General features: G+C 41.7%; 95 protein-coding genes, 2 tRNA genes and 1 pseudogene (2 of these 98 only partly in view). 59 read left to right on the top strand and 39 right to left on the bottom strand.

Features of this window, described 5'->3' with window-relative positions; all coding sequences use genetic code 11:
- The 10 genes from ACHWSC_RS24655 to ACHWSC_RS24700 form a co-directional block, all read right to left on the bottom strand.
- Positions 1-1,949 carry the 5' portion of a M16 family metallopeptidase gene (locus ACHWSC_RS24655; protein ID WP_394678576.1) on the bottom strand. 898 nt of this gene lie to the left of the window's left edge, so only the first 1,949 of its 2,847 coding nucleotides appear in the window; it begins with the start codon at positions 1,947-1,949; its stop codon lies beyond the left edge, outside the window.
- Between the two features lie 23 nt (positions 1,950-1,972).
- Positions 1,973-3,109, bottom strand: a complete 1,137-nt coding sequence (locus ACHWSC_RS24660) for a redoxin domain-containing protein (RefSeq protein ID WP_394678577.1) — start codon at positions 3,107-3,109, stop codon at positions 1,973-1,975.
- Positions 3,110-3,122: 13 nt separating this feature from the next.
- The gene (locus tag ACHWSC_RS24665) at positions 3,123-4,502 is read right to left on the bottom strand and encodes a RagB/SusD family nutrient uptake outer membrane protein (RefSeq protein WP_394678578.1); all 1,380 of its coding nucleotides are present in this window, start codon (positions 4,500-4,502) and stop codon (positions 3,123-3,125) included.
- Positions 4,503-4,521: 19 nt separating this feature from the next.
- Complete coding sequence (locus tag ACHWSC_RS24670) at positions 4,522-7,731, bottom strand: SusC/RagA family TonB-linked outer membrane protein (protein WP_394678579.1); 3,210 nt, start codon at positions 7,729-7,731, stop codon at positions 4,522-4,524.
- A gap of 48 nt (positions 7,732-7,779) precedes the next feature.
- Complete coding sequence (locus ACHWSC_RS24675; RefSeq protein ID WP_394678580.1) at positions 7,780-8,877, bottom strand: FecR family protein; 1,098 nt, start codon at positions 8,875-8,877, stop codon at positions 7,780-7,782.
- A 73-nt stretch (positions 8,878-8,950) separates the two neighbouring features.
- Entirely contained in the window at positions 8,951-9,541 is a 591-nt protein-coding gene (locus ACHWSC_RS24680) for an RNA polymerase sigma factor (RefSeq protein ID WP_394678581.1), read from the bottom strand.
- A 91-nt stretch (positions 9,542-9,632) separates the two neighbouring features.
- The gene (locus ACHWSC_RS24685; RefSeq protein ID WP_394678902.1) at positions 9,633-9,998 is read right to left on the bottom strand and encodes a nucleoside deaminase; all 366 of its coding nucleotides are present in this window, start codon (positions 9,996-9,998) and stop codon (positions 9,633-9,635) included.
- A gap of 118 nt (positions 9,999-10,116) precedes the next feature.
- Entirely contained in the window at positions 10,117-10,608 is a 492-nt protein-coding gene (locus ACHWSC_RS24690) for a helix-turn-helix domain-containing protein (RefSeq protein WP_394678582.1), read from the bottom strand.
- A gap of 118 nt (positions 10,609-10,726) precedes the next feature.
- Complete coding sequence (locus ACHWSC_RS24695) at positions 10,727-10,879, bottom strand: hypothetical protein (protein ID WP_394678583.1); 153 nt, start codon at positions 10,877-10,879, stop codon at positions 10,727-10,729.
- Between the two features lie 92 nt (positions 10,880-10,971).
- Positions 10,972-12,057 (bottom strand): NADH:flavin oxidoreductase, encoded by a 1,086-nt coding sequence (locus ACHWSC_RS24700; RefSeq protein ID WP_394678584.1) that lies wholly within the window; start codon positions 12,055-12,057, stop codon positions 10,972-10,974.
- 287 nt (positions 12,058-12,344) lie between these two features.
- Between ACHWSC_RS24700 and ACHWSC_RS24705 the strand changes: the two genes are divergently transcribed.
- The 16 genes from ACHWSC_RS24705 (at position 12,345) to ACHWSC_RS24780 (ending at position 34,301) form a co-directional block, all read left to right on the top strand.
- The gene (locus ACHWSC_RS24705) at positions 12,345-15,449 is read left to right on the top strand and encodes a SusC/RagA family TonB-linked outer membrane protein (RefSeq protein ID WP_394678585.1); all 3,105 of its coding nucleotides are present in this window, start codon (positions 12,345-12,347) and stop codon (positions 15,447-15,449) included.
- Positions 15,450-15,455: 6 nt separating this feature from the next.
- The gene (locus tag ACHWSC_RS24710) at positions 15,456-16,982 is read left to right on the top strand and encodes a SusD/RagB family nutrient-binding outer membrane lipoprotein (protein ID WP_394678586.1); all 1,527 of its coding nucleotides are present in this window, start codon (positions 15,456-15,458) and stop codon (positions 16,980-16,982) included.
- 95 nt (positions 16,983-17,077) lie between these two features.
- Positions 17,078-18,421, top strand: a complete 1,344-nt coding sequence (locus ACHWSC_RS24715; protein ID WP_394678587.1) for a PepSY-associated TM helix domain-containing protein — start codon at positions 17,078-17,080, stop codon at positions 18,419-18,421.
- Between the two features lie 16 nt (positions 18,422-18,437).
- Positions 18,438-19,115: a LytR/AlgR family response regulator transcription factor gene (locus ACHWSC_RS24720; RefSeq protein ID WP_394678588.1), complete on the top strand. Its 678-nt coding sequence runs from the start codon at positions 18,438-18,440 to the stop codon at positions 19,113-19,115.
- A gap of 10 nt (positions 19,116-19,125) precedes the next feature.
- Positions 19,126-20,151: a sensor histidine kinase gene (locus ACHWSC_RS24725; protein ID WP_394678589.1), complete on the top strand. Its 1,026-nt coding sequence runs from the start codon at positions 19,126-19,128 to the stop codon at positions 20,149-20,151.
- A 58-nt stretch (positions 20,152-20,209) separates the two neighbouring features.
- The gene (locus ACHWSC_RS24730; RefSeq protein WP_394678590.1) at positions 20,210-20,587 is read left to right on the top strand and encodes a hypothetical protein; all 378 of its coding nucleotides are present in this window, start codon (positions 20,210-20,212) and stop codon (positions 20,585-20,587) included.
- 565 nt (positions 20,588-21,152) lie between these two features.
- A complete protein-coding gene (locus ACHWSC_RS24735; protein WP_394678591.1) occupies positions 21,153-24,206 on the top strand; it encodes a SusC/RagA family TonB-linked outer membrane protein in 3,054 nt (1,017 codons plus the stop codon).
- Between the two features lie 26 nt (positions 24,207-24,232).
- Positions 24,233-25,600, top strand: coding sequence for a RagB/SusD family nutrient uptake outer membrane protein (locus tag ACHWSC_RS24740; RefSeq protein WP_394678592.1), 1,368 nt, complete (start codon positions 24,233-24,235; stop codon positions 25,598-25,600).
- 41 nt (positions 25,601-25,641) lie between these two features.
- Positions 25,642-26,991, top strand: a complete 1,350-nt coding sequence (locus tag ACHWSC_RS24745) for a beta-carotene 15,15'-monooxygenase (protein ID WP_394678593.1) — start codon at positions 25,642-25,644, stop codon at positions 26,989-26,991.
- 23 nt (positions 26,992-27,014) lie between these two features.
- Positions 27,015-28,484, top strand: coding sequence for a hypothetical protein (locus ACHWSC_RS24750; RefSeq protein WP_394678594.1), 1,470 nt, complete (start codon positions 27,015-27,017; stop codon positions 28,482-28,484).
- 22 nt (positions 28,485-28,506) lie between these two features.
- On the top strand, positions 28,507-29,958 hold the full coding sequence (locus ACHWSC_RS24755) for a rhodanese-like domain-containing protein (RefSeq protein WP_394678595.1): 1,452 nt from the start codon (positions 28,507-28,509) through the stop codon (positions 29,956-29,958).
- Between the two features lie 32 nt (positions 29,959-29,990).
- Positions 29,991-30,662, top strand: coding sequence for a hypothetical protein (locus ACHWSC_RS24760; protein ID WP_312459967.1), 672 nt, complete (start codon positions 29,991-29,993; stop codon positions 30,660-30,662).
- A gap of 193 nt (positions 30,663-30,855) precedes the next feature.
- Positions 30,856-31,017, top strand: a complete 162-nt coding sequence (locus ACHWSC_RS24765; RefSeq protein WP_153847574.1) for a hypothetical protein — start codon at positions 30,856-30,858, stop codon at positions 31,015-31,017.
- Between the two features lie 20 nt (positions 31,018-31,037).
- Entirely contained in the window at positions 31,038-32,465 is a 1,428-nt protein-coding gene (locus tag ACHWSC_RS24770; protein ID WP_394678596.1) for a phytoene desaturase family protein, read from the top strand.
- A 480-nt stretch (positions 32,466-32,945) separates the two neighbouring features.
- Positions 32,946-33,104, top strand: a complete 159-nt coding sequence (locus tag ACHWSC_RS24775; protein WP_394678597.1) for a hypothetical protein — start codon at positions 32,946-32,948, stop codon at positions 33,102-33,104.
- Between the two features lie 603 nt (positions 33,105-33,707).
- The gene (locus tag ACHWSC_RS24780) at positions 33,708-34,301 is read left to right on the top strand and encodes a TlpA family protein disulfide reductase (protein ID WP_394678598.1); all 594 of its coding nucleotides are present in this window, start codon (positions 33,708-33,710) and stop codon (positions 34,299-34,301) included.
- A gap of 140 nt (positions 34,302-34,441) precedes the next feature.
- Here the strand turns inward: ACHWSC_RS24780 and ACHWSC_RS24785 are convergent, their stop codons facing one another.
- From ACHWSC_RS24785 to ACHWSC_RS24795, 3 genes are all read right to left on the bottom strand, one after another.
- Positions 34,442-34,633, bottom strand: coding sequence for a cold-shock protein (locus tag ACHWSC_RS24785; RefSeq protein ID WP_070566486.1), 192 nt, complete (start codon positions 34,631-34,633; stop codon positions 34,442-34,444).
- Positions 34,634-34,986: 353 nt separating this feature from the next.
- Positions 34,987-36,042 (bottom strand): 3-oxoacyl-ACP synthase III family protein, encoded by a 1,056-nt coding sequence (locus ACHWSC_RS24790; RefSeq protein ID WP_394678599.1) that lies wholly within the window; start codon positions 36,040-36,042, stop codon positions 34,987-34,989.
- Between the two features lie 147 nt (positions 36,043-36,189).
- The gene (locus ACHWSC_RS24795; RefSeq protein WP_394678600.1) at positions 36,190-37,332 is read right to left on the bottom strand and encodes a DUF4932 domain-containing protein; all 1,143 of its coding nucleotides are present in this window, start codon (positions 37,330-37,332) and stop codon (positions 36,190-36,192) included.
- Positions 37,333-37,603: 271 nt separating this feature from the next.
- Between ACHWSC_RS24795 and ACHWSC_RS24800 the strand changes: the two genes are divergently transcribed.
- From ACHWSC_RS24800 to ACHWSC_RS24825, 6 genes are all read left to right on the top strand, one after another.
- Entirely contained in the window at positions 37,604-38,128 is a 525-nt protein-coding gene (locus ACHWSC_RS24800) for an RNA polymerase sigma factor (protein ID WP_394678601.1), read from the top strand.
- An 83-nt stretch (positions 38,129-38,211) separates the two neighbouring features.
- Positions 38,212-39,270, top strand: coding sequence for a FecR family protein (locus ACHWSC_RS24805; protein WP_394678602.1), 1,059 nt, complete (start codon positions 38,212-38,214; stop codon positions 39,268-39,270).
- Between the two features lie 5 nt (positions 39,271-39,275).
- Positions 39,276-42,314, top strand: a complete 3,039-nt coding sequence (locus ACHWSC_RS24810; protein ID WP_394678603.1) for a SusC/RagA family TonB-linked outer membrane protein — start codon at positions 39,276-39,278, stop codon at positions 42,312-42,314.
- Positions 42,315-42,408: 94 nt separating this feature from the next.
- Positions 42,409-44,058, top strand: a complete 1,650-nt coding sequence (locus ACHWSC_RS24815; RefSeq protein WP_394678604.1) for a RagB/SusD family nutrient uptake outer membrane protein — start codon at positions 42,409-42,411, stop codon at positions 44,056-44,058.
- Positions 44,059-44,085: 27 nt separating this feature from the next.
- A complete protein-coding gene (locus ACHWSC_RS24820) occupies positions 44,086-45,072 on the top strand; it encodes a metallophosphoesterase (protein ID WP_394678605.1) in 987 nt (328 codons plus the stop codon).
- Positions 45,073-45,088: 16 nt separating this feature from the next.
- The gene (locus tag ACHWSC_RS24825) at positions 45,089-45,373 is read left to right on the top strand and encodes a hypothetical protein (protein ID WP_394678606.1); all 285 of its coding nucleotides are present in this window, start codon (positions 45,089-45,091) and stop codon (positions 45,371-45,373) included.
- Positions 45,374-45,427: 54 nt separating this feature from the next.
- On the opposite strand, the gene ACHWSC_RS24830 is transcribed toward ACHWSC_RS24825, so the two are convergent.
- The 11 genes from ACHWSC_RS24830 to ACHWSC_RS24880 all read right to left on the bottom strand — a co-directional run bounded on the left by ACHWSC_RS24830 (position 45,428) and on the right by ACHWSC_RS24880 (position 56,452).
- Complete coding sequence (locus tag ACHWSC_RS24830) at positions 45,428-45,562, bottom strand: hypothetical protein (RefSeq protein ID WP_257786987.1); 135 nt, start codon at positions 45,560-45,562, stop codon at positions 45,428-45,430.
- Between the two features lie 29 nt (positions 45,563-45,591).
- Positions 45,592-46,155, bottom strand: coding sequence for a biliverdin-producing heme oxygenase (locus tag ACHWSC_RS24835; RefSeq protein ID WP_088161405.1), 564 nt, complete (start codon positions 46,153-46,155; stop codon positions 45,592-45,594).
- Positions 46,156-46,296: 141 nt separating this feature from the next.
- Positions 46,297-47,544: a S41 family peptidase gene (locus ACHWSC_RS24840; RefSeq protein WP_394678607.1), complete on the bottom strand. Its 1,248-nt coding sequence runs from the start codon at positions 47,542-47,544 to the stop codon at positions 46,297-46,299.
- A 197-nt stretch (positions 47,545-47,741) separates the two neighbouring features.
- Positions 47,742-48,863 (bottom strand): cytochrome-c peroxidase, encoded by a 1,122-nt coding sequence (locus tag ACHWSC_RS24845; RefSeq protein ID WP_394678608.1) that lies wholly within the window; start codon positions 48,861-48,863, stop codon positions 47,742-47,744.
- Positions 48,864-48,887: 24 nt separating this feature from the next.
- A complete protein-coding gene (locus ACHWSC_RS24850; protein WP_394678609.1) occupies positions 48,888-49,859 on the bottom strand; it encodes a hypothetical protein in 972 nt (323 codons plus the stop codon).
- A 102-nt stretch (positions 49,860-49,961) separates the two neighbouring features.
- Positions 49,962-50,537 (bottom strand): hypothetical protein, encoded by a 576-nt coding sequence (locus ACHWSC_RS24855; RefSeq protein WP_394678610.1) that lies wholly within the window; start codon positions 50,535-50,537, stop codon positions 49,962-49,964.
- A gap of 67 nt (positions 50,538-50,604) precedes the next feature.
- On the bottom strand, positions 50,605-51,597 hold the full coding sequence (locus ACHWSC_RS24860) for a hypothetical protein (RefSeq protein ID WP_394678611.1): 993 nt from the start codon (positions 51,595-51,597) through the stop codon (positions 50,605-50,607).
- A 39-nt stretch (positions 51,598-51,636) separates the two neighbouring features.
- Complete coding sequence (locus ACHWSC_RS24865) at positions 51,637-52,377, bottom strand: HmuY family protein (RefSeq protein WP_394678612.1); 741 nt, start codon at positions 52,375-52,377, stop codon at positions 51,637-51,639.
- Between the two features lie 273 nt (positions 52,378-52,650).
- Positions 52,651-53,241 carry a hypothetical protein gene (locus ACHWSC_RS24870; RefSeq protein ID WP_201671113.1) on the bottom strand — a complete coding sequence of 197 codons (591 nt, stop codon included), beginning with the start codon at positions 53,239-53,241 and terminating at the stop codon, positions 52,651-52,653.
- A gap of 29 nt (positions 53,242-53,270) precedes the next feature.
- Positions 53,271-54,026, bottom strand: a complete 756-nt coding sequence (locus ACHWSC_RS24875; RefSeq protein WP_394678613.1) for an HmuY family protein — start codon at positions 54,024-54,026, stop codon at positions 53,271-53,273.
- A gap of 47 nt (positions 54,027-54,073) precedes the next feature.
- Positions 54,074-56,452, bottom strand: coding sequence for a TonB-dependent receptor domain-containing protein (locus ACHWSC_RS24880; protein ID WP_394678614.1), 2,379 nt, complete (start codon positions 56,450-56,452; stop codon positions 54,074-54,076).
- A 312-nt stretch (positions 56,453-56,764) separates the two neighbouring features.
- Between ACHWSC_RS24880 and ACHWSC_RS24885 the strand changes: the two genes are divergently transcribed.
- The 4 genes from ACHWSC_RS24885 (at position 56,765) to ACHWSC_RS24900 (ending at position 60,538) form a co-directional block, all read left to right on the top strand.
- Complete coding sequence (locus tag ACHWSC_RS24885) at positions 56,765-57,622, top strand: hemin ABC transporter substrate-binding protein (RefSeq protein ID WP_120336044.1); 858 nt, start codon at positions 56,765-56,767, stop codon at positions 57,620-57,622.
- Between the two features lie 5 nt (positions 57,623-57,627).
- The gene (locus tag ACHWSC_RS24890; RefSeq protein WP_236582858.1) at positions 57,628-58,659 is read left to right on the top strand and encodes an iron ABC transporter permease; all 1,032 of its coding nucleotides are present in this window, start codon (positions 57,628-57,630) and stop codon (positions 58,657-58,659) included.
- Between the two features lie 33 nt (positions 58,660-58,692).
- Positions 58,693-59,484, top strand: a complete 792-nt coding sequence (locus ACHWSC_RS24895; protein WP_153847555.1) for a heme ABC transporter ATP-binding protein — start codon at positions 58,693-58,695, stop codon at positions 59,482-59,484.
- A gap of 91 nt (positions 59,485-59,575) precedes the next feature.
- A complete protein-coding gene (locus ACHWSC_RS24900; RefSeq protein WP_394678615.1) occupies positions 59,576-60,538 on the top strand; it encodes a helix-turn-helix transcriptional regulator in 963 nt (320 codons plus the stop codon).
- A gap of 18 nt (positions 60,539-60,556) precedes the next feature.
- Here ACHWSC_RS24900 and pdeM read toward each other — a convergent pair whose 3' ends face one another.
- Genes pdeM through ACHWSC_RS24920 form a run of 4 tightly spaced genes read right to left on the bottom strand, consistent with a single transcriptional unit; the run spans position 60,557 to position 66,284 of the window.
- Positions 60,557-61,219 carry a ligase-associated DNA damage response endonuclease PdeM gene (gene pdeM, locus ACHWSC_RS24905; RefSeq protein ID WP_394678616.1) on the bottom strand — a complete coding sequence of 221 codons (663 nt, stop codon included), beginning with the start codon at positions 61,217-61,219 and terminating at the stop codon, positions 60,557-60,559.
- The gene (locus ACHWSC_RS24910; protein ID WP_394678617.1) at positions 61,216-63,678 is read right to left on the bottom strand and encodes a ligase-associated DNA damage response DEXH box helicase; all 2,463 of its coding nucleotides are present in this window, start codon (positions 63,676-63,678) and stop codon (positions 61,216-61,218) included. Before ACHWSC_RS24910 ends, pdeM begins: the two co-directional genes overlap by 4 nt.
- Before the next feature lie 19 nt (positions 63,679-63,697).
- Complete coding sequence (locus ACHWSC_RS24915) at positions 63,698-65,278, bottom strand: ATP-dependent DNA ligase (RefSeq protein ID WP_394678618.1); 1,581 nt, start codon at positions 65,276-65,278, stop codon at positions 63,698-63,700.
- Between the two features lie 7 nt (positions 65,279-65,285).
- On the bottom strand, positions 65,286-66,284 hold the full coding sequence (locus ACHWSC_RS24920; RefSeq protein ID WP_394678619.1) for a ligase-associated DNA damage response exonuclease: 999 nt from the start codon (positions 66,282-66,284) through the stop codon (positions 65,286-65,288).
- A 144-nt stretch (positions 66,285-66,428) separates the two neighbouring features.
- Between ACHWSC_RS24920 and ACHWSC_RS24925 the strand changes: the two genes are divergently transcribed.
- From ACHWSC_RS24925 to ACHWSC_RS24945, 5 genes are all read left to right on the top strand, one after another.
- A complete protein-coding gene (locus ACHWSC_RS24925; RefSeq protein WP_394678620.1) occupies positions 66,429-67,913 on the top strand; it encodes an ATP-binding protein in 1,485 nt (494 codons plus the stop codon).
- The gene (locus ACHWSC_RS24930; protein ID WP_394678621.1) at positions 67,903-71,505 is read left to right on the top strand and encodes a response regulator; all 3,603 of its coding nucleotides are present in this window, start codon (positions 67,903-67,905) and stop codon (positions 71,503-71,505) included. The genes ACHWSC_RS24925 and ACHWSC_RS24930 overlap by 11 nt, the downstream gene beginning before the upstream one ends.
- Before the next feature lie 13 nt (positions 71,506-71,518).
- Positions 71,519-71,890, top strand: coding sequence for a response regulator (locus tag ACHWSC_RS24935; protein ID WP_394678622.1), 372 nt, complete (start codon positions 71,519-71,521; stop codon positions 71,888-71,890).
- Positions 71,891-72,721 (top strand): CheR family methyltransferase, encoded by an 831-nt coding sequence (locus ACHWSC_RS24940; RefSeq protein ID WP_394678623.1) that lies wholly within the window; start codon positions 71,891-71,893, stop codon positions 72,719-72,721.
- Between the two features lie 71 nt (positions 72,722-72,792).
- Positions 72,793-73,158: a response regulator gene (locus ACHWSC_RS24945; RefSeq protein ID WP_075992441.1), complete on the top strand. Its 366-nt coding sequence runs from the start codon at positions 72,793-72,795 to the stop codon at positions 73,156-73,158.
- 146 nt (positions 73,159-73,304) lie between these two features.
- Here ACHWSC_RS24945 and ACHWSC_RS24950 read toward each other — a convergent pair whose 3' ends face one another.
- Positions 73,305-74,054 carry an NUDIX domain-containing protein gene (locus ACHWSC_RS24950; RefSeq protein ID WP_394678624.1) on the bottom strand — a complete coding sequence of 250 codons (750 nt, stop codon included), beginning with the start codon at positions 74,052-74,054 and terminating at the stop codon, positions 73,305-73,307.
- A gap of 311 nt (positions 74,055-74,365) precedes the next feature.
- Between ACHWSC_RS24950 and ACHWSC_RS24955 the strand changes: the two genes are divergently transcribed.
- Positions 74,366-76,678 (top strand): glycoside hydrolase family 3 N-terminal domain-containing protein, encoded by a 2,313-nt coding sequence (locus ACHWSC_RS24955; RefSeq protein ID WP_394678625.1) that lies wholly within the window; start codon positions 74,366-74,368, stop codon positions 76,676-76,678.
- A 380-nt stretch (positions 76,679-77,058) separates the two neighbouring features.
- On the opposite strand, the gene ACHWSC_RS24960 is transcribed toward ACHWSC_RS24955, so the two are convergent.
- A tRNA-Arg gene (locus ACHWSC_RS24960) sits at positions 77,059-77,132 on the bottom strand.
- Between the two features lie 185 nt (positions 77,133-77,317).
- Here ACHWSC_RS24960 and ACHWSC_RS24965 point away from each other — a divergent pair.
- From ACHWSC_RS24965 to ACHWSC_RS24975, 3 genes are all read left to right on the top strand, one after another.
- Positions 77,318-77,836, top strand: a complete 519-nt coding sequence (locus ACHWSC_RS24965) for a YceI family protein (protein WP_075992444.1) — start codon at positions 77,318-77,320, stop codon at positions 77,834-77,836.
- 55 nt (positions 77,837-77,891) lie between these two features.
- A tRNA-Ser gene (locus tag ACHWSC_RS24970) sits at positions 77,892-77,976 on the top strand.
- A 272-nt stretch (positions 77,977-78,248) separates the two neighbouring features.
- Positions 78,249-79,559, top strand: coding sequence for a site-specific integrase (locus tag ACHWSC_RS24975; RefSeq protein ID WP_394678626.1), 1,311 nt, complete (start codon positions 78,249-78,251; stop codon positions 79,557-79,559).
- Positions 79,560-79,612: 53 nt separating this feature from the next.
- Here the strand turns inward: ACHWSC_RS24975 and ACHWSC_RS24980 are convergent, their stop codons facing one another.
- Positions 79,613-79,936, bottom strand: a complete 324-nt coding sequence (locus tag ACHWSC_RS24980; RefSeq protein WP_394678627.1) for a hypothetical protein — start codon at positions 79,934-79,936, stop codon at positions 79,613-79,615.
- A 472-nt stretch (positions 79,937-80,408) separates the two neighbouring features.
- Between ACHWSC_RS24980 and ACHWSC_RS24985 the strand changes: the two genes are divergently transcribed.
- Positions 80,409-81,554, top strand: a complete 1,146-nt coding sequence (locus ACHWSC_RS24985) for a hypothetical protein (protein ID WP_394678628.1) — start codon at positions 80,409-80,411, stop codon at positions 81,552-81,554.
- A 441-nt stretch (positions 81,555-81,995) separates the two neighbouring features.
- On the opposite strand, the gene ACHWSC_RS24990 is transcribed toward ACHWSC_RS24985, so the two are convergent.
- Complete coding sequence (locus ACHWSC_RS24990; protein WP_394678629.1) at positions 81,996-82,973, bottom strand: DUF6602 domain-containing protein; 978 nt, start codon at positions 82,971-82,973, stop codon at positions 81,996-81,998.
- Positions 82,974-83,597: 624 nt separating this feature from the next.
- Positions 83,598-84,209: a Crp/Fnr family transcriptional regulator gene (locus ACHWSC_RS24995; protein WP_124535535.1), complete on the bottom strand. Its 612-nt coding sequence runs from the start codon at positions 84,207-84,209 to the stop codon at positions 83,598-83,600.
- Positions 84,210-84,681: 472 nt separating this feature from the next.
- Between ACHWSC_RS24995 and ACHWSC_RS25000 the strand changes: the two genes are divergently transcribed.
- From ACHWSC_RS25000 to ACHWSC_RS25025, 6 genes are all read left to right on the top strand, one after another.
- Positions 84,682-85,524 carry an RteC domain-containing protein gene (locus ACHWSC_RS25000; RefSeq protein ID WP_394678630.1) on the top strand — a complete coding sequence of 281 codons (843 nt, stop codon included), beginning with the start codon at positions 84,682-84,684 and terminating at the stop codon, positions 85,522-85,524.
- A 239-nt stretch (positions 85,525-85,763) separates the two neighbouring features.
- Complete coding sequence (locus ACHWSC_RS25005; protein WP_061084772.1) at positions 85,764-86,063, top strand: helix-turn-helix domain-containing protein; 300 nt, start codon at positions 85,764-85,766, stop codon at positions 86,061-86,063.
- Between the two features lie 71 nt (positions 86,064-86,134).
- Positions 86,135-87,520: a DUF4099 domain-containing protein gene (locus tag ACHWSC_RS25010; protein ID WP_394678631.1), complete on the top strand. Its 1,386-nt coding sequence runs from the start codon at positions 86,135-86,137 to the stop codon at positions 87,518-87,520.
- A gap of 5 nt (positions 87,521-87,525) precedes the next feature.
- Positions 87,526-89,610: a DNA topoisomerase gene (locus ACHWSC_RS25015; RefSeq protein WP_394678632.1), complete on the top strand. Its 2,085-nt coding sequence runs from the start codon at positions 87,526-87,528 to the stop codon at positions 89,608-89,610.
- A 174-nt stretch (positions 89,611-89,784) separates the two neighbouring features.
- Entirely contained in the window at positions 89,785-90,222 is a 438-nt protein-coding gene (locus tag ACHWSC_RS25020; RefSeq protein ID WP_394678633.1) for a DUF1896 family protein, read from the top strand.
- Positions 90,209-95,542, top strand: a complete 5,334-nt coding sequence (locus ACHWSC_RS25025) for an N-6 DNA methylase (protein ID WP_394678634.1) — start codon at positions 90,209-90,211, stop codon at positions 95,540-95,542. Before ACHWSC_RS25020 ends, ACHWSC_RS25025 begins: the two co-directional genes overlap by 14 nt.
- A 50-nt stretch (positions 95,543-95,592) precedes the next feature.
- Here ACHWSC_RS25025 and ACHWSC_RS25030 read toward each other — a convergent pair whose 3' ends face one another.
- Complete coding sequence (locus ACHWSC_RS25030; RefSeq protein ID WP_394678635.1) at positions 95,593-96,294, bottom strand: hypothetical protein; 702 nt, start codon at positions 96,292-96,294, stop codon at positions 95,593-95,595.
- A 279-nt stretch (positions 96,295-96,573) separates the two neighbouring features.
- Positions 96,574-98,553 (bottom strand): conjugal transfer protein MobC, encoded by a 1,980-nt coding sequence (gene mobC / locus ACHWSC_RS25035; RefSeq protein WP_394678636.1) that lies wholly within the window; start codon positions 98,551-98,553, stop codon positions 96,574-96,576.
- Positions 98,554-98,734: 181 nt separating this feature from the next.
- Between mobC and ACHWSC_RS25040 the strand changes: the two genes are divergently transcribed.
- Both ACHWSC_RS25040 and ACHWSC_RS25045 read left to right on the top strand, forming a co-directional pair.
- Positions 98,735-98,989, top strand: a complete 255-nt coding sequence (locus ACHWSC_RS25040) for a hypothetical protein (protein ID WP_286770870.1) — start codon at positions 98,735-98,737, stop codon at positions 98,987-98,989.
- Between the two features lie 199 nt (positions 98,990-99,188).
- Positions 99,189-99,875, top strand: a complete 687-nt coding sequence (locus ACHWSC_RS25045; RefSeq protein WP_394678637.1) for a hypothetical protein — start codon at positions 99,189-99,191, stop codon at positions 99,873-99,875.
- Between the two features lie 181 nt (positions 99,876-100,056).
- Here the strand turns inward: ACHWSC_RS25045 and mobB are convergent, their stop codons facing one another.
- Together mobB and mobA are read right to left on the bottom strand one after the other, a co-directional pair.
- Complete coding sequence (gene mobB / locus ACHWSC_RS25050) at positions 100,057-101,328, bottom strand: conjugal transfer protein MobB (RefSeq protein ID WP_394678638.1); 1,272 nt, start codon at positions 101,326-101,328, stop codon at positions 100,057-100,059.
- Positions 101,325-101,753 (bottom strand): conjugal transfer protein MobA, encoded by a 429-nt coding sequence (gene mobA / locus ACHWSC_RS25055; RefSeq protein ID WP_394678639.1) that lies wholly within the window; start codon positions 101,751-101,753, stop codon positions 101,325-101,327. Before mobA ends, mobB begins: the two co-directional genes overlap by 4 nt.
- 695 nt (positions 101,754-102,448) lie before the next feature.
- Between mobA and ACHWSC_RS25060 the strand changes: the two genes are divergently transcribed.
- The 5 genes from ACHWSC_RS25060 to ACHWSC_RS25080 all read left to right on the top strand — a co-directional run bounded on the left by ACHWSC_RS25060 (position 102,449) and on the right by ACHWSC_RS25080 (position 104,992).
- Entirely contained in the window at positions 102,449-103,216 is a 768-nt protein-coding gene (locus ACHWSC_RS25060) for a ParA family protein (RefSeq protein ID WP_394678640.1), read from the top strand.
- 1 nt (position 103,217) lies between these two features.
- Positions 103,218-103,619 carry a DUF3408 domain-containing protein gene (locus ACHWSC_RS25065; protein WP_394678641.1) on the top strand — a complete coding sequence of 134 codons (402 nt, stop codon included), beginning with the start codon at positions 103,218-103,220 and terminating at the stop codon, positions 103,617-103,619.
- A gap of 1 nt (position 103,620) precedes the next feature.
- Positions 103,621-103,917: a DUF3408 domain-containing protein gene (locus tag ACHWSC_RS25070; protein ID WP_394678642.1), complete on the top strand. Its 297-nt coding sequence runs from the start codon at positions 103,621-103,623 to the stop codon at positions 103,915-103,917.
- A gap of 4 nt (positions 103,918-103,921) precedes the next feature.
- Complete coding sequence (locus ACHWSC_RS25075; protein WP_394678643.1) at positions 103,922-104,527, top strand: hypothetical protein; 606 nt, start codon at positions 103,922-103,924, stop codon at positions 104,525-104,527.
- A 63-nt stretch (positions 104,528-104,590) separates the two neighbouring features.
- On the top strand, positions 104,591-104,992 hold the full coding sequence (locus ACHWSC_RS25080) for a hypothetical protein (protein ID WP_343657887.1): 402 nt from the start codon (positions 104,591-104,593) through the stop codon (positions 104,990-104,992).
- A 102-nt stretch (positions 104,993-105,094) separates the two neighbouring features.
- Here ACHWSC_RS25080 and ACHWSC_RS25085 read toward each other — a convergent pair whose 3' ends face one another.
- Positions 105,095-105,865: a hypothetical protein gene (locus ACHWSC_RS25085; protein WP_343657888.1), complete on the bottom strand. Its 771-nt coding sequence runs from the start codon at positions 105,863-105,865 to the stop codon at positions 105,095-105,097.
- Positions 105,866-105,896: 31 nt separating this feature from the next.
- A complete protein-coding gene (locus ACHWSC_RS25090) occupies positions 105,897-106,616 on the bottom strand; it encodes a hypothetical protein (protein ID WP_394678644.1) in 720 nt (239 codons plus the stop codon).
- Between the two features lie 437 nt (positions 106,617-107,053).
- Between ACHWSC_RS25090 and ACHWSC_RS25095 the strand changes: the two genes are divergently transcribed.
- From ACHWSC_RS25095 to traM, 10 genes and pseudogenes are all read left to right on the top strand, one after another.
- Positions 107,054-107,851, top strand: a complete 798-nt coding sequence (locus ACHWSC_RS25095) for a hypothetical protein (protein WP_394678645.1) — start codon at positions 107,054-107,056, stop codon at positions 107,849-107,851.
- 190 nt (positions 107,852-108,041) lie between these two features.
- Positions 108,042-108,350, top strand: coding sequence for a DUF4134 domain-containing protein (locus tag ACHWSC_RS25100; protein WP_394678646.1), 309 nt, complete (start codon positions 108,042-108,044; stop codon positions 108,348-108,350).
- A gap of 26 nt (positions 108,351-108,376) precedes the next feature.
- Positions 108,377-109,213, top strand: a complete 837-nt coding sequence (locus tag ACHWSC_RS25105) for a DNA adenine methylase (RefSeq protein WP_394678647.1) — start codon at positions 108,377-108,379, stop codon at positions 109,211-109,213.
- A 4-nt stretch (positions 109,214-109,217) separates the two neighbouring features.
- Positions 109,218-109,574, top strand: coding sequence for a DUF4133 domain-containing protein (locus ACHWSC_RS25110; RefSeq protein ID WP_394678648.1), 357 nt, complete (start codon positions 109,218-109,220; stop codon positions 109,572-109,574).
- Between the two features lie 8 nt (positions 109,575-109,582).
- A pseudogene (locus ACHWSC_RS25115) lies at positions 109,583-112,158 on the top strand (TraG family conjugative transposon ATPase).
- A gap of 20 nt (positions 112,159-112,178) precedes the next feature.
- Entirely contained in the window at positions 112,179-112,811 is a 633-nt protein-coding gene (locus tag ACHWSC_RS25120) for a DUF4141 domain-containing protein (RefSeq protein WP_330937255.1), read from the top strand.
- A gap of 15 nt (positions 112,812-112,826) precedes the next feature.
- Positions 112,827-113,852: a conjugative transposon protein TraJ gene (traJ, locus tag ACHWSC_RS25125; RefSeq protein WP_394678649.1), complete on the top strand. Its 1,026-nt coding sequence runs from the start codon at positions 112,827-112,829 to the stop codon at positions 113,850-113,852.
- Positions 113,853-113,854: 2 nt separating this feature from the next.
- Positions 113,855-114,478: a conjugative transposon protein TraK gene (gene traK / locus ACHWSC_RS25130; RefSeq protein ID WP_394678650.1), complete on the top strand. Its 624-nt coding sequence runs from the start codon at positions 113,855-113,857 to the stop codon at positions 114,476-114,478.
- Positions 114,479-114,532: 54 nt separating this feature from the next.
- Positions 114,533-114,814 carry a nitrogen regulatory IIA protein gene (locus tag ACHWSC_RS25135; RefSeq protein WP_394678651.1) on the top strand — a complete coding sequence of 94 codons (282 nt, stop codon included), beginning with the start codon at positions 114,533-114,535 and terminating at the stop codon, positions 114,812-114,814.
- Positions 114,795-115,343, top strand: partial view of a conjugative transposon protein TraM gene (gene traM / locus ACHWSC_RS25140; RefSeq protein ID WP_394678652.1) — the start only. 786 nt of this gene lie beyond the right edge of the window; only the first 549 of its 1,335 coding nucleotides appear in the window; the start codon lies at positions 114,795-114,797; its stop codon lies beyond the right edge, outside the window. Before ACHWSC_RS25135 ends, traM begins: the two co-directional genes overlap by 20 nt.

Below are 115,343 nucleotides of genomic sequence, written 5' to 3' on the forward strand. Positions count from 1 at the left end.
GTGATCGCTGTATCTAAACGGGGCTCGGTGAAATAGCCGTACATCATCTCGAGCGCGAGCGTAAGATCTTTGTTATTGGCATAGCCGCTTACACCTTGTGCTGTCTCACTGATAAAAGGTGATGCTGAGGCCGTGCGTCCGGCCAGTGATTTTTCAAACTGATCGGCGTTATAGTTGCCCAGCCCACTGGCTCCGACAAGATTTACAGCATTGGTGGCGCTTTGGAAATCTTTATCGTCATAGACGGAAGTTCCACCATAGGAAAAACCTTGGAAGGTGATTTGATTATTTTGATAGTTAGTTGGTTTCAAAAGGACTTTAATATTGTTGCTCAACGTCAAGGTTGTTGTTGCCAATTGATCGTCTTTTTCTTCTTTAACGATTGTTCCAGCTTTGATATCACTTTTTAGGAGGGGGAGGTCACTCAGTTCTTCCTTAAATGCCGTCAATTTCTCATTGGAAAGTGTATTGATCCAGCCGACCATATCAGCTTCGTTTGGCAATGTAGCTTTTTCAGCTTCTGGTGCCAAAATAATCATATCGCGGTTGCTATCGTTAAGATATTGCTGCAGTATCTGCTGTATATCCGAAAGGCTGATTTTTGGAAGGATCTGGTTGATCAATTTCATTTCGTGTTCAATTCCCGGAGAGGCGACGCCATTTAGAAAATGCTGGATATATTCCTGCACATATTGTGAGGACGCGATTTTATCTTTCTCTTCCAACAGATTTTCCATTTGACTTAGGTAGGAATCTTTGGCGCGTTGGAGCTCATTGGCGGTAAAGCCAAGTTGTTTTGCGCGGAAGATCTCACGCCACACTGCGTCAAACCCTTCTTTGAGACGTCTCGGTTTGGCATTAATCTGGATGGTGAAAACATCCAATCCACCCATAAAGCCACCTAATGAGGCTCCGCCGCCTAAAAATGGTGGATTTGCGGTACGGAATATCGGGTTGTAACGACCAGCCATCATGTCGTTAAATAGAGTTTTGACAATGGCTTGTTTAAAGTCAGCCGCACTTTTGAGTTTGCGCTCCGGATATTTGATGCTGATATCGATGGATGTTGAAGTGATTTCGGGATCTGTCACGACCATAAACTGGTTTTTTCCTTTCAATGGAATTGTATATTCCTGGCGCGGTGTTGGTTTTATAGGGTTTTTAAGGGCAGAAAACTGCTTTTTTAGAAGCTGCTCCGTCTGATCCACATTGATGTCTCCAACGACAATGACAGCCTGGAGATTGGGGCGATACCAGTTTTTATAAAAACTTTCAATTTCTTGATAGGGGAAATGCTGGATAACCTGCTCTGTGCCGATCGGAATACGCTGCGCATAAAGCGACTGGTTGAGTGCAACGGGCAGGGTTTTGTCCTGTATACGTTCGCTCAAGCTTTTGCCAGCACGTTTTTCCTCCATAATGACTCCGCGTTCTTTGTCAATTTCACCATGATCTAAACTGATTCCTTGGGCCCAATCCTGAAGAATCTGAAATCCATTGTTAACCAGTTCGCCGTTGTTGGAAGGCAATTGCAGTTGATACACTGTTTCATTGAAGCTGGTGTAAGCATTGATATCGGCACCAAAACTGATTCCATTTTTTTGCAGGTAATCTACAAGGGCATTATTGGGATAATGCGTGGTACCATTAAATGCCATGTGTTCCAGAAAATGTGCAAGTCCACGTTGTTGTTCATTTTCTAGGATGGATCCCACGTTATTGACCAAATACATAAATACCCGTTCTTGCGGTTCGGTATTTTTGCGGATATAGTAGGTGAGGCCGTTAGGCAATTTACCATAACGTACACTTTTGTCAAGCGGTAGAGCCGCTGTATCTGCGTGCTGTTTCGTCCATACGATTTCTGTAGATCCCGGTAAAGTGCTGCTATGGGCAAGTATTGGGCTAAAGCCTAGTAGTGATAGATAGAGCAGTTGTTTTAAATGCATATAATTGTGTGTAAGGGGTTGAATTAGAGTGTGTTTTTTAGTTTTTCATAAAGTGATTCTCCGCGTAGATTTACGCCGATAATTTTTCCTGTTGGATCCAAGAGGAAATTGGACGGAATGCTTTTGATATGATACTGTCCGCTCACCTTACTTTCGGGGTCTACAACATTCGTCCAGGTCATGCCGTCGTCGGCAACGGCTTTTTTCCAGCTGCTCAGCATCATATCTGTGGAGATGCCCAGTACTTCGAATCCTTTGTCTTTGAAGGCATCATATGCCTGCTGAACATGCTCATTTTCGACCCGGCATGGAACGCACCAACTGGCCCAGAAATCAACAAGCACATATTTGCCGCGAAAATCACTTAAGTTGATTTGCTTGCCTGTGGTGTCGGTCAAGGCAAACTCAGGAGCCAGATCACCCAATTTTAAGTTTTCGAGGTTGGCAAGCTGATCTTTCAGTTCCTGTCCTGCTGGTGTATTTTTCAATGTTGGGTTGAGCTTTTCATAAAGTCCGGCAACAAGTTGCTGGTTTGCCGTGTCTTTCAATAATCGTTGCAATTTAAAAAGACTGAGTGCGTTATTGGGATTTTTTGCAACGTAGTCGGCTTGTTCCTGACTGAGTTGGGCAGACCATTTGTTGAGGTCGACATCAATTTTGTTGATGGTCGCACGCGCGGGCGAATCCATACGGAAGCTGTCTTGAGAGAGAATTTCCTCTGCTTTGAAATAGGCCGAGGTAAGTGCGTTTACACTGTCCAATATCGTTTTATGGGCGGTGTCGAAGCTTTTGGCATCGGCATTAAGTGCCGAACCGCGGATGGCGGCTTCGTGAAGATGGCCCAGTGTGGCTTTGATTGAAATATTTCCTTTATGTAGGTAGAAGTCAAGTGTTTCTGATCGTTCACCAGTAGCGTTTATGTAGAACAGGTTGGCCATTTCGGGGCCTTCCGTTGTACCTTTAAACCGAAAGGATCCCTGTTGAATACGTGCGGAATCCAGGCTGAGGTCGGAGTCGTATCGTTGAAGGAAAAGTTTTCCTTTCGGATTTTTGGGCAGGCCAGAAAGTGTTCCCTGTAGGATATAAGGCGCTTTTTCTTGCGCTTGCAGTCCTGCAATAGAACCTAGAAATGCGAGGGTAAGGAGCGTAGTGGCTTTCATTGTATCATTTTGTTTAGTTGGTGTATCCCGGATTTTGCGTTAATTGTCTGTTATTTTGAATTTCGGTGGTCGGGACAGGGTAGAGCTGCGCAAACGATTTCCAGGTCGAGGGTTTTGCTTTAGACATCACAGCGTCGGCCAGTCCCAGGCGCTTGAGCGTAAACCAGCGGTCGGCCCATTCAAAAGAGAGCTCCACACGACGTTCCTGTACGATAGCTTGAAGGGCTTGGGTTTTAGGAAGTCCGCTAGGTAGGTCGGCTAATCCAGCTCTTTTACGGAGGATATTGATATCATCAAGGGCGGTCGGCAGTCCAAGTTCTAAACGTGCTTCGGCCCGGTTAAGGTATTGTTCACTGAGGCGTAAAACAGATGTATACTCATTATTGGGCATTGTTTCTTCGCCAGTTGATCGGTATTTGTTGATTTGATAAGATGCTGTCGTCTCATCAAATTTGACGTAATTTTCTTGGCGTTTGTCGTTGGCTTCAAATGCGGGGAGCAAACCCGTCTCATCATCCGTTACTGCAAAACCGGCGTATTCTCCCATGCTAATACCACCGATTGAGGCTCCAAGGCTGTTCCATAGCTGTAGAATCTGTTCGGGGTTGTTTTTTACAAAGATATCCATCGGTTTTGTGCCTGTTGGATTATCCAATTGCCCCAATTGAAAGAGCTGCGTTTGCCCGATAACCTGACTGGCAGCCTGCTCTGCTTTTGCCCAATCTTTGGTGAAAAGGTAAACCCGCGAAAGGAGTGCCAATGCGGCCCACTTGTTGGCCCGCACGCGTTGGTTGGGATAATTATCGGCGAGCAGTTTGCTTGCCTCTTCCAGATCCTGAATGATCTGAGTATATACCGTCGAAACTGCTACGCGGGGCTTAAGCCGTTCTTCTTGGTAGTTGCTGGTTAATACCAAAGGTACATCACCATACAAATTGACTAAAAAATAATAGTTGAGGGCCCGCATGAATTTGGCCTGCCCCAAGACCTCGTCCTTTCCGGCCAGGGTCATACCTTTGGACTGCATCACACCTTCTATCATGGCATTGCTAATGCCAATAACCGTGTAACATGCGGGCCAAAAATCATTTGTTGGTCCCGAAAATGGATTTAGGTTATAGGTGTACATGTAGGTATAGCCTGGGTTAAAACTGTTGATACCAGGTTTGATTTCATCGGATGAAAGTCCGGTCATCAGGGAAAGGCTATTTTGCATATTGGCAAACTTACCATAGAGTGCCAGTACCACACTGTCAGCAAGCTGGTCATTGGCATAGATCTGTTCCGTGGTATAAATATACTTTGGTGTTACCTCGAGCAGCTTATTGCAGCCTGTGGAAAGCAAACCGAGGGGGAGGAGAAAGTAGATGAGTTTCGTGAATTTTCTGTTCATATAAGCTATATAAATTGGTTTAAAAAGAGCTGCGTATCCCTAAGGTGAATGTTTGCAACATCGGCATGTCGATGCCTGTTTCTGGGTCCGTTCCTTTGAACTTTGTTATGGTGAATAGGTTGGCTCCGGTGGCGTAGGCACGTAGGTTTTTCAGCTTTATTTTTTCGAGAAACTTGCTAGGTACGGTGTAGCTTAGGGTCACATTGCTGAGGCGTATATAAGAAGCATCAACGTAATTGGCAGATGAGCTGGTGTAGTTTGACATCGCCATAGAATTGGTGGTATAAGCCGGAAATTTAGCTTCCTGCCCTGGATGCTGCCAGCGTTCAAGCACGGAAACTGGCGCATTGACTAAGCTTCCGGCATCGGAAAATGGGTAATTATAAGCGTTCTTATTTTTCTTAAAACTGAAGAATATATCCAGGTCAAAGTTTTTGTAATTGAAGGAGTTGCCAAGTCCACCAAAGAATGCAGGAATACTCGGCGATAAAACCGTATAGTCGTCGGGAAATGCGATGATACCATCCCCATTCAGGTCACGGAATTGGGGTTGGCCATCTGTCGGATTGATACCAAGAAAATCATAGCCCCAGATCAGGCTCAGTGGCTTGCCCACCTGGTAGGTAAGGCTGTAGGGAGAACCAGCGATATCCGGGAAGGCGAGCAGTTTGTTGCGATTGATGCTCATGGTAAAGTTGGTTTTCCAGGTGAAGGCGAGATTATTTATGGGTGTTGTTTGAAAACTAAATTCCCAGCCGCTATTTTGTACAGTAGCATCCAGATTCTGATTGACCGAACTATATCCTACCTGTGTCGGCAAACCGTAGCCCACCAGTTGGTTGCCCGATCGATTTTGATAGTAGTTCACTTCTAGAATGATCCGGTCTTTGAGAAATCCCATCTCAGCGGCGAGGTCGAGCTTTTTGTTGACTTCCCAGCGATAATTGGCATTAAATAGATTTTTAGGATAGAATCCTTGGCCGAGGTAATTATCGAGGCTTCGTTCATAATTGACGAAATAGGAGTAATCGCCAATATTATCATTGCCCGTGAGGCCATAGCTCCCCCTTAACTTCGCAAAGCTGAGACCGATATGATTGTCTTTTAGCCAATTTTCTTCACTAAGTATCCAGGCGGCACCGACCGACCAAAAGTTACCAAATTTATTGCCAGGGCCAAAGCGAGAGGAACCATCACGTCGGATGGTACCGTTGACCACGTACTTTTGATCGAAAGTCCAGCCTAGGCGGGCAAAGCCCGAAAGGAAACGATATTGGGTCTGGGACTGCAAGATGTCGATCCTCCCGGCAGCGTTGATATCTTCTAAGAGGCTATCGTCCATATAATCGCCGCCAGATTTCGTAATCGATTCGTTTTCACTATTGATATACGTTCCCCCTAAGAGAGCACGAAAAGCATTGCGCCCGATGACTAGATCGTAATCGAGTTGCGGCTCGAAATTAAAAGTTGCTGTGCTGGCATCAGTAAACGTATTGTTTCCAGGAGTTGTGTAGGCTGGATTGAATGAGCTTCGGGGATTAAGAGCCATCTGATTTATTTTCATCCGGGTATACCCCGTGTTGATCTTAGCAACCAGGTTGGGTAAGATGCGGTAGCTCAGTCCGACATTGCTGATGAGATTTTTGGTTTTATTTTCAATTGTCCTCTTCTGCTGGGCAATTGGATTTTCTTGGAGGTCCCAATTCAATTCACCATCAGGATTGTAGAGGGAATAATTGGGTGGGAGTGTCAGAAAACTATTAAATGAAAGTGGTATAATGTCGTTTTTATCAGTGGCATAACTTGCTGAAAGCGTCGCTGTAAATTTTCCATCTGCGCTATTGTAGTCGAGGTTGCTTCGAAAATTGCCAATAGAAAGGCCATTTTTCTTGTCGTAAACGGTGTTTTCCCGACGAAATCCGCCACCAAGCAAATAGTTGAACCGGGCAGAACCGCCAGAGAGGGATAGTTCGGCATTGGAGGTGTGCGCTACATTGCCAAAGTATTCTTTCAGCCAATTGTGATCTTCAGTTTGGCTCCAGTTGAGCAGATCGGGATAAGCCTCGGGTGTAATGTCAATGCCGTCATTTTGGGCGGCTTCACGACGCATTTCCAGATATTGCGCTGTATTAAGCATTTTCATATAATGTCCGATGGAAGCGAAACTGTGGTAATAGTCCGCGCTAAGGGTGGGCCGCCCCACCTTACCACGTTTGGTGGTAATCAGGATGACACCATTGGCACCACGTGCACCATAAATGGCTGTTGCATCAGCGTCTTTAAGCACCTCAATGCTGGCGATGCTTGTCGGATCGATGCTTTTGAGGGGACTTTCCCCCAAGATGGAACTTGTTAGTCCATTGGCACCAATGTAGGCCAGTGAATTATTGTTGAAAGGTATTCCATCGACAATAAAAAGGGGCTGCTGGGCATTTCCTTCTTTATTTACGGTGTTAATACCACGGATTTGAACTTGCGTCTGTACGCCTGGTAGCCCACTAAGGGTATTAATGAGGAGTCCAGGAACACGATTTTGAAGTGCAATAAGCGGGTCGGCGGTTGGAGTCTTTTCAATAGTTGCCGCTGTTACGCCTGATGTGGAGCCGGTATTGAGTCGTTTTGAAACCTGCTGACCATAAGATAGTACGCTCACTTCGTCCAGAACAGTCTGTGTCTGTAAGAGCTGCATATCAATGGTCTGTTGACCTGCTGGTAATACAAATTGTCTTTCTTCGTAACCGATTGAGCTAAAAAATAGGGTGTCGGTATGATTTGTCCGCTCAATACTGAACGCACCTTTTTCATTCGTGAAGGTTACTTTGTCGTTACTTTTGTTATAAATGGTAACCAATTCCACGGGGCCCGATTTGTCACGTACAGTTCCATTGGCGAAAAGTTGTTGTGCTGTTTTTTGTTGTTTTGGTTTTTGTTCCGTTTTCTCTTCACGAAGAATGGTGATTTCTTTTCCAACGATTTTAAAGGTAAGCGGCAGGTTTTTAAAGGCCTCTTCCAGGACATCGCGCAACGCTTTATCTTTTGCCTTTATTTTGACAACTGTGTCGAGGTCTATCTGATTGGCGGACGCAATGATATTATAGCCTGTTTGTTGTCTGATGACTGAAAAGAGCTCTTTGAGTGTCGGTTTGCCCTGGTAACTGAGCTGCTGTGCGGATAGCATGCTGCCAGCAAGCATTGAGGTAACCAATAGCATTGATTTTAGGCGGTTCATGTAGTTTGTGATTTAGGGTAATGCGTTTTTTTTGTATAAAAAGGTTAGTTATTTCTTGTTATGAACGACTATTTTGCCATTCTTGTAATCAAATTTCAGTTGATCGGTACTTTCCAAAAATGTTAGCGTTTTGCTTAGGGATTGATTTTTGTCTATTGAACCCCAGAAAGTCAATTGCTTAGTGGATGGACTTTCATATTCAAATTCGACATTATACCATCGGGATAGTGTGGCCAAAATGTGGTCGAGTGGCTCATTGTCAAAGAGGAAATACCCCTTTTTCCAGGCAATGGCAGCCTCTATATTGGCCGGGAGAATTTGAATGGACACATTGGAAATGAGCGAACGTTGGCCAGGGACAAGGCGGTGTTGGTTGACATTGACCGAACCTTCAAGAAGTGTCGTTTCAACAAATTGGCGGTTTGAGTAACTGTTGATATTAAATATGGTACCAAGTACTTTGACCTCCTGATTCCTGGATTTGACAATAAAAGGCTGATGGGGGTTTTTACTGACCTCAAAGTAAGCTTCCCCGCTTAATGAGACTTCCCGTTTTTCTGCTTCAAATTGTAAAGGATACTTGAGGGTAGATGCTGAATTCAGCCATACCTTGGTGCCATCCGGGAGGTTCACTTGGTATTGACCTCCATTGGGGACTTGAATGGTTAGTTCATGTGATTGTAACTCCGCATCACTGATGGCAGAACCGTCCAGATATACGGGAGTGCCGTTGACAATTTTAACGCCTGCTTTGCTACCATTCAGATCGAAGCTGGATCCATTGTCTAATTTAAGAATGGCTTTTTCCTGACCAGGTTTAAACTGGTCTATTGCAGCAAGTGCATCAGGTTGATTTTGTCTGGTCTGATTGAATAAAAATACAAGCGAAAACAAGAGGATGGCAGCGGCTGCGCTTATCCAGCCCAATTTACGATATAGTGGTTTACGTAGCATAGGCTCGGGGGCAATCTGTTGCTGTATACCGAGGAATATTTTATTTTTACGGTCTTCCTGTTCGGCGCTATAAAGGATCCAGTGCTCGGGATGCTGCATATTGTACCAAGACTCAATAAGCTTGTTCTCTTCATTTGAACTAACACCGAGTTCATATTTCAATAAGATTTCTGCAATATTTTTCTGTTCCATTGGAGGCCCTGTTTATAGGATAGTTGCACCAAAACGTATTTGGTGGTAGATGAATATTAAAAAAATGTAAAATTTATTTTAAGTCAATGAGGAGGAGGAGAAGAAGTGAATAGAGTCCCTGTTTCTTGAGGTTGTTCCTGAGGATGGATAATGCGTTGCTAATCTGTTTTTTAACAGTTTGGTCGGAGATCTCCAAACGTTCGGCAATTTCCTTGTAGCTCAGTTGTTCCTGACGGCTCAAAATAAAAACTTCTTTCATCTTGGCAGGGAGCTGTTCAATTTCACGATCAATAATCTGCTGAAGTTCTTTCCCTTGCTGCTGCTCGCTCAACGAAAATCCTTCTACCTGGATATAATCCAAGATGGAGGCAATAAGTTTTTTTTGATTGCCTTGAGTACGGTGGTAAAAAAGGGCGCTTTTACGTGCCGCGCCGTAGAGCCAAGTGTGCAGGTGCTGGATTTCAGAAGATTGTGCTTTGTTCCAGAGGTTAACAAAAATATTCTGTAAAAGATCCTCAGCATCCGTTCGGTCCTTTACCAATTTAGACAAGTAAATTAATAGGGGATCCCAATACGATTTAAAAACAAGGTCGAACGCAAGTCTGTCGCCCTGTTTAAGGCGTTCCAGTATGTGTTTAGATTCGATCTCATTTTTAAGATTCACGGCAGTCGATATAGGTGCCGACAAACTTAGATAAATTTGCGATTATTTGCAATAAGGATTTTTGAGGTGTTCTTTTTCTATCTGTCAGGGGCTATTTCTTTTGCTGCAGAAGGTAGGCTGTGAAGGCCTGATTGAGCCGTTCACATTCCTCTTTTAATATACCCGATTCAATGCTTGGTTTTTGCCCCCATTTGGGTACAGTTTCTGTTTCAAGGATTTTAAAATCTGAGGATTGTCCGCCAACAAAGGGTACTGAAACAGCAAATACTATTTTTGGAATGCGATGGTGTCTAATGAGGTATGAGCACATTAGGCAGGGTTCGTGCGTACTGAACATAACCGCTTGACTTAGGAGGTCACCATGCCCATTTGCCAGTGCATCTTTCACGGCCAGAATTTCGGCATGTTGGGTAATATCGCCACTTGATTTGCCGGCTTCGATTCCCTTGCCAATTATTTAATCTTCAAAAACCAGCAAAGAGCCAACCGGTGGATCTCCTTTTGCCAATGCTTCTTTTGCCAGCGCGATACAAATGCGCATGTAGGGGATGTAAGTATTCATCATGTCTTGTCAATTAGGGGGCTATTGCTCGGTTGAAACCAACTGTATTCCTATAAATCTGGGGCGAAACATCCGTTTTGCTCTTAAATAACCGACTAAAATAATATTCATCCTCGTAACCGAGTTCATAGGCGATTTCTTTGATTGTTTTGTCTGTCAGGTACAGCTCGCGCTTTGCCTCAATAATGATGCGTTCAATAATGAGTTCGGACAGTGTTTTATTAAAATGATTTTTTGCAATTCTGGCTAGCGAAGCGGTTGTCTGATGTAATAAGTCGGCATAGTCACTGGCAGCATGTTTTATGCGGAAATTATCTTCTATGGCATTTTTTAGGCGCTGAATTACAAACTGCTGTTTGATGGGCTGCATTTCGGCATCCTGAGGGCTCTGCTGTTCTAATTTTATGCGTGTGGCTGTAACCAGCAAAATTTTAAGATAGGATACCAGAACCTCGTCCTGTCTGAAATCGCCATTCTTCAGTTCGTGCGCAATGGACTTTATCAACTGTACAATTGATTTTTTGTCCCATTCATTTAAGCAGATAAAAGGCTTCTTATAGACATTGTTAAATAGAATGCCGTTGGCAGCAATTTCCTGATGGTGACGGTAAATACAAAAAAAATCATCTGATTCCTGTGCCCTGAAAGATGATTTTTACATCTTCCCCTGCGTGCTTAAATTCGTAGGCTGATGCTAACGCATTAAACACTCTTCCTAATGCTTCTTCTGAACCGGCCTTGGGATCAGATAGAATAATGATTGCTGTTTTGTTCATCTTTATAAATTTTGATTGTAAGGCAAAGATTCTGGAATATTTGCCCCTAGAGAATGGATGATTTTACTATTGTCATGGAGTTTTTTGTCGTCTTATGAACCTGGTTTTACGAAAGTTTGCCAACCGCGCATGGTTTCGATAAAGCGCTCACTCAAGTCACCTTGACGTAGGTAGTCGGCGGTTACGGGCAGTTGAGGGCTTTGGTACCTCGGATTGGCTTTGACCTGCAACGGAAAATCACGTTGTAGAATTCCCGCTCTGGCGATCAGGACAAAATCACAGCCTTGATCGAGCAATTCGCCCGCACGCTGTGCGCTCATAATCTTTCCGGCAACACCCAGGCGTACACCTTTTCGGGGTAGTTCGCTGAAAACACTGAGCATTGTTTTTCCTTGATGGGATCCATCACGCACCAGCTGCGCAGAATCCCAAAGCGCTAGATCCAGATAATCAATAAGTTCTTTGTCAAAAATTTCGGCGGTAAGTTCGCGCAGTTCTTCCAGACGTAGGCCGTAGCGTTCGATGGATAGCCGCCAGCCGATCTGAAAATCAGGGCCACAGGCTTTGCGGATTCCTTCGATGACCTCAAGGGTAAATCGGGCACGATTTTCAGCGCTGCCGCCATAGCGGTCGTTACGGTCGTTGAGCTGAGGTGAAAGAAACTCAGACAGTATCCAGCCGAAAGCGCCATGGACAGAAATCCCGTTAAATCCAGCCCTTTGCGCTCTTTTTGCTGCAGCGATAAAGCTGTTGCGGATGCGTTCAACCACTTCGGTGCTTATTGCGGCGGTATTGCTTACGGTGCGATCAGAAGCTGGGGCAGGAATGCCACCCCAGGAAGGCTGCGCCCGATGGCCGGCATGGTGGAGTTGTACGGCAGCTAGTGCGCCGCTCTGTTGTACAGCTTTGGCCATTTGCATTAGACCCGGGAGATGTGCTTCACTGTGAATGCCCAGTTGCCGCTCAAAGGCAATACCTCCAGCCTCGACTGTTGCAGCACTCGTTTGTACCAGGCCATAGCCCCCTTGCGCTAGCTGCTCCATCCATTGTTGATCGAATTGAGAAGCTGAACCATCATATTCACTTTGCTGACTGGTTAAAGGGGCTAGCATAAAGCGATTGCGCATGGCTGGACCATGGAGCAGGGTGAGGGGTTTAAATAAATCGGAAACAGACATATGTTGATTTTTTTGTACGTTGGGATAAAATTTCTTCGTTACAAAATTAGCCTTGTGTGTTGCCGCCGGGAATGGATAAATCGTACGATATCATGGATATTTTTTTAACACGACTGAGGTTTTATTGGAAAACCAGCGATAGGAGGGCTGATAATATACTAGTTATTCCTATAGCATAAAATGCCTAAATGATGAATTTAATTCATCATTTAAAACGCTTCACTATATATAGACTAATTCTAAATAAAAGTAGTTTTGGCCTGTTATTAATCTCAAATTTATACACGATGCGTAATTTTAAGGTTCTCTCTACACTTGCTGTGGCATTATATTGTCAAGCGGTAATGGCGCAAGATACGCGCCTGAGTGGAGTGATTCATGATAGTCAAAACGGTAGGTCGCTTTCTGGTGTGACGGTAAAGGTGAAGGGCAGCACACAGGCGACGGCTACAGATGAAAAGGGGAAATTTAGTTTATTGGTCAATAAGGGGGATGTATTGATCTTTCAATCGGTCGGTTATCGTCCGAATGAGTTGAAGGTTGACCATGCAGGTCATGTAGATGTTGCGCTTGTTCAGAATCAGGTGCAAATAGATGAGGTGTTGGTTACAGGGGCTTTTGGTATCAAACGCGAAGCGCGTCAAGTGGGCGTATCTACGGCTGTTGTTGGAGACAAAAGTCTCAATCAAACTGCGGTGGTCAATCCATTGGAAGGGCTTCAGGGAAAGGTGCCCGGCTTGCAGATCAACATGTTCGATTCGGGGGTGAATCCGCAGGTGCGGGTAACCCTTCGCGGAGCACGTAATATAGCCGATGGGGCCAATGAGCCACTCTTTGTGGTCGATGGGGTACCGATGCCCGCCATTGAAGCCCTGAATCCGCAGCTGGCCAATTCGACTCGTGCAACTTCGGCCTTTTCGGCGATCAATCCAAATGATATTGAAGAAGTCACGGTGCTGAAAGGCGCCAATGCTGCAGCGATCTACGGTTCACAGGGGGTGAACGGAGTTATTTTGGTGACCACGAAAAAAGGAAAGTCGGGGCGAGGTCAGATTAGTTTTTCGAATAGTACCTTATTGGAATCCGTTGCTTGGCTTCCTAAATTTCAGGAAGAATTTGGGGCTGGTTTTAATGGTGTATTCCAGCCCTATGAAATTCGCTCCTGGGGACCAAAATATGATGGCAGCACAGTTCAGACCGGACCTGTGTTACCCGATGGAACCCAGTGGAATTTACCCTATGCTCCAGTGAAAAATCAAAAAGCGGATTTCTTTGATACGGGAATTACGCAACAGAATGGTCTTTCTTTTTCGGGTGGTGATCAAAAGTCTACCTTTTATATGTCGGCGCAACATGCTTTAACAAAAGGGATTGTACCTAAAGATAAAAGTAATAAAACAAGCCTGCGGTTTAACGGAAGCCGGAAGTTTGATCGTCTGGAAGCTGGATACAGTGTCGCTTATGTGCGGACGGCAGATAATACCACGACTTCCGAACCTTGGAACAATGTGCGAAGTCTACCCTTATACATTCCGATCACGGAATTGAAGGACTGGCAAAACGATCCGAAGGCAAGTCCGGATTATTTCTTTTCCAATAGCAGTATCAATCCATACTGGGGAATCGACAATCAGCGCCGTTACAATACGCAAAACAATCTAAATGGGAATGTCAACCTATCTTATGCCTTCAACGATTATCTGAAAGCGATTTATAGATTAGGGGCAACCAATGTGAACACGGCTTTGCGGACGGAGAATGCGCCGGTTACTTATAAATCGGTGTTCGGTGCAGATGGAAAGGCTTATGCCCGACCGGCCAATCAGGCGGGATCGGTGCTGGATCGGACGCTGTCAACATTACAGCTGAATAGCGATTTAATTTTACAGTATGACCGCAAATTTGGTCATTTTTCTACCCATGCTTTGGTGGGGCATAACTATCAGGACCAAACGTCCAATTCCGTTCAGGTCGGATCGAATGCAGTCTTGATACCAGGAACGTACAATCAGGATAACCGCACCGGGAATTTAACTGGTGGTACGTATAAAACACATGCACGACGCTATTCGGTCTTCGGTGAGGTTACCTTGGGTTACAACAATTACCTGTTTGCGACATTTAATGGAAGAAATGAATCGGTTTCACTTTTAAGTCCCGACAACCGTACATTCTTTTATCCGGGGGGAAATGTATCCTTTATCTTTACGGATGCCATTGAGGCGCTCAAAGACAACAAGACACTTTCCTACGGTAAAGTCTACGCCTCGGCGAGTAAAACGGCAAATGTGTCGGTGGCTCCTTATCAACTACTCAACACCTATGTGGCGAGTGCCGGATTTCCCTACGGAAATCTCAGTGGATTTGAAATGAGCGGCACGAATGCAAATTATGACCTCAAGCCAGAGTTCGTCTACTCTTGGGAAATCGGTACACAGTTACAATTTTTGAGGAATAGATTGCGACTTGAAGCAACTTATGCTTATGCAGATGCCCAGGATCAAGCGTTGGAAGTTAATACGTCCTATGTCACCGGATTTGGTCGTTCGATGATGAATGCGGCTCGCATGGAAAGTAAATCTTGGGAATTCAGCCTTTCAGGTGATTTAGTCTCCAATAAAGACTGGACGGTGACGCTCGGCGCTAATTATACCCACAACGACAATCGAGCCATCGAATTGCCAGGCAATGGTTCATTGGAGCTCTTTAAAAATAATTATTTTGTTGTTGGTGAACGTTTTCCAACGTTCATGTTGTCTGATTATGCACGCGATCCTCAAGGCCACATTATTGTGGATCAGCAGGGTAATGTAAAACAGGCTGCACAGGATACCAAGGTGGGCACTTCGCAGCCGGTGCATATGTTTGGCGCCAACATGCTGGTGCGTTACAAACAATTTGAATTGAGTGCACAGGTCGATTCGAGATGGGGCAGCGTTTTCCATACGGCTGCAGCGGAAAGTACCCTCAACAATGGCTTGTTGCCACGTACAGCAGAAAATGATCGCCAACCTTTTATTATCCCTAACTCGGTGTTAGAAGTTAGCCCAGGTGTGTATGAAGAGAATACATCGGTATATAGTGCTGGAGACCAGGCTTGGTGGTTAGGGGCACAGCGTTCCTTTCTGGCACCGAATTCTTTCAATGCCAAATATGTTAAGCTCAGAGAGCTTTCCATTCGCTATACAATTCCTGGTCAAACCCTAAAAAGAATGGGTTTTATCAAGTCTGCTTCGGTGGCTTTGATTGGACGTAACTTGATCAATATTCGTGACAAATCGAATATTTTCGGTGAATCTGAATTCATTTACCTTTCCAATATTGGATTTAGTGGCTGGAGAACATTACCTGCCTCGCGGACTTATGGTCTTAATTTAAACCTGACATTTTAATCGACAATGAAAGTATTACCTGCTAAAATGAAAGCATTGCTGCTATTTCCGGTCCTTGGGCTCTGCTTGAGTTCTTGTGATATGGATATTAATATTAATCCCAATCGGCCAACAGAGTCGAGTCCCGAGTTTTTATTGCCGCCCGCTATTCTAAAACTTGCCGACTATGAAACTGTCACTTTGAATGAACTTGGTTCTTTCTTTGGGGGCTATTGGGGCAAAGCCAACGACGTCACTATCGGTGGCGGGGGGGCGACAAATTCGTATCTCGATATGATTATCAATTACAGTATCAATGATGAATTTGCCAACGGTATCTGGGAAAGTGCCTATACAAACCTTTATAATCTGAAGCTGATTGAAGAGCAGCAGTTTGCGGATAATCCAGCTTATGCGGGCTTGGCCAAGATTATGCGTGGATGGTATTTTTTACGTTTGGTGGATCATTACAATAATGTTCCATTCTATGAAGCATCCAATCCGGCCAAAAGTACTGCGGTCTACGACAAAGGTGAAGTTGTCTATAAAGAGGCTATCGAACTTATTACGGCTGGCGAACAGCTGTTGGCTACGGCCGCTGCAAAGGGCGGTAAGTTGCCCGGAACGGACGATATTCTCTTTAAAGGCGATCTAATCAAATGGCGGCAGCTGGGCAATACGGTCAAGTTGAGAGCTTTGATCCGGCAGAGTGAAGTGGCTTCGGGCGATTATATTCAGCAAGAAATACGTAAAATCGAAGCCGATGGACTGGGGTTTCTGACTTTGGACGCTTTGGTCAATCCAGGCTATACAACGAGTGCAGGACAGATGAATGGTTTTTGGTCCAATTTTTACCGGAGCACAAATGATAATGCAGTGGCGGCATATAATGGCTATAGACCTACAAAATTTCTTTTGGAAAAATATAAAGCTGTTAACGATCCGCGTCTGGGGGCGATCTATGTTGCTGTTGATGGTAATTACAATGGTGTTGTTTTGGGCGCTGGTAATGATCCGGTACAAAATTATGCGGTTACTTCTGCCTTTAAAGGACCGAAAGAAAATGCGGGTAGTCCTGGAGGCTTATTTAAGTCGGCGACACAATCGGCACTACTTTTTTCGGCCAGCGAAAGCTATTTTTTACAGGCGGAGGCAGCATTGCGTGGTTGGACAAATAGTGCGGGGACAGATGAATTGTATAAAAAAGCCATACAGGCTTCATTCAATTATATCGGCGTAGCAACTGCGGCACAGAATTCCTATTTGGCACAGGAGAAGGTGCAGCTTGCTACTGCTAGTGATAAGCTGACGCGAATCATCGAACAAAAGTGGCTTGCACTAAATGGTATCGATGGGGCCGAAGCTTGGAATGATTACCGTCGCTTGGGTATACCACAGGCTCCGGGTTCCTTATTGGTTGACCCCACTGGAGCGACCCACCCGATACGGTTGCGTTATCCGGCTTCCGAAGTAAACAATAATCGCGAACAGGTAAGTGCGCAGGGAAATATTATTGGGACGAGCAAGGATTTCAAAGTCTTTTGGCAAAAATAATTAGTTGTAGTAAATAGTTTTTAAGTAGATGAATGAATCCCCTGGGCTATTGGATGGTCCAGGGTGTTTCTGTTCTTTGGGATAGGCAAATAATCATGAAAAATATCTGGCGAAATATACACTTATACCTTAGTCTTGTGGCTGGGTTGATCTTCTTTTTGGAATGTTTAACGGGCTGCCTCTTAGTCTTTGAAGATGAAATAACTGAATTTGTCCATCATGACCGTTTTTATGTCGATCAGCCGCAGGCCGAACGACTGCCTTTAAATCGCCTTCTTCCGCTAATCGAACAGCAGTTGACCAACAGGGAGAAGATCGCCAATCTAACGGTCTTTGCCAATACCAATAAAACGATTGAAGTTAAACTGCAAAAGATTCAACAGGAGAAGGGGCACGTTTCCTCCAGGGAAACGCTTGCAGAAAATTCAATTACCCATAAAACAGGTGAAGCGAAGTTGCAAAAGGTTCAACAGGAGAAGGTTCAACAGCAGACGGGGTATACAGCGGGACAAGAAACCAGGGCACAAGAAATAGGAGGGAAAGCTAGCCACGGGGAAGAAGCACGAACCGAAAAATTAAAAGGCCCCCGTAGTCCCGGAGGCGATATTGTCTATGTTGATCCTTACACCGGTAAGCTCCAGGGACGTGTGGATCCGCAGGCAGGTAATTTCTTTAAAACGATGCTGAAGCTACATCAAACATTGCTGCTTGATACTGTCGGGAAGACCATTCTTGGTATTTCAACATTTATTGTTTTGGTTATCCTGCTCACCGGAATTGTGCTGTGGTGGCCCAAGAATGTCAATATCCTTAAAAATAGGTTGAAGGTAAAAACTTCGGGAAGTTGGAAGCGGATCAACCACGATTTGCACGTGGTATTGGGCTTCTACTGTTCGTTTTTTTTATTGGTTTTCCTTGTGACGAGCTTACCTTGGTCGTTTAAATGGGCCAATGAGGCACTTTACAGCATGACGGGATCCAAACCGCCGGTGAGAGCGCGTGTACAGCTCGCCACGTCGGACGGAAAGGTCAGCCTGAATGCTGAAGAAATTCTGCTGCTGGCACAAAGTGAACTACCGGACGCACCGTATTGGCGCCTGACACTTCCCGACGCAAAACGCAGTGATCCCGTGCAAGTGACGTCTCCAAATACCCAGGTTTTGCATCGGAATGGTTTTGACCAGATCGCCATTGATCCCTATTTGGGAAAAATAGTAAAGATTGACCGACATGAGTTATCACCTGGAGGTTGGCAATTACGGCGTTATATGAAGCCTGTTCATACCGGGGCTATTGGTGGTCTACCGCCAAAAATACTGGCTTTTGTGGTATGCCTAATCTCCGCTTCTTTTCCAGTGACTGGCTTTGTTTTGTGGATGAATCGGATGAGAAAAGGGAAGAAGAAGAAAAAAATGAATAAATTAGCAGTTATTGCTTAATGCAACAATTTTAGATATGGTAAAATGTTTGGTGGTCGACGACGAACCACATGCCCACCTGGTATTACAGAATTTCATCAAGCGTACAGCAGGATTTGAAATTCAGGACCATGCGTACCATGTGCTTGAAGCGCGGGAGCTACTGGCAAAAAAAGAATTTGATCTTGTTTTTCTGGATATCAATATGCCCGATTTTTCGGGCTTTGATCTGGTCGTATCTAATGAATATCATCTACCGACGATCCTGACAACTGCTCATCGTGAGCATGCACTTGATGCTTTTGACCATGGTATACTGGATTACTTATTGAAACCTTTTTCTTTTGAGCGATTTAATCAGGCCTTGGGGCGATACAGGCGGGACGCTCCCGAGGAGGAGCTGAATGCGCCAAAAGCGATCACGATGAAAGTAGATGGCGAGTTGCGCTCATTTGCTGTAGCAGATATTGTCTATTTTCAAAGCTGGGGCAATTATGTCAAATTGTTTACTTTAGATGACAGTTTTATTTGCAGTTCAACAACCCGGGAGGTTGAGCTGAACCTACCGCGTGATATTTTTGTCCGTATTCACAAGTCTTATGTAGTCAATGTCAAATATATCGCTAATTTTGACATCGATTATGTGACTTTATCCAACCAGATATACCTGCCTGTAGGTATTACTTACCGTAAGCTGCTGTCGGGAATCGTATAATAGTATTGACATGAAGATCGGTAAATTAATTATTCAGTACGCCTGGCTAAGGGAATGTTTGTTGTTTTTGTTTCTGGTGCTGGTTACTTTTCTAAATGAGCGCGAAGATTTTTACAGTGATCATGGTTGGGTAGATGGCGTATTTATCTTTGTACTCCTGTATCTGCACGTTCAATTACATCGGTTTTCTATTCTCCCACTGTTGGATCGTGGAAAGTATTTTTTCTACGTTATGGCATCTGCACTCCTTGTCCTGTTGTTTTCGGCATTTGCACTCACCTGCGATTTTTATTTTACAAATGTGGGTTGGTATGATGAGATTGCATCGGGGAGTATTGGCTATTTGGTGCGCTTTTATCTTTTTTCTTTTTCGGTCACGATACCGCTGTTGGTTGCAATACATAGTGTATTTAAGCAATTTGAACAACAGATTAAAAGGGAGCGCGATAAAGCTTTGCTGCGTGAAATGGAATTAAATCTATTAAAGGGACAAACCAATCCACATTTTCTTTTTAATGCATTGAATGGATTATATGGTTTGAGCCTGGAAAAGCCCGACGTACTGCCCGATAAGATTCTTCAGCTTGCAGAAATCATGCGCTATCACGTGCAATGGGGCAATGTACAGTGGATTGGCTTAAAACAGGAAATTACTTATCTTAGTCAGTATATCGATTTTGAGTCGGAAAGACGGGGGGCTTATGTGGAAGTTGATTATCACTTTGCGGTGGAACCCAATTTTCTGAATATGGAGATTGCACCCATGCTGCTTATTTTCTTTGTGGAAAATGCATTTAAGTATGTGCGACGTGTTGAATCGGCATGTTTTGTCCGCATTCAGATGCGCTCAGATCGGGAAACGTTATTGTTTGAAGTCGAAAATACGTACGATCCTAAACAGACCAACCCTTATTCGTTACAGACGGGTATAGATAATGTTGAACGTAGACTTGACATTTTATATCGTGACAAGTATACTCTTGACATGCAGTCGGATAATAGTTTGTTTAAGATAGCGCTCCGTATCCGAAGTTAATGGAAAGTGGAATGCTTGTGCAAAAATTACTTTTATTGGAAATAATATGTTTGTTAGGATGAAATTATATGGTTATTTAATGGGGTTGTGCACGGTGTTATTGCTGTCCTTTAACACGCAGCAAAATCCTATCCATAAGAAATGGAAGCTTGTTGCCGAGAAAAGATCCTATTTGAATTTTGATTATACAAGGCATGAAGGTTCTAGGGATAGACTTGATTCCATTCAAAATGAAACAGTGCAATTCTTGCCAGATGGAACATTTAAATCGGGCGATGGCAATGGTCATTATACGTTCACGAAAGATTCGATAAAGTTGCGTCTTAATGGAAAAGAAAGGGGCTTTAAATATATTTTGAGTCAATCAAAACTAATTATGGAAAGTGATGTCAGGGAAAGCCGCTTTATTGTGCGGTCTCGACTTTATTTGGAATGATGCAAAAAACTGTAATTTTACCTTTGATTAAGTTTATAGCCATTCTGAAACCTTCATCATTCAATACTTGATCTAGATACATTTAGTTTTTTTGTTTATACTAAAATTGACATCCGTCATGGTATATTTCTGCACATTAATTGTTGTTTTATGTATCATGTTTGATGCTTTTTGATTGCAAATTTCGGTATCATATTAGGATAACTATTTGAAAAAGTATAAATAGTAACAAATAAAGTCTACTAATATTGTAGATTTTATTTTATGTTTACTATATTTGTTTTATCAACCTAGGAGATAAGCTTACCTTTCTGACAAGCCATATCTTCCGCGCGTAATGATTACAATGTTTAACTTAATTCATTATTTATGAACTGCAAATTTTATCTTAACCCTTCCCAATCGAGCGCAAGTCTGCGCAACTGTAAATCCTTTTGTTCTGATTTCAATAGGCGAATGTGTAGCTAAGTCTAGTGGAAAGGATCTCTTTCCATAAAAGCTGCTTTTATGACAAGTAATCAATTGGCGTTGGCACTTGTAAATATTCACTGTTAAAATTTTACCTATGAAAAATAGCGTATGGAAGTACGCCGTGACGATTTTTTTGTCACATGGTTTGCTATTGCCTGCATTTTCGCAGCAATCTGAGCCACTTATTAACGCAACCTTAAAAGGTATTGTATTGGATTCTATCACCAATCGGCCTATTGAAGGCGTTACCATAAAGCTCGAAGGCGTTACACACCAAGTAAAGACCGATGCGTCGGGAAGATTTCAGTTTGTCACGGGGCAACGACTTCCGTTGACATTCTCAACTTCATTTTTGGGATACAAAGGTCGAAAGATAACCGCACGGGAGGCGCAGATTCAGATCTTGCTTCAACCCAGTGTTTCTGATCTGGATGAAGTGGTCGTCGTAGGCTACGGTGTACAAAAGCGAAGAAATTTAACGGGAGCAGTTGCCAAGATTGACGCTGCCGAAGTCAACAAAATTCCGGTAGCAAGTTTTGATGCCCAGTTGCAGGGCAAGCTTTCCGGTGTGCAGGTTTCTACCAACTCGGGTGTCCCCGGAGAAAGTATCTTTTTGCGGGTTCGCGGAACGACATCCATCAACTCCAGTAGCGATCCCCTGTATATTATTGATGGCGTATTCTTAAATAATACTTCCCTCCAAAATATCGGGCTTGGTGGACGGACCAGTTCACCGCTTACGGATATCAACCCAGCAGATATCGAATCAATTGAAGTGCTGAAGGATGCTTCGGCAACCGCGATCTATGGTTCCCGTGGTGCCAATGGTGTGATCATCATTACCACAAAAAAGGGAAGTTACGGTAGCCGTACCAAAATTGACCTCAACCTGCAGGGGGGCTGGGCCGAAGCCAATAAATCCTTGTTGCCAAAATTGGCTACAGGTCCCGAAACGGCAACCCTCGCCAACGAGTGGTGGATAAACTCTGGATTGGACAATCCGGCATTGAAACAGACTTTCGCCAACAGGCCTTATCGTCCAGTTTCGGAAGGTGGGAAAGGAAATCCCGAAGATCAGCCTACCTATGATCGTCTTGGTTTCCTGTTGCGTCATGGGAAGCTGCAGGATTATAACATTGGTATACAGGGGGGCGGCGACAAATCGAGATTTTATATCGGCGCTGGCTACACAGGACAGGAAGCTTTTATAAAGGTCATTGATTTCTCGCGTACCAATCTCAAGTTTAATTTCGACCATCAGATCAGTAGCCGTGTCAAAATCGGCCTGACAAATAATTTTTCCAGAACCTACCGCAATCAGGCGCGTACAGGTGATGGCCCTCAGGTAAGTCTTTTCAATTCGGCCGTTTCTTCGGCAACGAATGTCCCGATATTCAATACCGATGGATCAATCAATGGTACCGATAATACCTATACACTGGTGGACAACTACGACGTCAATACTACAAGTTTGCGTTATGTAGGAAGTGCTTTTGCGGAAATTGATCTTGTGAAGGGACTGAAATTCAAATCCAGTTTTAGTGCCGACTATAACTTATATGATGAATCACAATACTGGAACAGTAAAACCAGTATCGGTATCGCGAATAACAATCAGGCGACCTCGGGAATATCGAGAAATGCTACCTGGATAAACGAACAAACCCTGACGTACCAAAATACCTTCGGCAAGCATAGTCTGAATGCTATTTTGGGAAATACCTTGCAGAGCAACGTGCTTGATTACAAATACCTGGAGGGGAATGGTTTTGCCAATGATTCCTTTAAACAGATCTCATCGGCAGCCAATATCATTGCATCCGACAATTGGACTAAATATACGATTGCTTCCTTTTTTGGAAGAGTAGGCTATAGCTATGCAGACCGTTATTTTGCGGAGGCAACCCTGCGGGCAGATGGCTCGTCCAAGTTCGGCGCCAACAACCGATGGGGCTATTTCCCGGCTTTTTCAGCAGGCTGGCGGATTAGCCAAGAAGCCTTTCTGGCCGATCAAACCTGGTTAAATGATCTGAAAATTAGGGCTTCCTATGGATTGACGGGCAATCAGGCTGGAATCAGCAATTTCGCCGCCAGAGGTCTTTGGTCGGGCAATGAAAAATATGCCGACAGCTATGGCAAGGTGTTGCCAAGTACAGGCCCTTTCCAGTTGGGGAACGAAAATCTGCGCTGGGAGAAAACAGCGCAGGCAGATCTTGGGCTGGATGTGGCGCTATTCAAAAACCGCCTGTCCATTACCGTAGATCTTTATCATAAATATACCTCCGATCTACTCCTCGAACGACCTATTGTCGGCAGTTCAGGTTTTTCAAAATACTGGGCCAATGTGGGCGAGATCAGTAATAAAGGCTATGAAGTATTGATCAACTCACTCAACGTGAAAACAAAAGACTTTGCCTGGAATACAAGCTTCAACATTTCGGGAAATACGAATAAAATTGAAAAACTGCCCACGCAGATTACCCAGTATACCCGCGATTGGGTTATCCTGAAAGAAGGTTATTCGCTCAATTCATTCTGGCTTTATGAACAACTTTCTGTCGATCCGCAGACTGGAAAAGCCGTGTTTGACGGACAGCTGAGCGATGGTTCTTTGCCTACTTCGGCACGTAAAGTTTTTCGGAATGCTTATCCCAAGTTTTATGGAGGTATAGGCAATACCTTTACCTATAAAAACTTTGATCTGGGTGTAGACTTTAGTTTCCAATATGGCAACTATGCCGTTAATCTCAATCGCTACTTTCGGGAGCGTAACCCGAGCAGCGGTGGCGTATTTCAAAATGTGCTAAACAGATGGCAACAGCCCGGTGATATTACCGATGTGCCTCGACTGACATCCGAAGGACTCAACTATACCATCGATGCCAATAGCCGCTATCTGGAGGATGCTTCGTTTTTAAAGCTCAGACAGCTGTCTTTTGGTTATAAATTGCCGAAAGACCTGGTCGAGCGGGTAAAATTGACTGCTGCACGTATCTATTTTGTAGGGTCTAATCTCTTTGTGTGGAGCAAATACACCGGTGATCCTGAATCGAATGTGACCAGCAACCCCAATGCACAGGGGATAGGATCCTTCGGAACGCCGCCACAGCCCCGTACGTTTCAGCTTGGGCTCAATGTCACCCTATAAACGTTAATCTTAATCCGTAAAAGCTCATGAAAAAAATTATATATTTCCTTTTTCCGCTTCTTGTCTTTCAGTTAAGTAGCTGCAGCTCGTTTTTGGAGGTCGAGCCCAAGAATTCAGTGTCTGATGAAGTAACCATCGTTGACGGGAGTTCTGCCGCAACAGCCGTGCGGGGTATTTACTCGGCACTTCGGTCCAACGATTACTATGGCTATAGCTTTCAGCTGCTTGGATTCTTTTCGGCAGACAACATCGTCTATCGCGGTAGCCAAACTGTCCATCAGACCTTGACCAATCATACCGTAAAATCTGACCTCGCTGTGCTGGCTACGGCATGGAACCAGATTTATGCCACTATCAACCGGACCAACCATGTGATCACCAAAGTACCTAACCTGGCGCTGACGACCACTTTTACTGAGGCCTATCGAAACCAGCTTGTTGGGGAGGCCTATTTCGTGCGTGCACTGGCCTATTTTGATCTGGCTAGAACCTGGGGTGGTGTACAGATTGTGTTGCAGCCAACGACTTCGGCGAGCAGTCTGCCCCAGGTCCAAAGGAGCTCGCTGACTGATACCTATGCACAGGTATTGCAGGATCTACAAAAGGCCGAACAGCTGCTTCCCAATGAAACCAATCGTATCCGTGCGACCAAGAAGACTGCACGAGCGCTGTTGGCAAGATTCTACCTGTATCAGAAAAACTGGTCTGAAGCCATAAAATATGCCTCGTATATTATTGATGATAATACCAATTATAGTTTGGTGAGCCCATATCGCTCGTTTTATGCCAACAATACCTCCAATACCAAAGAATCGGTCTTCGAACTGGTCTATGATATCAATAATACCAGTGGTCAAGCCAGTCAATGGTTGTCGGGCAATAATGGGGGGACTGCCTGGATCAGACCTTCTCAGGCCATCTACGACCTGCTGGTGGATCCAGCTGTTGGTGGGGATCGGACGGCATTGGTATCCAAGACCTCTTCATCCACAGATCCGAATATCCTGATCGGCAATCTGTATTATCGAACAGACCGTACGGATCCCGTCTTTTTGATCCGTACGGCCGAACTTTACCTCATCCGCGCCGAAGCATTAGCGCAACGGAATGGCTCGGGCGATCTGACAGCTGCTTTGGCCGACTTAAATGCCATACGCTCACGCGCCAACATCAAACCCTTGCAAGGTCTCGGAGCGGCAGCGCTCCTGCAGGCCGTGGAAGATGAAAATCGCGTTGAATTTGCCCTGGAAAACCATCGCTGGTATGATCTGCTGCGGACAGGACGCGCGCAACAGGTACTCAATATTTCTTCCGTGAATAGACTACTGCTGCCGATACCGTACGCTCAGGTTTCGATAGACCCTAATCTACAGCAAAATCCAGGTTTGGATTGATCGGATGACTCACCTGTTTTTTTCCATTAAATCGTATTGAAATGACAACATTTGCAGACTCTCATTTTTTTAAGCGCTATCGCTCAGCTATTTTATACATCGGCCTGATTTTCTTTTTGATACTCAGCATCCCGTATGATCCCAATCTTTTTACGGGGAGTTCATTTGAAGATTTGTTTTCCTTGGAGAACTGGTTCGGATTGGCGACTTACCGCACTTCTTTTATCGCCGAAAGCCCTTTCGTCGGTAGCGATGTGCGCGGATACTATAACTGGGCAATTGCCCTGGCACTCTCGCTATTGCTGTTTTGGGCCTTTGGCCGTAAAATCAGGCAGACTTTTCAGGCCGATGACGATCGTGTATTTTACTGGCTCCGCGTGCTGTTGCGTTATCGTTTAGCATTGGCCATTACTTTTATAGGTCTTGTCAAAATCATCCCTATACAACTTCCCGAGCCGACTATTAGCGAGCTGCATACCGAATACGGTGATTTCCTGCTCTGGAAGCTCTATTACCTGACCAACGGCATTGCAACCGCGGGATATTTACCGGTAATTGGTGCGCTAGAGATTGTGGGTGGACTCTTTTTACTGAACCGCCGTACAGCAATCATCGGTTCAGGATTACTTATCGCCGTATTGCTCAATGTCGTGATCGTTAATTATGTATACGAGATCGGTGAACAGGTCTATAGTTCGTTTTTACTATTGCTTGCGGTCGTTATCTTCTCGTACGACTGGCCCCGTTTTTATCAGCTTTTGATCAAAAAGGCAGCAACTATTCCCGATGGGTTTTGGCCTGTCTATGGCCGCAGCGTTGCGGGGATTCGCCCTTATCTGCAGGCCTTGTTCCTGCTGCTAATCGCTGTATTTAGCGTGCAGGCTTACCTGAGCTGGAAGAATTCCGATTACCCATTCCCCGATGAAAAGGGATTGGAAGGAGCAGCAGGTGTATACAATGTAAAAGACTTCGTCTGGAAAGGCGATACTATTCCGTATTCGTTGAGCGATACATTGCGATGGAAAGATGTGGTTTTTGAAAAATGGAATACGCTCAGTATTCGTGGAAACCGTTCTGTAAAGGTCGATAGCCTCAAACCGCGTATCGCCTTCAATCGCGAGCGTAACTACGAATACCTGGGCAATGGTGGGCGTGAATTCTTTGGCTATACGAGCAAGAAGGGAACTGATAAGCGCACAACCACGATCAAACTTACCGGAAAAGTGAGTAAAGGCCACACGTTTGCCTTTATTGTCGAAAGACCCGACAAACGGACAATTTTACTTGATGGAGTCAACCAGTTGGGCGACTCATTGCATATACGGCTGGAGAAAGTGAACAAGAAGTATCTGTTGCAGGAAGGCCGCAGAAAACCGATCCGTATTTATTAACGATTCAAATTTAGACTAAGTTTATGGCAACGATTCAATATTTGGAAAGCATTCCAACCGGCCAGCAGGAGCAGGGCTGGAAGTACTGGGAGAAAGTAGGATTTAGATTTACGTTTATTTTCTTTATCCTGATGGTGGTACCCCTGGATTGGGAATGGTACGAAAAAGTTTTTAAACCCGAATCATTATATGATTGGATGGCAACGATCGCCGGTGGGTCGCGTACAGGTTGGATAGAAATAGACAGCGAAAGTGGCAAATGGGGTTTCGCATCGTATACGTCCTGGTGGCTCAATGGCCTGATAGCGGTGCTGGGTGCTTCCATCTGGACGATATTGGCCCGAAATAGTAAGGTGCAGCGCTATGATGCGCTGTACTATTGGTTGCGGGTATTGGTACGCTACCGCATTGCACTGGGGCTGATCGCTTTCGGATTTATCAAGTTCTTTCCCATGCAGATGCCATTTCCATCACTTGCCAATCTGAATACCGATATCGGTGAATATGCCCCCTTTAAGTTGTATTGGCAAATCGTTGGTGTATCCTATAAATATGAGATCTTTTTAGGCTTTTTGGAGATAGCGGCGGGAAGCCTGCTCTTCTTTCGGCCCACGGTCGTCATAGGAGCCATTATTAATGCTGGAGTCCTCTTTAACATTGCCCATGCCAATATTGCCTACGATGGCGCAGTTCATGTATACAGTTCATATTTTGTATTGCTTTCCCTTTTTCTATTGCTGCAGTATCTGCCTGCGATCTGGAAGCTTTTTATTCTGCGCGAACCAGTAAGCACCTATTACTATGTGCCAAAGTTTGTCAGGAAGTGGAATAAGCCATTTTATTTTGGCCTAAAGGCGACCATTGTGGTCCTGTTTATTTTCGTTTACGGCTTTTATCGCTATGAGCGATTCTATGATGAAGGGCGTCTAAAGGAGCCTGTGCTTCCTGGACTGGCAAAAGCTGCAGGACATTATGAGGTTTCGAGTTTTCTGCTGAATGGAAAGTCTCAGGCTTATTCACCTGCCGATTCAGTACGTTGGCATGAGGCCTTTTTCGAACGATACTCAACCTTGGTCTACAAGGTCAATAAAGCCAATTCGATTGATCTTGGTAATGGTACCCCGGCTTTAAATGATGTGCTCAAAACTTACGAGTTTACAGGTAGAGCCGGAGGGAAGAACTACCTCTATTATGAAATAGACTCGACGGAACACGCACTTTATCTGATCGATAAAAATCAGAAATTCAGTAAGGAACAACGTAAAAAACTAGATGAAAAACTAGATGTGGGACTGAAAGCCTTGTATGGAAAAGCGCAGGGCGATAGTCTGCATGTGCTGAAATGGGCTTACGAACGACCAACAGCCGAACAGATCAAACTCAAGGGGCTGGATGCCAGTGGTAATAACCTCGAAATTACCCTCAATCGCGTCAAAGAATCCTATCTCACCGGTAAAGAATGGTATATGAAAAATACACTATTTACCTACTAATTGTCTAAAAAAAAAGAATGTTATGAATAGAAGATCATTTATCCACCGTTCAGCTGTCCTTTTTACCCTTGCTTCGGCAGGTCAGGGGGTATCCTGTTTTGGAAATACCAATAATTTAGCGAATGGCTACAGCATCAGGCAGTTCGAAGATGAAGGCCTGGCACAGTTTTCCTATGCGATTTTGGCCGACAAGAAAATTGTGCTTGTGGACCCTGCCCGTGATCCAAGGCCCTATTACGCTTATGCAAAGGAACAGCAAGCGAAAATTATCGCGGTCGTGGAAACACATCCGCATGCTGATTTTGTGAGTTCCCATCTGGAGATTCATCAGGATCTGAAAGTTCCAGTTTATGTCAGCAAGCTTGTCTGTGCGACCTATCCCCACCATACTTTTGACGATGGTGATACCTTAAAGATTTCAGACCAAATCGTGTTGCATGCCATCAATACAGCCGGACATTCACCAGATAGCATATCTATTTTGCTAAAAGAAAATGGTCGCGATGTGGCGATCTTTTCGGGGGATGCGGTATTGATTGGTGGAGTTGGAAGACCTGATCTGCGCGAGTACTCAGGAGAACAGGCTACGCAGCGCGAAAAACTGGCGCGGCAGCTCTACCACACCGTCCATGATATCTATGCAACGTTAGGCGATCAGGTGCTTTTGTATCCAGCTCATGGCGCTGGATCACTCTGCGGAAATGCAATAAAAGGTGCTAAGCAAAGTACCATTGGCGCTGAAAGAACCCATAATTTGGCCTTTCAGCAAAAATCGGAAGAAGCGTTTGTCCAACAGATTCTGGCAGACCGTCCGCCTGTACCGATTTACTTCCCTTATAATGTAGAATTGAATCGTCGGGGAGCAAAGCCATTATTGGCTTCGTTGTCGGGTATTTCAGTGGTTTCGGCAGCAGTGGTGCCCCATGCATTGAGCACTGTCCTCGATACCCGCCCCGCTTCAGAATTTAAGGCGTCACATTTTCCGGAGGCCATTAATATTCCCGAACGTAGCAAGTCAGAATCTTGGGTAGGGACTTTTATTGAACCGAAAGACGGCTTTTATCTTGTTGTCGATACGAAAGAACAAGGTCAGGTGCAGCTCGAAAAGCTAGCCAAAATTGGCTATGAGCAGTTTGTTAAAGGTATTGTGTTGTATGGGGATTTCGCGGGGCAACCTTCGACCGCTTTTGATCAGAGCGCTTTTAACAGGGCACAAGATCAATATTTTATAGTGGATGTACGTACGGCCGAGGAAGCTAAGACTGGACCAGTATTCAAAGGGGCACATAACATCCCGCTGGCCGAATTGAAGGCACATATTGCCGAGCTACCCGTGGATAAACCTATCGTGGTGCATTGCGCTTCGGGTTATCGCTCGGCCATTGCAAGCAGCCTCATCAATGAATGGGTGCCAAAAGCGCAGGTCTGGGATATCGGTGAACATATTAAAAGCTATAAGCAATCGGTGAATTAACGAGAGGAATTACACTTAAATGCATACATGATATGAAAGATTTAAAATTATTGGCTAGCATGTTATTAGCAGTGGTGGTGTTGCTCAATGTGACCAACTGCCAATCCAGGCAGGATACGAAGGAAGCTGTAAAAAATAGTCAGGTTTCGTTTAAAAAGCAAGAAGGAGTTCGCTTTAAGCAGGAACTTGAAAGCTTGAATAAAACGAACAAAGTGCCTGTACAAATTCCAGACAATCCACGGATCGTCTATGCAACCGAACAGGATGTGTTGGAGCTGGAAAATGGTATTGTCCTTTTTGGATGGCCCAGCTGTCCATGGTTTCGGAATGCCATAACGCCGCTGCTGGAATTTGCCCAGGAGGAAAAGGCGGCTATTTATTACCTCAATATTCACGATATCCGGGATCTTAAGGAGAAAGATAAGGACGGTAAAGTGATCACGACCAAGGCCGGGAGCCGGGGGTATGAAGCTATATTGGCCAAATTTCACGATGTCCTAAATCCTTATACAGCTGTGGGGATTGATTCCATTAAACGGATTTCTTCGCCGACGGTATTATTTATTGAAAAAGGTAAAGGCGTGCATAAGGTTGTTTCTACGGTCGTTTCACAGACCGATCCGAAAATCAAGCTTGATAGTACACAGCGAAAGGAGCTAAAACAACGGTATCGCGCATATTTTTTGGATGAACATATTATATAAATGATATTTCTTATAAAGTTGTTTGATAGGATTGTATATAAGTTCTAAAGATGGGTGCGGCCCGGAAAATAAATACTTTCAATGCAGGTGAAAATTTGTATCCAAGGGCATAAGTTATAGTAAGGGAATCAGTAGCTGAAAAAGCCATAAGGATACATGGTGTCAACATTATCGTAAATTAAATGGATAACATATGAAAAAAATAATCAATCTTGGACTTTTAGCATTTGTTTTAACGACATTTACAGTTTCCTGCGGATCTGCAGGTAAGAAAAAGGATAATAGCAAATCGTTATCCGATTCTACTTCGTCGAAGCGTTCAAAAAAGGAACAACCCAATACAGGCTGCGATTAGAAGTGATTAAAAACTAGCTTATGCGAAAATTTGATGCAATTATTATCGGTTCGGGACCAAATGGACTGGCGGCAGCTATTACCTTTCAGCAGCAGGGGTTGAGCACGTTGCTGATTGAAGGTGCCGATACAATCGGTGGGGGAATGCGAACTAAGGAACTTACGATTCCGGGTTTCAAACATGATGTCTGTTCGGCAATTCATCCCATGGCTATGGCATCGCCATTTTTCAGGAGTTTACCTTTGGAAGCATTTGGGCTATCTTTTGTTAAGCCTGAGTATGCGGCAGCACATCCATTGGACGACGGGGAAACGGGGATTCTTTACCATAGTCTTGCCGAAACGGTAAAGGGTTTGGGGACGGATGGTGAAAGATATCGTAAGCTGGTTGAAAAGGTCGTGACACATTGGGAGGACCTTGCGGCCGATATTATGGGACCATTATCCTTTCCGAAGCATCCTTTGTCTTTAGCCTCATTTGGGCTGGATGCGCTTCAGCCGGCAAGCTGGACAGCAAAGCGCTTTACTTCCGTGCAAGCACAGGCTTTATGGGCAGGGATGGCGGCTCATGGAATTCAGCCCCTAGACAATTGGACAACTTCTGCAATTGCCATTGTGCTTGCGGCAGTAGGCAACAAATATGGCTGGCAGATACCGATTGGCGGCTCACAATCCATTGCCAATGCGCTGTTAGGCTATTATCAATCGTTAGGCGGGGAGATCCAAACAGGTTTTTGGGTAGAGGATGTTCGCGATCTACCATCCCATAAAGTTCTACTCTGTGATATTACACCCCGGCAGTTGTTGCAACTCAAAGGTATAGGTCTTGCTAGTGGATACCGTAGGCGCCTCGAAGGCTATAGGCAGGGAATGGGGGTATTTAAAGTTGATTGGGCATTATCAGAAAAGACGCCTTTTAAAGAGCTACGCTGTCAGCAGGCGGCTACGGTGCATTTGGGAAATACCTACGCCGAAATTGCCGAAAGCGAGCAGCGGAGCCATCTTGGGAAGCAAGTGGATAAGCCTTTTGTGCTGTTTGCGCAACAGAGTGCGTTTGATTCCAGTCGTGCTCCCGAAGGCAAGCATACGGGATGGGCGTACTGCCATGTTCCTAATGGGAGTAGGGTCGATTATACCGAAGCGATCGAAAATCAGATTGAGCGCTTTGCGCCGGGTTTTAAAGAAACCATTCTGGCCAAGCATACCTTTTCTCCTACGGAGCTCGAAGAGTACAATCCAAATTACATCGGTGGTGATATCAATGGCGGTATTATGGATATTTCGCAGCTGTACAGTAGGCCTATTTTGGCTCTAAATCCGTACCGAACCTCGGTCGACACGATTTATCTCTGTTCATCATCGACGCCTCCGGGTGGTGGTGTACATGGCATGTGTGGTTATCATGCTGCACGGACAGCGCTCAAGGAACACTTCGGTTTGCTGTTGTAAACCACGCCGAATAAGTATTGCCTTATCCCCTCTATTTGTGGCCCCTGTGGCTACAGGTTGGAAGAGAATACCTACTTGGATTTTAGGACAAAGAACAGTCTGTTATTCCAGGGAGCTATAAATTCTCCTGAAATGAAAGCTGTACTTGCCCAGTTGCCGCGGAATAAGTGATTTTAGCCGTTTTTTATTTTTCTGCAGCATAAACTCTTTAGAAAAAATAAGCTAATGGGTGTGGTTTTTTAATTTCGGCAGTATTTTTGCTATATAGGGCTACGAAAACACCCCAAATAATATGTTGCATCAGGCCAAGATCATTTCTTGGCCTTTTGTATTTACTCTTCTCCATAATAAGCAAACAATATCTCAAGTCAATACTTATGATGGCAATATCGGTTTTAATGTTGCTTTTTCTATCGCTAAATACTAAACAAGAAGAAATAAAGCGGTGCGTACGGCAAGTATAAACTTAGGAAAGACACTTTGGCCGGGGTAAGCTGGGCTCCTGAGGCAATACAATGCCTACCAAGCGATGATGCCGTAAAAGGAAACTTTAACACAGACCAGGCAAGTGTTCATCTTGCCATCGCATGGCGAACTACAGATGGATGGTATCCGATGGGTAAAGTTGATGTGTTATAAAGATAATGATGTGTAACTATCTGTTTATATCAATATTGTTAAATATCTTATCTATATAGTTTTATGTTTTGTCTTATTGGGTGTTGTGCCAGTTTGTCAGCTGTATACATAGGTGCTCAATAGGCTTTACAGGGGTATTGTAATTCTAGAAAATAGCGTTTGTAAATAGGGGTTATTTTACACTTTTCTATAGGAGAATGTGGTCAACTTGTGCATTATCTTGACGAATGGGATCAAGGGCAGGCCCACTTCGTTGTTTTTGTGTGCTGAGCGCCTCAATTTAGCTTTTGTGAGGATGAATTAGAATCTGGTTTTTGCCATGGAAATGTCGATGGTACGCTGTTATTTTATAGGGATGTCGGTTGGTTCCATTCGGAAAATCATGAGCCGTACAGCAAATAAATTGGATTTTTTTTGTTTTTGATAAATACGCTAATTATTTATATACAGTGTTTTGTGTGTTTTATGTCAATTAAAAGTATAGCTATTATTTTGCCTTATAGAGGCCGCTATGGTGTCTTTGAAAAGTCGATGTGTGGGATGAAAGGATGAAATGATTGTGGGAAAAAATCCATAAATTAGGGGAACTAAACAAGCTGTTTTATGAATGTAAAATCTATTCTAAAAGCTTTCTTATTATTTGCGCTTTGCCTGATCCATGTAATCGGTCATACGCAAGAAAGCAACAACAATAAGAAATTGTGGGCAAAATCAATTTTGAATCAAAAGGCCCCAAAACTTGAGGTCGAGCAGTGGCTTACAGATGCGCCTGATACAAAGGGTAAGTTTATCCTTATTGATTTTTGGGCTACTTGGTGTGGACCCTGCCGGAAAGTGATTCCTGAACTCAATGAATGGCATAAGAAGTATGGTGATAAACTTGTGATCATTGGCCTTTCAGATGAAAAAGCTGAGGTTATAAAAAAGGCGAAGGAGATTAAAATAGATTATTTCTCAGCGATCGATACGAAAGCGAAGTTGAAGAAACAGCTCGAAGTACAGGGAATCCCACACTGTATTTTAGTAGATCCGGATGGCATTGTACGCTGGGAGGGTTTTCCGACGTTAGAGGGGCATGAGCTCACCGATGATGTTGTTGCTGATATCATCAGAAAGTATTCCAGGAAGCGCGGGAGATTCAAAGATAGCAGTCCATATTTTCTGCGACAGGAAGAAGTGATGTTGGCTGGATTGTAAAAAGTTTTCCATATGCCAGACCGATCAATCGTCCGATTTTTTGCCGCACTTGGGTATGGAATGGATAAAAAAAAGTGTAACGGTTGCCCGTTACACTTCGCAAGAAGATAAATAAATTATCTTCTTGTGTGTTTACTTAATTATGCGATACGTACGTTAACTGCATTAACGCCTTTTTTACCGTTTTCTACATCAAATGTTACACTGTCATTTTCGCGTACTTCGTTGATTAAACCAGATACGTGTACGAAAATGTCGTCTCCACCACCAGCAGGCGTGATAAAACCAAAACCTTTTGTTTGGTTGAAGAATTTAATAGTTCCTTCTTGCATTGTTTTATAAATTATATTAAAGTAATCTGTACTGCACTATTGTGATAAATGAATATGAACAATAGTTAATCGATTTTTTGCAAGAAATAGGATCTGATTTTAATGATCTTGGATTGACTCAAGTCCAAAAAGGTCTTTACCTCCGGTTTGCTAACAAAAAAGCTTCTGAAAATGCGAAAACTGAGTGGTAAGTATAACTTGACGATTTCAGATAAGCAAAGGCGGAGCCGATTATAAAACAAATTTAAGTATAAAATATTGATATATACAGTGTTTTGTTATTTTTTATGAAATAAATCCTCTGCAGGCTCTGTGTTAGCATAATAGCTACACGATGTAGTCGCAAAATTAGATTAAACCCGATAAGTAAAAGCATTGATATTCATACCTGCGCCAACAGATGCAAATAGGATGATATCGCCTTCTTGCAGGGATTGATTGTCTAACTGACCACGGGCAATGAGATCATAGAGCGTAGGAATGGTTGCCACGCTGCTATTTCCTAATGTATGGATGGTCATTGGCATAATATCAGGCGGGGGTACTGTATCGTATAGTGCATAGAATCTCATCAGAATGGCTTCGTCCATCTTCTCGTTGGCCTGGTGGATCAGTATTTTTTTGATTGCCGTGATATCGATATCCGCTTTTTGGAGGCAAGCCTGCATGGCTAAAGGAACTTTGCTGAGTGCAAACTCATAGATTTTACGTCCTTTCATTTTAATATACCGTATATCGGGGTTCTGCTCTTGTTGATAAGAGCTCCCGAAATTGAGATAGTTCGCTTCCTCAAGCGCATAAGTTGCACTTTCATGTGATAGGAACCCTTGGTCTGTCGTAGTGGCTTCGATGATTACAGCGCCAGCGCCATCCGCATAGATCATCGAATCTCTGTCAAAAGGATCAATAACACGAGAAAGCGTCTCTGCGCCAATGACCATACAGCGCTTTGCCATACCTGATTTTATGAAAGCGTTGGCATGCAATACGCCTTCGTTCCAACCAGGACAACCAAATAGTAGATCATAAGCCACACATTTTGGATTGCTGATCCCGAGCTTTTTCTTCACCCTGCTTGCTAAACTGGGTACAGTATCCGACTGGATTTTGCCAGCTTGCACATCGCCATAATTATGTGCAACTATAATATAGTCCAATGTTTCCGCAGCTATACCGGCGTCTTCAATGGCACGTTGACCAGCGAGGAAAGCAAGGTCTGAAGCCACTTGGTCAGGATCGGCATAACGACGTTCCTCAATTCCGGTGATTGCCTTAAATTTTTCAATGACAGAAGCCGGCTCTTTGAACGGCAGCCCATTTTCATCCAAAAAAAGATGGTCGGCGAAGTCTGCATTGGCTATTTTGTGGGATGGAATATAACTGCCAGAACCGATAAATCTAATGTTCATAATTGTTTCTCCGTACGTATTGTGTTTAAATATATTTCGACGATCATCCCCTTATGCTATGCTGATTCCTTATGGTCGTATACATTCACATTTCTGGCGGCTTATTTCCTTCTCAGCCTTAATTTACTAAATATTATCGGGATGGCGCTAATTTTCTTTCTCACACCAGTCCAACAGTGGCTTATATAAGCTCTGAATATCTTTCGGGTTATTGTCTTTATACAGACGGAACAATTCGGCGTTAAATTCATCCGCTTTGGGAAATCCTTTTTTGTTGACCATCATATCGTTGACGTTTTCAACAATCTGGCCAAAAAGATCATGATCATCTCCAAACTTGTCGTAACAATATAAGATGAAAAGTCCCCAGGTTAAATACTCATCAAATACTTTTAACGGACTTGGATAATGAACTGTACTTTTGTTTTCTATATCTACCCATAAGTCTCTATTGTTGAATATTGTATCGATCTGTTTTTTGTTTTTTTCGCTCAATGGACCTACGTAGTTGTGGTCTATCTCCGTGAAAATAATGCGTGTATTGAATGCTTTTTTGAATTTGGGGCTCCAGGATTCGTCTTCGCGGAGGGTGGGTAAAAAAAGCAAAATTTCTTTGAAACCTTTGTACTTGAAAGTGTGGGTCGCATTCATCCCGGCAATCAGAGGGGAAGTCAATACACGATAGCTATTGATTGTATAATCGAATTTCTTTTCTAACCATTCTTTTTGCTCGGCAATGGAAGCATACTCCTGATATGCTGTACGAAGGCTGTCGTAATAGCCTTGATGCTCTTTGTAGAATGCCCGGTATCCGCTCTTTCTGGCGAATTCTTCCAGGTCGTTTTTATAAGCAGGGATAGGATTTGATTTCACCTGATAATTTCCAACTCCTCTTGCTGGAAAAATATAGATGTTTGTAGGTACTAATTGGTCGTTTTTGAACTTAAAGCCATATACATTGGCTGCTAAGAGGAAATAGTTGGTTAGATTCGCTCGTAGTTGCTGGTCAAATTTCTTTACGATAGGCAGATTGGAAAATGGGGTAAAATGCGCTTTGACCTCTTCAAAATAAGCCGTATTCTGCTTGGTCATGTTTGGATTTTCCTTACCAAAGTCAGTTATCGCAAAGATAATATAGATGAGTTCCTGTGCCTCATTGATTTCAACAGTTGTCTTGCCGTCGTTTTGGGCAATGTAGGCTTTGCTAAAATCGACGTCTTTTTCTTGGCAGATGGCCAGGTTAGCTAGTAATACAAAGCATATTAAAATAAAAAAGATATTCCTTTTCATCGTATCGTTATTTCATATAATTATTGATAAGACATGTTGCTTATAGCGTAACGTTTTACCGGTTATGGTCATGTCTGATTGAGGATTTCACTATGAAATGAAATATTCCCGACTGCAATTATAGGGAGATTTCTGCTTGTTTTATAATAAAATTTGTACAATCAGAAATGAATTCTGCTAATTGAAGAGGTAATATATTCAATTTGTTTAATTTAATATTGATCTTAACTTAATACTGAGGAAACTTTGTGCTTTTATTTTTGACAGCGCAATGGAACACATTCAGCCTATCAAATCTTCCAATCAGAAAAGTTTCAATCTCGTATACGAAAAGTACCATCGACAGATTTACGGTTTTGTACTCAAGCGTACGCAATCGGATTATATTGCAGAGGAGGTGACGCAGCTGACCTTTATCAAACTCTGGAACCAAAGGGAGAAGCTCGACGAGCAGCTCAGTATTCTGCTGCAGCTTTTCGGTATGGCGCGGCAAGTCATGATCGATCTGCTGCGCAAGGAGGCTACACGTTTCAAATACGAAGGGCAGACAGCAATGACACCTTTTACCGATAGTCTGATCCGGGCAATTGAAAATAAAGACCTTTTGCGTATGATGGAAAAAGATATCCAGAATATGCCGACGATGCGTCGGAAGGTCTTTGAACTGAGCCGTAAAGAAGGTCTTTCCCATAAAGAGATTGCTGCTCAGTTTTCAATTTCTACAAAAACCGTAGAACAGCATATCAGTAAAGCACTTCTTCAACTCAAACAACATCTCTATTCCATTATGCTATAAGTCCTTTATGTTAAGTATCGGCGCCCTTTATTAAATAATTGTTAAGAACTAAGGGATGTCGTGCTGGCCTGCGTAATAGGAGTATGAAGCATGATAAAAAGCAGCATCAGATCAAAAAGAAGATCTGGAAAATGCCCTTCCTCGTGAACGAACTTTTCAAGGACGAAGATTGGGAGAAATTTGATAGCACAGCAATGGACGAGCCTGTGCCTACTGAAACGATGAAAACGTTTATACAGACTGCGATTCAAAATCAGGAAAAAGCGCAGGATCGAAAGGCATTACATCGACATCGGTTGGTAAAGCTACTGCGCTACAGTGCCGCAGCTGCAGTTCTCTTTTTCTTTTCCTTCCATTTTGTTACCTGGTGGACAAAAGATTCACTTGTACAGCCAGATGCTCAGCGGTCCGCTGATAAACCAGTTATAGCGCATAAAGATACAGTTTGGGCTTCAATAGAAAATAAAAATCCCTATAGTATAACGCTGGATCTACCCGATGGATCGCATGTGCGGTTGTTCGCACAAAGCCATATTCGCTATGTGAAAAATTTTGATGCCAATGCCCGTGATATTGAACTTAACGGTAAAGCTTACTTTGATGTAGCATCGGATCCGAAACGCCCATTTTCGGTGTTTGCCAGCGGGACTAAAACAACGGCGCTTGGTACATCCTTTACCATTAATACCAAATTAAAGCGTCAGGCTGTGACAGTGGCATTACATACAGGTAAGGTGCTTGTATCCTCGCTTACAAACGGTTTCAAACAGATTTTTTTAGCTGACCCGGGCCAAAAGCTGACAGTTGATTCACGGGGTGCAACAAGAATTGAAGCCATCAATAAAAAACAGCCATTGAACATGCCTGATCTGTCTGCCCCGGATTTGTTAAATCTGAAAAATACACCAATGCCTGCTGTGCTAAAGGCGTTAGAAACTGCATTTAAAAAACAGATCCATTTGGGTGACAAGGGTATTGCCGCCATCCATTATACAGGTGAGATTGATGTACATCACGATTCATTGAAGGATATCTTGACAACAATCTGCCTGATTAATGAATTGCGCTTTGTCGCCAATGCGGATGGAAGTTATACGCTATACAAACAGGAAAATACAATTACTGAACATCTAAACAACTAACAGATATGCTCAACAAGAAAAATCCACAAAAAAAGAACCTGCTTATTTTTGCGTTGCTTTCCGCTGGACTTACCCATGTACATGCGCAGCAGCAACAAGTGAAAGGAGCTGTACAAAATGAAAAGGGCGAGTTTCTCCCTGGAGTCAGTGTTAAGGCTATTCAGGTCAATGGAGGTCCAAGTGTGACCACCAGTACGAATAGCCAGGGGCTATTCCATTTTCAGAATTTAGTAGAACATGCAGGCTATCGATTTGTGTTTTCGGCGGTAGGATTTCAGTCCGATACATTATCGGGTTATGTCGTTGAAGCAAGAAAGCCTTTGTCGTTGAGTGTGAAGCTTCAGCAGAGTGCGGTTAAACTGGATGAGGTCGTCATTGGTTATGGCCGTGTATCCAGAAAGGATCTGACGAGTTCCATCAGCACCATCAAAGCGGAAGATGCGAACGTCGGCGTATTTACTTCGCCAGCACAGATGCTGCAGGGGAAAGTTGCCGGCCTGACGATTTCGAGCAACAACAGTAATCCCAATGCGACGCCTTCCGTTAGTCTCCGGGGAGCGTCTACGTTACGTAGTGGAGAAGCAATGGAACCCTACTATGTGATCGATGGGGTTCCGGGTGCATCGCTGGCTTTGGTAGCGCCCGATGATATTGCCTCTATTGACGTGCTTCGTGATGCTTCAGCGACCGCAATTTATGGTTCAAAAGCGGCCAATGGCGTTATTATCGTTACAACGAAGCGTGGGAAATCAGGGCAGACCAATATCAATTACAACGGCTATCTGGCGATCGATAAAGTGGCTAAGCACTATGAGATGATGAATGCGGCGCAATACCGGTCTTATGTCAATGATAATGGATTTTCGATGGAACCAACGGACGACTTGGGAGCAGATACCGATTGGCAAAGAGCTGTGGAGCGAACAGGGATATCGAACAACCATAATATATCCATTCTTGGAGGAGCAGAAAAAACACAGTATAGCATCAGTCTCAATACCATCAAAAACAATGGGGTTATCAAAGGGACTGATATGGGGCGGCAGATTGCTCGAGCGTTTTTGCAGACCAAGGCGCTGAATGACCGGCTGACGGCTTCTTTCAATGTCAACGCAAGTATCACCAAGCAGAATGATGTGCTTGCTTTGGATCAGGGACTCAGCGTGTACGATGCGATGTACTATTACCTGCCGGTATCGCCGGTCCGAAATACCGATGGTTCCTGGTTTGAAAAAGCCGACCGTTCGCAATATGCCAATCCACTTTCCTTAATTGAAGAGAATACAAATTTTTCTAAAACTAAGGTGCTTCAGGCGCATGCAAAACTGGGCTATGAGATCTTGCCCGGGTTAACCTATAATATTGATCTTTCGCTGCAAAATAGGCAGTTTAACAATGCACAGTACTACTCGATGTTTTCGATGGCAGCACGTGGTCAGAATGGCAAATCTATCCGTGCCGCGGTAGAAGATGAACGGAAAGTGATGGAAATGAACCTGAGTTATGAAAAGACATTCGCCGGAAAACATAAGGTAGCTGCACTGGCAGGTTATTCATGGGAGGAGAACAACAATAACGATGGCTTTCAATTGACGACTTCCGATTATTACAGTGACGATTTGAGTTATTATAATCCGGGTATGGCCAATGTAGTTGATTTGTTGGGCTTTGGGAACTATTATCTTTCCACCTTGCGTATGATATCTGTTTATGGCCGTGTGAATTATGCCTATAATAACAAGTATCTCCTACAGGCAACGGTAAGACGCGACGGTTCCTCGGCTTTCGGAAGCAACAATCGTTGGGCAACATTCCCTTCGGTGTCTGCGGCGTGGCGCCTTTCGGAGGAATCATTCATTCGTGAAACCGGAATTTTTGATGACTTAAAGTTGCGTGCGGGTTTCGGGGTGAGTGGCAACTCATTGGGCTTTGACGCATTTACAGCGCAGTCTGTACGTGGTGCCTCATCCAAGTTTTTCGATTATGTAAGTGCCGATGGCCAGGTAAGCCCATTACGTACTTTGATGGTGCTGCGCAATAGCAATCCGAACCTCAAATGGGAAACAACCAGTATGATTAACCTAGGCCTGGATTTCGGATTTCTGAAAAATCGCCTGACAGGGTCTTTGGAGGTCTATAAAAAGAAAACGAGTGACCTGATTTATGATTATCAGGTAAGCAAATCGAAATATATTTATCCAACGCTGACTGCCAATGTTGGTGAAATTGAGAACAAAGGGATTGAACTGAGTTTAAATGCAAAGGCCATTGATAAAGAGTATTTCAAATGGAATACCGGATTGGTGCTATCACACAACACCAATAAGGTGGTGAGCATTGCCAACGAGCAGTTTACGCAGGATTATATCGAATTGTCGGATCTCGGTGGCGCTGGGCAGACCAATGTATTTCAGCAGAGGCTGACACCGGGAGCACCTATAGGTCAGTTTTATACCTGGGAATGGGCTGGCTACAACGATGAAGGAGTGTCGGTATTCTATACCCGAGATGAGAAAACGGGCGAACGTACCGGCGAAACAACCACAACGCCACAGAAGAAAGATCAGGCTGTGACGGGAAGTCCACAGCCCAAGTTGACACTGGGTTGGAACAATAGCTTTTCGTATAAGAATTTTTCTTTAAATGGAATGTTCCAAGGTGCTTTTGGGCAGAAAATTATGAACGCTACACGTGCGCGCCATTCAAATGTTGTTGGTAATGCTGGGCAGAAAAATGTGCTTGCCAGCGTTGTGGAAACCGAGCGCATGACGGATATCAATGCACATTACCTATCCGATCGTTACCTGGAGAATGGAAGCTATCTGCGCTTGGCTTATGTTACGTTGGCCTATACGATACCGACGAAAAATATACCGATTAAAAACCTAAGAGTATATGCAACGATGAACAACGTATTTGTGCTGACGAAATATAAAGGTATTGATCCCGAGGTGGGCTTGGGTGGCCTGACTCCGGGAATTGATAACCGCCAGACCTACCCACGGACGCGAACGTTTATGTTTGGCCTTAATTTTAATTTATAAGACAGACCTGTGGGATGGAAAACTTTTTATCGAAACAATCCTGTTGACATAAATGGAGCATGCCACATGGCCTATAGAACAAGAAATAATTTATATGAAACCAACACTATTAATTCGTTTATTAACCTTATCAGCATTGAGTTTTTCGCTGGGATCTTGTACCGATCTGGATGTTGATATAAAATCACAGCTGAAGGAATTTCCGGATTCGGAACGTGCAGCCGAGGCAATTCTTGCCGATGTATATGCAGCTTATCGAGGCGCAATGGGGCGCGATCATTGGATGGTCCAAACACTCTCGGCAGATGAAGCAGTGAGTGTTTCCATGGGGACAGACTGGTTTGATGGCGGTCGATACCGCGAATTCCATCTGCACAATTGGAACGCAGACAACGGCCTCTTGCCAAGTATCTGGAACGATGCTTCCACTGGAATCACCTTAGCCAATAATGCCATCGCATTATTCGGGGAAGATAAAGAAAAGTTGACTGCACCTGCCCGTGCAATCCGTGCTTATTATTATTTTATACTGATGGATAATTTTGGCGCCGCACCGTTGATCACAGGGCCTGTTGATGCTGTCCCCGCGCGTTCAAGCCGTGCTGAAATTTGCCGTTTTATTGAGGCCGAATTGCTTGCGGTGAAGGATTTGTTACCGACCACAGTTTCTGTAGCAACCTATGGAAAAGCAACGAAATATATGGCCGAAGCATTGCTGGCTAAGTTGTATCTCAACTGGGCTGTTTATACGGCCACAGACGTAGCCAATTACAATCCAAGTATACAAAATGAAAAATTAAATGATGTGGTTGCGATGTGCGACCAGATTATTTCCTCAGGACAGTTTAACCTGACAAGCCACAAGTTTATGGCCAAGTTTCGCCCCGATAATGGTTATCAGGTAAAGGATTTTATATTTGCCATACCCTATGATCGTGAAAAACAGCAGGGTATGACTTATTCGCGCTTCTGGATACATCGCAGTGCCCAAAATCAGTTTGCAACATTGCCTCAAAGTGTTGGGGGGACTTTTCGTGTATTACCGAGCTATTTGGAGAAATTTAATCTGGCAGGCGACGAAAGGAATGCCTCATACATCGGCGGTAAGCAATATTACTGGTCAAATTATACAGAAGATAAGACTCGACCTTTTCTGATCAGAACTTCCAAACGCGGCATAGATCAGGATTATAATGCTGCGGATGCAGATGCGCAGTTTGATTGGCAACTGGAGACCACTAAAGAAATTACTTTGCGTTCGGATGGTGCGGCCACACTGAATGTAGGTAACGACCAAAAGGGGCGCTCGATGGGGTATAGATCCATTAAGTTTTATATGGACGTAGCCGTTACATCAGCCAATCAGCGTAATCAGAGCAATGATGTACCTGTATTTCGCTATGCCGATATCCTGTTGATGAAAGCGGAGGCTATACTCCGTGGGGCTACAGCGACCAATGGTCAGACCGCACAATCTTTGGTTAATCAGATCCGAGCCTATGTTAATGCACCTGTGCTCACGGCTGCCCCAAGTCTGCAGGATGTGTTGGATGAGCGGGCACGTGAGTTTGCTGATGAATCCTGGCGTAGAAATGACTTGATCCGTTACGGAAAATTTGAAGATAACTGGGGGTTCCGATCGCTGTATCCTGCCGGCATGAGCGAGAAGTTCCGTCGTATTTTCCCGGTACCAACAACTGTATTAAACGTAAACACCCATTGGCAACAGAATCCTGGTTATTAAAATCTATTGATGAAACGCAGAACTTTTATGAAAAATTCCCTGGGCACGGCGATTACAGCCGGCCTGGGCGGAATTACGCTTAGTAGTTTCGGTCTGACAAAACCTACGCAATTTGAAAGCGAAGATATACAACAGCTTTTGAAACCCAAAGATGCCTATGATCTCCATTTTATGGCTGTAGGCGACTGGGGTCGCAATGGTGCCGACCATCAGTTGGCTGTAGCGGGGCAGATGGGTCAATGGGCCGATCAGCATCCCAATGACTTTATCATTTCTACCGGTGATAATTTTTACCCTTCCGGAGTGGTCAGTGAACATGATCCCCTGTGGCATTATTCGTTTGAAAATATCTATACCGCATTTTCGCTGCAATGGGACTGGTATCCCATTTTGGGAAACCACGATTATAAATCAGATCCCGATGCACAGGTACGTTATAGTACGATCAGCAGACGTTGGAAGATGCCTGCGCGTTATTACAGCAAGACATTTGCACTTAAGGATGGAAAAAACGTACTGATGGCCTTTATCGATACTAATCCGATGATTCCTGAATTTTACAGTAACAGCGAGTATGGGCCACATGTTGCGGGACAGCAACCCGAGAAACAGCTGGCCTGGCTAGATCAGCTACTGGAAAATTCGGATGCCCATTGGAAAATTGTCGTCGGTCATCATCCCCTGTATACGGCGGGGCCGCGTACGACGAATTACGACACCCTGGCGGTTCGAAAAGTCTTGGAGTCTATCTTTGAAAAACAGGGAGTAGATATCTACCTTTCAGGACATGAACATTCGCTGCAGCACTTAAAAGTGGAAGGCAAGAAGTTTCATCAGTTTATCTCCGGGGCAGGATCAGAGGTAACGCCTGTAAAAACCGATCTGCCGTATAGTCGTTTTGCGAAAGATCAATACGGGTTTTTCTCTTTCTCGATCAGTAGCGAAGAAATAGCTTGTCAGGTGATCAGCCATGAGGGGATAGAGCTGTATCGGACAGTGCTTACAAAAGTATAAGGTAATAGGCCAGGAGGTGTGGAGCAGATTCGTACTTGCTTCGTACCTGCTTCGTACCTTATTCGGATGTGATACAGATATTGTACAGCTGCTGAACAGCTATCGTACAGACCCTGAACAGGAATTACCTGGTCGGAATTTGGTCAATAGTGATTACCAGATTGTCGAGCTCCGAAGGTGGTCCGAACACAATACGAACACAATACGAACACAACCCGAATACATTGGCGCTCGAGGTAAAAAAAAAAGACTAGTCTGGGCTAAAAAAGCGGATTGGATTGAAAAAGGTCTGATTGGATAGAAGCATTCATCTGACGCATTTTTTGCGCGTCAGATGAATGCTTCATACGTTGTGTTAAATAGATATGCTGCAGGACTTCGCTGCGAAAAAGAATACAGCGAGCCATACGAGTCCTTTGGCCAGAAAGAAGAGAAATGCTCCAATTCCGGCACGCTTAAGCCATTTAGATTTGTTGTCTTTTTGCTCCATTTATGGGATTAAACACGAACACTCCAATTTTAGTTTGCACTGGCAATAGGAGTGAATACTTCGCCAAAGTTATAAAAAGTTTGGTTAGCAATCTCTACTGCGCGATCATAAGTTGCCGGATCTTCGGAATATTTGTTCAATACCGCTGTAAACCCAGCCCACATGTCACGGCTATTTTCGCCATAACCTTCAAAAAAAGAAGTTCCTTTGGTAACGCCATATTTGTTGAGCATCTGCACGATATACGGACCACCCATGATTGAACCTTCTAGGACATATAATGATGCAAGTGCTTCCTGTACATTTGCTACAGCTGGAGCATTTGCTTCTGGCAGGTTATCTACGTTGCCACCCAAAGCTTCGATATCGCTTTTGATGTAAGATGAGTTGCGGCGTTCGGCCAAATCTGGCAATACTTCTGCGGTAACAAAAGGAGCGATACTATCTTCTACAGCGCGGAAATAAGCATAAAAGCCTTTCAATACTTCTGCGTAATCTGCTTCTGAACGAATATTTTTCAATTGGCGCACGATCGTTCCTTCTACGTTTTGGTGAGCTGCGTGCGTTTGCTCTTTGATATGTTGACTTAACATGTTCTTATTTTTATTTATAACGATTCTATACAAAGATTCGTATTTATTTCCACAAATTTATGCTGTTTTCTGCTTTATCATCTATGAAAAATGGTTTTAATTTAAACATAAGTATGACAAAGTCCAGCTGCAATAAGTTTCTTACTTTAACCTAAAATTTGTTTTAAGTAGCAAATTTTCGTCTACTGGCATCGAAAAATAAGTAACTGACGAAATTGCTGTGAGATTTTCGTCTTTTGTAATGTCCTTTAGCGCTGCTGCAAGCCAGGCTTCCTTTGGATCCCCGGGATGGCGGGAGGTTTCTACCGGAGCTAAGGCCAGGTCGACGGGGATGCCATCAAAATAATCACACCAGCCATTGGCATTCCGGATGAGAAATGAAGCTAGATATACATCGAAATCTCCTATGTGGACTGAAAAAAAACCTACAGGTTTGCCAAAAGTTTGCTGACCAATCAGGCGTATCGGAATATAAGGTTTGAAGCTGCTGATCAGGAGTTCACTTGCCGAAGCCGTGCGTTCTGATACAATGCATGACAGCTGCTGTAGTGAATTGAAATGTCCCTTTTTGATAAAGTAATGCGTATTGGCTTTTTCACTATAATCCACATCGGCGAGGGTGGCAGTGCGTCCTTTGTATTGGACCACTTTGCCATTGGCATCCAGATAGGGTTGTTTAAGGAGTAGTTTTGCTTTGCCTTGCTGTACATTCGGATGAAATTGCTCGCTGAACATAACTTTTTTATCCAGTTTGGCTGGGCTAATGAGGTTGGCTAAATATTCTGCGGTCTCCACATAACCACCACCGTTATGACGTATATCGAGGATGAGATGTGTAACTTGCTTTTGAGCCAGTTCGGCTGCAAGCTGATCCAGTTCGGCCTTCACTGTCTGGAGCTGGGGAAAGGAGGGAATGTAAACATAAGCAATCCGTTTTTTTCCCGCAGACCAGTAGGACAGGTGTGTCGCATACCTGTAGGGTGTTTCTATGCTGGCCATGTGACCACTACTTTTCTTGTCATTACGACGACGCTCCAAATATGAATATTTGGGTTTATTGGGGATGGTCGACAATTCGTAGGGTCTATCTTTTTTGTGCAAAGCGTATTGGCTGAGTGCAAAAAGTGCTCGCTCATAAGCCGTTTGCTCGGGTTCTATCTGTGCATATTTCGTCCGCGGATCAAACGTGGTATACGAAGGGAGAGATTCCTGCCAACGGTAGAGCTGTTTGGCATACAGGTAGATTGAGTCGAGAGTCAATTCTTTTTTTGTTCCTGTTTTTGGACTAATAAGTTCATCGGGTGAAGTCGCTGTTCTGCTGTTTTGCTGGCAGGCCGAGATAGCGGCTACTATAAAAAATAAACCAGTTATTGGGCGGATTCGACTCATGATTTGATGCGCATTTTGTCCTTTATATTTGTAGTTGATTCGCTACAAATTATATAATTATCTGAAATTTAATACTATTTTACTTTTTTATTTAATTTAAAATTCTAAATTTGTGCCAATTTATTTAATTTTTGATGCCTCCGCTACTGTGGAGTACTCAAAATGTCCCAAAGGTATCCCCTTTGGGATTTTTTATTTTAGGGCAATACTGGCCGCTCGGTCTTAGTCGGTACGCTCGATAAGCTCTCCAAAAAAGCCAAGATATTTTCCTGTTCTTTACTGCTCAATCGGACATTTTGAATATGCGGCGATAAGGTGCCATTGATCTGTTGTCCTGTCTTTTGGGGCATGCCCTGACTCAGCAGGTTGATCAGTTCACCTAAGCTCGAAATACTACCATTGTGCAGGTAGGGTGCAGTATGGATCACATTGCGCAGTCCCGGCGTGCGAAATTTACCTTTGTCTGTTTCCAGTCCTGTTGCCTCAAAGCGACCATTGTCCAAGGCACCTTTGCTGGTAACAGCATAACCCAGGTTATGAAAATCGAGATCGGTAAAGAAGGCACCATTATGGCAGTTGATACATTTTCCTTTGGTCCGAAACAGATGGAGGCCTTCAAGCTGTGCATCGTTTAATGCCTGGTAATCTCCTTTGATAAAACGGTCAAAGGCGGTTTCGCCACTACTAATTGATCTTGAATACGCTGCTATGGCATCCAGCAATCCTTCGACGCTCATCGTCTGGCTCGAATAAGCCGCCTCATATAAACGAAGGTAGCCTGGTATAGCTTGCAACTTAGCGGGTAAAGCAGCTGTATTGCCGCCCATTTCGATGGGGGAGTTGATGGCTTCGGCGATCTGTTCTCGATAAGTCATTGCGCGGCCATCGTGGAAGAGTTTGCCTTCCAGGTACCAGACATTTTCCATGGAAGGTGTATTGCGGTGATGCAGTGCGATACCATCTGCCGTTGTTTTTTGGTCGATCCAGTAGGTGTCCGGATTATGACATGAAGCGCAAGTCTTCATGCCATTACCGGTGCGGGGGTCGAAAAATAAGGCTTTGCCAAGTGCTATTAGCTCGGCCTTATCTTTCGATGGGTTTTCGGGTAAAGCGGCCAGTTCACGTACCTTGATATTGTTGTACCAAGCGGCAGCTGGCCATTGCATTACCGATTTACTATATTGTTGACGTAAGGTTTCTTCAGGTTGAGGGACAATCGTCGGCTCTTCTGGTGTAGACTTACTTTTGCTGCAGCTGTATACAATGATAGCTGCTAATGCGATTATGATAAACTGCTTTGTTTGATTAGTGATAATCACGATTAATTTATCTGCTACAACGTATTAGTTTAGTGTGATATATTGATCACCCTCTGTTAATACTTGACCATTTTTATCCATCAATTTCAGCGTTTTAATCTGATTACCCTGAATTGTGGCAGGTATCGGTAAAGTAACTGTTTTTTTAGTGACATCGAATATTGCATTTGCTATCTTATACGAGTTGTTAAGATTGTCAATTGCTACAAAATGATCGAAATCTGCTTTGAAAAATAGTTCATAAACTTCGGTGCTTTTAATTGGCATGACCAGATTTTCTCCTTTTTTTACAGTGTAAAGGTCAAGCGAAATTAAGTTGGATATCACTGGACGTAAAATATTAAATGCATCTGTAAGGACTGTATAGCGACCTGAAACTATTTTAATCTTGTAAGTTCCTGGCAGAATGTTTTCAGGGGTGTTAAACTGTGCAATAAAAGATGTCGGAGCTTTAAAATAGGAAAGAGCTGTTTCTTTGCCGTCTTTGTCTACTAAATAGCCTTTAGTCTGCGTGTCGCTAGGTAGGATATTTTCACCTCTCACATCAAAGTAATAATTGGCGGATCCTGGAAGACGAAGATAGAAAGTCGTAGACGCCATTGCTGCGGTAACAATAGGTTGATTGTATTTAAACGTTAATGTATAGTTTTTACTGGAACCATCCTGTGCGCGCACGGTATAGGTAACGGGTTTGTCAGATTGCAATTGTACCGATGTGCCCGAAGCTGGTGTAACAGTTGCTAATTCTGAAACTTTAATCGTAGGTGTTATACTTTCAGGTTGGTCAATTAATGGAGGCCAATATAGAATAATCTGATCATCTACAATACTGGCAGATAATGTATTTCCACTGCCATCTTGAATACTGAAAGATTCGATGTCGTTATAGGGGAGATTGGGGTATTCGGTCTTACAAGACCAGCAGTTTACAGCAAAAATAAAGATTGCCAATAATTTAATGATGCGTATTTTTTTATTAAAAATTGAAAGTGGCATAATTTTTTTTGGTTAAAAAAATCGTTATGCGGATGATTTGGTTAAAAAGATCCGCAACCCATCCACGAGGTTGCGGAATCTTCTAAAATAGATTATTGAGGACTATAATGCCTTAACTTCGACGTTTACATCTGCTTTTACCTCTAATCCAGTTGTGCCAGTTCTTTGACCAACATTGCTGAAATTAAGTAGTTTAATCGCATATGAAGCACCATTACCATCGCCTACTAAAACTGTCAATGGTTGAATAGCTTCATTGGCATGTGTTGCTAAAACGTACTGATACCATTGACCACTTCCCAAAGAAGTAACTGGGGTAGCTGTACCCCAATCAGATGCTGAAACGCTGGAGATATCTGCAGTTACAGTTCTTATTTCAAATCCAGCGTTTGCTTTGATCGAACCATTTACATGGCTAAAGAATACAACCTGTGATAAAGGGCTAAAACTAGTACTTTGAGAACCGCTTGAAAGGTTTACATAAATACCTGGCCAGTTGGCTGCATTTGAAGGGCTCCACCATTGACCGATTATAGAGTAAGTTGAGTTTGCCTTAACTTGGTTTAGCGCCAAAGGAGCTGTTGCTTGTTCTGTTTTTGGAGCTGCTGCCCATACTGCTGCCGATAGCACAGTCACGGCCATCGCTGATTTTAAGATAGTTTTGATGTTTGAGTTCATGTTGAAATCTCCTGTAGTTTTAATTTATTTAATTTTGATGCCGCCTTGGCATACTGTGGATGCTTGTTTAAGATTCTGTTATTGTACTTGGGTTTAATTGCGTTTTTATTACATCAGCCCAGTCCTTAAACTGGAATTTAACCTGTACTTTTTCAAAGGTTCCTGTTGGGATATTAGCCGGTAAGGAAACTGTCATTTCAGTCCGTGTATGCGATTTGATGCTTAATGGATAATCCTTGCCATCAAGTGTCATAATAACGGCTGTAGGATCCAATAAAACTTTGTTTGAGTTTGCTATAATGGTCCAGTCCTTATTTTTAGCTAAATTTAAACCTAATAAACTAATGTATACATCAGGTTGACGATAGGTAATTGTAATAGGATCTGAAAGTATAATCGTATGGCCGAGATTAGTGACCTCTACATCATATATCCCTGTGGTTATATCTGCTGAAATCAGATACGGAAGCTCGCCACCAACATATTGTAATACATAAGTATTCAAGGTGGGATTAGTAGTTAAGCGATTCCGCTCGGCCATAGGATAGCGTTGCTTTGTATCTCTATTAATTAGTACAACATTTACCGAAGATGGATTTGTGTGCATAAAATTTCCGTAAATCGTAGGTAAATTTGTGCTTGGTCCCAGCGTTAGCGCCGTAGTTGTATTTAAGGCAAATCGAGCCTCAAAAGTCGGTGTACTTTGTAGTTCAATCTTTAAGCTATAAGTTCTAGTGGTACCTGTAGCGGACTTTACGGTATACGTTTGATTCTTTTCATCTGTTTTAACAGGTAAAATTTCTTCTGCAATACTGGCTCCATTGGAGAGTGTAATGCTCGGATCTATCACCAATAGACCGTAGTAGTAGGGGACATAAACCGTAATGGTATTGGCCTCATTGTCGATGGCTCCATAAATAACTTCGTCATTTGGAAGATTGGTGACTTTGTATTCCAGTATTTTATCTGCTGGGAGTAAGGCTAGTTCTTCCGTTTTGGTGCAGCGGGTTAGCAGCAATCCTACAAAAAGGAAGCTTAAAATGCTGTATATTCTTTTCATGTTAGTTTAGTGTCTAATAAGTAAGCTATGCTTATTTTTTTAGTTAGCGATTGTAAATTTGGTACTACCAGCTTTGGCAAGTACATATTGGAAAGAAAAGTAGGGTGTAGGCGAATTTGTATACCAATCCTTCGAATCGAGCAGATCTTTGTAGATGCTTTGCATCTTGATCTTAGCATAGTTTCCATTCGCCGTACGGACGACTAGGGTATGATCTTCTATAGGCCAACAAACGTGTTTTTTGTTTTCAGCACCACCGCCTTTGAACGTACCGTTAAAATCATACAGGTACCAGCCCAAACCTTCACCAAAATCACCTGAATCATCTGTACCATACGCCTTTTCACCTTTGCGAAACTCGGTGTCTGAAGGGATATCGATTACATCTTCAAATTTTTTCTTAACAATGAGTATACCACCTTTCCCTGGACCTCCTTTACCAAATCCGTTTGCTGTATTGTTGCAATTGATAAAACTGCGGTATATTTCTGAGCAAGAGATGTCCCATCGTGCGGTTAGTTTATAATCCGATGTCACAGCTTTGTTCTGTTCTAGGCTGTAATATATTGGTGATTGCGCCGTGGTTGGTGCACTTCCAGCAGGTAAGTCTTCGCCAAAATTCTTAACAGTAATCAAGCGGTTGAACATAGCTTCTGGTGCAACAGGATCTGGTTCAGGCTCTACTACTGTGGGCTCGCTTTTGCTACAAGACCCCAACACAATTAAAAATGCCAATACCGGTATGAATTTTAATAGGTTGCTGCGTTTCTTTATTTTCATTGTTACTAGTTTTTTGTGTTAGTTGATACCTTATCCCTTTTCAATACATGTAGTAGGGTTGTTAGTATGTTATTTTTATTTAAATTGATTCTAAATAATAGTAAAGATAAAATCTTTTGCTGATAAAGTGTGTATGAAAATTGGTATTTAATATATTTTTTTCGGTTTTTGATTTTTGGTTAACAAAAGCAGCCGGAATTTTAACCAGCTGCTTTGCTAGTATGTTTCTTTAGACCTTCTCAATAGACCTTCTCAAACTTATATTTCAGTTTACTACTGTTTAATAAATTTTTTAAAATTGATGTTATAGGTTGCATTTCCACTAGCTGCAGTAATGCCGCCTGCTTGAATTACATAAAGCTCATCTGCTTCGTTATTCAATTTCTCACCTTTGTACATTACGATGTACCGATTGGCAGTAGGGTAGACAGCATGATTGTTTGCAAAATCATAGATAATCCATGTTGGGCCTGTCACTGGTGCTCCGGCACTTGATGCATCAATACCGAGTTTGTCAGTCAAAGTGATGTTGGCAGTTAATACCGATGCTAGTGTCAGCTTTTCAATACTAGTGTTTGCCTGATCAAAATAGCCCATTTTATAATTATCTGATGAAGTGTTTTGCAAAGTTGAACCATACATTCCAGAAAGATTGATCATACTCTTAGCTTCTTCCTGAACAGTATTCGTTTTAAAGTCATAAAAAGTTTTTACGCCAGAAGGAACTGCTATTGTTGCAGTTGCAGAAACAGCAGTTGCGTCGCTCAATTTATTCTCTTCTATTTTATCATCATCCTTGCTACAAGAAGTAAAACCTAAACTCAATGCACATAGTAGTGCTGCTGTTGTAAATAATCTATTCATCTTTAATTTAATTGTGTAATTTTTCCTTATTATAATGTGTTTGTATTTAAATCTTTGCTGCCATCCTGCTGTACATAATATTTAAATGTATAGTATGGGGCAGGCCAATTGAGGTTGGTTACCGCCGCTGGATTTCCCTTATAGGCATTGATCAGCTGTAATTTGGCATATTTGCCATCGGGTAAGCGAATCGCATAGGTACGATTGGGGAGCGCCTGCATAATATGGGTGCTCAAACTATAACGAAACCAGCCATCTGAACCATCGGTTGCTGCCCAGCCAATTTTGTTTACTTCACTTTTGTTAAACTCTTCATCCGAAGGGGCCACAGTGACACTCTGATAGGCTTGTCGCAGTAAAACCACAGCGGTATTATTTGCCTGGCCGCCATAACCTGGATTGTATTCATGCTGGGAATTGTTCACATAGATCTCCGAATTATAAGGACCAGTAAAGGCAATATCCCAATCTTTTGTTTTAAGCCACTGCGCAGAATCGGCTTTGGTCTTAACCCATATTTGCTTTTGGTCTTTAAAACGAAAAAGAAATATAAAAAATTGTCTTTGCTCTTTCCCTTCAGTACCTTCGCCCATGGCTGCATCGGTATCGCCAGCAAGATCTTTGATCAAGGTACTTTTGCCATCTTCTAATCCGATCGTATAGTCTTTGTCTTTCCCACAGGATACCACTGTCAATAACAATAGTGCTGAAAAAATACAACGGCCAATCTTGTGAAAGGAAAGCCAGATGCTACATTCTCCAATAATCATGCGAATCGTTCTCATCTTTTATCTTGTACTTTGTGTGCTAAATTCTTGTTCATTAGTCCTTATTATTCTTTTATCCAACGGTAGCTGACGCCGCCCATAATAACACGTCCAGGTTGCCCAAGTAAATAACGGCTTGTGAAATTGAATAAATTGTCACCGATCAGACGCAATGTCAATCTGCGGTTCATCAGACTCTTTTCTACCGTCATATTCACCAGTGTGTGATAGGGAATAAAGATGTCATATTTGTCGATAAACTGGTTGCCATTATATTCCTGAAAAGGTGTGGCACTTCTGAAATTGACCCTCGCATTGACATTGACGCCCCAGGGTTTATATTCATATTGGGCTTTCGCGTTGAACATGTGTCTCGAACGGTCCTCAATACCCCAATAATCTGATTTTTTACTCTGGCGATATTCGCCTGTAGCGGGATCGTTGATCTGGTTATAGGGGTAACTTCCCTTGGCAATACTATCCAAAACACTTAGGTCTTTGGCAATCAGGTATTGATAGCCCATCGACAATTGCAGATCTTTGGTTGCCTGATAGGTCAATGAAACTTCAAAACCTTTATTCATGGCTTTGGGCAGGTTGCGGTAGCTATAGATCTGTGCTACTTTGGTCCCGTTACCCACACTGACTGTGTTGATCTGATTGTTGATCCGATGGTAGAAGACGGAGAAATCGGCCTGAAATCTATTGGACGGACTCCAGGTAAGTCCAATATTGTTTGAAATGCTGGTTTCGGCTTTGAGGTTGCCCGCCACCAAATTGAGCATATAGCTGTTTTTATAACTCAGTTCTCCGGCTTGATCCATGGCTGCAATCACATCGGCTACGCGTTCTGAACCGACGACCAAATAGTTGGCTGCTGGATTGAAAAAGATCTGATAGCGCATCTTATAGTCGGGAGCCTTGAATCCGGCTCCGATACCACCTTTGATCAAAAGCTTAGGGCTGAGATGATATTGCAGGCCTAAACTTGGACTCAGATGGCCATTGTAGACATTGGTCTGATCGTAGCGTAGACCCAGCGTCGTCAATAAGCGGTCTACAGGTTTCCATTCGGTCTGCAAATAGGCGAATGCGCTGTTCAAAGAGCGTTTGGCATCCAGATCCTGGTTGTCCATCAGTTCAAGACTACCGCCTATACCACCGGTAAGTTTAACCTGCTGTGCGGGGCTATACGCAAATTGCTGTTCAATGCGGTGTACATTCTGACCGAATTGCTCGGCACTGGCAACAATACCTTGTTGCAACCATTGTGCGGCAATCTGGGAGTGGAAGCGCGAGAAATAGTAACGCGTCATACTGCGCAGTCCCGACTCGAAATTATGGTCGTAACTTGCCGAAAGGTTGATGTCCTGATCTTTTTGTTTATCCTGTAGCGTGGCCGACTCGGACCATGCATTGATCATTTCAGATTCTCGGGCTGCATAACGTCCTGTAACGCCCAACGTCCCATTTTTGCTTGTACGATAACGTACTCGCCCCTGGAAACTATAGTTGGTATAGGGTGGAAAAGTGGTGCTCTTGGAGTCCAGATACTGCTTGTCGGTATTAAAACCATCCGTGCGGTAGTAATTGCCCGAAAAAACGGCGCTCCCGCGTTGATTAGCAAAAGGTGTTTCTGCTTCCAGCGTTGCATCAACGGTATTGAGACTGCCATAAAGAAGCGATGCCTGTGCCTGTGGTGTGATTGCACCATGGCGTGTAATGATATTGATCGCACCACCCAATGCGTCACTGCCGTATAAGCAAGAGGATGCGCCTTTGATAATTTCGATACGTTCGATGTTGGTCACCGAGATACGGGATAGGTCAAAATTACCACTGTTTCGCCCTAGCATGGGTTGACCGTCTACAAGGACCATCACGTAGTTGCTGCTGAATCCCTGGATCTGTACACCGACGGCTCTGGAGCCTCCGGCAATATCGTTGACGATGGCAATACCCGTCTGTTCTTTTAAAACTTCATCCAGACGGCGGCTGCCCATAAGCTCAATTTCACGTTTGGTGATGACTTTAACGGGCATGGCGGCATTTTCGGCCTTAACGAGATTGTCTACAGCCTGCACTTTACCCTGCACATCAACTACATCCATCTGCCGTTCTTCAGCTTTTAACACAATGTTCAACTGCTGATTTTTGTCTTCCAAATCGATAACTTGGCGGTACTGCTGATAACCCATGGCCTGTACCTGTAATTCGTAGCGTCCCGCATAGAGCTGACTGAATTGAAACCTGCCTGCAGTATCTGTTTTAAAAGCATATTTGTCCGGATAAAGATATACGGTCGCATTGGCTACGCCTTTATTGGATTCGTTTTTCAATACACCGGAGATTTTCCATTTTTCCTGTGCGTGCAGGGTATAAACCTGGCAGGCACATAAGGCGATCAGGGTGCTTGTTCGAATAGATGAAATGCTTCTAAACACTATTTTTATTTTTACTAATTCTAAATAATGTTACAAAAAACGGTAATCCGTCTGAATTTTTCTCTATGCAAAATGTCATAAATTCTATTTAATCCGTTTTTTATGGACTGAAAAGTAGTTTATTTTAAGGGGTATATTGTTGTTTAGTAGTATCTTATAGTTCTGTTTGTGTTGTGGAGTGCTATTCTAAAAGATTCGATATAATTTGTATTTAGACTGATTATTGATTTGTTTTGTACTCAAGTTGAACGGCGAGATGCGAAAACCATTCCTGGAAATCCGCTATCGCCATCATGGAGATAAAGAATTACGATGAGTAGATTTTATGTTGTTATACTGTGTTTTGTGATGCAAATCGGTGGATGGGCGACGGCACAGCAGAGAATCATTACGTTAAACAGTTCGTTGACCGAAACGATCTACGGACTGGGAGTAGGCGAGCGCATGGTCGCTACCGATGTGACAAGTATATCGCCCAAAGCGGCTGCAGCCTTGCCGAGAGTAAGCAAGAATCGGTCGGTATCGGCCGAAGGTCTGTTATCTTTTAAACCAAGCATCGTCATTGCGAATGAAGGCGACGTATCCAAATCGGTCATTCAGCAGATTCGTGCGGCTGGTGTGAAGTTTGTCTCCATTAAACCAAACTACTCTGTTCCGGGTGCACTTCGTTACATCCAGGAGGTCGCAGATGCCGTCGGTGAATCTGCTGCCGGTAAAAATCTGGTTTCCCGCACGAAAGTAAGTTTGGATCATACCATGGAATTGGTGAAAAAGGAAAATCAGGGTAAAGTAGCACCCAAAGTATTGTTTTTATATGCGCGTGGTACAGGTACCATGAGTGTGGCAGGTAAGGGCAGTAGCCTGGATGCGATGATTAATCTGGCTGGTGGTAAAAATGCGGTTCAGGAATTTTCGGATTTCAAACCCTATACGACGGAAGCGCTGGTGCAGGCCAATCCAGATATTGTGTTGCTATTTGATTTTGGCGCGAGTAGTCTTGGCGGTGAGGATGCTATCCTCAAATTGCCGGGCATGCGTATTACGAATGCGGGTAAAAACGACCGTATCTTGGTGATGAATGCCTCACTACTGGTAAATTTCAGTAACCGGCTGCCAGACGCAATCTTAGAATTGCACCGTGGATTTGGAAAAGTGATGGATTCAAAATAAAGCCGGTGCAAAAGAAACAGAAATTTATCCTATTGGCTTTGGGCCTGGTATTGGGTGTTGTAAGTATTGTTGCCTTGGGAATGGGGGCCTATCATATTCCGTCCGCCGATATCTTAACGATGTTGACGCAAAAATTGCACTTGGGGAGTGTCGAAGCTGTGCATAATATGCAAGGAGATGTTCTTTTTGAGATTCGTATGCCGCGTCTTTTGCTCGGACTTTTGGTGGGGGCAGCACTTGGTATATCGGGTGCTGCGATCCAGGGTATATTCCGCAACCCATTGGCAGAGCCAGGATTGATCGGGATTTCTTCTGGAGCGTCCCTTTTTGCTGTACTGATTATTGCCTTTGAGACTTTTCTTTTCACCTCTTTAGCGGCATGGATTGGATATTATATATTGGCTTTTGGTGCTTTTGTGGGCGCTGGTTTAACCGCTTTTTTGGTTTACCGTATCGCCAGTAAAAATGGCCGTCCAAACGTGACGACGATGTTGTTGGCGGGCATTGCCATCAATGCCTTTGCCGGTGCGCTGACGGGTTTGATGACTTATATGTCGACGGAGCAACAGTTACGTACCATCACTTTTTGGATGCTGGGCAGCCTTGGTGGGGCTACTTGGGATAACCTAAGGGCTTTGGCTCCCTTTATTTTGATCCCGGTGCTGATCTTGCCTTTCTTTGGAAAGTCATTGAATGCTTTTTCGCTCGGGGAGTTGCAGGCGGATCTTTTGGGTATGCGTACTGATCGCGTCAAACGCTGGGTGGTTGTCTTATCCACGCTTGCTGTGGGAGCATCCGTTGCGGTGTCGGGTATTATTGGTTTTGTGGGATTGATAGTTCCACATACAGTTCGCCTGATGGGTGGGGCGGATCACCGATTTGTGCTCCCTGGTTCATTATTATTAGGGGCACTGGTGTTGACATTGGCAGACGTGATTGCACGGGTCGCTGTGGCACCTATCGAATTGCCTATCGGCGTGATTACAGCTTTACTGGGTACACCGGTATTCTTGTATATTTTAATCAAAGATAAATAGTCTTTTGGCAGAGGCTTAAAAAATAATCGCATTATGCTACGTGTAGAGAAGATCAACTACGAAGTGAACGGACGAAAGCTCTTGAAGGATATTACCTTTCAGGTGCGCAAAGGGGAAATTCTGGCAATCCTAGGCGCCAATGGCGCTGGTAAATCGACGCTGATGGGGGTGCTTTGTGGTGAAAAGAAGCCGGATTCGGGAGCTGTTCATCTCAATGGCAAGGCACTGTCGGCATACGAGCCCGCGGCTTTGGCCAAATGCAGGGCTTTACTGAGCCAACAGCAGCAGATGACATTGAGTTTTAATGTAGAAGAGATTGTGCTGATGGGACGGTATCCGCATTATAAGAATACGCCCAAGCAACAGGACTATAAGATCGTGGCCGAAACCATGGAACTTTGTGGGGTATCTGCTTTTGCTGAACGGGATTTTTTGAGCCTTTCTGGTGGTGAACAGCAGCGTGTTCATCTTGCACGGATCTTAGCGCAGATATGGGATAATCCGGATGCCTTGTTGTTATTGGATGAACCGATTTCGGCATTGGATCTGCACTATCAGCAGAAAGTATTGGCCATTGCACGAGCACTTGCCCGAAAAGGATTTATGGTGGTGCTGATTGTGCACGACGTCAATTTTGCCGCCATGTATGCTGATCGTATTCTGATGCTCAAAAATGGCCGAAAGCTCTTTCATGGTACCCCGGTGGAGGTATTGGCCCAAAAGGAGATCTATACCATCTTTTCGGTCGAGTCCAATGTCATTATGAATCCAAGAACATTGAAACCCTATGTTCAGTTGGAGGAAATGGATATTGACTTGGATTAACTGTGTTATTTAGAAAGATTATAAATAATTTTAGAATACCATCTTATTTCGTTAATTTTAACTGCTTCAGGCTTATTTAGGATTTTTAATCATGTTGGTGAAAAGTAAAATAGTAGAGTTGGCAGATTGGCTTTTTGAAGAAGAAATTCCGGATGGCTATGTTCCCGACAAACCTTTGGTGGAAAATAGGATATCCATATCCAAAGATCCTGTCCATATGGAGAATTTTCAGCTATCGACTTCAGGATTGTTTATCTTGCATTCGAAAATGCAGTTTGATCGGCCAGTGCAGGTGCTTACGGAGATCGAGGGCGAGACCATAACCAGCCAGTTTATCTTTTTTAAGCCGACAGATAGCAAATTGCCTTACGGCATGAGCCGGCATAATATACGCTACATTCCTTCGGTCAAATCTATCCATGAAGTGGAACCCGGTATTGAATACACGTATTTTATAGCTGTTATTTCCAAAGAGTATTACCTCAATCTGATCAAACGTGATTCGTTATTGCATCAGCAATTTGTGCATGAGATCGAAAAAGGAGAGTATGTGTCGTTTTCGGAGGAGGATCTGATGGCAACCTACGAGATGCAGCATACCATAACTGAGTTGATTGAATCTAAAAAGAAAGGGGAGATCCGTCGATTACATACGGAGTCACGTGTTGTTGAACTATTGATGTATCAGTTCGAGCAATATAACGAGAGGACCGAAAGCAGTGATTCGCTCTTTCATGAGGAGGATGTGCAGCGACTGGAGATGGCACGGCAGATTCTTGAACAGCGTATTGCCAATCCACCGACGCAAAAAGAACTTGCAGCAGAGGTGCTGACGAGTGAAAGTAAACTGCGTAAGGACTTTAAGGAATATTTTTCAGTGACCATTCACGACTACCTCACACGGGTGCGTATGGAAAAAGCCAAAAGTTATCTGCTCGAAGATAAAATGACGGTCTATGAGGTGGCGCTGTTGACGGGCTATGGTCATCAGAATAATTTTAGCAGTGCTTTTAAAAAGTATTACGGTATCTCACCTGGAGAACTCAAGATGTAATATAAGCTGGGCCTTGGATTAGTTTTTTCTGATCGGGAAGATGTGATCGCCCGAAATAGCATAGCTTTCATATAGGGAAGACAGGTCTTTACTGTCCAATCCCGTAAAAGTACTAAAAGCGGGAAGGATAATCTGATGATCAGATACGAGAAAACAAGGTAGGCGAACCTGTCGTTTCGGTGGAATAACCAAGCTTATACCCGGATGGATATGCCCACTAATCCGAAAAGAAGATGAATCTGCTGCATCAGCGGGATGGTGTTTAAACTGAATCTGTTGTGTTTCGAAAATTTCCTTGTGATGCACTATACCGAAACGGGCGGTCATTTGTTGTGATAAGCGGTCGTGATTGCCTTTGACAAGATGAAGCTGGAGCTCCGGGTGTCGTTGTCTGAATGATTCCAACAAAAGTACTTCCTGATTGATGCCTGCGTGAATAAGATCGCCAACAATGATGACTTGTTTGGCTTGATAGTGCGCTATGAGGGATTCCAGTCGATTGAGGTCGGTTATGGCTATATCCATGGGGATGGCAATGCCATGCTTCCTGAAATGTGCCGCTTTGCCCAGGTGCAGGTCGGACAAGATCAACGTTTTTTGGTCTTTCCAGTATATAGATCGTTGTGTGTTAAGGGTTAATTCCTGTTTATTGAAGGTAATTGTTTGTTCTCCGATTTTCATTTTCTGCGCTTCTTTTTTTGAGCATTGGTCTTTTCCATGCGTTGAATCCGTTCAATCAAGGCTTCGCTCGACAGGGATTGCCGGAGGCTATCCACTTTTATCGGAAAGCTCAACGGCGTATACTCTTCGACAAAGGTATAGCGTATTTTGCTATGATTGATCCTTTCGAATGCTTTTATTAATCGATGTTCTTCCAGTTGCTGGTTGAACACTTCGGAAAAAGCCTGTTTGAGCAAAAGGTTAGTGGGGTCGTGTTCCATCAGTACACGAAAAATAATCCCTGAGGAGGCCTGCAATGATTTGTTGTTTTGCTGTGTGCCTGGGTAGTTCTGGACAACCAGTCCCGAAATGACGGCGATATCCCGAAATTTGCGACTGGCCATCTCTGCAGCGTTTATACTGCTGATCACATCATCCATCAAATTAGTCCGGCTCAAGAGCTGTTCGAGCTGCGCTTGGCTGAGCTGGATCTCTTTGTCGGAATAGAGTTCGAAGCCATAGTCATTCATGGCCATGGAAAAGCTGATGGGATACAACTTGCTGATGCGGTAGGCGATAAGTGCTGCCATGACCTCATGGATCAATCTGCCTTCCAAGGGGTAGAAAAACAAATGATGGCCTTCCCTGGTTTTGATATGTTCGACGAGAAATTCCGCTTCGCTGGGCACGGCCGAAAGTTCGGCCTGTTTTTCGATCAATGGTGCCAGGAAATGAAGCTCTTTTTCACTTGAAGGAGCGTCTGTTGCCGCAGCCAATTTTTTTCTTAGGAAATGGCTCAAGTTGGACGATAAGGGAAGTCTGCCACCGAGCCAGCTTGGAGTAATGGCTTTGCCCGACGAGTTTCTTACAAATACGGTCATTTCCTTGACCATCACAAGTTCGAGTATCCGCCCCGCAAGAATAAAGCGTTCACCTTTTTTAAGTTTGCTGATAAAGTATTCTTCGATCATGCCGATGTAACCACCGGAGAGAAACTTCACGCGCATCATGGCATCACCGACAATGGCACCGATATTGAGCCTGTGAAGCAGTGCAAGACGACGGTTTTTGATGATCCATTTGCTTTCTTCATCTTGGATAACCTTGTGAAATTCTTCGTAGCGTTTACCTATTTTTCCACCTGCGGTAATAAAATACATGCACCATTGCCATTCTTCCGTATCCATATAGCGAAAGGCATGGGTATTGGCGACGATTGCATGCAGTTCTTCCGAACGAAATCCTCCGCCCAAGGCGATGGTTACCATGAATTGAACAAGCACATCGAAAGTCTGAACCATGGGATCCCGGTTTTCGATTGTCTGTGTTTTTACGGCCTCTTTAAGGGCGGCGACTTCGATGAGCTCCAGGGAGTGCGTGGGGACGAAATAAATCGTAGAGGTTTCGAAAGGGCTATGTCCGCTTCTTCCAGCGCGTTGCATAAACCGGGCTACACCTTTACTCGAGCCAACCTGTATGACTGTATCAACGGGTTTAAAATCTACCCCTAAGTCCAAGGAAGAGGTCGATACAACTGCTTTAAGTTTGCCGCTGCTGAGATTGTCTTCGATCCATTCGCGGATATGGGCGTCAATGGAGCTGTGGTGTAAGGCGATTTGTCCAGCAAAATCGGGGTGAGCCTCCAGTAACAATTGATACCACATTTCACTTTGACTACGCGTGTTGGTAAAGACGATCGTGCTTTTGCTTGCTAGTATAATCGGGACGACCTGATCAACGAGTTTGCCACCGAGATGCCCTGCCCAAGGAAGGAGCTCCACTGTGCTGGGGAATATCGGTTTGATGGCAATTTTCTTTTTCTCCTTGGCGACGATCTGTATACGTTTTGCAGCTTGTGGAAGCAACACTTCCATGGCTTCATCAAGGTTACCGATGGTCGCTGTGATACCCCAAATGCGCAGGTTTTTCGTACACGATTTCAGAAAGGAAAGTGCCAGCTCGACCATCACGCCCCGTTTGTTGCCCATAAGTTCATGCCACTCATCTACCGTCACACATCGCAGGTTTTTAAAATATTTGTCGCGTTGTTTTTGAGCAAGCAGTAGGTGCAGGCTTTCCGGAGTAACAAGCAAAACGTCGGGCATAGAGCGAGTTTGCTGCGCTTTAATCTTGGGGTCGGTGTCGCCATTACGCACCTGTACGATCCAGTCGAGTCCAATTTCGTCTATTGCTGTTTGCATGGCCCGCGCAAGATCTTTGGCCAAGGAGCGCAGGGGTGTGATCCAAAGCAGCTTTAGCCCCTTATGGTATTGCTCTGGATGATTGAGGAAGTCCATCAGTACCGCCATAAAAAGGGAAAAGGTTTTTCCGAAACCCGTAGGGGCAATAACCAGTCCGCTATATCCCTGGGCATACTTTTCCCAGGCCTTGGTCTGAAAGCTAAAGGGGACCTTTCCTTGGGTTTCGAAATAGCCGTTGACAATTCGAAACCCTTCACTATGTGCTAACGTTGTGTTCAATATCTATTGTTTCTATTTCTTACTGTATCAATTTCTTAATATCTTCAAGATCGTCGATCTCTGTTGCTGTTTTGTCTTTTCGCCAGCGCAATATCCGTGGAAAACGCAGTGCAATACCCGATTTGTGCCTTTTGCTGTATCCTATGCCTTCAAAGGCAATCTCAAAAACAAGCTCCGGTTTGACCGTTCTTACAGGGCCGAATTTTTCCAGTGAGTTTTGTTTTACAAAGCGGCTCACCTCCAGAATTTCTTGATCTGTAAGTCCTGAATAAGCTTTAGCAATTGTTACAAGCTGATCACCGTCCCTTACTGCAAAAGTATAATCGGTATAATGTGCACTGCGACGGCCACTTCCTTTCTGTGCATAAATGAGTACGGCATCAATGCTCATGGGGTTGACTTTCCATTTCCACCAGCCACCCTTTTTGCGTCCTGTATAATAAGGGGAATCTTTCTTTTTCAGCATCAGTCCCTCGCTGTTTAGCGTACGGGATGTTGCCTGGATATGCTGGAGCGCGGACCAGTCTGCTGCATCTATCAGAGGTGACAGCTGTAATGCACCTGGAGGGTTTGCAGCATAACATTGCTCCAGCAGTGCACGTCGATAGGTCAGGGGTTCATCGCGCAGATCGATGTCATTCAGTTCCAGGATATCATATAGATAGACAGAAATAGGAACTTCTTCACGCAGTGATTTGGGGATGGTCTTTCGGTTGATCCGTTTTTGCAGCTCGGAGAAGTTCAGCACGCGGCCATCTTTGACAGCGAGGATCTCCCCATCGAGTACAAAATTTCCTTTCCACTGATTGAGAGCTTCGGTAATTTCGGGAAACTGTGCGGTTACGAGTTCCTCGCCGCGAGACCAAATATGTATCTCGTCTTCGCGCTTGATAAGTTGGCCACGTATACCGTCCCATTTGTATTCCGCTTGCCATTCCGTTATCGGGCCAAGTTCTTCGGGTGTTTTTTCTAATGGATAAGCAAGGCAGAAGGGATAAGGTTTGGAGCGGTTGGTGTTGCTGTAAGCACCCTTGACTAGTTTGTCGAATTCAACCTCATGTGGATTCCATTGCCCTATAATACTATGTGCCACGGCGCTTGCTTCGGTGTTCGCATAATGCGCGATGGTGTTGATTAATCCCTTGGCGGAAATACCGAGCCGGAAGCTGCCACCGAGAAGCTTATTGAAAATAAAGCGCTCCACTGTGTTTAATGTATTCCAGGAACGGAGCACAAAAGCTTTCTTTTCCATTATGGTGGCATCCTGGAGGGCGATGATCTCGTCCATCCATTCGCTCAGACTTTTTTCGATCAGCATTGCGGGCGGTGGTAACAGTAGGGACAGGGTCTCGGCGAGATCGCCAACAGCGGCATAAGATTCGATAAATAGCCATTCTGGGATCCCTGTAATTTCTAAAGTCCATATTTTGAGGTCCTTTATTGCGATGCTGCGTTTGGGTCTTTTACCGGTCATCAGGGCAAGGAACCAGATTTTGTCTTTTTCTGTAGCCGTTCTGAAAAAGTCCAATATAGCCTCTTTTTTTAAATTGGTCTTGTTGCTGCTATCAAGGGCATTGATCAATGTGGCAAATTCTTTCATAGGCTATCTAAGTTGTCTGGGTTTGCGGATCCTCTTCATCACCATAGTGTGTGGTCACTTCTTCGGCTTCAACGCCGATTTCATTGAGGTATTTTGCGAATGTCGCCGTCTGTCCATGAGTGACATATACTTTTTCGGCGGCACTGCCACGGACAGCCTGTAGCAGACCTGTCCAGTCGGCGTGGTCACTGATCGCAAAGCCAGCGTCGGCACTGCGCCACCGTCGCGCCCCCCGGATCTGCATCCAACCCGAGCAGATCGCATAAGCTACATGTGGTATTTTTTGGAGCAGTTGGCTTTCCAGCAAGGCTGGTGGAAGCAGAACGATCTGATTGTCTAGTTGTTTGAGGTCCGATTTTAAGTCGGCAATGTGATAGTCCGGCAATTTTATTCCCGCCATACTGTAGGCTTCATTTAATTTGGCAATGCTGTAATGGACATAAACAGAACCCATTTCATGAACAGCGTTGAGAATACGTTGTGATTTTCCAAGTGAATACCCGATAAACACGGACGTTTTTTTGTTGCTTTGGTTGGCTTTAATCCAAGCTTGTAGGCGTTCATTTTGTGCTTCTACAGATTCCCAACGGTAAATTGGGAGTCCAAATGTACTTTCTGTAATAAGTTCATGGCATTTTATGGGTTCAAAGGGTGTAGACAAGCCATCGTCCTGAATCTTGTAATCGCCCGTAAAAACGACAACTTTACCTTTATACTCCAGGCGTATCTGGGCGGAACCAATAATATGCCCCGCGGGGTGTAGTGATACCCGGACGCCATTGATACATATCGCTTCGTTGTAGGCTAGACCCTGAACCTGAATGTCTGGACCTATGCGGCTTCGTAGGATATTGACCGTAAAATGATGGCAGAGGTATTTCTTCATTCCCACATGGGCATGGTCTGCATGTCCATGGGAGATAACGGCCAGATCTACAGGCTGCCATGGATCGAGATAAAACTTGCCCGGAACGCAATAAATACCTTTTGATGTAAAACGTATCATATCTCATTAAAACAGGCTTCCTTGCGCTAAAGTTTTACTTATTTGTCGCGTTTTCAATTTAGCGCTGCGATTGCTTATTTATATTGCGGGTATTCAGTTAATTTTTTTAGATTTGTTAACCTTGATGCTAAGTTTTAATACACTATGATATTAATTGTCGATGATAATCCGGATAATATTTACTCTTTACAAAAATTGCTGGAATCCAAAAATTTTAAAGTTGATACCGCTCAATCTGGCGAAGAAGCATTAAAAAAGATCTTAAAATATAATTACGCACTCATTATATTGGATGTGCAGATGCCGGATATGGATGGCTTTGAAGTTGCTGAAAATATTGCCGGGTTTAGCAAAACGAAGGAGACACCGATTATATTTTTGTCGGCAGTGAATACCGACAAGCGCTTTATCACAAAGGGATATGATTCGGGTGGATTGGATTATGTGACCAAACCGGTTGATCCAGATATTCTTCTGTTGAAGGTCAAGACATTTTATCGTTTATATGAGCAAACGCAGGCCCTGAAAGACGTTCAACAAACGTTGGAACTTGAGGTAGAACGGCGTAAACAGGCGCAGAAAGAGCTTCGGTCCAAAGTGGATTATCTGCATACTCTTTTAGAGTCCTTGCCTCAAATTGCATTTACCTGTGATAATAGAGGGAACATTGATTTTGTCAATGGTCGTTGGTTTCAGTTTTCGGACAATGCCACTATTTTTCCGCAAACCTATCCGGGAGATCGATCTATTGCGGCCGAGCTCCATGCGAGTCTTCAGTCGGGCAAACCATTGGAGATGGAAGTTCGCTTGAAAAAGAGCATTTGTGGTGAATATTCTTACCAATTGTTGCGTGTATGGCCAATCTTAGAAAATAGCGAAAGCAACTGGGTAGGGACCTTTACCGATATTGACGCCCAGAAGCGGGCAGAAAAAGAGAAAGATGAATTTTTGAGTATCGCCAGTCACGAGTTGAAAACCCCTTTGACGAGCATTAAGGCCTATATGCAATTGCTGGACCGCAAGCTTAAGCTTGAAGAAGAGAGTGCTGAAGCAAAGTATGTGAACCGCGTTCAGGGGCAGGTTGATAAACTCAATAGTTTAATTAGTGATCTCCTCGATCTATCAAAGATCGATAACGGCAAGCTCGTGATCAATAAGAAGGTGTTTTCACTCGATTATATGGTCAGGAGCGCCATTGATTCAATTGTGCAAACACACGATCAGAGCAATATGGTGCTTTATCGCCAGGGAGATATTGGCAATTTGCTGGTTTACGGCGATGAGATTCGTCTCGAGCAGGTTTTGGTTAATTTTCTAACAAATGCATATAAATATGCTGCGGGAACAGAGAAGGTCATCGTTGACTGCACCCTCGTTGAGGATGCTGTGAAAATCAGTGTGATTGATTTTGGCATAGGGATACCTGTGGAAAAGCAAGCCGATGTTTTTGAGAAATTTTACCGCGTGGAGGAAACATCATTTGACTTTCAGGGACTGGGGATAGGTTTATATATCTGTGCGGAAATTATCCGTAGCCACCAGGGCACGATTGCTGTAGAAAGTTCAGGTGAGCAAGGGGCCACCTTCTATTTTACTTTACCATTAAATTTACCTGTAGATGCCAAATAATAAGACAATCAATAATTTAACGATTGGCATAGGCTTTTCTTTGATTATTCTGCTAATCAGCTCTACAGCATCCTATCTAGGTATTCAGGAACAGAATAGACACCGTCAGGAACTTGCTATTACACGCAAAATTATCAGTACGTCGAATAGCCTGCTTAGCTCATTGCAAGGAGCAGAGACGGGTAATAGAGGTTTTCTTCTGACAGGCAAGGAAAGTTACCTGGAGCCCTTTAATATGGCACTTAAAAGCCTTCCTGGAGAATTGCAGGAAGTTGAAGCGCTGACCAAGATGGATCCCGTACAAAAAGTTCGGGTTGATAGTCTATTGACTGCTGCACAATGGCGTTTAGCTATTTTAAAGGAGTCTATTGATATTAAAAGAAAGGGAGGCGTTGTCAGTTTAGCACATTTGGATGAAAGTAAGATGGCTATGGATAAGTGTCGCGCGATTATCAAGGCTATTATTCATTATGAGGACGATAGTATTGACAAGAAGTCGGCTAATCTGGACAATTCTTCGTTTATTACAACCTTGTTTATTATCATCAGTGCGCTGCTTTCTCTTTTTATTACATCCTATTTTTATTTTAGATTACGTGCTGACTTCTTGAAACGTTCAGCCCTTGAAAAATCATTACGTGAGAAGGATGAAGGTATTTCTAGACGACTAAATTTGGTCCAAAAGATTACTAATCGTATAGCATTGGGGGATTATGATGTCAAGGCTGAGGAGATTGAAGATGACGATTTGGGCGCAATTGCCAAATCGGTCAATAGAATGTCCAAATCATTAAAGAAATCATTTGATCAGCTAACGGATAACGATTGGCTTCATGCAGGTTATGCTAAACTCTATACGGGATTGGTGGGAAATAAGAGTGAAGATATTATTGCTGCGGACTCCATTAAGAGTCTTGTCGGCTATACGGAATCAGTTAGTGGTGCAATCTATATTTTTAACGATGAGACGTTGCAACTATCAGGTACATATGGCTTGGATATGCAGACTCAAAAGTATTTTATGCCAGGAGAAGGTTATATCGGGCAAGTATTTTTGGATCGCGAGCCCAAGGCACTACATAATCTAAATGCTACGGATTATGTAGTCAGTTTTGCCAATGGAAGGATCGGTGTGCAGCATATCCTTTTTTTACCGATGCTGGTTGATGGTCAGGTGCTGGGCGTATTGGAAATTGGCCAAATGGAGCCATTTACAGTATTAGAGCAGACATTTTTGACGGAATGTGCCCGACAGATTGGTATCGCCCTTGTCTCAGCAAAGGGAAGGGCAAAGATTCAAGCCCTGTTGGAAGAGACTCAGGTACAGTCTGAAGAGTTGTTGACGCAGCATGCCGAACTTGAAAGCCTGAATACGGAATTGGAGGCGCAGACATTGCGTTTGCAGTCGTCAGAGGAAGAGCTCAAAGTGCAACACGAGGAACTGATGCAATCCAATCAGGAATTAGAGGAACGCTCGCGATTGCTTGAAGATAAAAATTTAATGATTGCCGAACGGAATCAGGAAATTCAACATAAAGCCGAAGAGTTGGCGTTGAGTACTAAATATAAATCCGAGTTTTTGGCTAATATGTCCCATGAACTCCGTACACCGCTCAATTCGATATTACTTCTATCGCGCTTGCTATCGGAGAATGTAGAGGAAAACTTAAATTCAGATCAGATTGAATCGGCTAAAGTCATTCAAAGTTCAGGAACGAGTTTGTTAACGTTGATCGATGAAATTCTGGATCTTTCAAAAATTGAATCGGGCAAGATGACTTTGGATTATGCGTTGTTGGATCTGCATGATATTTTGTCGGATTTGAATAGTTTGTTTTTGCCGATTGTACAGGAAAAAGGTTTGCTGCTAAAGACGAATATCAGCGATAAGGTCAACCGGAGATTTCAGGGAGATCGGCTTCGCATCGATCAGGTACTCCGTAATTTGATTTCAAATGCGATTAAATTTACCAAAGAGGGCGAAGTACGTCTGGAAATCTATGAAGATCCAAGCGATAGCGATCGATTGGTGTTCGCTGTAGTCGATTCGGGCATTGGTATACCACTTGAAAAGCAAAAGATTATTTTTGAAGCTTTTCAACAAGCTGATGGTTCAACAAGGCGGAAGTTTGGCGGTACTGGATTGGGGCTTTCCATTAGCCGCGAGATCGCGCGCTTACTCGGTGGAGAAATCCGGTTGGAAAGCGAAGTAGGCAAAGGCAGTACGTTTTTGTTCATTATACCGAAGTCTAAAGTTGAAGTCAAAGAGATATTGACCAAGGAGCAGCAGTTGGTTGAGGAGATATCTTCGGAAGTCGAAGAGGTCATTGAGATTGTTAAAGAAGATAGCTATAATCCGGTCACGATTAGGATCCCGGAGGAAATTCCAGATGATCGGGATACAGTTGTAGAAGGGGATAAGGTGATTTTGATTGTGGAGGATGACATTAATTTTGCCAAGGCACTCTTGAAGTATACCCATACGCAAAACTATAAAGGTGTAGTTGTAGTTCGTGGTGACCATGCACTCCCAGCCGCCGAAAAATATCATCCCGTTGCTGTTTTGCTCGATATTCAATTGCCAATTATGGATGGATGGGCTGTCATGGATCAATTGAAGGGCAATAAGGCTACGCGGCATATTCCGGTTCATATTATGTCTTCGCTTGAGGTGAAGAAAGAAAGTTTATTAAAAGGAGCGATCGATTTCATTAATAAGCCTGTTGCGTTAGAACAAATGACTTCGGTATTCCAAAGAATTGAATCGGCGTTAAGCCGTTCGCCGAAGAAGGTGCTTATTGTTGAAGAAAACCCGAAGCATGCAAGTGCATTATCTTATTTCTTAAGTAGTTTTAATATATCACTTGAAGTAAAAGATAATGTAGAGGATAGTATTACAGCTTTACGTACAGCGGATGTGGACTGTGTGATTTTGGACATGGGAGTACCTGATGAAATGGGCTACCATACGTTGGAAGCAATCAAACAACATGAAGGACTGGAGAACTTGCCGATCATTATATTTACAGGCAAGAATCTGTCCAAGGCTGAAGAGTTGAAGATTAAAAAATATGCAGACTCAGTTGTTGTAAAGACGGCTCATTCCTATCAACGGATTCTGGATGAGGTAGGCCTGTTTCTTCATTTGATTGAGGTTAATAATTCAGACGACGCTAGGAGGAAGAACAATGGGCTTGGAGCTCTGACTGACGTATTGAAGGGCAAGAAGGTTCTTGTCGCTGATGATGACGTTAGGAATATCTTCTCGATGACCAAAGCATTGGAGAAATTTCAAGTGAAGGTAATTCCCGCGATGGATGGTAAAGAAGCGTTAGAAGTATTGATGTCCGGAGAACCCATTGATATCGTATTGATGGATATGATGATGCCTGAGATGGATGGTTATGAGACGATTAAGAATATCAGACAACATGCGGACTATGCTAGATTACCAATTATCGCTGTTACGGCGAAGTCGATGATCGGGGATCGTGAAAAATGTATTCAGGCAGGAGCTTCGGATTATATCTCGAAGCCGGTGGATATCGACCAACTCTTGTCTTTGTTGCGTGTGTGGTTATATGAAAATTGAGGACAACTGATATATGGATCAGCAGAAGGTAATATTAATTGTGGACGACGATCAACGCAATATTTTTGCATTGCGTTTGACGTTGAAAGCTAAGGGATATCAGGTATTGAGCAGCACAAGTGCGGGCGAAGCTATGGAGATCTTGGAGGCGAATAAAGGTGTGGCGCTCATATTGATGGATATGATGATGCCTGAAATCGATGGCTATGAGGCGATTCAGCTAATTCGTAATTCGAGTTTTATGGGTAAAATTCCGGTTATTGCCGTGACAGCGCAAGCGATGAGTGGAGACCGGGAGAAATGCTTGGAAGCTGGAGCCCAGTCGTATGTCTCGAAGCCAATTGATGTCGATAAATTGATGGGTGAAATTGAACGGTTAATCTAAATGTTGGGCTATAGTATCATAAAAGACCATGAAATAGATATTTTACTTGAAGATATCTATCGAGACTACGGGTATGATTTTTTGCAGTATAGCCGTGCCTCGATGAAGAGGCGGATTAATCGGCTTATGACGAATGACCGTTTGGCAAGCTTTGCTGAACTTCGCTTTGTATTAAAGGACAATCCTGCATTTTTGCAGCACTTTGTAGAAGAGATTACCGTTAACCTAACCGAAATGTTTCGGGATCCCTTATTCTTTCGTCAGCTACGGGAGGAAATTCTACCACAATTGGGCACATACCCGTTGATCCGTGTGTGGATTGCTGGTTGCTCCACAGGAGAGGAAGCTTACTCGATGTCCATTCTGCTAAAAGAGGCCAATTTGTATCACAAATCATTGATATATGCAACGGATATTAATCCACGGGTACTTGATATTGCCCGGAATGGTGTATATCCTTTGAGCCAGATAAAATCTTTCTCTGAGAATTATATAGAATCTGGAGGAAAACAGGATTTTTCGAAATATTATACAGCAAATTATGAATGGGCGAAATTCAATGCCGACCTAAAGCAAAAAATGATTTTATCTACCCATAATCTGGTATCGGACACTTCATTTAATAGCTTTCAATTAATCCTTTGTCGCAATGTCTTGATCTATTTTAATAAGGACTTGCAGGAGCGTGTCTTTAAATTATTTGATGCGAGTCTAGAAAATTTAGGATATTTGGGATTAGGTAGTAAAGAAACCATACGATTTTCAGGTATTCAGCATAACTTTACGCCGGTAGGGGATCAAAAAATTTGGAAAAAAATTTATACCTTATAGGAGTTTGCAGGCAGGCGTGAATCTTTTTGTGTCTGATGTAAAACAATGAGGGTATACATAAACTATTTTATATGAGTAAAGCAAAAACGGTATTGATATTTGAGGACGATACCATTATTTTGGAGGTTATAACGGTTGTTTTGACAGATTTGGGATTCCATGTTGAAGTTTCCGAAACTTCACATGATATTATCCAAAAGGTGGAATCTGCAGAGCCTGACCTTATCTTAATGGATAATTGGATTCCAAACATAGGTGGTGTTGAAGCGACTAGATTGCTTAAATCAGATAAGCGTTTTAGCCATATTCCTGTAATTTACGTTTCGGCAAACAACGATATTCAATCCCTGGCGGATCGTGCCGGAGCGGATGATTTTTTATCTAAACCTTTTGATTTGGAAGATTTGGAAAATATTGTCAATAAATATATTGTATAGATCAATTGTAAAGGTTGGACTTCCGTACTGCAAATTTCAGTTTCTTGCGGGTTAGTTTAGCCGATGGTAGAATGTGTTGGCCTATGTCAGCGGTGACGAGGCTGTAGTCTATTATATAAATTTGGTATCAAAGTATTTTGATTGTACTACCAGGTATTTAAGCCTTCCTGTAAGATATTATTATAGGTTTCCACGTTGAACTTATAGAGGTCGGGAGCTTTGTGAGCTCCGCCTTTCCGTTGCTCGTCAAGTTTTTGAAGGATGCCCATATTTTTCATTTTACGATAAAAATTGCCTCGATTAAGTTTTTTACCAAGTACTGTTTCATAGAGCCCTTGCAAGTCGGACAGTGTAAACTTGTCTGGTAGTAAATTGTATCCTATTGGTTTGTAAGAAAGCCGTTCGCGAAGAGTCTGAAGAGCCTTGCTGATGATTTTGCGGTGGTCCATGGTGATATTGAGTTCAGTGATGTCCTTAAAGTCGATCCACTGGCAGGTCTCACTTAAGGAATCAGGTTGAGGAACCACATGTTTGTAATTTACCAGCGCATAGTAACCAATTGAAATAAAACGCTGTTTGTTCCACAATGTGTCTGGGTAATCCGCAAAGGATTGCTGGCTGCGCTGTGGGTTTCCAAATACAGCAAATTCTTCCAAGAAGATATCCTTTACACCCGAGCGTTCATAAAGTACGCGTTTGACCGCTTCGTCAGTATCTTCCTCTTTCCCTACATAGCCTCCAGGAAGAAACCACTCTTTATTGTAGTTCATTTTTAGCAAAAGGATTCTCAAAGAACCTTGGTCGAAGCCAAAGACGACGGTGTCTACAGAAATGTGAGGTAGAAATTTTTCATAACTCTCTGCCGACGCGTTAATAATCTGTGTTCTGAAATCCATGTACTTTCTGTCTTTGGGTTAATATTACAAAAAAATATCCCAATGGGAGGAAAGTTGGTTGATAAAGTCGAACAAATCCTTGTGTCAAAAATTACATTAGGGGCTCTCTTGTTAAATCAATATATTGATAGTTAGCTTTTTGTGTTATTTCGTTGATTTTATTTTGTATTTGAACAAAAAGGTTGTACACTTGTATTGCTTCATTATGAAGCAATACAAGTAACTGATTATAACGTATCAAGCCAAATGTTTTTATTGCCGATAAGGCGAACGTTTTGACTACGAACTCATTTATTAAAATAACAGATTATATGAACGCAAGGAAACTACTATTCGCTTCATCTTTCAGTCTATTTTTAACGTTTTCGGCACAAGGCCAGGTTTATCAAAAGATTGAGAATAAATACGGCCCTGTCTTGGGTTATTCGACAACTTCGGGAGTGAAGATCCTAAGCATTGCTGGAAATAAATTTAAGGATCTCAACCGAAATGGGAAATTAGATCGTTATGAAGACTGGCGTTTGACACCAGAAGAGCGCGCCAAAGATCTCGCCTCAAAATTATCGGTTGATCAGATTGCTGGACTTATGTTATACAGCAGACATCAAGCTTTACCAGCACCGGCCTTTGGATTTATGGCAGGCACCTATCAAGGCAAAAACTATCAGGAAGGTCTTGTTTCACCTTGGGCCCTGACCGATCAGCAGCGCGAATTTCTGGAGAAGGATGGGCTTAGGCATGTCCTGTTAACGGCAGTAAAAGATCCGGAAACCGCTGCCCGCTGGAATAATGAGTTGCAGGGTTTTGTGGAAGGGTTGGGATGGGGTATTCCGGCAAATAATAGTTCCGATCCACGTCATAATGCTGTTGTCAGTGCAGAGTTCAATGCGGGGGCAGGGGGGCAAATTTCGATGTGGCCGGATGGACTTGCGATGGCGGCGACATTCGATCCGGCTATCGTTAAACGTTTTGGGCAAGTGGCGGCTTCGGAATATCGATCATTGGGCATCACGACGGCGTTATCGCCACAGATAGATTTGGGTACCGAGCCGCGTTGGTACCGCATTGGTATGACTTTCGGAGAGAGTCCCGAGTTGACCACAGTCATGGCTAGAGCTTATATCGATGGCTTTCAGACATCGAGTGGAAAAGACGAAATTGCCTTAGGCTGGGGGTATAAGAGTGTTAATGCTATGGTGAAACATTGGCCCAGTGGAGGGCCTGAGGAAGGTGGTCGGGACGGCCACTGGGCTATTGGAAAGTTTGCGGTATATCCGGGTGATAATCTGAAGCAACATATTATTCCATTTGTCAATGGAGCTTTTCAGTTGACAGGAAAGACGAGCAAAGCTGCCGCCGTTATGCCCTATTATACAATTTCTTTTGGTCAGGACAAGAAGAATGGTGAAAATGTGGGAAATGGTTATAGTAAATATTTGCTTACCGACTTGTTGCGCGGCACCTACGGTTACGATGGTGTGATCTGTTCGGACTGGTTGATTACAGGAGATGAAGCGCCTAAGCCAGATGGATTTGCAGGCAAACCCTGGGGGGTAGAACAGCTGTCGGTGGCAGAGCGTCATTATAAAGCATTGATGGCAGGTGTAGATCAATTTGGAGGCAATAACGATAAGGCTCCTGTTTTGATAGCCTATGAACTGGGCGTGAAAGAGCACGGACAGAAATTTATGAGACAACGGTTCGAGGCTTCCGCTAGAAGGCTTCTGTTGAATATTTTCCGGGTAGGACTATTTGAAAATCCATATTTGGATGTCGAGGAAAGTCGCGCCACCGTCGGTAATCCGCTCTATATGAAGGAGGGCTACGACGCACAGGTAAAGTCCATTATTTTACTAAAGAATAGTGATCAGCAATTGCCTATTCGTGGACGGAAGAAAGTTTATGTTCCGAAGATGTATAGTGCAGCAATGAAAGATTGGTGGGGAAACTATACACAGGCACGATTGGAATACCCCGTCAACATTGATCTCTTGCGGAAATATGCCGATGTAACCGATAACCCCAATCAAGCTGACCTTGCAATCGTGTTTGTACAGAGCCCGATCAGTGCAGAAGGTGGGTATAGAGAAAGGGATCGCAGGAATGGTGGAAATGGCTATGTTCCCATTTCCTTGCAATATGGTACTTATACAGCCTCAAACGCACGAGCGGAGAGTATTGCTGCAGGTGATCCAGTAATCGATCCATCGATTAAGAATAGATCTTATAAGAATAAAATGGTGACTGCTGCTAATGTGATGGATCTTCAGACGATATTGGATACGAAGGGTATGATGAAAGATAAACCAGTTTTGGTTGCTGTAACTGCCAACAAGCCGATGGTATTTGCCGAGTTTGAAAAGGAGGTATCTGGTATTGTCTTGAATTTTGGCGTATCGACACAGGCTGTATTGGATGTTATGTTTGGAAAGTATGAACCATCTGGTCTATTACCGGTTCAAATGCCGGCGAATATGGCTACAGTAGAGAAGCAAGCAGAGGATGTGCCCTTTGATATGGAGGTATATGTTGATCAAGCCGGACATGCTTACGATTTTGGTTATGGCTTGAACTGGTCGGGTGTAATTAAAGATGAGCGCGTGCGCGAGTTTGTGAAGAAATAGGTTTAATCCTTAAATACCATGTAACTCACAATCATAGTTTCAGTTCATTTAGATGGTCCAGGGGTCAATCAGCACCAGATAATTAGAACTTATTTTTGATAAGGTCGAAGCATTTGCTCGGCCTTATCTATTTTTATATATTTAAATTATTATTAACCTAAAATATAACCATATGAATGTTATTTTTAATTGTCATACTCGCCTTCGTTGCTTTTCTTCTGTATGGTGAATTTAAAAATGAGAAAAGGAAAAAGCCCTAGTTTATTTTCATCTTCAAGCTCGACTGCCATATCGACAAGATTTTAATGAATCTTAACTTTTGAAACCACATAGTGTATAAAAAGAAAAGCCTCTTTGCGTTGAACAAAGGGGCTTTTAAGTACGCCAATCAGGATTCGAACCTGAGACCGTCGGTTTAGAAAACCGATGCTCTATCCAGCTGAGCTATTGGCGCGTCGCTTTCGGTAATGCAAAAGTAGACATTTGTGTTATATTTCCAAAATATCGTCAACTTTTTTTTGTGGTTTTTCAATAACTGATTGCTTTTCAACAAGATTATTTTATTGATCTAGGTCAAACAAAATGAATAAAACTGCTGTTACCTTTGTGTTGTTAAACAAATAGAAAAAACATAAAATTATGGCACAAGGAAAATGGGAACTAGACGCTGCACATAGCGAGATAGAATTCAAAGTAAAACACATGATGATTACGAACGTTAAAGGAAACTTTGACGGTTTTAAAATAGATGTTGACGCCGATGGCGAAGATTTTAAAAATGCCCTAGCGAAAGTTGTTATTGACACTGCGTCCATCAATACGCGTAATGAACAACGGGATGGACATCTAAAAAGTCCAGACTTTTTTGATGTGGAAAAATATCCCACCATTACTTTTGAGGCAACGAGTTTAGAAAATGAACAAATTAAGGGAAATTTGACTATTCGTGATGTCACTAGACCGGTCGTTTTTGATTTAGAATTTGCAGGTATCCAAAAAGATCCTTGGGGAAATACCAAAGCTGGTTTTATTGTAGAGGGTAAAATCAAACGTTCAGAATTTGGCCTTAATTGGAATGCGGCATTGGAAACAGGAGGGGTAATGGTGAGCGACGATGTAAAATTTAGTGCTGATATTCAGTTTATAAAAGCTCAATAAGCACAATATATAAAATAAAATTTGGTAGGAGAGTGGAAATTCGTACTTTTGTCGCGGAGAGTTGGCAGAGTGGTCGAATGCGGCGGTCTTGAAAACCGTTAACTGTCACAGGTTCGGGGGTTCGAATCCCTCACTCTCCGCAGAAAGGTGTTTTTAAAGTTTTTAAAAACAATCAAAAAAAAGTTAAATCTCGCAAAATCAACGATTTGCGAGATTTTTTTTGTTTATGGTGATTCGCAAAATCTTCAAAAACGCCCTAAAAGTCTGTGGCACATATGTGGCACTTTTTGCATTTTGGAAAAGGTGCCACAGAATGTGGTTTAAGTTGTTGATTTTCAACTTGTAAAATATTTTAACGTCTTGATTACTTTAAGTCTAGGTTCGACATTTATAACAATTAAAAAGTTTTATTATGTTAGAACAAAGTTATGGACTTAATTTCTTCCTCAAGAGTCCAAAAAACAAAAAACAGGCAAAACGACTGATCTATATCAGGATCAGCGTAGATGGCGTGGCAAAGGAATCTTCTACCAAAAGAAAATGGGTAGCCGGGAGGTGGAGCCAGCAGGATGAAAGGGCTACTGGCCTGAAAGAAGACGCAAGGGAGCTTAATTATTTCCTAGACTCATTGACAACCAAGGTAAATAGCTTCAGGACTGGATTGCTAAATCAGGAAAGACCGGTAAATGCCGTTGATTTGATTGATTATGTGAACGGCAAGTACAAGCATCGGAATAAAGTACTTGAGGAATTCCAGGAGCATAACGAAGAGGTTGCGGCTCTTGTGAAACGGGGAGATTATTCTGAAGGAACACTTGAACGGTATACAACTGCACGTTCACATGTAAAGGAGTTTATCCGGTTTAAGTACAAGGTCGATGATTTACCATTCGCCGCACTAAACTACGAATTCGTTAAAAATTATAATCATTATTTGCGGACAGTTCGAAATTGCTCTAACAATACTTCATTGAAGTATATTAGTAATTTTAAAAAGATTGTACTGCGAGCGGTCGCTAAAGACATCATTCCAAAAGATCCTTTTAAATTATTTACAGGTAAAAAGACCAGGATCAAAAAGAAACCTCTCACAAGAACAGAATTGCAGAGAATCGAAGAAAAAGTATTTTCGTCCGAGCGGTTATCAGTTGTGCGGGATATCTTCGTATTTCAGTGTTATACGGGGCTTGCATACATAGATGTATTCCAATTAAAGTGGCAGGATATTAAAGAAGCAGACGACGGAAGTATGTGGATTATGTCGAGCAGGCAGAAATCTAAATCGGGAACAGATATACCGCTTCTACCAAAGGCTTTAGAAATCATTGCAAAGTATGATAAAGATCCAATTTGTTTGCAGAGAGGAACAGTCTTACCTGTTCGGTCAAATCAAAAGATGAATGAATATTTAAAAGAGATAGCAGAACTTTGCGATGTACATGAAAATCTTAATACCCACAAAGCGCGACGTACATTTGCCAGTACGGTAACACTTAACAACGGAGTTTCGATACATGTCGTCAAAGAAATGCTAGGGCATTATTCAGTTAAACAGACGGAGGAATATGCCATAACTGAACAGGAGTCGATCAGTAGAGAAATGAATATATTGAAAGACAAGCTAAAGCCTATAAAGGAAGATAAGCCGGAAGATGATTTAAAAATGATCTTGTTGCAGTTTAAAAAGGAATTTGAAGATTTTAAGAGATCTCAAAGTCGTTAAGTTTTTCACTGAGAAGAGTGCTTAGGATTAGATAAAAAAGCCTCAGAATAGGTTCACGAGGCTTTTTTACTTGACTGCTGGAAAAAAGGATCTAACAGTTCAATAGTGCTTTTGTATCCCGGATGATATGAGGGACGATATTTGATATAACCGAAATCTTGCAGTTGCTTGAAATATTTATGATAAGTTGGAGCCGTATCTATGTGAGACATCGCCATTAATTTACTTCTGCTGATCCTAATAATCATTTTCTCGTTTTGCCGGTAGGCAAGCCTTACGATAGCCAGAAGCAGGCTTATGTGCCAAACAGTCAAACGGGCATCGGCACAAATATTATCAAGGTAAATTAATCCATTTTTTGATGCGTCATTCTGCATTGTTAAAAAGTTTTAATAGATCTGGCTTATAATAATAGTATGAACCCATTACTTTCTTATGTCTTATTCTTTGAGATATCCGTAAATTTTGCAATGTTGCTGGCGATATGTCCATCATCCGTCTGATGGCTTTACTGCGTAACCAATCGAATTGCGAAGAATGCGAACTGTTACATTTGGTCTCAAGTATTTGACTCAAATCTGATTTTAAATCTTCTCTAAATGCTTGCAGGTCTTTTTTTGTTACAATTTCCATGTTCTAAATATTATTGTAATGCAAGATAATTTTTGATAATATATCAGATCGAGTATAGGATTTCTGTTTCCGTATTTGTCCTATGTTTTCTTTCATAATAATTAATTGAGAGTAGTATCACAGCTTTTTGAGCAGAAGTATTTTTTTTATTTCATTGGTTCTAGTTTTAAATTTTAAAAAAACTTAATTTGTGATAGTATTTAATCAACAAATTATATGTTTTTATTTAATCGAGAAAATTTACAGCCGTTTGATGTAATTCTTGTGAGATTCCCTGGAAATGCAATGTCAAAAAATATTAGAGAAAAATGTGGTTCTAATTATAGCCATGCAATTATCTATATCGGAGACGACTCATTCATCGAGGGCAATGTGCCTGTTGTGGCGCTATTTTCAACCCATCGGTATCATTTTAAAGACTTGGAAAATGTTAAGGTCATAAGACTTAAAGAAGAGCATAGATCAAATTTTGACATAGTTAAAGCAGAGAATTTTTTAAGAGGGCTGTCTTATTGTGATTACAATTTAAGACAGTTAGCAGCTATTTCCGATAGAACAATTCCTGCCGATGTAATTGATTTATTTCATAGTGAAAAGAGATGGGTAAGTGGTATTGTCTGCACCTCTATGGTAACTTTGCCATATTACATTGGAGGAATTGATATTTCAACTAATGATGAACCTTATTACGCACACTTTGGTTACATCGAGAATTGTGCTTTTTTTGAAGATGTTACTGACGAAGTTTTTATGGAGATTGAAAAAGATATTCCAAATAATTTCGATTATCTTTCAATGTGTGAGACGGGATCTCTATTAGAAAAACAATCAACGGCAGTAGCGGAACTTAACAAATTAGTAAGGGGGATCTTTGCAGACTTGGGAAAAAATCTTGAAGAGTATGAAAAATACGGTGTGACAAGAGCAAGTTTGCTATTCAATAATTGGGAAGATGTGTTTAGAATTTTATCATCCCTATATGAATTGGAGAAAGGTCGAGAAATTGACGAGTTGGTATATAATACGATAATTAATACAGGATACAACACGTTATGGTTTGAGGAAGTTCACCTGCATCACCAAACTTTTTTTCCTCTTCATCATCTTCGAACTGCTGTGGCAAATGACGAAGTAGTGCAATCTTTACGACATTATCAATTTCATGTCAAAACCTTCGAAAAAACTCTTGAGCGAGCAGCCAATAATGAAGATATTTTATTTCAAAATTTTACAGTATGCCCTTGCAAGTCTAATCACGTATTACTGAATATGTACTATTGCTATGCAGATATTTTACGTTCTACTATGGATCAATATAAAGCAATCTCCGAAGAATATTATGCACTTGTTAACAAACAATGAGCATTCCAACAAACCAAAGGATAATATATTTGCAAAATCGATTCTGTCAGGCGAACCTGAAAGGATTATCTTCGAACTCTTTACTTATGGATTTAAACTGGATTTTGCGATTATGTGTTTGATTTATAGGTATTTATATTTTTTAAAAAAGTGTTCGAATCCTGTAGCCTTATGTGAAAAGGATTTATTTTTCGAACTTTTATCAATGTATAAATTGTAATAAATATTGTAAAGTGTTGATATACAGTGAATTGTTTTTATATTTTTGAGTTCGAATCCTTTAGAGTTATTTGTTTAACGATCAAATCATGATTTAATTTTTGTATTGGAGTTGCTATATCAACTCCAATACAATTTTAGCGCTATGCCAAATTTGAAATTTATTGGACCAGCACAATAAAATTGTTGAGTTCACTTTCCGGCTTTGAGATTAGATGATTCTTATTTTCTAAAGAACTTGGCAGTTTCTTCGTCAAATTTTTTAACGTCTTCGGGTTTAAAATATCTTATATCTACTGCACTGCCATTTTCCCATTGCGTTGATCCCATACCGTACATACTGGACAATACATTTGGATTATATGTTCCTTTTAATAAAGCTATTATATCGAAAGCAAATTCTGAAAAGTATGATTCTGCATAATCGAGCTGTATTTTTCTAAAAGTACCATCTGCTACCTTATAGCTTTTCGAGTGTGCATAAAACAAAAGAGATTGATTATCTCTTACTCTTTCGTGCGACTCTCTAAGCAGTATTAATTTGCCGCTATAATATTTTTCTATGGTTTCACCACGGAGTATATAACCTCCATAAAATCCCCTCATTGCTGCGGCTTCAACTAATTCATCTAGAGCAGCGAAGTCCATTTCGTCTTTCTTTCGAAGCTCATAAAAGACCGTCGCAAAAAAGAAGTTTGGCGGAAGATATAATTTCATGGGGTGGTTCGCAGGCTCCGTACAAGCTAATAGCGGTTTGAGTTTTGTCAATTGCTCTACCGCTTTTTTGACTGCCTTCTTGTTGAATGCAGATTTAACCTCAATTACTCCATGAACATATTCCACAGGAATTGCCATGGATCGTCCTAGTTCAGAAGAATCGGCATTGTTTTCTATCCACAGTACTGGTGATTCTAACTGGTCGTATATAATTACGTCATAGTGAATAAAATTTGCAGCATTTGGTACTCCAGGCGAAATGATGTAACCGGCTGTAACACCATACCGCTTTGGTAAAAATTTGGTGAGCCATCTGCGGAAAGCTGATTCTGCTACGTTACCATGACCTGTCTTTACCTGCCGTTTATTGGAATGCTCCTTTGCATTATCATATGCGGAAAGCATTTCATCCCTTGCTATAAGAAATTGTTTCCAACCTTGATTAGGAATCTGGCTCTTTAGTGGAGAATTATCATGTGCCATTTTTAAATATTTAGCTATCTAAATTACAAATTTTGTTTTTTGAATTTGAAAAATCTTGTGTACCTCTTGTATGGCATGTTTTTAACTTTTGGTAGTATTTAAGGAATTTATAGAGTTGGCAAAGGACCAACTCTATATTTTGTTTTATCTTCAAAAACTGTGGATCATATTTCAATTGTTCATCCATAGATTTTTAAATTTTTGCAAATTGCTTATTGGGTTCGGGTGTAGTTGAGATTAACAGATTTGTGGGGCATTAACTGTTTTGAATTTTCTTCTCTACGGGGATTGAGTAACTTAGGTGGTGGTCGTTTACGTCTTTTTTTCATCTTCTTTAATTTTAGTTTAAGATTTTGGTTTGGGTAAGTGAACAGGTATAACGTATTTCTAACATCTCACAAGTTAGCTGTCCAACTTTTATGTTACTAATTTGATAAATAGTTTTAAGTGAATTCGTTAGAATAAATATTTGGAGGATAAAAAATAATATCCGTTCCGTTTTTAGAAATAATTGCTATACTACAAAAGTCACAAACTAGATCGGCCTGTGATAGTTAACCTAACCTATCTTTTCCTAGAGTGTCCTAAAAAAAATTAGCGAACAAAATTAATGTACTAAATAGGTTAAAGTACAGTTTTTGAACGGATTCTGCTTAATGTAGACTGCGTTATTCCGAGGTACGAAGAAATCATACCTAAAGGGACGCGCGCAACGATATTCGGGTATTTTCTTATTAAATGCTGATAGCGTTCTGTTGCACTAAAAACACGTAATTCATTGGCCTTCTCTTCGGCTTTTATATAATAGGTCTCAGTAAGAATTCTTCCGATATAATTGAATTCGGGAAACTGCTGATAGAGCTGCATGAGCTTCTCATGGCTAAGTACAAGAAAACTTGTTTCTTCTATAGCTTCCAAAACTTCAAAAGATCGTTTCTGACTGAAAAAGCTATATACAGAAATTGCTAGATCCCCTTCAAAGAGTAGCCAAGACGTCATATCCTTTCCAAAACTGTCAAGGTAGTAGGAGCGTACTAAACCTTTGACAACAAAGAAAAGTGACTTCTGGATTTCATCGATATTAAGTAGAATATGCTTCTTGTTTACTTTTTGCAAATATGTATTTAAGAATAAAGCGTCTCGGAGTTCTGGCGACATGGAATGAATACTATCAAGAAACTTTAAGAGAGTTTCTTTTGCTGAATTTTCTTCCAATGTACTTACCATATTTTTCATTTACACTTTGTAGAAGTTGGATTGGTGGTTATTAATGATAAAGGTAATTTACGATTAAAATTTCAATTAAACCTCATTTTTTTTGCTTTTTGTCAAAAAAAATGGTGGGAAATAGTATTTAATTTGTTATTATGAAAACCACACTGCAATTTTTGACCTATGAAAAAGATCTGTTAGAAAAAGTACACTGTATTTCTAGCATTAATACAAATACGCTATATGTATTTCTTTATAGTATTATTATTTTTTATTGTAATACCTAAAACTTATCTGACAAATTAAGCAACTTCTGTTATGTACTCAAATCTTAGTTAGATGCGAGCGGATAATAATTAACTCACTACGAATAATTAAAACCCTTCATAATCAATGATTAAGAAATAAATTATAGTGTATATTTATTTTTGTTTTATCTCAACACAGCGGGATATATTTTAAAGTGTGGGGCATAATCACTTTAAAAAACAATCATATGAAACAGGCATATAAAAACATTTTATTAACTATTGAAAAGGAAGAGATAAGTATATCAAGGAGCACAAAAAGTGCAATTGATGAAGCTTTTCACATGGTTTCATTTCTTGATAAAACTCTATCTGAATTAAAAGCACAAATCAATCAGAAAGGTTTTGAAAGTATTTTGGACGAAATTACTTTCTTTAAAAGAGTAAAGCCCGAAATTCTGGGCAGGCTAATGTTTTACAATAAGGTAGTAAAAATTGAAGCATACAGCCCTTTAAATTCGGAATTGACCGAAGCTTACTATACGGAGCAGCTTAAGTTACTCAACAAGGAATATAAAAAAAATATAGCTTCTTCAGATTTCTACAGTTATTATCGTACCGGTAGGTCAGACAAAGATGAGTTCTATTATAGACTAGGAAATATAAACTACTTTGATGGAGTCGATAGCTTCTTCTTTGAGGTTGACAGGGATTTCTCGACTTACTACGATTATAAGGTCGCGCAGATCAAGGCTTACGATCTTTATCATTCTTACCTTTCGGGAAAATTTGGCAGAGTTGAACCTACAAATAACGATGATTTCGATATCAGTGAAGATGCCGAATTTTCTTGGACTGATTCGAAGAATGCTCTTATTGAGCTTATTTATGCGCTTCACATTTCAAGAAGTGTTTCAAATGGCCGTGTTGGAATTCGAAAGATCAGCCAGCTTTTTGAGGATATATTCGAGGTAAGTCTCGGTGACATTCATCATGCGTTTTACCAGATGAAATTTAGAGCAGGTCAAAGAGCTCGCTTTTTACATTCGCTAAAATACAATCTTGAACAATATATGGACAATGATTTATAGATTGGAAGAGAATTAATATATCAGAAGGGTAATCCAACGGGTTATCCTTCTTTTTTTTACCCATACCTAGTCATATCTTACCCATGTAGATGTTTCTAATCCCCTCTCCCAGGCAACAGTCACACAAAGAAAGCCTGAAAAAAAAACTATATCTGACTAGCATATTGGTATGTGCACTGTTAGATTTTGCCGGAAAAACAAGGCCAATTTTGGCTCTGTAAACCAAACAGCAAAAGGCTATGAATATTGACAGAGTTGAATTTTTGAATTGGATGGAACGAATCATGAAAAGATTCGACGTCCTTGCCGGTGATATCGAAAATAGAGAGAAAAAAAGGCTCAGCATCGACGGCGAAGAATTATTGGACAACCAAGACGTTCTGCAAATGTTAAAGATAACCTACCGTTGTCTGCAACGCTATCGTACCATTGGTAAGATCAAATACTTTACAATAAGCGGAAAAGTTTTCTACAAGAGTTCTGACGTCCACCAGTTTATCCGTGACAGTTACCATGGAGGAAAGTTTACGCCTATGTAGGAACGCAAAAGAGAGCGGAATTCCTTCTTAGAATCCTTCCAATAATTTCAAGCACCGAAATACTTTCTATTATGAACGAACAAACTATTTCTAAAGAAAACCAGCCGCAGCAAGTACTTGAAGCTCTTTCCGATATTCTTTTAGTACTTGATAAAAAAAAGAATCGTATCGAGGCGGTAAAGGGTGTGGATGAGGAAGGGAATCTGCAAACCTCTACACCTAAGAAGTCAAATCTTCTGGATTTTATGCGTGTGGATAAGGGGGACGCTATAAGCAATTTCTTTTCGAACTTCTGGCGCCGGCTCAATGATCCATTATCCTTCCGGTTTTTCAGGTCACCTGAAATTAATCTGGATGAAGTTGCTAAGAAGCTACAGAAAGCCATTGACCATCCCACTCCCGAGGGTAATAAGCTTCTTAATGCACTTGAAATCAAATATGACAATAAGTTAAATAATAAAAATATGGAAACAAATCAAACATCGGAGGGCACAGCACCTACAACAGAGAGTAGACCTCAAAAGTACAATGCTCAGGAGATCGACTGGACATCACTTGAAAAACTGAATTTAAACCGTGAACTGCTTGAAAAAAACGGACAACTTGAGAAACTGCTGAAAGGATATAAATCTGATGGGATTTACCGAATTGAAGGGAATTTTGATGGTGTTGTGATGAAAGGAGATGCACGTCTCTCATTACGTAAAGTACAGGACAAAGTTGTCGTGATGGCTCATGGAGTCCGAGTGGAACCAGATCTTAAAAATCAGTTTTATGGCCATTCTTTTACAGTTGAGGATCGGGATAATTTAAAGAAAACAGGAAACATGGGGCGCGTTGCGGAACTTACAAATTATTCCGACGGTTCGAAGGTGAAGGCTCTCATCAGTATTGACAAATTAACCAATGAGGTTGTGTCCTTTCCAGTAGATCTGATCAAGATCAGTGAAAAATTTGGTGGTGTGAAACTTAGTCCGGAGCAAAAAGCTGAACTGCTGGAGGGTAAACAGGTCCTTGTGGAAGGTATGGTAAACTCGAAAACGGGAGAAGTCTTCAATCAGCATCTACAATATAACGCCGACGCGAAAAAACTTGTTTTTGTCGGACAGGGGGAGAGCCAACAACAGGCGCAGGTTGAGGGCATCCCTGATGAATTTAGAGGTAAAATTTTGGATGAAAAGGAAAAGAAGCTTTTGCAGGATGGTGAAGTGATTTATGTGAAAGATATTGTCAATAAAGAAGGCACAAAACTTTACTCAGGCTACCTCTGGCAAAATAAAGAGAGCGGAAGATTAGAATTCGATTTTGATCATCCCAATCAGGAGAAATCTAAAAAACAGACAGAGATACAGAAACAGGGGCAGGGGAAAGAAAAAGAGGGGACTTCTGCGAATAAAAATGCGGTTCAGAACGGTACTGTGAAGAAGGAAAATACCAGAAAACAAAAAATGAATTGATCCTGATGAAAGCAATTATTGCGGAAAAGCCCTCAGTAGCTTATGACCTTGCACGTATCGTAGGTGCAACAGATAAAAAAGACGGATATTGTGAAGGCGGAGGTTTTCTGGTGACCTGGGCACTGGGACATCTGGTAGGTCCTGCTATGCCGGAAGATTATGGGATTAAGGGATTCAGTAGGGAATCCCTTCCCATTATTCCATCAAGATTCAAATTAATAGGAAGAAAAATAAAGTCGGGTAAAGGCCTTATTGACGATGAGGGATCGAAACGGCAGCTTGCAGTAGTTGAGTCTGTATTTAAGCGGTGCGAAAGTATAATCGTGGCGACTGATGCGGGGCGTGAGGGCGAAGTTATCTTCCGGTTTATCTACCAATATCTGGGCTGCACAAAGCCCTTTGAACGGCTTTGGATTAACAGCCTTACCGAAAAGGCCATCATCGATGGATTCAAAAATCTCTTGCCGGGAAGCGATTTCAATGGTCTTTTTCTCGCCGGTAAGCAGCGGTCTGAATGCGATTGGCTTGTTGGAATCAATGCTACGCAGGCGCTGACCGTTGCCTTGGGTGATGGACTTTTTTCTCTTGGAAGGGTACAGACGCCCACTCTTGCACTAATTTGTCAGCGTTTTCTAGCGTGTGAATCATTTGAGGTTAAAAACTACTTTCAGCTTGAACTTTCTTCAATAAAAGAAGGTGCTCGTATTAAGAGTCTTTCGACAGATAAGTTTGAAGATAAAGAAAAAGCTGAATCAGTAAGGAGGACCCTGGAACGTGTCGGAGTGGCAGAAGTAAAACAGGTAGAAAAGAAAGCAGGCACAAGTCAACCGCCACTTCTATTTGATCTGACAGGACTGCAGAAAGAGGCGAATAAAAAGCTCGGCTACTCTGCTCAGCGGACCCTGGAAGTTGCCCAGCAACTGTACGAAAAGAAATTTATAACCTATCCTCGAACGGGATCCAAATATATTCCCGAAGATGTCTGGCCCGAAATACCTGCGCTGATTCTAGCCTTAGGTTCTCGATCTTCCTGCAAAGATTCTGTTGACAAAATCAAGTGGGAACGCTACAACAGACACATTGTAAATGATGTAAAAGTCACAGACCATCATGGTATATTGATTACGGAAAATATACCGACCCGATTGAACGCTGATGAGGATGCTCTCTATGATATGATCGCCAGGCGCGTGCTTGAAGCTGTTTCACCTACATGCCATAAAGAAATCACAGATGTGAAATTTGGTATTCTTCATTATGATTTCAATTTGAAGGTTGTCAAAATTGTTTCTGCAGGATGGAAAGTTGTTAACGGTGATTTTGATGAGGAAGGTGATGATCTGGTCACTGATTTTCCAGATCTGCAAGTAGGAATCCAGGTTAAAATAGACAGTTTAGAGGTACTTCCAAAGAAGACCAAGCCTCCAACGCTATACACGGAAGCTGATTTGCTTCATAAGATGGAAAATATTGGCGCTACGGTAGAAAATGAACAGCAGCGCAAGATGCTCAAAGACTTAGGTATTGGAACGCCGGCAACAAGGGCTGTCGTGATTGAAACCTTAATTGACCGCGGGTACGTCAGAAGAGAAAGCAAGGCTATTGTCCCTACAGATAGGGGAATGCTTGTTTACGAAATTGTAGCCGATAAGAAAATTGCTGATGCTGCAATGACTGCTCAGTGGGAAATTGCATTTGAGAAAATCGAAAATGGTGAACTGGATTCTGGGATTTTTCATGCTGAGGTAGAGCTGATGGTACAGCAGGTTACCGATGAGCTGCTGAATATAAAAAGAAAATCATCGAATACCGTACATCTCAACTGCCCAAAATGCACTTCCTCAGTAATTCTCGGAGAAAAAATAATCAGATGTACAGATCAGAATTGTGGCTGGAAATTATTCCGGAACATATGCGGCGTCCAGTTGCAATACAAAGAAATTGAAGCGCTTTTAACAAAACGGCGGACACCTTTAATTAAAAAAATGGTGGGTAGAAATAAGAAACCATTTAGTGCTTATATCTTACTGGACGGATCTGGATCGACCACTTTTGAATTTGAAGAAAAAAAGAAACATAAATACAAATAGTTCATGATGTGATTTGGTTAGTGAAGCCTGGAGCCTTAAATGGTTCCGGGTTTCTTTTTTTATAAGGTTTTAGGAATATCGATGCAAGGATAGGAACGGATAGGACACAATGCCAACAGTGCAGCTCAACCAACCTAGGTTTACCGCTATAAAACTTATAAAAATTATAGCGATATGAAAAAGCATAACCAGGACTATTCCTATTACAAATTAAAGTTGCAGGATCACATTGATTCAAGTTTTCCTGAAAGATCTGCTGATACAAATTTTATTGATCAGCGCGCCAGGTGGGCAGCAAACGCATACGATGGCGCGTTTAGGGCAGGCAATCCTATTAACGAATGTAATGAGATCGCCGACGGTATTCTTTATGAGGGATTGCACTTTTCTAAATTTGATTCTCTGTTTGAGGTTCTTTCCTACGAATTTTCTGATGTTTTTGATGAACTCGATTATCGCGATTTTGCACTGAAGATCCTTCCAAAATGCCATGAATGCTTTGAGCATTATGAATTGACTGATGATTTCGCCTATACAACTGGTTACGATCTGCTGTATACGGAGCTAACAGGTTTTATTGCTATTTGGATTGAGCAAAATGGTATTCGATAAGAAACGCCATTTACGGCAGAACATTGATGCCATCAAAACAAGTTTCAGTATTGAAAAGGAGGGGCGGGAAGCAACTGAGCATGAAAAACTGCTACTACATAATTTTGCGGGATTTGGAGGCTTGAAATTTATCTTAAATCCCGTCTCATTACCGGATGACATCAATGGCTGGAAGGCTTCTGATCGGCCTTATTTTGCGATGACGCAGGAATTATTTACGCTCATCAGAGAAAATACAGAAGATCAAAGTAAGTATGCCGACTATGTGGCAAAAGTTAAGGGTTCTATCCTAGATGCATTTTACACACCGAAAGAGATTACCGGCAGCATAGCAAAGGCAATACTGGAAACGGGAATAGATATTGGTAGCATGCTTGAGCCATCGGCCGGTGTAGGAGCTTTTATTGAGCCCTTTAGAGAACTGGATCATGTAAATATTTGTGCTTATGAACAGGACTTAATAACGGGGAAAATCCTGAAAAATTTGTATGGTTCCCATGCTGAAATCAGAATAGACAGCTTTGAGAATATTGGAGAAGGAGATACCGGGTATGATGTCGTTATCGGTAATATTCCGTTCGGAACTACTTCAATATTTGATCTAACTTATTCAAGGGGCACAGATAAGGTCCGGAAATTTGCTGCACAGAGCGTCCATAATTATTTCTTTTTAAAAGCTACCGATAAACTGCGCGAAGGTGGGCTGCTGGCATTTATTACTTCGCAAGGGGTTCTGAACAGTCCTTCCAACTATCCGATCCGTGAAGCATTGATGCGTGAGCACAGTCTGGTGGCCGCGCTACGGTTACCGAATAATTTATTTGAAGAAAGTGGCACTTCGGTGGGCACAGACCTCATTGTTCTGCAAAAAAATACACAGCCTCGTTCCTTATCTATGCGTGCAAGGGATTTTATGGGGACCACAGAAAACTGCAACCTCTTATTTTATAATCCAAACTACATTATTGCTACGCGTTCTTTTCAGGATACTGATCAATATGGGAAGCCGACAACGGTGCATGTGCATGATGGTGGAGTTGCTGGAATTGCAATGGATGTTCATCTAAAGCTTTCAGAGGCTTTCCTGCAGTATTTCAACCGCGAGCTTTATGATGAACACAGCATGAAAGAGGTTGGTAATAATTTGACATCAGAACGAATTCTAAATCCTCCAAAAAGCGGAAAACCTGATGCTGGTAATTCTGAAACAGTGACTCAACTAAGCCTTTTTTCCGATCAGGTTATTGATGATTTATCGGTTAAAAAGGCAAAGAAAAGTAGGAAAAGCACAAGCCAAAGTAAGATTACAAATTTTCAGCAGCTTTCCTTTTTTGATGCAGATGAAGTTTATACAAGTCATAATAAACCGCGACGGGCAAGTAGATCGGATCAGAAAGAAAGTGTGCAAAAAAAGCCTCTATCAACAACCTTAACGAAACTTACAGAGGTCGCATCGTTATTCCATGAGCTACCTGACGATTCGGTGTTAAAGAATGAGGTAAGAGCCTTTGACGGTGAAGTGAAGGCATTTTACCGTGAAGATACTATAATTATTTCGGGTAGCAGTATCGGGAAACTAAAAATTAACCGTCGTGATGGGACCTATATTTTTCATCCACTTGAACTATCCAAAAAGGATCAGGAGCGAATCCAGAGCTATATCAACCTAAGGGATAGCTACCATTCGCTGTATGAAATTGAAGCTAAAAGTAGAGCGGAGGATGAAGAGGGGCGACAGCTTTTAAATAGGACCTATGATGAGTTTACTGGACGGTATGGAAATTTAAATACAGCCGAAAATATTAGATTCATTAAAATGGACTCTTCCGGAAATGAAGTTCCTTTTCTTGAGCGGGTGGTTGGTGGTGTCATCCATAAGGCAGATATTTTTACAAATCCAGTTAGTTTCTCCACGGCAGAAGTTGCTGTAAGCAGCGCTTCAGAGGCTTTGTCGGCTTCACTTAATCAAACGGGCTCCGTAGATCTTGCTTTTATGATTCAGGTGAGTGGCCTTTCCGAAAACGAATTAAGGAAAGATCTGCAGGGCCAAATTTTCTTCAATCCGTTATCTGGTGAATTGGAAGTATCTCAGAAATTTCTTGCTGGAAATGTTGTTTTAAAAGCGACGCAACTGAATGATTACCTTTCTAACCATCGGGAAGACATGGAAGCCCGGCAGAGTCTGGAAGCGCTTGAAAAAGTCATTCCTGAACCGATTAAATTTGAGGAGCTAGATTTTAACCTGGGGGAGCGATGGATCGACACAGAAATTTATAACCGTTTCGCAAGCCATCTCTTTGACACCGATGTACGGATTTACTATTCAGAGAGCAGCGATGATTTTTCTGTAAATGCAAAATCCAGCAATATTAGGATTTCAGAAAAATACGCTATTAAATCTGAGAACCGGACATTTGATGGTTTGAAGCTGCTGCGGCATGCTCTTGTTAATACCACTCCGGATATCACCAAAACTGAGTACTTAGCGGATGGGACTGCCATCAAGGTTAAGGATATGGATGCTATCCAGATGGCCAATGGCAAAATTGATGAGATCCGGCATGAATTTACGGATTGGCTTTATCAGCAGGACGATAATTTTAAAAGGAAACTTACCGGAAGATATAACGAGCTTTTTAATTGTCATGTCAGACCGTATTATGATGGTAGCCATCAAACATTTCCAGGGCTTGACCGCAGGGCAGTAGGCATAGAGGATCTGTATCAAAGTCAGAAAGATGCTATTTACATGCTTAAAAGTAATAATGGCGGTATCTGTGATCATGAAGTTGGGGGAGGCAAGACACTTATTATGTGTGCAGGAGCGCAAGAAATGAAAAGGTTGGGGCTAGTTCACAAGCCAATGATCATAGCGCTAAAGGCCAATGTTCACGAGATTGCAGAAACCTATCGAAAAGCTTATCCTTTCGCAAAGATATTATACCCCGGTAAAAAGGACTTCACACCCCAGAAAAGGCTTAAGATTTTTGGCGATATCAAGAACAATGATTGGGACTGCATTATCCTCACACATGACCAGTTTGGTATGATCCCCCAATCAACAGAATTGCAGAAGGAGATACTTCAAGCGGAACTGATGTCTGTGGAGCAAAATCTTGACGCACTGCGCAGTCAGGGGAAAGATGTATCTGGTGCAATGATGAAAGGTGTAGAAATCCGGAAGAAAAACTTAGCTGTGAAGCTTAAGACACTGGAGCATGATATCGAAAACCGAAAGGATGATGTCGTCGACTTTAAAATGATGGGTATTGATCATATTTTTGTTGATGAGAGCCATAAATTCAAAAATCTCATGTTCAATACGCGTCATGAGCGCGTAGCTGGATTGGGCAATGTACAAGGCAGCCAAAAGGCACTCAACCTACTTTTTGCCATCCGTACAATTCAGGAAAGAAATGGGAAAGATCTTGGTGCAACTTTTCTTTCTGGAACCACTATTTCAAATTCACTTACAGAGTTATACTGCCTTTTTAAATTCTTAAGACCAAAAGCGCTGGAAAGACAGGGGATTAATTGTTTTGATGCATGGGCTGCTATTTATGCCCGTAAATCGATAGATTATGAATTCTCTGTTGCCAATAATATCGTTCAGAAGGAGCGGTTCAGACATTTTATAAAAGTGCCCGAACTGTCCCAATTTTACACTGAAATCACCGATTATCGTACTGCGGCTGATATCGGAATTGATAGGCCGATAAAAAATGAGATCCTCTACAATATACCGCCGACCCCGGATCAGGAAATTTTCATTAAAAAGTTGATGGAGTTTGCAAAGAGTGGCAATGCTGAGTTACTTGGTAGAGCTCCGCTAACGCCGACAGAGCAGAAAGCCAAGATGTTGATCGCGACAGATTTTGCAAGGAAAATGTCCCTTGATATGCGGCTTATATCTTCGCGATATACAGACGATCCGGGAAACAAAGTTTCTGTTTGTGCAGCAAATATTGCAAAATATTATAAAAATTTCAATGCGCAAAAAGGCACTCAATTTATTTTTTCAGACCTCGGCACTTTTAAACCGGGCGAGTGGAACATATACAGCGAGACTAAACGGAAACTTGTCAAAGATCATGGGATAACGGCAGAGGAGATCCGCTTTATTCAGGAAGCAAAAACGGAGGATCAGCGTAAAGAACTGATCAAAGCTACCAATGAAGGGAAAATTAGGGTCCTCTTTGGATCGACAGAAATGCTAGGAACAGGGGTAAATGCCCAAAAGAGGGCAGTAGCTGTGCATCATCTGGATATTCCATGGCGGCCATCGGATCTGGAGCAGCGGGACGGTCGCGCTGTTCGAAAGGGCAATGAGATTGCTAAATTTTTTGCTGACAATAAAGTCGATGTTTTTATTTATGCAGTAGAAAAATCATTGGATGCGTACAAATTTAATACACTAGCAAATAAGCAGCGTTTTATCGGACAGTTAAAGAGTAATACCATCGCAGTACGGATACTTGATGAAGGGGGAATGGATGAAGTTTCGGGTATGAATTTTTCCGAGTATGTGGCTTTATTATCAGGTAATACCGATCTATTGGAAAAAGCGAAAGTCGAAAAGAAAATTTCTGTTCTTGAAAGTGAGAAACAGGCTTTCTTACGATCAAAGTGGAGTTCCAGTTCAAAATTGGAAAGTCTGCAAGAAGAACTTGAAGGGAGAAAGTCCCGGTTAGCAAGGTTAAATGCAGATTGGGAAAACTATCTAAATCATGTCCAAAAATCGCAAGACGGAAAAGTTTTGAACCCGATCATGTTGGATGGCTTGCCTAAAGATTCAGATGTTAAGGAAATTGGTGCAAAACTGGCTAAACTTGCAGGAACTGCAAGGACAGGCGGGGATTATGAAGAAATTGGTACTTTATATGGTTTTAGGCTGCTCGTAAAAACGGAGATGATCCAAAAAGAGGGATCCGGCTCTATTGAAAGAGATAACAGGTTCTTTGTCTGTGGTGAAGGAAATATTAAGTATACTCACAATAATGGTATTATGGCAAGCGATCCCGAGCGGGTAAGCTTAAATTTTATTAGTGCCCTTCAAAAACTTCCTGGACTCATTGACGAAGAGAAAAAGAAGATAAATCAGCTAAAAGCTGACCAGATTGTACTATATGATATTGTGAATGGCAGTTGGAACAAAGAAAAAGTGCTTGCAGCTTTGAAAACTGAACTCGCCGGTGTGGAAAGAAAAATACAGTCATCATTGGACATAAAAGGAGATAATGATCGAGGTCCAGATGTTAAGGCAGAAATCAAAATAGATATTAAAAATTGCCCTAACTTTAAATTACGAGGACTAACATAATTATGTAGGTGATTAACCGTACTACTAATCTAGTATTGATAGAATAAAAGTTACGATTTCCATCTTCTAGTCATTTTTTCAATTTCCTGCTCAGATAATTCAGGTTTCATCGCTTTTAATTGGGTGATGTATTGATCAAATAAATCTTGAGGCGGTTTTCTACCACAACAGTACTTCATCATTTCCTGTTGGGTTTTATCAAAGTCACTTATTGTACTATTATTTTTTTTAACAATCAATTCCTGTATTTCTATCAAGGTTTCGGCTAAATCTTGGGAGTCAACATAAACCGAAACATGGGCCATTTCATATTTTTTTGATTCATTGAACTCTTTTAATTTTATTTTCAGATCGCTTATCTTACTATAAAATTGATAAATGAGATTTATAACTTTTGAAGGCATATAAAGTAGGTTTTTAGATAAATCCCCATGACATCTTGCTACAGAATCTTCAAATTTTGTCAATGCATTATCAATACAGTTATTGTCTATGCAATTTCCAGACAATGCTACGTGCAGTTGTTGAACGTCGAATAAAATCTTGGATAAGGAGCTGTAAACTAACCTCTCTTGTACTTTTAAATCATTGAGATCATTATACTTGAATTCAAGCTCCTTTTCTTTATTTTTTTGTTTTAAATTATAATGATTGGTTAGCCATATTAAAACTATTGGCAATACCACTCCGCTAGAGAGTGAAATTAAAATCTCAGGTTTTTCACTGATCAAATTGAGTAGTTTATCGAGCATTTTATTTTTTGATTAAAGATGGAGTAATAATTTATTTTTGGCACAAAACTTCGTACTTTTTAATTAGTGAAATTTTGAGTACCGCTATGAAAATTCTAACTCATTACAAAGATAACGACTTAATGCTTCTGCTTTAGATAATTTACGATTGTATTAAATTATATGTATTGCAGATTCAAAAGGGAGTGACAATATGATTATGTTGTCGGTTAATAAAATGTTGCTCTATCTTAGGCTATTGATTAATATTACTCACTTTATTACATTTTAATATCGCGTTTATCTTATCAAATGTCTTAATTCAGGGTCATTTTGAATTCGCGAAAGTTCACTTGCAATAATTTTTGAAACATCAAGTTTGACCTGGCGATAATTTTGATCAATTTCTTTGTCCATTCTGTCCTCGCCAGTTTCTGAAATAAAAGAACGGATCTCTGGAATAGGCTTATAGTTTTTACTTTCTAAGGCCACCTTTTCCGTATCTACTACGATTTGGGCATGAAATATTTTTTGCTCTATTTTCTCACCAAAATTGTCAGCAACGGCTCCCACAAACATTCCCTGCGAAAGAGTAGATATTTTAGACGCAGGAATCAGACTGTCTAATTGTGTTGATATAGATGTACTGGTATCATTTCTGTTGATAGATATCGATTGACGTTTTTGGACAATCTTTCCAAACCGTTCTGAAAGTGTTTTGGCGGTTTCACCCACGACCTGACCTGAGAATATATTTCCGACGGTATTGAGTATAACTTTCGCTTCCTTGTCACCATAATCCCGGATCAATTGAGAGAAATCCTGAAAACCAAGACAGACAGCCACTTTATTGCTTCGGGCTGTTGCGATCAGATTATCCAATCCACGGAAATAAATTGTGGGAAGTTCGTCAATAATAACGGAACTTTTAAGTTTTCCCTTTTTATTTATCATTTTTACAATTCTGGAGTTGTATAAGCCAAGGGCAGCCGAGTATATGTTCTGTCTATCTGGGTTATTGCCAACACATAGGATTTTGGGTTCCTTCGGATTGTTTATGTCCAATGAAAAATCATCCCCGGACATAACCCAGTAGAGCTGCGGAGAGATCATTCTTGATAGCGGGATTTTAGCGGATGCAATCTGGCCTTGTAGTTGATCTTGTGCCCCGCCTTCCCAAGCATCAAGAAAGGGACTAAGGTAGTTTTCAAGCTCAGAATAACTTGTAAGTATTGTAAAAATATCAGCATATTTTTTATTAAGTAGTTCGATAGCGTGCGGAAAAGTGCAGAATTTACCATTATCATAAATCTTCAAAAACCAGATGATCGCTGCTAGCAGGATGATTGGTGACTCAACAAAAAAATCCCCTTGTTTCTGAATCCACGTCTTATTGAGGTTTAGCATGATGGTGTACGATGCTTCGTATGCATCAGAGATGTCGGTCATGAATTTAGGATTTAAGGGATTGCAGCGATGGCTTTTGCGTGGATTATCAAAGTTGATCACATAGAATTTGGGTTTTACATCGTACTTGTCACTGTGCTTCAGGAGATGGTTGTAAGCGATTAGTGAAAGATCATCAAATTTGAAATCGTAAATGTACATCGAGAAGCCTTTTTCGATATGTTGCTTAATGTAGTTGTTTACTATAGCGTAGCTCTTACCACTTCCGGGAGTACCTAGTACGATAGATGCGCGAAAGACGTTCACCACCGATATCCATCCGTCATTCCATTTTCCACGATAATAAAATTTTGTCGGCAGGTTAACGGAAAACTCATTTTCTAAAAGCTTTGTCTCCTGCATGAAGCTTTCGTTTTCATAATTGAAAGGATCATCCATCAATTTGTTTTTAAGCAGCCTACTCATCCATAATCCAGCAACCATAAGCAGGATAAAACCTGCAGATGTTGAAACCATATATAGAATGCCTGATATTTCAATAAGCGGGAAATTGAGTAAGTATAGTATTGATCCAGTAAATAGACATGTATTGATATTTTTCCACTTAATTTTTTCGTTTTTCACGCCTTTAGTTCCCAGACAGCTCAGTGCCAATAAGATTAGGGCAAACAGTTTGCTGTATGTTGAATTAGTAAATAAACCAGAGGTTTTTTGGAAATTTTTGAGAATTCGCTCGACAATTTCGAGCGTCCATCCCTGTTCAAAGAAAAAGGAGTAACAGAACCAGTAGAAATTCATCAAAACTAGGAGAATGCTTACAGCTCGCATGAAAGCCATAATTTTTGCGAGGCCTCTTAAATCGTCTTCTTGCATATATGAAAAGTTTCACCATAGATATTAGTCATGACGAACAATTTTTCTGCTAATGCATAAGATGGCATACATTTGCCTATAACTTCCAATACCTTTGAAATATTGTAAGATTTAGATTAGCCATTAAGTTTTTTATCTGCAATAAAATTCCTATAATTAGACTGAATTTCGGAAGTGGATTATGTTTGATACTATAGGACAATTTGAAGAGCAATTTAATAAACAGGTATTCAGAATCACCTTTAAAAATCGTGATTTTCAAGTCGTATTATTGAAGAGAGATTTGACTAAGAATATGTCGGAATTTCAGATACTCTTGGATGGACTGGTGCAGAGACTAAAAAAGGAAAACGGCAAATGGAATTTTGAACATGGTGAAGATCAGGATTTAGCCGAAGATATCTGGCGTCAGATTGCTCTTAGATATAGATTCTAATTTGGCAGTAGCTATGAAAGGAAAAATAATACCAAAATATTTTGCTATATTTGTTTCGAGCTTTACAGAAGCTTGCCACTTGTCATAGCGAAGCTATTTTAGCACTGTATCTAACTTTATATACCACTTTAACAAATTTCTTGTAAGGGGTTTTGGCTGACAGGTGACATCATTTCTATGCAAGATATATTGTTAAAACATGGAAAAAAAAGTAAATGGGCATACTGCTGATTATATTAAGCGTATCGCAAAATCTATTAAAAAAAATCAGAATATTTCTCATCATGAGGCTTTGGAACTTGCCTCAAAACAAAACGGATTTCATAGCTGGAAACATTTTCAGAATTTATTAAATAAATCTGGTGTTCCTTCTTTGGTTTATGAGATGACTGAGATAAAGGAATTAACCTTGAAGACAAAGAATCCCTATCGGAATCTATTGATAGCAGGATTAAATGAACTTCTAAAACAAAACAAAGATCTTTTGCAGTTTGACAAGAATAAGAAGGAAGATGAAGGGCACGTTTTTGTTAATTTGTTCGGATTTCAAAGCGTCGTAATATGGAGAGAAATCAGTTTTGGAGAAATATCGTTAGCAGTTTGGTGGAAATATGATCACTCTAGGCATCCTCAAGCTAATCTTACAGGTAATTCTCGAGAAAACTTTCGAGATACCAGCCCTCTTGCAAGTAAAACAGAATACAAAAAATTTGTTGGCGTAGTAGTTCATGGATGGGTTGAAAGAGCAACAGGTAAATATATTCAAGGTTCAGGTGGTGATTCCATCATTAGGGACTATGTAAGAAGGGGCGAAAAAGCTGAATTAGAAAAGTTGCCGACTGTACAACCAAATGGCTTCCAAGCCGAAGGTCTGTTCTTTGTGTAATATGTTTTCAATTGCTTGCTATTCCTTTTTATTGGAATTGTATTTCATAGGTAATAAGGAAGTCCGAATTTAGGACTTCCTTTTTTTTAGTTTTGTAGAAATATACTGCTTTGACTCTGTTATAGAGTAGGATGCGCGATGTCGTCCGACATATTTTAAGGATTATTTTTGATGCTACTGCTTATCTTTTGCGCTTTCTCCTTTTTTTCATGTTAAACTCAAATAGATGTTCTTCTGGATCTTCTGTGATCCCATGAAGTAGAAGCTGATCAAGGAGTCCCCAATCACTAAAAACAGATCCGTTATTTATCATAAAGTCGAATAGTGGATGGAGCGAATAGTTAGCTGATCTTGATTGCTTTGAAGTGTCTTTTTTTTGTGAATTATCTATATATTCTACTACTAAAGAACTTTGGCTACTTGAAAACAGCGCATTGAATGAATTTGCCGAAAATTCCTTACCGAGATGAGAGCCATTGAATACGTTGCGCGAATTATGATCTATAAAGCTAATTCCGTATAATCTGCCTTGATCATTTCTTCGGATCACTAGATTAATCCCGTGGTCTATTAAATACTCTTTAAAGTCCTTTTCACTTCGGGCTATACTAATGGCTTGCGCAATGATATTTTTGCTTTTTTCTTTAGTTTCTGCAGCAAGTTCTTTACTTTTTATAAAATGTGTTTGAAGTGCTATGAGTCCTGCTTGTTTGCCGAAAAGGGATGCTTTGAATGGATTTGTGGTCTTCTCCCCATTCTTATCTAGCGCGAAATAGATCAAGCCTTCTTTAATCTCACCATTATATTCCTTTTTGATGGTTTCAGCCGAGACATTGAATAGCGATAGCAACGCGTTATAACTTCCAAGATTTTGAAAATGATAATATTTCGGGAGATATCTCACAACAGCTGCAATCTGGCTCTTTACATTTCCTTTAGTATGATCAACAGGTACGAAAGCGAGACTATCGTTGGAACTAATTCTTTCGTCTGCTCGTATTAACTTATATTTTTTTTCAATTTGGCGACAGATTTCCATTGATCTTCTCTTTTCAAAAACATCAGATATTTTGCTTCCATTTTTGTCCACATTTGTGGAAACAATATGGATATGGCTACGGTCGATATCACTATGTTTAAAAACCACATAAGGTTGAGTACCGTATCCCATCTTCTTCATATATTCCCCAGCTATTCCAACATAATCTTCATCTGATAACATATCTTTTGGATCTGGATTTAGGGAAATATGGATTGCTGTCTTCTCTGTATTTTTATTTGCCGCAAGATGGGGCAGGAATGAGGACAACAGCTGAACTGTTGTATATTCGCCATCGGGTGTTTCAAACATATTGTTAAGGTATAATATTGAGGCATTGTTTTGGATTACCTTGGAGTTGTTATAATTCAAAGCACCATATAAATTTGATCCACGACCTATTTTTGCAATCATAACCTAGCTTTTTTGACAAGATGTTCCGCTTCAAATTTTTTGCTGAGTATTAAAACATCCCGGCAGATCCCAGCAAGTTCTTTGGTAAGGTCTTCAAGTTTTCCGATATAATGCACTGTTTTTTTATCGCTAAAATTAGTGTGCAGGATCTTTACGATCTGATTGTAATTGACTCCAATTGCACGGAACTGTGCAAAAAATTGCGATAATTTAGTGCAATAATCGATAGCTCCTTTATCAACAATAACCGAATTTATCTTTCTTTCAAATAGAATGGATACGATAAACTTTGCTCTATTATCCAGTCCGGATTGTTCAAATAGCGTTTGAAATTTTGCGTTTTCCGAATCCGTGAGACGGAAAACGTATCTATGTGTTGCTTTCTCAAGTTTAGGTTTGCGACCACCTTTACGATTTGTTACCATATACTTTTTTCCAAAACATATCAAAATATCAATAATTATATTGCTTAATAGCTTTTGGGAACCTCTCTTTTCCTAAAAATTCACAACTAATATCAATAACATCATAAAAGGTAAATCCGACTTTGGAGGATTACCGAGCCCTCGGCAGAGCAAGTAGTTTTGGGGCACAAAACGAGTTTTGAGTGCCTCAAAACACAACTTGCTCTGTTCTTGGGAACAGATATGAGAAAGAATAGAATAAAGCTCGCATCATAAAGAGCTTTCGGAAACCGTAGGTAAAAAGAGGAAAGGTAGTAAAACTTCTGCTTTACAGCTCCTACAGTTGCCTTCCTTAGCATACGGCATGTGGGTAGTGACTATGGTTAACTTAGCCAGTTACAAACCAGGTAATTGTAAAAGCATAAAAGTGTTAGGTTTTAAAAATGTAAAAGCATAAAACTATAAAAACGTAAAACTATAAAAGGGTAAAAGGATAAAAACGGTAAAATATGAAGTCATAAATGTTGGTAGATTTTTTACCAGTTTACAAAATTCTAAGAATTATGTATGATTTACAGATAAGATGTGAGTATTTATATAAGGCCCTTTTTAAACTCGTATAACTGACTCTACATATATTTTACTATGCATCTGTAAACTTAGGCAATTGCTTTATAATTCAACTTTAAAAGTAAGAAGCTATAAAATAATATAATATGGAAAAAAAGAAAGAGCCTTTAAAGGTGAGCATTTATGCGCAAAAGGGGGGAGTGGGTAAATCTACGATGACGATATTGCTAGCGAGCGTTCTGCATTACCGCCTTGGATATAATATCCTGGTACTGGATTGCGATTTTCCGCAATATAGCCTGATCGGTATTCGTGAAAGAGATAAACGTACGGTAATGGAAAGTGATTATCACAAAAGACAGGCCGTTAAACAATTCCATACGATCAATAAAAAGGCTTATCCGATCATCAAGTGTAAGGCGGATAACGCACTTGAAAAGGCTTTTGACTACTGTGAGAGCAGCTCCGTTCCGCCGGATATTATCTTTTTTGACCTACCGGGTACAGCCAACACCCAGGGGGTTATCGGTGCTTTAAAGGGGATGAATTATATTTTTTCACCTATTACGGCAGACCGCCTTGTTGTGGAGAGCACACTGGCATTCAGTGAGGTTTTCCTAAGACTTCCTGCGCAGAATAAAAATCCCATCGAGCAGTCTTTATTCCTATTCTGGAACCAGGTTGACGGTAGAGAGAAAACAGTCCTGTACGATGCTTATGAAAGAGTAATAGAGGGATTATCACTTCCGATTATGGCAACGCGGATCATGGACAGTAAACGTTTCCGGAAAGAAATTGATGATACGGGAAATTATGTTTTTAAATCAACACTATTACCCGCTGATCCACAAATTTTAAAAACAACGCGTGTGGATCAATTTGTTAAGGAATTTCTAAAAATAATTCATATCTGAGATGAAGAAAGATCGTAAAGAATTTGAGAAACCGATCATCGATGAGGAGTATCTGATGAACATCATGAGTGGCAATGAACCTTTACCTGCGGCAAATACAGAGGAGAGCGCGGATAAAATCGCAGATCCTATGGCCAAAGCCGAGAAGTCCAGGACAAGGTCCGGCAAAAAGGTAGATTACGAAGAATTTTTTCTTGCCAACCGTTTCCCTACGGGCAGGAGCGGGAAGGTTGTCTATATACGGTCTGAATATCACGAACGGCTCTTGCGCATAGTGCAGCTGACCCGTGAGGACAAAGTAACGCTGTATTCCTATATAGACAATATACTGGAAAATCATTTCCGTGAATATGGCGAGGAGATTACCGATTATTTCAATAAAAAATTTAAACCCATTTTATAAGATGAAAAAGCCAAAAAATCAAGTTGAAGTTACCGTAAAGCTACATCAGCAGGTAGCTTATGATAATGTGAATTACGAATCACTGTTCCTATCAGATACTTTTATGGATAAACGGGGTCATAAATGTATCTATGTCAGCAGTGAGCATCATACCAGATTGTCAAGAATCGCGAATGTTATAGGAGAGGATAAAATACCACTCTATGCGTTGCTGGATAACATATTGAGGCATCATTTCACGGTATTTGAAGATATGCTGATAAAGGAATTCATTAACAAATCTAAGCCACTTTTTTAGGATCATGGACAATTTAATAGAGATTGCAATACTGATCTGTCTGATAGTGGTGATTATACTACTGCTGGTTGAGAAAGTCAAAATTGGGGGAGCCGAACGTAAGGGTCAGCAGGTCGCAGAGAAGACTTTACCAGATGTCATAGGAAAGGTCGTAATTGCTGAGAAAGAAACGATGCCTGCGTGGTTGGCCAATCGGAAAAAGTTGGTAGAAAAATTGATCGCCACTAAAGCAGGACAGGAAAATACCGACGCTATCAAGAATAAAAATAATGATGACATTAAATCCAGTGATGTTATAGAGCAAGATGATGATAATGATGTCCCGCCAGATGATGATCGTTTTGTTCAGGCGGTTTCTGTAGAGGAGCTGACGAAAGTTGGGAAGTTGCTGCAACAGGACAGTCTTGATACAGTTCAGGAAAGAGAAACCGCTGGGATCATTCAAAAAATTGAGGGAACCGAGTTTTTTAGTATGATGCGGGATTCTATCGATGGCGCATCCCAAAAAATTGCAAAGCTTTTGGATAAATCAATATCGGAAGAGAAAAGTGTCATTCCAAAAGACAACTCTAATGCACTAGACGATTTCGACATCGTAGATTTTATCTGATAATGTATTCGTTCAATACTAGTTGGAAGCATTAAGTATCAATAATTACTAAAGTAAACAGACATGATAGCAAAGAATGATCCCGATTATGTGATCGAAGAATACAAAGGCCGGATAATAGCCAGTCATAAAAATAATGTTTCACAAAAATCAATGGATAATATTATCATCGTTTATGATAAGCTTGATTTTCCCGATCATGGTTTTTATATAGGACTTGATGATTCTAAAAATGCAGGCTACAGGAAAATGGAACCTATTAATATGGCTGATGCCAGAAGTTATATTGATTGGCTATCAGAAGTGACCAATAAAAAAGACATACTGAAAGATAGGTCAGTTTCTGTTCCCCAGCCGATAAAAGAAATTGTGGACCAGATTTTATCTGAGGTCGCTTACAAAAGAATGGAAAATAAAGAGGCGAAGTCACCAATTAAATCAGGGAAAAAGGGTAGGAGAATCTGAGGAACCCCAAATAAATAGACATTATTTAACATTAATCCACTTCTTTAAAATAAAGAAGTGGATTAACATTGCTATTAAACAAAAGCTAGGTTTCAATCACCATTAAGGTAATGTAGGTTCCGTGGCTGTAAAGGTATAATAGATCATTAGCGGGCTTTGCGGTGTTGCCGGTGAAACTAATGTGAAAGTACCCTGTAAGCCTACAGATACAGAATTTGTAAAACCCCCGGTGGTCGCGTACAGCTGTGCGGTGCCATTAGCTGAGCCACCCCCACCGTTTGCGCTAAGGACTACGTTGTAGTTGGTCAATTGCATAAAGCCGGCATATGTTACATACGGGCCGTAAGCATTGGTGTCTGAAAGGTAGCAGTATCCAAGATACGCTGGTGGCGAACTTGGTGTTTCCCTTTTCCAAGGCCAGTTCGCAGTTGTTGAAACTGAGTATGAAAGTGTAAAGGTATTAGTAACAGAAGATTTTGCTGATTTTGAGATATAGCGCGTATAAAAGTTTTGCTCAACTCCCTTATCGCCGGCTTCGAAAGCTTTATTATTTTTTCCAACCAATTTAAGCCCATCGCTTGAACTCGATTTAGAGTTAATTTTGCTTGATGGATAGATAATTACAGTATCATAAATGACAGTATTCTTGACCAATTCTTTTAGATACTTATATTGCTCCTCGTAAGTTGCAAAATTATGAACTGGCTTACTTTCTTTATTAGACATTTTAACAGAAGAAGTCGTAGAAGTTAAGTTAAATTCTTGCTCTAGCTTCCTTTTGTAATCAACTTCCGTTGTGATTGCTTCTTGCTTTTTACACGCAAGGAGGAGGGATAATGACATTGCTGTCAATACCAGATTTTTTGTTTTCATAATAATATATTTTAAGTTAAATAATGATCGATTACCAGGTTATTGAATTTTTAATATTTTCAGGTATTGTTTCGGAAGTACTTTCAATTACGAAGGTCTGTATGCCCTGTGGATTATTGTCAAGAGGAATTTTAATCCAAAGGATTTGATAAGGAAAATTAGGAACAAATAGATTTAAAGGGGATTTAACATTTAGTCGTGATTTGGTATATGCAAATTCAAAATCTGAGTTTAAGATATGTGCCTTACCTTTAATGCATGTGTGTCCTGCTACCGTCAGAGTTTGTTTGCTTAATGTATCAAGCATTGTTATTTTAGGTGGTGTTACCGCGCATTTATAAAATAGCTCAGGACCATAATCAGCTAAACCAACTTCTTCAACTTTGCTAGAATCTGTTTCGCTTTGGTATCTAACAAGTGCTTTCGAGATATTAATAAGATAGGTAGGCATAGTCTTACTTACAGTCAGAAAGCCGTTCTCAGAATAGCTTTTTTCAATTAAGCTACTGTCATTCTTTATTTCTTGTCGCAGCACTAAATTACCATTCATGTAGTAAGTAAACTTATAGTATAACTCCCTTTTCTCCTGATGGTCAATATGTGATAGATACCAATTAAGAACCATCTTACCGTGGCCCTGGTCATTAACCTGATTTTGACTAAAAACTTTGCTGTGAGTAAAGACTAATAAGAAAGCAGCAAGGAAAATCCCTTTGAAACCGGTTTTTATAAAAGATGGGGAATAGTACATAATCTAAATAAAGGTTAAATAAAAATCGATATTGAATCAAAAGTAATAACTACCATGAACGAATAACGATTAGATTTTAACCAGTATGGATTTGATTTTAACATGTTTAACTTTTGAAATTTGTTTTAGCGAAATAAATAAGCGTAAAACAGATTTTTGATAGATAATTATGGCACTTTTTGCGAAAGATAATTTTGTGTTAATAAAAATTATGCATTTTATTAAGGTAATGTTTGGAGGAATTAAAAATATACTTTTAAAGGAAGATCTTCCAATTCCAAATTGAATATAAAAATGTTAATATATGTATCACCATTTTGTAAATAGGAAAATCTGGGAAAAATAATGCCTCAGCGTTCTGCACTTCACCAATTATTTGTTCTATGGCGGAATTTAGCTCAGCAACTAAGTTAATACAAATAAAAAAATGTTGAGTTATGGAAAAAGAACTACCGATCTATAGAGATCCTGATTACGGAATTGAGTTTATCGTTGATGTGGAGAAATTCGAATTTCGAGAAAGGGCTAATCCAGAAAACCGCTACAAATTGGAGGATATGATCGATCTGGGGGAAGCAGGATACCGCTTTGATCATTTCGACAAAACAAGTAGACAGGATTTAACCATAATTCCTCCGCAATTTGTTACACTTGCCCCAGAGCAGATGGCAGAGAAATACAATAAAGCTGTTGAGGAAATCCTTTTACTGAGCGATTTTGAGCTTATGGTCGATCAGGAAGCATTAACAAGACGCATTAAAAATGGTGAGCTGCCAACAATTGAAATTGGTGGCCATATCTTTTATGCAGATGCCCGGATAGATCTTTTACGGCCCAAGGATGATTTTTCGACGATGGGGATAAGTTTTGATGATCTGGAGGACTGGTATGTTGACGAAAAAAATACCTATGCATTTCCGTATAACCCTCAAACACATGAAATAGGGAAGATCGAATGGGATAAAGTTGTAGAATATCCAAAAGACCTATTATTTGTTGAAATACCTTTTGTAAAGACCCTTGATCCCGTAGGGTGGAATCGAAAATGGGGGTGGGGGGAAATAGAAGGCCTAAAAGAAACGGGTCTTCGGCTTGACTTTAAGGCCGATGTGATCCCGTGGAATAAGTCAGGAATCGATCAAATTATTTCTGAAAATAAACTCAAACAACCCATCAAGGATGAAGTAAAAAAAAGATATGAAAATAAAGAAAATAAGAAGGGACGGAAATTGTAGCAAATAATAGTACAACCGCCAGACTTTTCCAGTCTGGCGTTTTTTTTTGTGTTTTTCCAAAGCCGATTAGGACATCAACGGCAAACTTAGTACTTCTGATACCACCTGCCTCCAAATTTGATCTAATCTCGAACACCTTTGTTTCCAAGCCCGTAGAAACGGGTATTACAAACTTAAAATGTAATGAAACATGAAAAAATCAAGACAAAAAATTTTGCTTGGGTTGCTGTTGATTTCGCTTGTCAGCAATGAGGTATTTGCACAGGGAAATGGCGCTTCGGGCATTCAAGAGGCGACACAGATGGTCACAAGTTACTTTGATCCCGCAACCAAACTGATCTATGCGATCGGTGCGGTGGTTGGACTCATTGGAGGGGTTAAAGTGTACAACAAATTCAGTTCGGGCGACCCTGACACCTCAAAGACAGCGGCGAGCTGGTTTGGGGCATGTATATTCCTGATCGTCGCGGCAACTATCTTACGATCATTTTTCCTTTAGGCTAACCCTATTAATTTTTTTCAATTATGGCAAAAAATAAGATGGTGACGCCGCTGACATACTATGGAGGGAAACAGCAGCTGGCAAAGATCATTATTCCGCTCATACCAGCACATTACACCTATGTAGAGCCGTTTGTTGGTGGAGGCGCGATATTCTGGTCTAAACCTAAGTCGGAGGTTGAAGTGATCAACGATTGCAACCGTGAGCTGATCAACTTCTATGAAATTGTCCAAAATCAGTTTGTTGAGCTTGAAAAAATGATCCGAATTACACTGCACAGCAGGTCGCTTCACAGCGATGCGCTGGTGATCTATAACAATCCTCATCTCTTTGATAGGTTACAACGTGCCTGGGCAGTATGGGTGTTATGCAATCAGTCTTTTAGTGCAAAGATTGGGGATTCATGGGGATACGATGTCCGTGAACAGACCTCTTCCAGAAGAATGAGCAATAAACGCACCTCATTTTCCGAGCAATATGCGATACGTCTGCAAAATGTTCAGATCGAAAACACTGATGCCATTAGGATCATCAATTCAAGAGATCACGAAAAGGCATTTCACTATTGTGATCCGCCCTATTTCAATAGCGATTGCGGTCATTACGACGGCTATAGCAAACAAGATTTTGAATCTCTGCTATTATGCCTTTCCCGCACAAAAGGCAAATTTCTTTTGAGCAGTTATCCAAGTGATATCCTGAACAAATTTAGCCGGGATCTTGAATGGCATACGCTAAAAATGCAGAAAGATGTGCTGGTAGATAAACATTCTGGAAAAGTGCCCAAGAAAAAGATTGAAGTACTGACTGCCAACTTTGACCTTGCCGTCGTGCAGGGGACACTAAATTTTAAATCCTAAAAACATGAAAACCTTTAATATCAATAAGGGGATCGGCTGCACTGTTGAATTTAAAGGATTGAAAGCGCAGTATCTCTTCGGATTTGCCGGAGGATTATTATTGGTGCTGATCCTTGTCATGGTGCTTTACATGGCCAACGTAAATATGTACCTCTGCCTTACAGTGGGCAGCATCTGCGCATCGCTGATCGTTTGGAAAACTTTCAGCCTGAACAACAAGTACGGTGAACATGGTCTGATGAAGCTAGGTGCGAAGAGAAAACACCCACAATTTATCATCAGCCGTAAACCAGTGCAATCTTTCCTTAATCATCCAGCAGCGAAAGGTGAGCAAAATCAAAATTTTAACGCTAAATCTTAAACGCTATCATGAGAAATATCTCTAAAACTACAACTTTAGAAAGCCGTTTCCCCCTTCTTGCAATCGAGAATAATTGCATCATATCGAAGGAAGGAGATCTTACTGTGTGCTTCCGTGTAAGGCTACCTGAAATTTTCACGGTAGGCACGGATGTGTATGAATCCATTCATTCTTCTTGGTGTAAAGCGATCAAAACTTTACCTGATTATAGTATCCTGCACAAGCAGGACTGGTACCTCAAAGAGCAATATCAACCAGATCTAGAAAAAAATGAACACAGTTTTTTGTCACGCTCCTTCCAGCTCCATTTTAATGAACGTCCCTTTTTAAACCATTATTGCTACGTTTTCCTGACAAAAACGACAAAGTCACGGATGCAGTCGCAGAGCAATTTCAGTAGTTTGTGCAAGGGTAATCTTGTGCCTAAGGAAATACGGGATAAGGAAGGAATGAGACGTTTTCTGGAATCGGTCAGCCAGTTTCAGCGGATTATTAATGACAGCGGTCATGTAAAAATGGATCAGATCGGTGAAGGCGAAATTTTGGGGGCTGATGGGCAGACAGGAATTTTGGAACAGTATTTTACGCTGTCCCGCGAGAATAATCCTGTTTTGCAGGATATAGCATTAGGAGCAGAAGAACTTAGGATCGGTAGCAAAAAGACGGTACTCCATACCTTATCAAATACTGATGACCTTCCCGGAACCGTATCTGACTGTAGCCGTTATGACAGGCTTTCCACAGATCGAAGTGATTGTATGCTGTCCTTTGCAAGCCCTGTTGGACTGATGCTGAACTGTGACCATATCTATAATCAGTATTTGTTTATTGATAACAGTTCAGAAAACCTAAAGAAATTTGAGAAGTCTGCCAGGAATATGCACTCTCTGGCACGCTATAGCAGGGCAAACCAGATAAACAAAGAATGGATCGATCGTTATCTTAATGAAGCACATTCTCACGGTTCACCCTCGATTAGGGCACATTATAATGTATTTGCATGGAGTGAAGACCGCGAGGAACTTCGAAACCTGAAAAATGATGTCGGAAGTGCGCTAGCTCTCATGGAATGTAAGCCCCGACATAATACGGTTGATGCGGCCACTTTATTTTGGGCGGGTATTCCTGGCAATGCAGGTGATTTCCCCGCCGAAGAATCCTTTTATACCTTCATCGAACCAGCGTTATGTTTTTTTACGCAAGAGACAAATTATCAGGATTCGCTGTCGCCATTTGGGATTAAGCTTGCAGATAGGCTGACAGGGAAACCAGTACACGTAGACCTCAGTGATTTGCCGATGAAAAAGGGGATTATCACTAATAGAAACCGTTTCATTCTAGGGCCATCTGGGGGTTGGCGGGTTATTCTTAATTGAATAGCCCGCCAGCCCACCCAAAAAATGGAAGTGGAAAATCATTCTTCACCAATCATATGGTGAGACAGTATTATGAGCAAGGAACTCATGTACTATTAGTAGATACGGGTAATTCATATCAGGGATTATGCGAGCTCATAAAAGGTAAGACAAAAGGAAAAGATGGCGTGTATTTCACATATACGGAAGAAAATCCGATTTCATTCAATCCCTTCTTCACGGACGATAATGTGTTTGATATTGAGAAAAGGGAGAGCATCAAGACTTTGATCCTCACCTTATGGAAGCGAGACGATGAAGCCCCAAAACGAAGTGAAGAAGTAGCCTTGTCGAACGCTGTTTCCGGATATATCGAACGGATCAAAAATAATAGCGAAACGCCTTGCTTCAATGGATTCTATGAATACGTCAAAATTGATTATAAAAAGGTGCTACAAGCGAAAGAGGTGAGGGAAAAAGATTTTGATCTGGCTAACTTTTTAAATGTGCTGGAACCATATTACAAAGGTGGAGAATATGACTATTTACTTAATTCCGATAAGGAGCTTGATCTTTTGAACAAACGATTTATCGTATTTGAAATTGATGCGATAAAGGACCATAAAATACTGTTTCCGGTGGTAACGATTATCATCATGGAGGTATTTATCAATAAGATGCGCCGGTTAAAAGGTATCCGTAAGATTATTTTGATAGAAGAGGCGTGGAAGGCCATAGCGAAAGAAGGAATGGCAGAGTACATAAAGTATCTTTTTAAGACGGTAAGAAAGTTTTTCGGTGAAGCAATTGTAGTCACACAAGAGGTGGACGATATTATACAGTCTCCGATTGTAAAGGAAACTATCATCAATAATAGTGACTGCAAGATTTTACTCGACCAGCGGAAATACGCCAACAAATTTGACGACATCCAAAAAATGCTCGGACTGACTGAACGGGAGAAATCACAGATACTTTCGATCAATCAGGACAATGATCCAAAGCGCAAATATAAGGAAGTATGGATCGGACTTGGAGGAACGCATTCGGCGGTCTACGCGACAGAAGTGAGCGAGCAGGAGTATCTGGCATACACCACGGAGGAATCGGAGAAAATGGAAGTGATGGATCTAGCCCACGAAATGGGCGGCGATGTGGAAGCAGCCATCAAAAAGATTTCGCTTCGGAAAATTAAAGGGCTTTCGGCCACAGACAATGCAAAAAATTAAATAATCCTAAAAATAAAAAAATGAAAAATTTATTAATGACAGTGCTGATGGCATTATCACTTGTCATCACACAAAAGGCAAATGCGCAATGGGTAGTTACTGATCCAACCAACCTGGCTTCGGGGATTTTGAACTCCGCCAATGAAATAGTACAAACCTCAAGTACAGTAAGCAATGTGGTCAAGAACTTCAATGAAGTTAAGAAAGTTTATGAACAGGGAAAAGAGTACTACGACAAGCTGAAGGCAGTCAATAACCTGGTTAAAGATGCAAGAAAAGTTCAGCAGACCGTTTTACTGGTCGGGGACGTAAGCAACTTATACGTCAACAATTTTGGAAAAATGCTGAATGATAAGAATTTTTCTACTGCCGAGCTGGTAGCGATAGGAAACGGTTATTCCGCGTTGCTTAACGAGAGTACTGAATTGCTGAAAGAACTTAAGCAGATTGTTAGTTCGAGCAGCTTATCACTGAATGATAAGGAGCGTATGGAGATTATTGACCGAGTGTATAAAGAGGTTAAAGAATACCATAGCCTTGTAAGATATTACACCAATAAAAATATCTCTGTGAGCATCCTACGAGCTAAAAAGCAGAATGACACGAAACGCGTCATGGACTTATATGGCACAGCTAATCAAAAATATTGGTAACAAATTCTCACAGTTATGGAATTTAACAACTTACATGAGATCCTAAGAGGCCTCTATGATGAAATGATGCCCCTTTCTGAAACGATGGCTGTTGTAGCAAAAGGCGTGGCGGGTCTGGGCGCACTGTTCTATGTGGCGTTAAAGGTTTGGCAGGCATTAAGTAGGGCAGAGCCAATTGATGTTTTTCCACTGTTAAGACCATTTGCGATAGGCATGTGCATTATGTTTTTCCCTACAATCGTACTAGGGACAATTAACGGAGTACTAAGTCCAATTGTTAAGGGAACTCATTCAATGTTGGAAGGACAGGTACTTGATCTCAATACCTTGCAAAAGCAAAAAGATGTACTGGAAAAGGAAGCGATGCTACGCAATCCTGCAACAGCTTATTTGGTATCAGACGAGGAGTTTGACAAAAAGCTTGATGATCTGGGATGGTCATTTGATGATATCGCAACGATGGTCAGTATGTATAGGGATCAGGCAGTCTACAATATCAAGCAGGAAATCAAAAAGGAATTAAGGGAAATCCTAGAACTGCTTTTTCAGGCTGCGGCTCTGGTGGTTGATACGATACGGACTTTCTTTTTAATCGTTCTTTCGATACTGGGGCCGATTGCATTTGCCATATCTGTCTGGGATGGATTTCAGAGCACTCTTACCCAGTGGCTCAGCAGATACATAAGTGTTTATCTGTGGCTTCCTGTGGCCGATCTTTTCAGTGCCATGCTTGCGAAAATAAACGCGATGAGTGTACAGCGGGATATAGAACTATTAAGTGATCCCTCATTTGTTCCAGATCCCGAGAATAGTGTTTACCTGATTTTTATGATCATAGGAATTGTTGGATACTTTACCATTCCAACTGTTACCAGTTGGATTATTCAGGCTGGCGGTGCGGGAAACTTTACCCGTAACGTAAGTCAGGCGGCTATGCGCACAGGAAATGTTGGTGCTGCTGCGGCTGGGGCAGCAGTGGGAAATATTGGAGGTCAGCTGCTGGATAATAAAAGTAATGGACAAGGACAAAAAAGCAATTGATTATGGAATTCAGAACGCTAAGAAACATTGAAAATAGTTTCAAACAGATTCGGCTTTACGCAATTGTCTTTGCAGTATTGTGCCTGAGTATCACAGCATTTGCGGTTTGGAAATCGTATTCCTTTGCATCGGTACAACGGGAGAAAATATATGTTCTTGATCAAGGAAAATCGCTGATGCTGGCGCTGTCACAAGATGCAAGCATAAATCGCCCCGTTGAGGCACGTGAGCATGTCAGGAGGTTCCATGAGCTTTTTTTTACGCTAGCACCAGATAAAGCTGCGATTGAAAGCAATATGAAACGGGCATTCGATCTGGCGGATAAAAGTGCTTTTGATTATTACCGTGACCTATCTGAAAAGGGGTATTATAACAGGATCATTTCCGGGAACATTCAGCAAAGAGTTGAAGTGGACAGTGTGGTCTGTGATTTTAATACTTATCCTTATTCTGTGACCACTTACGCCAAGCAGTTTATCATCCGGTCCAGTAATCTCACACGAAGGAGCCTTATTACATCATGCAATCTCCTCAACAGTGTCCGGTCAGACAGCAATCCACAGGGCTTCCAGATTTTAAAGTTTTCAGTCCTTTCCAATAAGGATAAGGAAGTGATAGAGCGGTAGAGAAAATTAGTTCTCTCCATAAATGGGGAGGTGTTATGGTTCAAAATTTAGAAAATGAAAAATATTAGAACAACAATTGATAATGAGCTTGAGAAGCTCGATCTGAGATGGCGGAATTTACCCGTGCGCAAACAGATCAGATATGTACTTTATTTATTCGCATTCTACCTGCTTATGGGCGTAGGAGTACTGGTCAAGGTATTTTATGATCTGGTAAAAGGGGATAAAATAGATATAAGCCATATCGAGGTGCCCGCAGTAATTCATAATGAATCTTCTTTGAAAGATTCTGCTAGAAATCCTAAAACTATACACAATGAAAGAGAAAGAGAATAAGAGGATCAGCTTAATTGTGGATGAAGATTCTACAGAAAATTCGCAAAGCAGTTCCTCAAAAAATGATAAGCTTAAAAAGCCCATCATCTTTGGCCTGATGGCCATCGTTTTCATCGCCTGTCTTTACTTAATATTTAAGCCTAAAAATAGTGGTGAGGAAAATAAAGACAGAGGGTTAAAAAATGCTGTGCCCGAGGCCACGGATAAAGGACTGCAGGCCGATAAACAAAAAGCATATGAAAAAGAGATGGTTGAGGAAAGGGAAGCGGCAAAGCGTAATTCACTGATGTCTTTGTCAGATTATTGGAGTGGTGCAGACACATCGGTTAACGTTGAAGCTCCAGTTTCGAAGGTTATAGCAGGAAACTCTGGGGGATATGGGATCGGCAGTGGACACAATAGTTCCTTGAGCAGTTATCAGAATGCTCAGCAAACTCTGGGCTCTTTTTACAGGGATGATGACCGTGAGAAATTGGCGCTGCGCAAACAGGTAGATGAACTCAAAGATAGGCTTTCAGAAAAAGATGTA

It is taken from the genome of uncultured Sphingobacterium sp. (assembly GCF_964277905.1).
Taxonomy (GTDB): Bacteria; Bacteroidota; Bacteroidia; order Sphingobacteriales; family Sphingobacteriaceae; genus Sphingobacterium; species Sphingobacterium siyangense.

Coding starts and splice junctions, on each gene's coding strand:
- ACHWSC_RS24660 (WP_394678577.1), bottom strand. CDS start 3,109: ATGAAAGCCACTACGCTCCTTACCCTCGCATTTCTAGGTTCTATTGCA.
- ACHWSC_RS24665 (WP_394678578.1), bottom strand. CDS start 4,502: ATGAACAGAAAATTCACGAAACTCATCTACTTTCTCCTCCCCCTCGGT.
- ACHWSC_RS24670 (WP_394678579.1), bottom strand. CDS start 7,731: ATGAACCGCCTAAAATCAATGCTATTGGTTACCTCAATGCTTGCTGGC.
- ACHWSC_RS24675 (WP_394678580.1), bottom strand. CDS start 8,877: ATGGAACAGAAAAATATTGCAGAAATCTTATTGAAATATGAACTCGGT.
- ACHWSC_RS24695 (WP_394678583.1), bottom strand. CDS start 10,879: ATGAACAAAACAGCAATCATTATTCTATCTGATCCCAAGGCCGGTTCA.
- ACHWSC_RS24700 (WP_394678584.1), bottom strand. CDS start 12,057: ATGTCTGTTTCCGATTTATTTAAACCCCTCACCCTGCTCCATGGTCCA.
- ACHWSC_RS24705 (WP_394678585.1), top strand. CDS start 12,345: ATGCGTAATTTTAAGGTTCTCTCTACACTTGCTGTGGCATTATATTGT.
- ACHWSC_RS24710 (WP_394678586.1), top strand. CDS start 15,456: ATGAAAGTATTACCTGCTAAAATGAAAGCATTGCTGCTATTTCCGGTC.
- ACHWSC_RS24715 (WP_394678587.1), top strand. CDS start 17,078: ATGAAAAATATCTGGCGAAATATACACTTATACCTTAGTCTTGTGGCT.
- ACHWSC_RS24720 (WP_394678588.1), top strand. CDS start 18,438: ATGGTAAAATGTTTGGTGGTCGACGACGAACCACATGCCCACCTGGTA.
- ACHWSC_RS24725 (WP_394678589.1), top strand. CDS start 19,126: ATGAAGATCGGTAAATTAATTATTCAGTACGCCTGGCTAAGGGAATGT.
- ACHWSC_RS24730 (WP_394678590.1), top strand. CDS start 20,210: ATGAAATTATATGGTTATTTAATGGGGTTGTGCACGGTGTTATTGCTG.
- ACHWSC_RS24735 (WP_394678591.1), top strand. CDS start 21,153: ATGAAAAATAGCGTATGGAAGTACGCCGTGACGATTTTTTTGTCACAT.
- ACHWSC_RS24740 (WP_394678592.1), top strand. CDS start 24,233: ATGAAAAAAATTATATATTTCCTTTTTCCGCTTCTTGTCTTTCAGTTA.
- ACHWSC_RS24745 (WP_394678593.1), top strand. CDS start 25,642: ATGACAACATTTGCAGACTCTCATTTTTTTAAGCGCTATCGCTCAGCT.
- ACHWSC_RS24750 (WP_394678594.1), top strand. CDS start 27,015: ATGGCAACGATTCAATATTTGGAAAGCATTCCAACCGGCCAGCAGGAG.
- ACHWSC_RS24755 (WP_394678595.1), top strand. CDS start 28,507: ATGAATAGAAGATCATTTATCCACCGTTCAGCTGTCCTTTTTACCCTT.
- ACHWSC_RS24760 (WP_312459967.1), top strand. CDS start 29,991: ATGAAAGATTTAAAATTATTGGCTAGCATGTTATTAGCAGTGGTGGTG.
- ACHWSC_RS24765 (WP_153847574.1), top strand. CDS start 30,856: ATGAAAAAAATAATCAATCTTGGACTTTTAGCATTTGTTTTAACGACA.
- ACHWSC_RS24770 (WP_394678596.1), top strand. CDS start 31,038: ATGCGAAAATTTGATGCAATTATTATCGGTTCGGGACCAAATGGACTG.
- ACHWSC_RS24780 (WP_394678598.1), top strand. CDS start 33,708: ATGAATGTAAAATCTATTCTAAAAGCTTTCTTATTATTTGCGCTTTGC.
- ACHWSC_RS24785 (WP_070566486.1), bottom strand. CDS start 34,633: ATGCAAGAAGGAACTATTAAATTCTTCAACCAAACAAAAGGTTTTGGT.
- ACHWSC_RS24790 (WP_394678599.1), bottom strand. CDS start 36,042: ATGAACATTAGATTTATCGGTTCTGGCAGTTATATTCCATCCCACAAA.
- ACHWSC_RS24795 (WP_394678600.1), bottom strand. CDS start 37,332: ATGAAAAGGAATATCTTTTTTATTTTAATATGCTTTGTATTACTAGCT.
- ACHWSC_RS24800 (WP_394678601.1), top strand. CDS start 37,604: ATGGAACACATTCAGCCTATCAAATCTTCCAATCAGAAAAGTTTCAAT.
- ACHWSC_RS24805 (WP_394678602.1), top strand. CDS start 38,212: ATGAAGCATGATAAAAAGCAGCATCAGATCAAAAAGAAGATCTGGAAA.
- ACHWSC_RS24810 (WP_394678603.1), top strand. CDS start 39,276: ATGCTCAACAAGAAAAATCCACAAAAAAAGAACCTGCTTATTTTTGCG.
- ACHWSC_RS24815 (WP_394678604.1), top strand. CDS start 42,409: ATGAAACCAACACTATTAATTCGTTTATTAACCTTATCAGCATTGAGT.
- ACHWSC_RS24820 (WP_394678605.1), top strand. CDS start 44,086: ATGAAAAATTCCCTGGGCACGGCGATTACAGCCGGCCTGGGCGGAATT.
- ACHWSC_RS24830 (WP_257786987.1), bottom strand. CDS start 45,562: ATGGAGCAAAAAGACAACAAATCTAAATGGCTTAAGCGTGCCGGAATT.
- ACHWSC_RS24835 (WP_088161405.1), bottom strand. CDS start 46,155: ATGTTAAGTCAACATATCAAAGAGCAAACGCACGCAGCTCACCAAAAC.
- ACHWSC_RS24840 (WP_394678607.1), bottom strand. CDS start 47,544: ATGAGTCGAATCCGCCCAATAACTGGTTTATTTTTTATAGTAGCCGCT.
- ACHWSC_RS24850 (WP_394678609.1), bottom strand. CDS start 49,859: ATGCCACTTTCAATTTTTAATAAAAAAATACGCATCATTAAATTATTG.
- ACHWSC_RS24855 (WP_394678610.1), bottom strand. CDS start 50,537: ATGAACTCAAACATCAAAACTATCTTAAAATCAGCGATGGCCGTGACT.
- ACHWSC_RS24860 (WP_394678611.1), bottom strand. CDS start 51,597: ATGAAAAGAATATACAGCATTTTAAGCTTCCTTTTTGTAGGATTGCTG.
- ACHWSC_RS24865 (WP_394678612.1), bottom strand. CDS start 52,377: ATGAAAATAAAGAAACGCAGCAACCTATTAAAATTCATACCGGTATTG.
- ACHWSC_RS24870 (WP_201671113.1), bottom strand. CDS start 53,241: ATGAATAGATTATTTACAACAGCAGCACTACTATGTGCATTGAGTTTA.
- ACHWSC_RS24875 (WP_394678613.1), bottom strand. CDS start 54,026: ATGAGAACGATTCGCATGATTATTGGAGAATGTAGCATCTGGCTTTCC.
- ACHWSC_RS24885 (WP_120336044.1), top strand. CDS start 56,765: ATGAGTAGATTTTATGTTGTTATACTGTGTTTTGTGATGCAAATCGGT.
- ACHWSC_RS24895 (WP_153847555.1), top strand. CDS start 58,693: ATGCTACGTGTAGAGAAGATCAACTACGAAGTGAACGGACGAAAGCTC.
- ACHWSC_RS24900 (WP_394678615.1), top strand. CDS start 59,576: ATGTTGGTGAAAAGTAAAATAGTAGAGTTGGCAGATTGGCTTTTTGAA.
- pdeM (WP_394678616.1), bottom strand. CDS start 61,219: ATGAAAATCGGAGAACAAACAATTACCTTCAATAAACAGGAATTAACC.
- ACHWSC_RS24915 (WP_394678618.1), bottom strand. CDS start 65,278: ATGAAAGAATTTGCCACATTGATCAATGCCCTTGATAGCAGCAACAAG.
- ACHWSC_RS24920 (WP_394678619.1), bottom strand. CDS start 66,284: ATGATACGTTTTACATCAAAAGGTATTTATTGCGTTCCGGGCAAGTTT.
- ACHWSC_RS24925 (WP_394678620.1), top strand. CDS start 66,429: ATGATATTAATTGTCGATGATAATCCGGATAATATTTACTCTTTACAA.
- ACHWSC_RS24930 (WP_394678621.1), top strand. CDS start 67,903: ATGCCAAATAATAAGACAATCAATAATTTAACGATTGGCATAGGCTTT.
- ACHWSC_RS24935 (WP_394678622.1), top strand. CDS start 71,519: ATGGATCAGCAGAAGGTAATATTAATTGTGGACGACGATCAACGCAAT.
- ACHWSC_RS24940 (WP_394678623.1), top strand. CDS start 71,891: ATGTTGGGCTATAGTATCATAAAAGACCATGAAATAGATATTTTACTT.
- ACHWSC_RS24945 (WP_075992441.1), top strand. CDS start 72,793: ATGAGTAAAGCAAAAACGGTATTGATATTTGAGGACGATACCATTATT.
- ACHWSC_RS24950 (WP_394678624.1), bottom strand. CDS start 74,054: ATGGATTTCAGAACACAGATTATTAACGCGTCGGCAGAGAGTTATGAA.
- ACHWSC_RS24955 (WP_394678625.1), top strand. CDS start 74,366: ATGAACGCAAGGAAACTACTATTCGCTTCATCTTTCAGTCTATTTTTA.
- ACHWSC_RS24965 (WP_075992444.1), top strand. CDS start 77,318: ATGGCACAAGGAAAATGGGAACTAGACGCTGCACATAGCGAGATAGAA.
- ACHWSC_RS24975 (WP_394678626.1), top strand. CDS start 78,249: ATGTTAGAACAAAGTTATGGACTTAATTTCTTCCTCAAGAGTCCAAAA.
- ACHWSC_RS24980 (WP_394678627.1), bottom strand. CDS start 79,936: ATGCAGAATGACGCATCAAAAAATGGATTAATTTACCTTGATAATATT.
- ACHWSC_RS24985 (WP_394678628.1), top strand. CDS start 80,409: ATGTTTTTATTTAATCGAGAAAATTTACAGCCGTTTGATGTAATTCTT.
- ACHWSC_RS24990 (WP_394678629.1), bottom strand. CDS start 82,973: ATGGCACATGATAATTCTCCACTAAAGAGCCAGATTCCTAATCAAGGT.
- ACHWSC_RS24995 (WP_124535535.1), bottom strand. CDS start 84,209: ATGAAAAATATGGTAAGTACATTGGAAGAAAATTCAGCAAAAGAAACT.
- ACHWSC_RS25000 (WP_394678630.1), top strand. CDS start 84,682: ATGAAACAGGCATATAAAAACATTTTATTAACTATTGAAAAGGAAGAG.
- ACHWSC_RS25005 (WP_061084772.1), top strand. CDS start 85,764: ATGAATATTGACAGAGTTGAATTTTTGAATTGGATGGAACGAATCATG.
- ACHWSC_RS25010 (WP_394678631.1), top strand. CDS start 86,135: ATGAACGAACAAACTATTTCTAAAGAAAACCAGCCGCAGCAAGTACTT.
- ACHWSC_RS25015 (WP_394678632.1), top strand. CDS start 87,526: ATGAAAGCAATTATTGCGGAAAAGCCCTCAGTAGCTTATGACCTTGCA.
- ACHWSC_RS25020 (WP_394678633.1), top strand. CDS start 89,785: ATGAAAAAGCATAACCAGGACTATTCCTATTACAAATTAAAGTTGCAG.
- ACHWSC_RS25025 (WP_394678634.1), top strand. CDS start 90,209: ATGGTATTCGATAAGAAACGCCATTTACGGCAGAACATTGATGCCATC.
- ACHWSC_RS25030 (WP_394678635.1), bottom strand. CDS start 96,294: ATGCTCGATAAACTACTCAATTTGATCAGTGAAAAACCTGAGATTTTA.
- mobC (WP_394678636.1), bottom strand. CDS start 98,553: ATGCAAGAAGACGATTTAAGAGGCCTCGCAAAAATTATGGCTTTCATG.
- ACHWSC_RS25040 (WP_286770870.1), top strand. CDS start 98,735: ATGTTTGATACTATAGGACAATTTGAAGAGCAATTTAATAAACAGGTA.
- ACHWSC_RS25045 (WP_394678637.1), top strand. CDS start 99,189: ATGGAAAAAAAAGTAAATGGGCATACTGCTGATTATATTAAGCGTATC.
- mobB (WP_394678638.1), bottom strand. CDS start 101,328: ATGATTGCAAAAATAGGTCGTGGATCAAATTTATATGGTGCTTTGAAT.
- mobA (WP_394678639.1), bottom strand. CDS start 101,753: ATGGTAACAAATCGTAAAGGTGGTCGCAAACCTAAACTTGAGAAAGCA.
- ACHWSC_RS25060 (WP_394678640.1), top strand. CDS start 102,449: ATGGAAAAAAAGAAAGAGCCTTTAAAGGTGAGCATTTATGCGCAAAAG.
- ACHWSC_RS25065 (WP_394678641.1), top strand. CDS start 103,218: ATGAAGAAAGATCGTAAAGAATTTGAGAAACCGATCATCGATGAGGAG.
- ACHWSC_RS25070 (WP_394678642.1), top strand. CDS start 103,621: ATGAAAAAGCCAAAAAATCAAGTTGAAGTTACCGTAAAGCTACATCAG.
- ACHWSC_RS25075 (WP_394678643.1), top strand. CDS start 103,922: ATGGACAATTTAATAGAGATTGCAATACTGATCTGTCTGATAGTGGTG.
- ACHWSC_RS25080 (WP_343657887.1), top strand. CDS start 104,591: ATGATAGCAAAGAATGATCCCGATTATGTGATCGAAGAATACAAAGGC.
- ACHWSC_RS25085 (WP_343657888.1), bottom strand. CDS start 105,865: ATGAAAACAAAAAATCTGGTATTGACAGCAATGTCATTATCCCTCCTC.
- ACHWSC_RS25090 (WP_394678644.1), bottom strand. CDS start 106,616: ATGTACTATTCCCCATCTTTTATAAAAACCGGTTTCAAAGGGATTTTC.
- ACHWSC_RS25095 (WP_394678645.1), top strand. CDS start 107,054: ATGGAAAAAGAACTACCGATCTATAGAGATCCTGATTACGGAATTGAG.
- ACHWSC_RS25100 (WP_394678646.1), top strand. CDS start 108,042: ATGAAAAAATCAAGACAAAAAATTTTGCTTGGGTTGCTGTTGATTTCG.
- ACHWSC_RS25105 (WP_394678647.1), top strand. CDS start 108,377: ATGGCAAAAAATAAGATGGTGACGCCGCTGACATACTATGGAGGGAAA.
- ACHWSC_RS25110 (WP_394678648.1), top strand. CDS start 109,218: ATGAAAACCTTTAATATCAATAAGGGGATCGGCTGCACTGTTGAATTT.
- ACHWSC_RS25120 (WP_330937255.1), top strand. CDS start 112,179: ATGAAAAATTTATTAATGACAGTGCTGATGGCATTATCACTTGTCATC.
- traJ (WP_394678649.1), top strand. CDS start 112,827: ATGGAATTTAACAACTTACATGAGATCCTAAGAGGCCTCTATGATGAA.
- traK (WP_394678650.1), top strand. CDS start 113,855: ATGGAATTCAGAACGCTAAGAAACATTGAAAATAGTTTCAAACAGATT.
- ACHWSC_RS25135 (WP_394678651.1), top strand. CDS start 114,533: ATGAAAAATATTAGAACAACAATTGATAATGAGCTTGAGAAGCTCGAT.